This window comes from Erwinia sp. QL-Z3 (assembly GCF_004551645.1).
GTDB classification, from domain to species: Bacteria; Pseudomonadota; Gammaproteobacteria; order Enterobacterales; family Enterobacteriaceae; genus Erwinia; species Erwinia billingiae.
This window is the reverse complement of the sequence record NZ_CP037950.1, coordinates 2532874-2646882: the sequence shown is the minus strand read 5'-3', so window position 1 is coordinate 2646882 and position 114009 is coordinate 2532874. Positions and strand designations below refer to the sequence as shown.

The 114009-nt window shown below is 55.2% G+C and carries 112 protein-coding genes, 1 other RNA gene and 1 other annotated feature (2 of these 114 cut by a window edge); of the genes, 49 read left to right on the top strand and 64 right to left on the bottom strand.

Features of this window, described 5'->3' with window-relative positions; translation table 11 throughout:
• From E2F51_RS12825 to E2F51_RS12810, 4 genes are all read left to right on the top strand, one after another.
• On the top strand, positions 1 to 172 hold the 3' portion of the coding sequence (locus E2F51_RS12825; RefSeq protein ID WP_134823621.1) for an SDR family oxidoreductase. It extends 602 nt beyond the left edge of the window; 172 of the gene's 774 nt are visible here — the last part of the coding sequence; the start codon falls outside the window, past its left edge; the stop codon is at positions 170 to 172.
• Positions 173 to 249: 77 nt separating this feature from the next.
• Positions 250 to 1107 (top strand): co-chaperone YbbN, encoded by an 858-nt coding sequence (locus tag E2F51_RS12820; RefSeq protein ID WP_134823620.1) that lies wholly within the window; start codon positions 250 to 252, stop codon positions 1105 to 1107.
• A 97-nt stretch (positions 1108 to 1204) separates the two neighbouring features.
• Positions 1205 to 2122: an SPFH domain-containing protein gene (locus tag E2F51_RS12815; protein WP_013201102.1), complete on the top strand. Its 918-nt coding sequence runs from the start codon at positions 1205 to 1207 to the stop codon at positions 2120 to 2122.
• On the top strand, positions 2119 to 2586 hold the full coding sequence (locus E2F51_RS12810; protein ID WP_134823619.1) for an NfeD family protein: 468 nt from the start codon (positions 2119 to 2121) through the stop codon (positions 2584 to 2586). The genes E2F51_RS12815 and E2F51_RS12810 overlap by 4 nt, the downstream gene beginning before the upstream one ends.
• Here E2F51_RS12810 and E2F51_RS12805 read toward each other — a convergent pair.
• From E2F51_RS12805 to E2F51_RS12775, 7 genes are read right to left on the bottom strand one after another with little or no spacing between them, the layout of a single operon-like run.
• Positions 2555 to 3748 carry a PotD/PotF family extracellular solute-binding protein gene (locus E2F51_RS12805; RefSeq protein WP_013201100.1) on the bottom strand — a complete coding sequence of 398 codons (1194 nt, stop codon included), beginning with the start codon at positions 3746 to 3748 and terminating at the stop codon, positions 2555 to 2557. The genes E2F51_RS12810 and E2F51_RS12805 overlap by 32 nt on opposite strands.
• Complete coding sequence (locus E2F51_RS12800; RefSeq protein WP_134823618.1) at positions 3748 to 4827, bottom strand: GTP-binding protein; 1080 nt, start codon at positions 4825 to 4827, stop codon at positions 3748 to 3750. The genes E2F51_RS12805 and E2F51_RS12800 overlap by 1 nt, the downstream gene beginning before the upstream one ends.
• Positions 4828 to 4830: 3 nt before the next feature.
• The gene (locus E2F51_RS12795) at positions 4831 to 5127 is read right to left on the bottom strand and encodes a hypothetical protein (protein WP_013201098.1); all 297 of its coding nucleotides are present in this window, start codon (positions 5125 to 5127) and stop codon (positions 4831 to 4833) included.
• A gap of 15 nt (positions 5128 to 5142) precedes the next feature.
• Positions 5143 to 5889 carry an SDR family NAD(P)-dependent oxidoreductase gene (locus E2F51_RS12790; protein ID WP_209215544.1) on the bottom strand — a complete coding sequence of 249 codons (747 nt, stop codon included), beginning with the start codon at positions 5887 to 5889 and terminating at the stop codon, positions 5143 to 5145.
• A gap of 11 nt (positions 5890 to 5900) precedes the next feature.
• Positions 5901 to 6674 (bottom strand): SDR family NAD(P)-dependent oxidoreductase, encoded by a 774-nt coding sequence (locus E2F51_RS12785; RefSeq protein ID WP_013201096.1) that lies wholly within the window; start codon positions 6672 to 6674, stop codon positions 5901 to 5903.
• A 3-nt stretch (positions 6675 to 6677) separates the two neighbouring features.
• A complete protein-coding gene (locus E2F51_RS12780) occupies positions 6678 to 8060 on the bottom strand; it encodes an MFS transporter (RefSeq protein WP_134823616.1) in 1383 nt (460 codons plus the stop codon).
• A gap of 30 nt (positions 8061 to 8090) precedes the next feature.
• A complete protein-coding gene (locus E2F51_RS12775; protein WP_013201094.1) occupies positions 8091 to 8972 on the bottom strand; it encodes a polysaccharide deacetylase in 882 nt (293 codons plus the stop codon).
• A 381-nt stretch (positions 8973 to 9353) separates the two neighbouring features.
• On the opposite strand from E2F51_RS12775, the gene E2F51_RS12770 reads away from it, so the two are divergent.
• Positions 9354 to 10361: a GntR family transcriptional regulator gene (locus E2F51_RS12770; RefSeq protein WP_134823615.1), complete on the top strand. Its 1008-nt coding sequence runs from the start codon at positions 9354 to 9356 to the stop codon at positions 10359 to 10361.
• A 15-nt stretch (positions 10362 to 10376) separates the two neighbouring features.
• On the opposite strand, the gene cueR is transcribed toward E2F51_RS12770, so the two are convergent.
• Positions 10377 to 10787, bottom strand: a complete 411-nt coding sequence (gene cueR / locus E2F51_RS12765) for a Cu(I)-responsive transcriptional regulator (protein ID WP_134823614.1) — start codon at positions 10785 to 10787, stop codon at positions 10377 to 10379.
• Positions 10788 to 10883: 96 nt separating this feature from the next.
• On the opposite strand from cueR, the gene copA reads away from it, so the two are divergent.
• The 3 genes from copA to ybaK all read left to right on the top strand — a co-directional run bounded on the left by copA (position 10884) and on the right by ybaK (position 15002).
• Positions 10884 to 13457, top strand: a complete 2574-nt coding sequence (copA, locus tag E2F51_RS12760; protein WP_134823613.1) for a copper-exporting P-type ATPase CopA — start codon at positions 10884 to 10886, stop codon at positions 13455 to 13457.
• Between the two features lie 91 nt (positions 13458 to 13548).
• A complete protein-coding gene (locus tag E2F51_RS12755) occupies positions 13549 to 14349 on the top strand; it encodes a TraB/GumN family protein (protein WP_134823612.1) in 801 nt (266 codons plus the stop codon).
• A gap of 173 nt (positions 14350 to 14522) precedes the next feature.
• Positions 14523 to 15002, top strand: a complete 480-nt coding sequence (gene ybaK, locus E2F51_RS12750) for a Cys-tRNA(Pro)/Cys-tRNA(Cys) deacylase YbaK (RefSeq protein ID WP_013201089.1) — start codon at positions 14523 to 14525, stop codon at positions 15000 to 15002.
• Positions 15003 to 15009: 7 nt separating this feature from the next.
• Here ybaK and E2F51_RS12745 read toward each other — a convergent pair whose 3' ends face one another.
• A complete protein-coding gene (locus E2F51_RS12745) occupies positions 15010 to 15879 on the bottom strand; it encodes a LysR family transcriptional regulator (protein WP_053141893.1) in 870 nt (289 codons plus the stop codon).
• A gap of 88 nt (positions 15880 to 15967) precedes the next feature.
• Here E2F51_RS12745 and E2F51_RS12740 point away from each other — a divergent pair, with 88 nt between their 5' ends.
• Positions 15968 to 16399 (top strand): multidrug/biocide efflux PACE transporter, encoded by a 432-nt coding sequence (locus E2F51_RS12740; RefSeq protein WP_134823611.1) that lies wholly within the window; start codon positions 15968 to 15970, stop codon positions 16397 to 16399.
• 51 nt (positions 16400 to 16450) lie between these two features.
• Here E2F51_RS12740 and ushA read toward each other — a convergent pair whose 3' ends face one another.
• Positions 16451 to 18154, bottom strand: coding sequence for a bifunctional UDP-sugar hydrolase/5'-nucleotidase UshA (gene ushA / locus E2F51_RS12735; protein WP_134824867.1), 1704 nt, complete (start codon positions 18152 to 18154; stop codon positions 16451 to 16453).
• A gap of 223 nt (positions 18155 to 18377) precedes the next feature.
• On the opposite strand from ushA, the gene E2F51_RS12730 reads away from it, so the two are divergent.
• The gene (locus E2F51_RS12730) at positions 18378 to 19580 is read left to right on the top strand and encodes an MFS transporter (RefSeq protein ID WP_134823610.1); all 1203 of its coding nucleotides are present in this window, start codon (positions 18378 to 18380) and stop codon (positions 19578 to 19580) included.
• Positions 19581 to 19794: 214 nt separating this feature from the next.
• Positions 19795 to 21477: a YbaL family putative K(+) efflux transporter gene (gene ybaL, locus E2F51_RS12725; RefSeq protein ID WP_013201084.1), complete on the top strand. Its 1683-nt coding sequence runs from the start codon at positions 19795 to 19797 to the stop codon at positions 21475 to 21477.
• Positions 21478 to 21518: 41 nt separating this feature from the next.
• Here ybaL and E2F51_RS12720 read toward each other — a convergent pair whose 3' ends face one another.
• The 7 genes from E2F51_RS12720 to E2F51_RS12690 all read right to left on the bottom strand — a co-directional run bounded on the left by E2F51_RS12720 (position 21519) and on the right by E2F51_RS12690 (position 27585).
• Positions 21519 to 22823, bottom strand: coding sequence for an inosine/guanosine kinase (locus tag E2F51_RS12720; protein WP_013201083.1), 1305 nt, complete (start codon positions 22821 to 22823; stop codon positions 21519 to 21521).
• Positions 22824 to 22827: 4 nt separating this feature from the next.
• Positions 22828 to 23787 (bottom strand): ferrochelatase, encoded by a 960-nt coding sequence (gene hemH, locus E2F51_RS12715; protein ID WP_134823609.1) that lies wholly within the window; start codon positions 23785 to 23787, stop codon positions 22828 to 22830.
• 117 nt (positions 23788 to 23904) lie between these two features.
• Entirely contained in the window at positions 23905 to 24549 is a 645-nt protein-coding gene (gene adk, locus E2F51_RS12710; protein ID WP_134823608.1) for an adenylate kinase, read from the bottom strand.
• A gap of 93 nt (positions 24550 to 24642) precedes the next feature.
• Positions 24643 to 25545, bottom strand: coding sequence for a DMT family transporter (locus E2F51_RS12705; protein ID WP_105759608.1), 903 nt, complete (start codon positions 25543 to 25545; stop codon positions 24643 to 24645).
• Positions 25546 to 26421: a DUF6024 family protein gene (locus E2F51_RS12700; protein ID WP_134823607.1), complete on the bottom strand. Its 876-nt coding sequence runs from the start codon at positions 26419 to 26421 to the stop codon at positions 25546 to 25548.
• Positions 26421 to 26819, bottom strand: a complete 399-nt coding sequence (locus E2F51_RS12695) for an NUDIX domain-containing protein (RefSeq protein WP_013201078.1) — start codon at positions 26817 to 26819, stop codon at positions 26421 to 26423. Before E2F51_RS12695 ends, E2F51_RS12700 begins: the two co-directional genes overlap by 1 nt.
• A 55-nt stretch (positions 26820 to 26874) precedes the next feature.
• Complete coding sequence (locus tag E2F51_RS12690) at positions 26875 to 27585, bottom strand: hypothetical protein (RefSeq protein ID WP_134823606.1); 711 nt, start codon at positions 27583 to 27585, stop codon at positions 26875 to 26877.
• A gap of 203 nt (positions 27586 to 27788) precedes the next feature.
• Between E2F51_RS12690 and E2F51_RS12685 the strand changes: the two genes are divergently transcribed.
• A complete protein-coding gene (locus tag E2F51_RS12685) occupies positions 27789 to 28664 on the top strand; it encodes a LysR substrate-binding domain-containing protein (protein ID WP_013201076.1) in 876 nt (291 codons plus the stop codon).
• 66 nt (positions 28665 to 28730) lie between these two features.
• On the opposite strand, the gene htpG is transcribed toward E2F51_RS12685, so the two are convergent.
• From htpG to E2F51_RS12655, 6 genes are all read right to left on the bottom strand, one after another.
• Positions 28731 to 30605 carry a molecular chaperone HtpG gene (htpG, locus tag E2F51_RS12680; protein ID WP_134823605.1) on the bottom strand — a complete coding sequence of 625 codons (1875 nt, stop codon included), beginning with the start codon at positions 30603 to 30605 and terminating at the stop codon, positions 28731 to 28733.
• A 98-nt stretch (positions 30606 to 30703) separates the two neighbouring features.
• Positions 30704 to 31309 carry a recombination mediator RecR gene (gene recR, locus E2F51_RS12675; RefSeq protein WP_013201074.1) on the bottom strand — a complete coding sequence of 202 codons (606 nt, stop codon included), beginning with the start codon at positions 31307 to 31309 and terminating at the stop codon, positions 30704 to 30706.
• A complete protein-coding gene (locus E2F51_RS12670; RefSeq protein WP_013201073.1) occupies positions 31309 to 31638 on the bottom strand; it encodes a YbaB/EbfC family nucleoid-associated protein in 330 nt (109 codons plus the stop codon). Before E2F51_RS12670 ends, recR begins: the two co-directional genes overlap by 1 nt.
• A 53-nt stretch (positions 31639 to 31691) precedes the next feature.
• Positions 31692 to 33626: a DNA polymerase III subunit gamma/tau gene (dnaX, locus tag E2F51_RS12665; RefSeq protein WP_134824866.1), complete on the bottom strand. Its 1935-nt coding sequence runs from the start codon at positions 33624 to 33626 to the stop codon at positions 31692 to 31694.
• Positions 32289 to 32350: a sequence feature (DnaX frameshifting element), on the bottom strand. (Overlaps the previous gene by 62 nt.)
• 81 nt (positions 33627 to 33707) lie before the next feature.
• Positions 33708 to 34259 (bottom strand): adenine phosphoribosyltransferase, encoded by a 552-nt coding sequence (gene apt, locus E2F51_RS12660; protein WP_013201071.1) that lies wholly within the window; start codon positions 34257 to 34259, stop codon positions 33708 to 33710.
• A 154-nt stretch (positions 34260 to 34413) separates the two neighbouring features.
• The gene (locus E2F51_RS12655; RefSeq protein ID WP_013201070.1) at positions 34414 to 34791 is read right to left on the bottom strand and encodes a DUF454 family protein; all 378 of its coding nucleotides are present in this window, start codon (positions 34789 to 34791) and stop codon (positions 34414 to 34416) included.
• A gap of 66 nt (positions 34792 to 34857) precedes the next feature.
• On the opposite strand from E2F51_RS12655, the gene priC reads away from it, so the two are divergent.
• The 3 genes from priC to rsmS are packed head-to-tail and all read left to right on the top strand — an operon-like array spanning position 34858 to position 35865.
• Positions 34858 to 35388, top strand: coding sequence for a primosomal replication protein PriC (gene priC / locus E2F51_RS12650; RefSeq protein WP_013201069.1), 531 nt, complete (start codon positions 34858 to 34860; stop codon positions 35386 to 35388).
• A gap of 36 nt (positions 35389 to 35424) precedes the next feature.
• Complete coding sequence (locus tag E2F51_RS12645; protein WP_053141873.1) at positions 35425 to 35670, top strand: GlsB/YeaQ/YmgE family stress response membrane protein; 246 nt, start codon at positions 35425 to 35427, stop codon at positions 35668 to 35670.
• A gap of 30 nt (positions 35671 to 35700) precedes the next feature.
• Entirely contained in the window at positions 35701 to 35865 is a 165-nt protein-coding gene (gene rsmS, locus E2F51_RS12640; protein WP_013201067.1) for a pleiotropic regulatory protein RsmS, read from the top strand.
• Here the strand turns inward: rsmS and acrR are convergent.
• Positions 35862 to 36503: a multidrug efflux transporter transcriptional repressor AcrR gene (gene acrR, locus E2F51_RS12635; RefSeq protein WP_013201066.1), complete on the bottom strand. Its 642-nt coding sequence runs from the start codon at positions 36501 to 36503 to the stop codon at positions 35862 to 35864. The genes rsmS and acrR overlap by 4 nt on opposite strands.
• A gap of 140 nt (positions 36504 to 36643) precedes the next feature.
• On the opposite strand from acrR, the gene E2F51_RS12630 reads away from it, so the two are divergent.
• From E2F51_RS12630 to ykgO, 4 genes are all read left to right on the top strand, one after another.
• Positions 36644 to 37828, top strand: coding sequence for an efflux RND transporter periplasmic adaptor subunit (locus E2F51_RS12630; protein WP_134823604.1), 1185 nt, complete (start codon positions 36644 to 36646; stop codon positions 37826 to 37828).
• A gap of 17 nt (positions 37829 to 37845) precedes the next feature.
• Positions 37846 to 40998 (top strand): efflux RND transporter permease subunit, encoded by a 3153-nt coding sequence (locus E2F51_RS12625; protein ID WP_134823603.1) that lies wholly within the window; start codon positions 37846 to 37848, stop codon positions 40996 to 40998.
• Positions 40999 to 41146: 148 nt separating this feature from the next.
• Positions 41147 to 41410: a type B 50S ribosomal protein L31 gene (locus tag E2F51_RS12620; protein WP_053141865.1), complete on the top strand. Its 264-nt coding sequence runs from the start codon at positions 41147 to 41149 to the stop codon at positions 41408 to 41410.
• Positions 41411 to 41419: 9 nt separating this feature from the next.
• Positions 41420 to 41560, top strand: coding sequence for a type B 50S ribosomal protein L36 (gene ykgO, locus E2F51_RS12615; protein WP_013201062.1), 141 nt, complete (start codon positions 41420 to 41422; stop codon positions 41558 to 41560).
• Between the two features lie 92 nt (positions 41561 to 41652).
• On the opposite strand, the gene E2F51_RS12610 is transcribed toward ykgO, so the two are convergent.
• Genes E2F51_RS12610 through E2F51_RS24195 form a run of 4 tightly spaced genes read right to left on the bottom strand, consistent with a single transcriptional unit; the run spans position 41653 to position 44208 of the window.
• On the bottom strand, positions 41653 to 42531 hold the full coding sequence (locus tag E2F51_RS12610) for a metal ABC transporter substrate-binding protein (protein ID WP_134823602.1): 879 nt from the start codon (positions 42529 to 42531) through the stop codon (positions 41653 to 41655).
• On the bottom strand, positions 42528 to 43397 hold the full coding sequence (locus E2F51_RS12605; RefSeq protein WP_371732184.1) for a metal ABC transporter permease: 870 nt from the start codon (positions 43395 to 43397) through the stop codon (positions 42528 to 42530). The genes E2F51_RS12610 and E2F51_RS12605 overlap by 4 nt, the downstream gene beginning before the upstream one ends.
• On the bottom strand, positions 43397 to 44083 hold the full coding sequence (locus E2F51_RS12600; protein ID WP_053141862.1) for a metal ABC transporter ATP-binding protein: 687 nt from the start codon (positions 44081 to 44083) through the stop codon (positions 43397 to 43399). Before E2F51_RS12600 ends, E2F51_RS12605 begins: the two co-directional genes overlap by 1 nt.
• The gene (locus tag E2F51_RS24195; RefSeq protein ID WP_256372204.1) at positions 44083 to 44208 is read right to left on the bottom strand and encodes a hypothetical protein; all 126 of its coding nucleotides are present in this window, start codon (positions 44206 to 44208) and stop codon (positions 44083 to 44085) included. Before E2F51_RS24195 ends, E2F51_RS12600 begins: the two co-directional genes overlap by 1 nt.
• Positions 44209 to 44498: 290 nt before the next feature.
• On the opposite strand from E2F51_RS24195, the gene E2F51_RS12595 reads away from it, so the two are divergent.
• From E2F51_RS12595 to E2F51_RS12585, 3 genes are all read left to right on the top strand, one after another.
• The gene (locus tag E2F51_RS12595; protein ID WP_134823601.1) at positions 44499 to 44852 is read left to right on the top strand and encodes a hypothetical protein; all 354 of its coding nucleotides are present in this window, start codon (positions 44499 to 44501) and stop codon (positions 44850 to 44852) included.
• 144 nt (positions 44853 to 44996) lie between these two features.
• Positions 44997 to 45377 (top strand): Hha toxicity modulator TomB, encoded by a 381-nt coding sequence (gene tomB, locus E2F51_RS12590; RefSeq protein ID WP_013201058.1) that lies wholly within the window; start codon positions 44997 to 44999, stop codon positions 45375 to 45377.
• Between the two features lie 29 nt (positions 45378 to 45406).
• Complete coding sequence (locus E2F51_RS12585; RefSeq protein ID WP_013201057.1) at positions 45407 to 45625, top strand: HHA domain-containing protein; 219 nt, start codon at positions 45407 to 45409, stop codon at positions 45623 to 45625.
• A 58-nt stretch (positions 45626 to 45683) separates the two neighbouring features.
• Here the strand turns inward: E2F51_RS12585 and ffs are convergent.
• Positions 45684 to 45780: signal recognition particle sRNA small type (gene ffs, locus E2F51_RS12580), an RNA gene on the bottom strand.
• Between the two features lie 236 nt (positions 45781 to 46016).
• On the opposite strand from ffs, the gene E2F51_RS12575 reads away from it, so the two are divergent.
• Positions 46017 to 46328, top strand: coding sequence for an MGMT family protein (locus E2F51_RS12575; protein ID WP_013201056.1), 312 nt, complete (start codon positions 46017 to 46019; stop codon positions 46326 to 46328).
• A 24-nt stretch (positions 46329 to 46352) separates the two neighbouring features.
• On the opposite strand, the gene E2F51_RS12570 is transcribed toward E2F51_RS12575, so the two are convergent.
• Entirely contained in the window at positions 46353 to 46910 is a 558-nt protein-coding gene (locus tag E2F51_RS12570) for a YbaY family lipoprotein (RefSeq protein ID WP_134823600.1), read from the bottom strand.
• A gap of 221 nt (positions 46911 to 47131) precedes the next feature.
• Here E2F51_RS12570 and tesB point away from each other — a divergent pair, with 221 nt between their 5' ends.
• Positions 47132 to 47998, top strand: coding sequence for an acyl-CoA thioesterase II (gene tesB / locus E2F51_RS12565; RefSeq protein WP_013201054.1), 867 nt, complete (start codon positions 47132 to 47134; stop codon positions 47996 to 47998).
• An 88-nt stretch (positions 47999 to 48086) separates the two neighbouring features.
• Here the strand turns inward: tesB and amtB are convergent, their stop codons facing one another.
• The 5 genes from amtB to E2F51_RS12540 form a co-directional block, all read right to left on the bottom strand.
• Positions 48087 to 49391, bottom strand: coding sequence for an ammonium transporter AmtB (gene amtB / locus E2F51_RS12560; RefSeq protein ID WP_013201053.1), 1305 nt, complete (start codon positions 49389 to 49391; stop codon positions 48087 to 48089).
• A gap of 20 nt (positions 49392 to 49411) precedes the next feature.
• On the bottom strand, positions 49412 to 49750 hold the full coding sequence (gene glnK, locus E2F51_RS12555; protein WP_007886947.1) for a P-II family nitrogen regulator: 339 nt from the start codon (positions 49748 to 49750) through the stop codon (positions 49412 to 49414).
• Positions 49751 to 50022: 272 nt separating this feature from the next.
• A complete protein-coding gene (locus tag E2F51_RS12550) occupies positions 50023 to 51786 on the bottom strand; it encodes a SmdB family multidrug efflux ABC transporter permease/ATP-binding protein (protein ID WP_134823599.1) in 1764 nt (587 codons plus the stop codon).
• A complete protein-coding gene (locus E2F51_RS12545) occupies positions 51779 to 53548 on the bottom strand; it encodes a SmdA family multidrug ABC transporter permease/ATP-binding protein (protein ID WP_134823598.1) in 1770 nt (589 codons plus the stop codon). The genes E2F51_RS12550 and E2F51_RS12545 overlap by 8 nt, the downstream gene beginning before the upstream one ends.
• A gap of 47 nt (positions 53549 to 53595) precedes the next feature.
• Entirely contained in the window at positions 53596 to 54054 is a 459-nt protein-coding gene (locus E2F51_RS12540; RefSeq protein WP_013201050.1) for an Lrp/AsnC family transcriptional regulator, read from the bottom strand.
• Between the two features lie 112 nt (positions 54055 to 54166).
• Here E2F51_RS12540 and E2F51_RS12535 point away from each other — a divergent pair, with 112 nt between their 5' ends.
• Positions 54167 to 55201, top strand: a complete 1035-nt coding sequence (locus E2F51_RS12535; protein WP_105759619.1) for a PLP-dependent cysteine synthase family protein — start codon at positions 54167 to 54169, stop codon at positions 55199 to 55201.
• A 69-nt stretch (positions 55202 to 55270) separates the two neighbouring features.
• Here E2F51_RS12535 and cof read toward each other — a convergent pair whose 3' ends face one another.
• Positions 55271 to 56092, bottom strand: a complete 822-nt coding sequence (gene cof / locus E2F51_RS12530) for an HMP-PP phosphatase (RefSeq protein WP_134823597.1) — start codon at positions 56090 to 56092, stop codon at positions 55271 to 55273.
• A gap of 101 nt (positions 56093 to 56193) precedes the next feature.
• Between cof and E2F51_RS12525 the strand changes: the two genes are divergently transcribed.
• A complete protein-coding gene (locus tag E2F51_RS12525; RefSeq protein WP_134823596.1) occupies positions 56194 to 57894 on the top strand; it encodes an SgrR family transcriptional regulator in 1701 nt (566 codons plus the stop codon).
• Positions 57895 to 57960: 66 nt separating this feature from the next.
• On the top strand, positions 57961 to 58656 hold the full coding sequence (gene queC / locus E2F51_RS12520; RefSeq protein WP_134823595.1) for a 7-cyano-7-deazaguanine synthase QueC: 696 nt from the start codon (positions 57961 to 57963) through the stop codon (positions 58654 to 58656).
• Here the strand turns inward: queC and E2F51_RS12515 are convergent.
• The 9 genes from E2F51_RS12515 to bolA all read right to left on the bottom strand — a co-directional run bounded on the left by E2F51_RS12515 (position 58648) and on the right by bolA (position 69078).
• Positions 58648 to 59049, bottom strand: coding sequence for a thioesterase family protein (locus tag E2F51_RS12515; protein ID WP_013201045.1), 402 nt, complete (start codon positions 59047 to 59049; stop codon positions 58648 to 58650). The two genes, queC and E2F51_RS12515, sit on opposite strands and share 9 nt — an antisense overlap.
• A 110-nt stretch (positions 59050 to 59159) precedes the next feature.
• Complete coding sequence (locus E2F51_RS12510) at positions 59160 to 59492, bottom strand: helix-hairpin-helix domain-containing protein (RefSeq protein ID WP_167738399.1); 333 nt, start codon at positions 59490 to 59492, stop codon at positions 59160 to 59162.
• A gap of 139 nt (positions 59493 to 59631) precedes the next feature.
• The gene (gene ppiD, locus E2F51_RS12505; RefSeq protein WP_134823594.1) at positions 59632 to 61503 is read right to left on the bottom strand and encodes a peptidylprolyl isomerase; all 1872 of its coding nucleotides are present in this window, start codon (positions 61501 to 61503) and stop codon (positions 59632 to 59634) included.
• Between the two features lie 245 nt (positions 61504 to 61748).
• Positions 61749 to 62021 carry a nucleoid-associated protein HU-beta gene (gene hupB / locus E2F51_RS12500; protein WP_013201042.1) on the bottom strand — a complete coding sequence of 91 codons (273 nt, stop codon included), beginning with the start codon at positions 62019 to 62021 and terminating at the stop codon, positions 61749 to 61751.
• A 214-nt stretch (positions 62022 to 62235) separates the two neighbouring features.
• Positions 62236 to 64590, bottom strand: coding sequence for an endopeptidase La (gene lon, locus E2F51_RS12495; RefSeq protein WP_013201041.1), 2355 nt, complete (start codon positions 64588 to 64590; stop codon positions 62236 to 62238).
• A 191-nt stretch (positions 64591 to 64781) separates the two neighbouring features.
• Positions 64782 to 66056, bottom strand: a complete 1275-nt coding sequence (clpX, locus tag E2F51_RS12490) for an ATP-dependent protease ATP-binding subunit ClpX (RefSeq protein ID WP_013201040.1) — start codon at positions 66054 to 66056, stop codon at positions 64782 to 64784.
• 119 nt (positions 66057 to 66175) lie between these two features.
• Positions 66176 to 66799, bottom strand: a complete 624-nt coding sequence (gene clpP / locus E2F51_RS12485) for an ATP-dependent Clp endopeptidase proteolytic subunit ClpP (RefSeq protein ID WP_041691925.1) — start codon at positions 66797 to 66799, stop codon at positions 66176 to 66178.
• A gap of 337 nt (positions 66800 to 67136) precedes the next feature.
• Complete coding sequence (gene tig, locus E2F51_RS12480; RefSeq protein ID WP_013201038.1) at positions 67137 to 68441, bottom strand: trigger factor; 1305 nt, start codon at positions 68439 to 68441, stop codon at positions 67137 to 67139.
• 322 nt (positions 68442 to 68763) lie between these two features.
• On the bottom strand, positions 68764 to 69078 hold the full coding sequence (gene bolA / locus E2F51_RS12475) for a transcriptional regulator BolA (protein ID WP_013201037.1): 315 nt from the start codon (positions 69076 to 69078) through the stop codon (positions 68764 to 68766).
• A gap of 294 nt (positions 69079 to 69372) precedes the next feature.
• Between bolA and E2F51_RS12470 the strand changes: the two genes are divergently transcribed.
• From E2F51_RS12470 to E2F51_RS12435, 8 genes are all read left to right on the top strand, one after another.
• The gene (locus tag E2F51_RS12470; RefSeq protein ID WP_013201036.1) at positions 69373 to 69951 is read left to right on the top strand and encodes a lipoprotein; all 579 of its coding nucleotides are present in this window, start codon (positions 69373 to 69375) and stop codon (positions 69949 to 69951) included.
• Between the two features lie 48 nt (positions 69952 to 69999).
• Complete coding sequence (ampG, locus tag E2F51_RS12465; RefSeq protein ID WP_013201035.1) at positions 70000 to 71481, top strand: muropeptide MFS transporter AmpG; 1482 nt, start codon at positions 70000 to 70002, stop codon at positions 71479 to 71481.
• Positions 71482 to 72000: 519 nt separating this feature from the next.
• Positions 72001 to 72927: a cytochrome o ubiquinol oxidase subunit II gene (gene cyoA / locus E2F51_RS12460; protein ID WP_134823593.1), complete on the top strand. Its 927-nt coding sequence runs from the start codon at positions 72001 to 72003 to the stop codon at positions 72925 to 72927.
• Positions 72928 to 72931: 4 nt separating this feature from the next.
• Positions 72932 to 74923, top strand: a complete 1992-nt coding sequence (cyoB, locus tag E2F51_RS12455; protein ID WP_134823592.1) for a cytochrome o ubiquinol oxidase subunit I — start codon at positions 72932 to 72934, stop codon at positions 74921 to 74923.
• Positions 74913 to 75527: a cytochrome o ubiquinol oxidase subunit III gene (locus tag E2F51_RS12450; RefSeq protein ID WP_013201032.1), complete on the top strand. Its 615-nt coding sequence runs from the start codon at positions 74913 to 74915 to the stop codon at positions 75525 to 75527. Before cyoB ends, E2F51_RS12450 begins: the two co-directional genes overlap by 11 nt.
• Positions 75527 to 75856 (top strand): cytochrome o ubiquinol oxidase subunit IV, encoded by a 330-nt coding sequence (locus E2F51_RS12445; RefSeq protein WP_013201031.1) that lies wholly within the window; start codon positions 75527 to 75529, stop codon positions 75854 to 75856. Before E2F51_RS12450 ends, E2F51_RS12445 begins: the two co-directional genes overlap by 1 nt.
• Before the next feature lie 14 nt (positions 75857 to 75870).
• Positions 75871 to 76758 carry a heme o synthase gene (gene cyoE, locus E2F51_RS12440; RefSeq protein WP_013201030.1) on the top strand — a complete coding sequence of 296 codons (888 nt, stop codon included), beginning with the start codon at positions 75871 to 75873 and terminating at the stop codon, positions 76756 to 76758.
• A 127-nt stretch (positions 76759 to 76885) separates the two neighbouring features.
• Positions 76886 to 78253, top strand: a complete 1368-nt coding sequence (locus E2F51_RS12435) for an MFS transporter (protein WP_134823591.1) — start codon at positions 76886 to 76888, stop codon at positions 78251 to 78253.
• A 55-nt stretch (positions 78254 to 78308) separates the two neighbouring features.
• Here the strand turns inward: E2F51_RS12435 and E2F51_RS12430 are convergent, their stop codons facing one another.
• Positions 78309 to 78800: a YajQ family cyclic di-GMP-binding protein gene (locus E2F51_RS12430; RefSeq protein WP_013201028.1), complete on the bottom strand. Its 492-nt coding sequence runs from the start codon at positions 78798 to 78800 to the stop codon at positions 78309 to 78311.
• 162 nt (positions 78801 to 78962) lie between these two features.
• Between E2F51_RS12430 and panE the strand changes: the two genes are divergently transcribed.
• Both panE and yajL read left to right on the top strand, forming a co-directional pair.
• Positions 78963 to 79883, top strand: coding sequence for a 2-dehydropantoate 2-reductase (gene panE / locus E2F51_RS12425; protein WP_134823590.1), 921 nt, complete (start codon positions 78963 to 78965; stop codon positions 79881 to 79883).
• On the top strand, positions 79837 to 80442 hold the full coding sequence (gene yajL / locus E2F51_RS12420; RefSeq protein ID WP_053141824.1) for a protein deglycase YajL: 606 nt from the start codon (positions 79837 to 79839) through the stop codon (positions 80440 to 80442). The genes panE and yajL overlap by 47 nt, the downstream gene beginning before the upstream one ends.
• 95 nt (positions 80443 to 80537) lie before the next feature.
• On the opposite strand, the gene thiI is transcribed toward yajL, so the two are convergent.
• Positions 80538 to 81986 (bottom strand): tRNA uracil 4-sulfurtransferase ThiI, encoded by a 1449-nt coding sequence (gene thiI / locus E2F51_RS12415; RefSeq protein WP_013201025.1) that lies wholly within the window; start codon positions 81984 to 81986, stop codon positions 80538 to 80540.
• A 230-nt stretch (positions 81987 to 82216) separates the two neighbouring features.
• Between thiI and xseB the strand changes: the two genes are divergently transcribed.
• The 4 genes from xseB to E2F51_RS12395 all read left to right on the top strand — a co-directional run bounded on the left by xseB (position 82217) and on the right by E2F51_RS12395 (position 86315).
• Positions 82217 to 82459: an exodeoxyribonuclease VII small subunit gene (xseB, locus tag E2F51_RS12410; protein WP_013201024.1), complete on the top strand. Its 243-nt coding sequence runs from the start codon at positions 82217 to 82219 to the stop codon at positions 82457 to 82459.
• Positions 82459 to 83358, top strand: a complete 900-nt coding sequence (ispA, locus tag E2F51_RS12405) for a (2E,6E)-farnesyl diphosphate synthase (RefSeq protein WP_013201023.1) — start codon at positions 82459 to 82461, stop codon at positions 83356 to 83358. The genes xseB and ispA overlap by 1 nt, the downstream gene beginning before the upstream one ends.
• A 19-nt stretch (positions 83359 to 83377) precedes the next feature.
• Positions 83378 to 85243 carry a 1-deoxy-D-xylulose-5-phosphate synthase gene (gene dxs, locus E2F51_RS12400; protein ID WP_013201022.1) on the top strand — a complete coding sequence of 622 codons (1866 nt, stop codon included), beginning with the start codon at positions 83378 to 83380 and terminating at the stop codon, positions 85241 to 85243.
• A gap of 97 nt (positions 85244 to 85340) precedes the next feature.
• Positions 85341 to 86315, top strand: a complete 975-nt coding sequence (locus tag E2F51_RS12395) for an aldo/keto reductase (protein ID WP_134823589.1) — start codon at positions 85341 to 85343, stop codon at positions 86313 to 86315.
• 59 nt (positions 86316 to 86374) lie between these two features.
• Here E2F51_RS12395 and pgpA read toward each other — a convergent pair whose 3' ends face one another.
• The 6 genes from pgpA to nrdR form a co-directional block, all read right to left on the bottom strand.
• Positions 86375 to 86881, bottom strand: coding sequence for a phosphatidylglycerophosphatase A (gene pgpA / locus E2F51_RS12390; protein ID WP_041691923.1), 507 nt, complete (start codon positions 86879 to 86881; stop codon positions 86375 to 86377).
• Positions 86859 to 87836 carry a thiamine-phosphate kinase gene (gene thiL, locus E2F51_RS12385; RefSeq protein WP_013201020.1) on the bottom strand — a complete coding sequence of 326 codons (978 nt, stop codon included), beginning with the start codon at positions 87834 to 87836 and terminating at the stop codon, positions 86859 to 86861. The genes pgpA and thiL overlap by 23 nt, the downstream gene beginning before the upstream one ends.
• A gap of 56 nt (positions 87837 to 87892) precedes the next feature.
• Positions 87893 to 88312, bottom strand: coding sequence for a transcription antitermination factor NusB (gene nusB / locus E2F51_RS12380; protein WP_013201019.1), 420 nt, complete (start codon positions 88310 to 88312; stop codon positions 87893 to 87895).
• A 16-nt stretch (positions 88313 to 88328) separates the two neighbouring features.
• On the bottom strand, positions 88329 to 88799 hold the full coding sequence (gene ribE, locus E2F51_RS12375; RefSeq protein ID WP_013201018.1) for a 6,7-dimethyl-8-ribityllumazine synthase: 471 nt from the start codon (positions 88797 to 88799) through the stop codon (positions 88329 to 88331).
• Between the two features lie 84 nt (positions 88800 to 88883).
• Positions 88884 to 89990 (bottom strand): bifunctional diaminohydroxyphosphoribosylaminopyrimidine deaminase/5-amino-6-(5-phosphoribosylamino)uracil reductase RibD, encoded by a 1107-nt coding sequence (gene ribD, locus E2F51_RS12370; RefSeq protein ID WP_134823588.1) that lies wholly within the window; start codon positions 89988 to 89990, stop codon positions 88884 to 88886.
• Between the two features lie 3 nt (positions 89991 to 89993).
• Complete coding sequence (nrdR, locus tag E2F51_RS12365; protein WP_013201016.1) at positions 89994 to 90443, bottom strand: transcriptional regulator NrdR; 450 nt, start codon at positions 90441 to 90443, stop codon at positions 89994 to 89996.
• 213 nt (positions 90444 to 90656) lie between these two features.
• Here nrdR and lysM point away from each other — a divergent pair, with 213 nt between their 5' ends.
• Together lysM and E2F51_RS12355 are read left to right on the top strand one after the other, a co-directional pair.
• The gene (gene lysM / locus E2F51_RS12360; RefSeq protein ID WP_134823587.1) at positions 90657 to 91094 is read left to right on the top strand and encodes a peptidoglycan-binding protein LysM; all 438 of its coding nucleotides are present in this window, start codon (positions 90657 to 90659) and stop codon (positions 91092 to 91094) included.
• Positions 91095 to 91121: 27 nt separating this feature from the next.
• The gene (locus E2F51_RS12355; protein WP_134823586.1) at positions 91122 to 91694 is read left to right on the top strand and encodes a DUF3251 domain-containing protein; all 573 of its coding nucleotides are present in this window, start codon (positions 91122 to 91124) and stop codon (positions 91692 to 91694) included.
• A 45-nt stretch (positions 91695 to 91739) separates the two neighbouring features.
• On the opposite strand, the gene secF is transcribed toward E2F51_RS12355, so the two are convergent.
• The 5 genes from secF to queA form a co-directional block, all read right to left on the bottom strand.
• Complete coding sequence (gene secF, locus E2F51_RS12350) at positions 91740 to 92708, bottom strand: protein translocase subunit SecF (RefSeq protein ID WP_013201013.1); 969 nt, start codon at positions 92706 to 92708, stop codon at positions 91740 to 91742.
• 10 nt (positions 92709 to 92718) lie between these two features.
• Positions 92719 to 94566 carry a protein translocase subunit SecD gene (gene secD, locus E2F51_RS12345; protein ID WP_134823585.1) on the bottom strand — a complete coding sequence of 616 codons (1848 nt, stop codon included), beginning with the start codon at positions 94564 to 94566 and terminating at the stop codon, positions 92719 to 92721.
• A 27-nt stretch (positions 94567 to 94593) separates the two neighbouring features.
• Positions 94594 to 94926, bottom strand: a complete 333-nt coding sequence (gene yajC, locus E2F51_RS12340) for a preprotein translocase subunit YajC (protein ID WP_013201011.1) — start codon at positions 94924 to 94926, stop codon at positions 94594 to 94596.
• Positions 94927 to 94950: 24 nt separating this feature from the next.
• Positions 94951 to 96075 (bottom strand): tRNA guanosine(34) transglycosylase Tgt, encoded by a 1125-nt coding sequence (gene tgt, locus E2F51_RS12335; protein WP_013201010.1) that lies wholly within the window; start codon positions 96073 to 96075, stop codon positions 94951 to 94953.
• A gap of 83 nt (positions 96076 to 96158) precedes the next feature.
• The gene (queA, locus tag E2F51_RS12330) at positions 96159 to 97229 is read right to left on the bottom strand and encodes a tRNA preQ1(34) S-adenosylmethionine ribosyltransferase-isomerase QueA (protein ID WP_134823584.1); all 1071 of its coding nucleotides are present in this window, start codon (positions 97227 to 97229) and stop codon (positions 96159 to 96161) included.
• A 181-nt stretch (positions 97230 to 97410) separates the two neighbouring features.
• On the opposite strand from queA, the gene E2F51_RS12325 reads away from it, so the two are divergent.
• The 4 genes from E2F51_RS12325 (at position 97411) to E2F51_RS12310 (ending at position 102457) form a co-directional block, all read left to right on the top strand.
• Positions 97411 to 97992, top strand: a complete 582-nt coding sequence (locus tag E2F51_RS12325; protein WP_134823583.1) for an ACP phosphodiesterase — start codon at positions 97411 to 97413, stop codon at positions 97990 to 97992.
• A 195-nt stretch (positions 97993 to 98187) separates the two neighbouring features.
• A complete protein-coding gene (locus tag E2F51_RS12320; protein WP_013201007.1) occupies positions 98188 to 98790 on the top strand; it encodes a peroxiredoxin C in 603 nt (200 codons plus the stop codon).
• 330 nt (positions 98791 to 99120) lie between these two features.
• Entirely contained in the window at positions 99121 to 101073 is a 1953-nt protein-coding gene (locus tag E2F51_RS12315; protein WP_134823582.1) for an acyltransferase family protein, read from the top strand.
• 94 nt (positions 101074 to 101167) lie between these two features.
• Entirely contained in the window at positions 101168 to 102457 is a 1290-nt protein-coding gene (locus tag E2F51_RS12310; protein ID WP_134823581.1) for a histidine-type phosphatase, read from the top strand.
• Positions 102458 to 102500: 43 nt separating this feature from the next.
• On the opposite strand, the gene proY is transcribed toward E2F51_RS12310, so the two are convergent.
• From proY to phoB, 6 genes are all read right to left on the bottom strand, one after another.
• Positions 102501 to 103868, bottom strand: a complete 1368-nt coding sequence (gene proY, locus E2F51_RS12305; protein WP_134823580.1) for a proline-specific permease ProY — start codon at positions 103866 to 103868, stop codon at positions 102501 to 102503.
• A gap of 70 nt (positions 103869 to 103938) precedes the next feature.
• Positions 103939 to 105264 (bottom strand): branched-chain amino acid transport system II carrier protein, encoded by a 1326-nt coding sequence (gene brnQ / locus E2F51_RS12300; RefSeq protein WP_013201003.1) that lies wholly within the window; start codon positions 105262 to 105264, stop codon positions 103939 to 103941.
• Positions 105265 to 105670: 406 nt separating this feature from the next.
• Entirely contained in the window at positions 105671 to 106774 is a 1104-nt protein-coding gene (locus E2F51_RS12295) for a cobalamin-independent methionine synthase II family protein (protein WP_013201002.1), read from the bottom strand.
• A gap of 175 nt (positions 106775 to 106949) precedes the next feature.
• Positions 106950 to 107876 carry a PstS family phosphate ABC transporter substrate-binding protein gene (locus E2F51_RS12290; RefSeq protein WP_134823579.1) on the bottom strand — a complete coding sequence of 309 codons (927 nt, stop codon included), beginning with the start codon at positions 107874 to 107876 and terminating at the stop codon, positions 106950 to 106952.
• Between the two features lie 18 nt (positions 107877 to 107894).
• A complete protein-coding gene (gene phoR, locus E2F51_RS12285) occupies positions 107895 to 109208 on the bottom strand; it encodes a phosphate regulon sensor histidine kinase PhoR (protein WP_134823578.1) in 1314 nt (437 codons plus the stop codon).
• Between the two features lie 23 nt (positions 109209 to 109231).
• The gene (gene phoB / locus E2F51_RS12280; protein WP_013200999.1) at positions 109232 to 109921 is read right to left on the bottom strand and encodes a phosphate response regulator transcription factor PhoB; all 690 of its coding nucleotides are present in this window, start codon (positions 109919 to 109921) and stop codon (positions 109232 to 109234) included.
• Between the two features lie 199 nt (positions 109922 to 110120).
• Between phoB and sbcD the strand changes: the two genes are divergently transcribed.
• Positions 110121 to 111344 (top strand): exonuclease subunit SbcD, encoded by a 1224-nt coding sequence (gene sbcD, locus E2F51_RS12275; RefSeq protein WP_134823577.1) that lies wholly within the window; start codon positions 110121 to 110123, stop codon positions 111342 to 111344.
• A protein-coding gene (locus tag E2F51_RS12270) for an SbcC/MukB-like Walker B domain-containing protein (protein WP_134823576.1) crosses the window boundary here: on the top strand, positions 111341 to 114009 show its 5' portion. The gene runs 1006 nt beyond the window's last position; the window shows 2669 of its 3675 coding nt (coding positions 1–2669); its start codon is at positions 111341 to 111343; its stop codon lies off the right edge, out of view. Before sbcD ends, E2F51_RS12270 begins: the two co-directional genes overlap by 4 nt.

The following is a 114009-nucleotide window of genomic DNA, read 5'->3' as shown; positions in this document are numbered from 1 at the left end:
TGCTGCCCGTTTCACGCTGCCACCCGAAGCAATTTTGCCAAAGTTGCGCCATGCTTTAGAGAGTAAGCATCCGCGCCTGCGCTACCCGGTGACGGTTGTCGCCCATGGCATGAGCCTGTTGCGCCGTTTACTGCCCGGCTGGATGCTGGATCGCATTTTGCGCGGGAAATAGCCGGATCGCGACGATAAGCCTTGAAGCACCGCGCTGCGCCCCAATAAAGTAAGAAACCCGGATAAAGAGACAAATTCATGTCACCACAAGCTGCAATTGTTACGATTAACGAAACCAACCTGCAACAGACGCTAGAGCAGTCGATGCAGGTGCCGGTACTGTTTTACTTCTGGTCTGCCCGCAGCCAGCATTGCCAGGAGCTGTCACCGGTGCTGGAGCGCCTTGCGCAGGAGTATGCCGGTCAGTTCATCCTCGCCGAGCTGGATTGCGACGCCGAACCGGCAGTCGCGCAACAGTTTGGTCTGCGCTCTATTCCGACCGTTTATCTGTTCCAGAATGGCCAGCCGGTTGATGGCTTCCAGGGACCGCAGCCGGAAGAAGCGATCCGCGCGCTGTTGGAAAAAGTGCTGCCAAAGCCGGAAGAACTGAAGGCGCAGGAAGGCATGCAGTTAATGGATGAAGGCAAAGTGCTGGATGCCCTGCCGCTGCTGAAAGACGCCTGGCAGCTGAGTAACCAGAACAGTGAAATGGGCTTCCTGCTGGCAGAAGCGCTGATTGCCTTAAACCGCAGCGAAGAAGCTGAGCAGGTGCTGAGCGTCGTGCCGTTGCAGGACAAAGATACCCGTTATCAGGGATTGATGGCGCAGATCGACCTGTTGAAGCAGGCGGCCGATACGCCGGAGCTCCAACAGCTGCAACAACAGCTGGAAGCGGAACCTGAAAATGCTGAGCTGGCGACCAAACTGGCGCTGCAACTGCATCAGGTGGGACGAAATGAAGAGGCGCTTGAGCTGCTGTTTACCCATCTGAAGAAAGATTTGGGCGCGGCCAATGGTCAGGCGCGCAAAATGCTGCAAGAGATCCTGGCCGCGCTGGGAACGGGCGATGCACTGGCGGCGAAATACCGCAGACAGCTCTACTCTTTGCTGTACTGATCCTCCCGGAACCGTTCCGCCTGCTGCACAGGCAGGCTGAATGATGACGGGGTTGGGCCGAATGAGTCGGCCCAGGTAACAACAATCCGGAGGTTATATGCTTACAGTCATTCCTGTCATTATTGTTCTGGCCCTCATTATTGTCTGGTCAGGCATTAAAATTGTCCCGCAGGGCTATCAGTGGACGGTGGAACGCTTTGGCCGCTATACCAAAACCCTGCAGCCTGGCCTGAATCTTCTGGTGCCGTTTATGGATCGTGTCGGTCGCAAGATCAGCATGATGGAACAGGTGCTGGATATCCCCTCGCAGGAAATCATCTCTAAAGATAACGCCAGCGTCACCATTGATGCGGTCTGTTTTACCCAGGTGGTGGATGCGCCGCGTGCTGCCTATGAAGTGCGTAATCTTGAACTGGCGATCGTCAATCTGACCATGACCAATATGCGAACGGTACTGGGGTCAATGGATCTGGATGAGATGCTGTCGCAGCGCGATAACATCAATACCCGCCTGCTGCGCATCGTCGATGAAGCGACCAATCCGTGGGGCGTTAAAATCACCCGTATTGAAATCCGTGACGTGCGGCCGCCGGTTGAACTGATCGCCTCAATGAATGCGCAGATGAAAGCCGAACGTACCAAGCGCGCCGGTATTCTTGAAGCCGAAGGGGTGCGTCAGGCCGCGATCCTGCGGGCTGAAGGTGAGAAGCAATCACAGATTCTGAAAGCCGAAGGTGAACGCCAGTCGGCCTTCCTGCAGGCTGAAGCCCGCGAACGTAGCGCGGAAGCGGAAGCGATTGCCACCAAAATGGTTTCTGAGGCGATTGCCGCCGGCGACATTCAGGCCATCAACTACTTCGTTGCGCAGAAGTACACCGATGCGCTGCAAAAAATTGGTTCGTCCAACAGCAGCAAAATCGTGATGATGCCGCTGGAAGCCAGCAGCCTGATGGGTTCCATTGCGGGGATTGCTGAGTTGATGGGCGAGAGCAAAAAGGAACGGGGTGTGAAATGATCACCGAGCTGTTAGCGAACCCCTGGTGGCTGTGGCTGTCGGTCGGTGGCGTGCTGCTGGCGGCGGAAATGCTCGGTGCCAGCGGCTACCTGCTGTGGAGTGGTGTCGCAGCCCTGCTGGTCAGCCTGCTGGTGTGGCTGGTGCCGCTGCCATGGGAATGGCAGGGCGTCAGCTTTGCGCTGTTAACGGTGCTTTCGGCGCTGTGGTGGTATCGCTGGCTGAAAGGCAAAGATCGCCAGCGGCCGCCCTCTTCGCTTAATCAGCGCGGCATTCAGCTGATAGGCCGCGAACTGACGCTGGACGAAACGCTGGTCGATGGCTTTGGCCATGTGCGCATTGGTGACAGCGGCTGGCGTGTGCAGGCGGCTGAAAACTTCCCGGCGGGCACCCCGGTCACGGTGGTTGCCGTGGAAGGGGTCACGCTGAAAATCATCAGGCGCGCAGGAAGTCCTGCCAGCGTCTGACCAGATAGTTATGTTCATCCATCACTGAGTTCCAGACGCCAATATGGCTCATCCGCTGTTCGTAGCTGCCGCCATCGCGAACTTCGCCTTTGGCGATCAGCGGTTGGCCTGAGGCATCAGGCAACACGTCACTGGCCGGTTTTCCGCCATACCAGAAATCCCATTCCGCTTCCGACAAATGCTCGCGCGTACGTTGCGGATTGGAGATGTAATAGCCCTGACGGGCCATAATGGCGCCAGGCCAGCCCGACTGCCACCAGTTAAGGTAGGCGTAAGCCGCATCCTTAATTTTCCCCGTCGCGCAGCGCGACAGTGACATGCCGCCGTACCAGGCGCGGTAACCTTCTTTTGGCGTTGCCAGTTTATAGCCGCTCTGACGGAAGTGGTGCCGGAAATAGGTCGGAGCCCACAGGCTTTGCACGCCGACCTGCTGATTTTCAATCAGCGCACAGGCCTCATCCTGAGTAGACCAGAAGGCGGCGAAATGTCCCTGGCGCTGCAATCCCGCCAGCACGCCGGTCAGGCTATCAATCTCTTCCAGCGTCAGATTGCCGACGTTGCTGAATTCGCCCAGCCCGGCGCCCTGCACGGCCAGCACCGCATCCAGCGCGCCCATGGCCGCATCATCCTGCAATGCCGCCTGGCCCGAAAACGCCGGATGGAGTAACCAGCCCCAGCTCTCCTCTTCGCGGCTTAACGCGGCGGGTAGCCGGTCGGCATGGTAAGCAAAACTGTCGGCATTGTGCGTCAACGGCAGCATGCTGATCAGCTCTGTCGGCTGGCCGCCAAGGCTGCCATCGTGCTGCACATACAGACGGTTGACCGGGACGCTGCCATCGCCCAGCTTGCCGCCGGGGATCAAGGTGCCCTGCTTCGGCAACGCGTTGATTTCATCCCAGTATTTCAGTCGGCTGATTTCCAGCGGCTGAATGGCGCGGGCTGGCCAGACAAAATCGATATTGTGGAACCACTGATCGTAAAGATCGTAGCTTTCAGGCTCCATTACCGCGATGCGCTGAGCATCTTCCACGCTGCGTAACAGGTAGACAATTTTGATGCCTAAATCCTGTTCGGCACGCAGGCGAAGGCGCTCAAGCAGCGTTACCGACGTCCCCAGTACGCGCAGAGTGATTTGATTGGTCGCCACGGCCGCGGAGTTCATTACTTATCACCGATTAAAAAGGGCTGCTGAAAACGCAGGAAGGCGCTCTGCAACCGCGAGGCGCTAAGGCCCCGGAGAATAAATACCAGCTGGGAGCTTTCCAGCTCGCCCGGCCAGTCTGTCAGATGAACCGGCGGATGCAGGCTGTGCTGAACGCCATGGATCACCACCGGCGTGTCGCTCTCCTGAACCCGTAAGATGCCTTTCATCCGCAGTATCGCACTGCCATGACAGTGTAATAGCATCGACAGCCAGACCGCAAAGGCCGCCCAGTTAAACTTCTCCGTCAGTGTAATCACACAGGTTTCCGTTTGCGGATGATGGATGCCGAGGCGGGCGACCGCGGTAGCGTCGGCCTTGAGAGCTGCCGTTGCCGGGGCCGGATCGCTGCTGATGACGCCGATCTTTTCCGCCGCCAGATTGCCCAGCCAGCGAAAACGCTGCTGAGCGCTGCCTTCACTGATAGCGGCTTCGAACAGCGTATCGGCCTGATGCAGAAAGGTGGTGGTTTCAGCAATTTCGGCCAGCGGGTTGAGCTGCTGAAGATAGGCTTCCAGCTGATGCCGCTGCGCCGTGCTTACCCGATCGCCTTTACTCACCGCCAGCTTATCTGCCGCCGTAACCTGCGCCAGCCATTCCGGCTGGTTTTGTGCCTGCTGCCAGCCGTGCTCAGCATCGACCAGCGTCACCAGCACGCCCTGCGCAAAGTGATACTGCAGCTGACGATCGTGCAGCAAGGTAGAGAGGATTGGCGAGGGATCGGCCAGACCGGTGGTTTCAAGGATCACCTTTTTAAACGGCGGCAGCTGTCCGCGCTCACGCCGTTCGCTCAGATCCAGCAGCGCCTGCTTCAGTTCTCCCCGTACCTGGCAGCAGACGCATCCGCTGGGCAGTAACACCGTATCCGGCGCAACTTCGCCCAACAGCAGATGATCGATGCCCACCTCACCAAACTCGTTAACCAGCAGCGCAACGTCTGCCAGCGCCTGTCCGCCCAGCCAGCTTTTGAGCAGCGTGGTTTTACCGCTGCCCAGGAAGCCACTCAGCACGTGAACCGGGATCTTCTGCCCATCCTGCATCTGCTACCTCGTCTGTTCCAGTGCATCCAGCCAGTCATCATCCAGCGGATCCAGCGGACGCTTTAACAGCGCTTCCGCTTCCTGCCAGATTTGCTCCAGGCTGTTAACTATCACCTGCTGCCCGGTCGGGCTGGCCAGCACCCAGCTAGTGTGAAAATCCGTCAGCTTCAGGCGGAAAGGGGCCAGCGCATGGTTTAACATCGCCATTTGCTGCAGCCGCAGCTGTCGGCGGGGCAAGGTATTTTGCAGCGGATCGCTCCACTGCGGACCGCTATCCAATAAACCACATACGCCACACATGTTGCGCTCCTTGTTTCAGGGCATCACGTCGCCGGAGTTCGGCCCAAGGGTCTGCCCGACAAACAGGTTGCCGCCGGGTTCACTTGCCAGCAGCAGCGCCACCGGTGCAATCTCCTCTGCCCGGCCAAAACGGCCTAAAGGCAGTTCGGCGGCTTTGGCTTTCTTCCACTCGCTGTTCAGACCCTCAATCAGCGGCGTTTCGATCGGGCCTGGCGCAATGGCATTCACCAGCACATTCTGCGCGGAAACTTCCAGCGCCAGCGATTTGGTAAAGCCAATCACACCCGCTTTGGCGGCAGCATAGTGGCAAAGCTCTGCTCCACCCTTGATGCCGAGCTGTGACGCCACGTTGATAATGCGACCCCATTTCTGCGCCAGCATCCATGGCAGCGCGCGTTGTGAAGCGAGAAATACGCTGCGAAGATCGACCGCCATCATCTCGTCCCACATCGCGAGGCTGATATCAGTGCAGCGCGCCTGGCTGAGCATCCCGGCGTTGTTGACCAAAATATCGATGCCGCCGAACTGTTCGACACAGGCATCAACCCCCGACTGCGCGCCCGCCACCTGGCCGACGTCCGCCATCACGCCGATGCAGTCAGCTCCCCGTTCACGGCAGGCCGCAACCGCGTTTTGCAGGTTATCCGCATGACGATCGGTCAGCACCAGTCGCGCGCCCTCGCGGGCGAACAGGCTGGCGATGGCCAGGCCAATTCCGCTGGCAGCACCGGTGATGACCGCTCTTTTCTGTTCCAGTTGCATCATTGCCTCCTTCATTCTGGCCAGCGAACCGTCAGACCGCCGTCAATAATCAGGCTTTGTCCGGTGAGATAGCTACTGGCATCGCTGGTCAGAAAACTGATCAGGTTGGCCACTTCATCAGCGCGGCCGGGACGCCCTAACGGGATCACCCGTGAGGCTTTTGCCAGCCCTTCTGGCCCCAGCGAGTTCTCTTTATCCAGCGACTGCGGTGTTTCAATAAGTCCTGGGATCACCGCGTTACAGCGAACGCCTTTTGGCGCAAGTTCCACTGCCATCGAGCGACAAATGCCGGGAATGCCGGCTTTAGCCGCCGCGTAATGGGCATGATCCTGCCAGCCATAGACGCCGCCGGCGATGGAGGACACCGCCACCAGACTGGCACCCTCACCAAGGTGCGGCGCCGTCGCGCGGAAGCAACGCATCACGCCGGTCAAATCGACATTCAGCATCTCATTCCAGCGATCGTCGCTCATCTCTGCAATCGGCGCGCGGCGCAGCACGCCCGCGTTGGCAACGACATAATCAATGCGGCCAAAATGGGCGATGGCTGCGGCGACAAACGCATTAACCGATTCCGTTTCCGCCACATCCAGCGGCAGCCAAAGCGCGTCGCCTCCCAGCGCCTCCACTTCTGCGGCGGCGCGTTTCGGGTCGTGTGGATCGGCGGGATAAAACCCGCCCACCACCTTCACGCCACGCTGGGCATAGTTTTTTGCCAGTGCCAGCCCGATGCCACTCGCTGCGCCGCTGATCAGCGCTACCGGGGTTGTTTGCGTTGTAGTCACAGTTCACTCCTGAATCTGAATAGTGCCGTTATGCGATGCGTTCTGCGCTGCAGCCGCTTTTTCCGGAACGTGGCGTGCCAGTAAAATGATCATTCCTGAGATAAAGCACGGCAGCGCGCCAAACCATAAGGCCGCTTCCTGCCAGTGGCCGCCGTTGCTGAGGATTGAGGTGGTACCGACGCCAGCGATAATGGCGCCAACCGGCCCCATCGCACCAATCAGCGCACCTGCGGTGGCGCGAATAGCGGTGGGGAAGCTTTCACTGATAAAGAACAGCGCGGCAGCGTAAGGGCCTATCAGGAAGAACAGGCCAACGCTGTACAGCGCCACGATGATGGCAAAGTTATCCGGGCAGAACAGCATGCCGGCGAAGGCCACGCCGCCCAACATCCAGCCTACGGCGATGGTGTTGCGACGACCAAAACGATCGCCTAACCAGCCGTGCGCCAGATAGCCGCAGTAACCCACCAGGTTGGACATAATCAGGATCAGCAGCGAGTTATCGAAGGACACGGCATGCGTTTTGGTGATCACCGTGGTGCCCAGCACGCTGAAGATCTGTATCGCGAACCAGTTCAGCAACACCGCGCCGCCTAACACCAGCGTTGCCCGCAAGGACGTGCCGCGAAATGCCGCCGCGAGGCCGGATTTCTGCTGCTCTTCGTACGGCATGTCATAGTCCTGCGCCACCTGACGCGCATCGGTTTCATTGCCGGCGGCCCGCAGCTGTTTGATATGCTGATGAACCTGGAACTGCGGTGTCTCTTTCAGTTTTAACGCCATCACCGCAATCACCAGAGACGGAGCGGCCGCAAAGATAAAGCTGCCCTGCCAGCCGATAATCGGCATCAAAATCGCGGTGAGCGCCGACGCCACCAGCGCACCAACCGGCCAGCCGCCCTGCACCAGGCTGTAAATAAAGCCTTTACGCTTGTTCAGTTTCGGATCGTCAATCGCCGCATACAGCTCGGACAGATAGGTGGCGTTAACCGTCTGCTCGGCATAACCAAGGCCAGCCACTGAACGAATGGCGGTGAGCGCACCTTTGCCCCACGCCCCGCCGATGGCGGTCAGCAGCGAACAGAGCGCGGCGCCACCGACGGTAATCACGATGCCCATTCGACGTCCCAGTCGATCCACCAGCGGACCAATCGCCAGCGCAATCACTGCGCCGCCAACCGCCACCCAGGTGGCAATTTCAGCCTGCTCCACTTCACTCCAGCCGAAGTGGCCGCCAATCGCCGGCAGCAAGGTGCCAAACAAAATGAAGTCATAGACCGCGAACACCCAGGCAAAAAAAGCAATCCAGGTAGCAAACTTCACATCTTTGATGCTCAGCTGCTGTGGAAGCCAGCCGTTAACAGAGGGACGTTTAAACAGGCTCATAGTGCGCTCACTCATCAAAAGGTAATGGGCTTAACCCTTGCGCGGATTGCGCTTCAGGTGGTCATCAGCGATTTCGTCGAAGGTGACAAAACGCACGCCTTCATGGCTTTGAATGTATTTAATCAGGCGCTCAAGCATCAGCAGCACCTGTGGGCGACCTGACACGTCCGGGTGAATGGTCATGGTGAACACCGCGAAGTCGTTTTCGCGGTAGACCCAGTCAAACTGGTCACGCCACATCTCTTCCAGATGGCGCGGGTTAACGAAGCCATGGCTGTTAGGGGATTTTTTGATGAACATCATCGGCGGCAGATCGTCGAGGTACCAGTTGGCCGGGATCTCCACCAAATCGGTTTCCACGCCGCGCTCCAGCGGTTTCATCCAGCTGTCAGGATGCTTGCTGTAATCAATCTTGGTCCAGCTGTCACCGACGCGAACGTAGTAGGGATGGAAGTCGTTATGCATCAGGCTGTGGTCATACTTGATGCCTTTCTTCAGCAGCAGCTCGTTGGTGACGTTGCTGAATTCCCACCATGGCGCGACATAGCCGGTCGGGCGCTTGCCGGCCAGTTTGCTGACCAGCTCGATGCTGCGATCGAGAATGGCTTCTTCCTGCGCCGGGGTCATGGCGATCGGGTTTTCATGGCTGTAGCCGTGAATACCAATTTCATGGCCCGCGTCAGCCACGGCCTGCATCTGCTCCGGGAAGGTTTCGATTGAGTGGCCGGGAATAAACCACGTGGTTTTTAACTGATGTTCGGCAAACATCTTCAGCAGACGCGGCGCGCCCACTTCACCGGCGAACATGCCGCGTGAGATATCGTCGGGAGAATCTTCACCGCCGTACGATCCCAACCAGCCGGCAACGGCATCCACATCGACACCAAACGCACACAGGATTTCTTTGGCCATCTTTCACTCTCCTCATCGGGTCGACTCACAAGCCAGGCCTGAAGCCGCTCACTTTGTCGCCTATAAAATGGATATTAAAAACAAATGTACATTTTTAAGGTAGCAAAGAGGATGCCAGGTTTTGGTGATGCGCCTCGAAAATCGCGGAAAGGTAAAATTAAGCCATTGATTAATATTGCAAAATAGTTGAATTAATCGCGTATCACGTGCACGGTGAGCCGGTAAGGCGTCGCGGCGAGGCAGCCGGTGAATAATGACTGGTGTGCTAAACGATCCATTATTGTGCAGCCTGCACCATGGCGATGCGCACGGCTTCGCTCCCCTGAAACTGAGGGGATATGGCATAATGGCGGTCTGTTCAGCGGGAGAGTGGGATTAAGGATGGTTAACGACAGTGACAGTTTGAAGGTGGAAGCCAGAGCGCCCGCGCGCTATGAAACCATTCGTCAGGTACTTGAAGATGCCATCGCTTCCCGCAAGGTTCCCCATGGCCTGGTACTGGTTGAAGGCCCGCTGGCCCAGCTGTTTGGCACCAGCCGCGTGCCGGTCCGCCAGGCGCTGAGTTTGCTACACGATCAGGGCTTGATCACCCGCTTTGAGGGCCGTGGCTTTATCGTTGCCCGGCAGAATGAAGAGGTTGAACCCCTGCGTATCGCCCTGACGCGCAGCGTGCTGGGACTGGATCAGCAGCGGGAACTGGTTGATACCCGCAGCACCGGCGAAAAACTGCTGCAAAGTTTGCAGGAAGCGCTCTCCACCTGCATGGTCTTCGGCCACTACCAGCTGAATGAAGCCCAGGCCGCCGAATTCTATAACGTCAGCCGCAACAGCATCCGCGAAAGCCTGATGCGCCTGCGCGACAAAGGGCTGGTGGAAAAAGAGCCCTATTCCCAGTGGCTGGCAGGCCCGTTAACCGCCAGAGAGATCAGCGATCATTATGAGATCCGCGCCAGCCTGGAATCCGCCGCGCTGCGTAAAGCCGCACCGCATCTGCCGCAGCAACAGATCCTCGACAATCTGCAACGGCTGGATCAGGTTGAAGGCAAACGGGTCAGTTCCGCCGAGCTGGAGCTGGTCGAGGACGATCTGCATCTGTTTTGCCTGGAGCCTGCCGGCAACCGCACGATGATGGAGATCCTGCGGCAGAGCCAGTCACCGTTGATCGTCACGCGGATTTTTTATGAAATGCTGGCGATCCCGATTGATGACGCGATCGTCAAAGAACACCGTCTGGTGTATGAGATGCTGCTGAAGGGAAGCTGGGATTTGGCGGCGATGGGGCTGCGGGAGCATCTGGAACGTTCGCAGATCCGCACATTACAGAAGCTCAAGGTGCTCTCTGTGTTACCGGTGCCTGAACTGCCGCCCTACCTGCTGCGTTTAAGCTGAGACTCTGGCGGACAATCAGCCGGCCTTTTTGCTGGGGCAGCAACCGGCAAGATCGTTAATGATCGGGCAATCGGCACTGTCGTCGCCAGGGCAACTTGCCGCCAGCGCCAGCAAGCGTTCACGCATCCTGGTCAGTTCCTCAATATGCGACTCAATTTCCGCCACTTTGACCAGCGTTCTGGCCTTCACATCCGCGCTGTGCCGCTGCGGATTATTGAACAGCGTCACCATCTCGCCGCACTCTTCCAGATTGAAACCCACCTGCCGGGCCTGGCGCAGTAGGGTCAGTTCTTCCAGGTGCTTCGCCGTGTAGCTGCGGTAGCCGTTTTCGCTGCGCAAGGGCGCGGTAACCAGACCTTTCTCTTCGTAAAATCGAATCGCTTTGCTGGTCAGCCCGGTTTTTTTCGCCACATCGCTGATATTCATCTTCTCTCCTTGACCTTCCCCTTGATGGAAGGTTTAACCTTCATTACTACTGTAAAACCCCATTGGGGTCAAACCGGATAACCAGGAGCTTACACCATGTCACAGACCACGTTATTGGCGCTTGATGGCTTAACCTGCGGCCACTGCGTAAAACGAGTGAAAGAGGCGCTGGAGCAACGTGCCGACGTTGAACAGGCCGACGTGTCGATTGCTGAAGCGCGTATCAGCGGCAGCGCTGACGCCAGCGAACTGATCGCCACCGTTGAACAGGCCGGGTATCACGCCAGCCTGGCGCAGGACGACAGCTTCCCAAAGGCTGAACCGCTGACAGCATCAGACACCCAGCCGGAAGCGCTGACAGCGGACTCCCACCAGCTTCCGGCGCCACAGGCCTCTTCAGCTGAAGCGGCCCCGCTCGCCCACGCTGAGCCGCTGACGGCATCAGCCGCACCTGCCGCGAGTTTTCACCTGCTGATTGATGGCATGAGCTGTGCCAGCTGCGTCAGTCGGGTGCAGAACGCGCTGCAACAGGTGAGCGGCGTCAGCCAGGCACGGGTCAACCTTGCCGAGCGCAGTGCGCTGGTGATGGGCGATGCCGCCGCTGAGTCGCTGATCGATGCGGTGAAAAATGCCGGTTATACGGCAGAAATTATTGAAGATGACCTCGAACGGCGGGAAAAACAGCAGCAGACCGCCCGCCAGGCCGTTCGCCGTTTTCGCTGGCAGGCCGCGCTTGCCCTGACGCTGGGCATTCCGCTGATGCTGTGGGGAATGGTCGGCGACAATATGATGCTGACCGACAGCAACCGCAGTGGCTGGCTGGCCGTTGGCCTCGCCACCTTGCTGGTGATGGTGCTGGCCGGCGGTCATTTCTATCGCAGCGCCTGGCGCAGCCTGCTAAAAGGCACCGCGACCATGGATACGCTGGTCGCGCTGGGAACCGCAGCCGCCTGGCTCTATTCCATTTCCGTGAACCTGTGGCCGGACTTTTTCCCGCCTCAGGCGCGCCATCTCTATTACGAAGCCAGCGCGATGATTATCGGCCTGATCAACCTCGGCCATATGCTGGAGCAACGCGCCCGGCAGCGCTCCTCAAAAGCGCTGGAAAAATTACTCGATCTGACGCCACCCACCGCCCGCGTGGTGACGGAAGACGGTGAAACAGTGCTGCCACTCAGTGACGTTCAGCCAGGCATGACGCTGCGTCTGACCACCGGCGATCGCGTCCCGGTTGACGGCACGCTCAGCCAGGGTGAAGCCTGGCTGGATGAAGCGATGCTGACCGGCGAAGCGATGCCGCAGCAGAAGGTGGCGGGTGATGAGATCCACGCGGGCACGCTGATGCAGGATGGCAGCGTGCTGTTCACCGCCAGCGCCGTCGGCAAAAACACCACGCTCGCAAGAATTATTCACAGCGTGCGCCAGGCACAAAGCAGCAAGCCGGAGATCGGTAAGCTGGCTGACCGCATTTCGGCGGTCTTTGTCCCGGCGGTGGTGGCTATCGCCCTGATCAGCGCCGCCATCTGGTACGTTGTTGGCCCGGCCCCGCAGGTGGTGTACACGCTGGTGATTGCCACCACCGTGCTGATTATCGCCTGCCCTTGTGCGCTGGGTCTGGCCACGCCGATGTCGATCATTGCCGGCGTCGGGCGTGCCGCCGAATTTGGCGTGCTGGTGCGGGATGCGGATGCACTGCAACGCGCCAGCACCCTTTCCACTTTGGTGTTTGATAAAACCGGCACCCTGACCGAAGGGACACCGCGCGTGGTCGACATCATGCTGTTTAATGGTGCCGATGAGCAGCAGGCGATCGGCTGGGCCGCCGCGCTGGAACAGGGTTCTTCCCATCCGCTGGCCCGCGCGTTGCAGGAAAAAGCCGACGGGCAAACGCTGCCGACCGTTGAGCAATTCCGCACCCATGCCGGTAAAGGCGTCAGCGGTAAGGTCAGCGGCATTGAACTGTGGCTGGGCAACCGCGCGCTGATGGATCAGCAGCAGATCGACAGCGTAAGCCTGAACGATCGGATCGATCGGCAGGCCGCCAAAGGCATTACGCCCGTGCTGCTGGCCGCTGATGGCAAAATTGTCGCGTTATTCTCAGTGCGCGATCCGCTGCGCAAAGAGAGCGTATCGGCGCTGAAACGCCTGCGTGAACGTGGTTATCAGCTGGTGATGCTGACCGGCGATAACGAAATTACTGCCCAGGCCATCGCCAGAGAAGCCGGTATGGACCGGGTGATCGCCGGGGTGTTGCCGGAAGGCAAAGCTGAGGCGATTCGCGCGCTGCAACAGCAGGGGCAGATTGTGGCGATGATTGGGGATGGCATCAACGATGCGCCCGCCTTAGCCCAGGCCGATGTCGGCATTGCAATGGGCAGCGGCAGCGATGTGGCGATTGAAACGGCCGGCATCACCCTGATGCGCCACGATCTGAATGCGGTAGTCGATGCGCTGGCCATCGCCAAAGCCACCTTGCGCAATATGAAGCAGAATTTACTGGGCGCCTTTGTCCATAACGCCCTCGGCATTCCGATTGCCGCCGGCGTGCTTTATCCGTTGACCGGCACCCTGCTCAGCCCGGTGGTCGCGGGTGCCGCGATGGCGCTGTCTTCCATTACCGTGGTCAGCAACGCCAACCGACTGATCCGCTACCAGCCACCGGCGGAATAACGGATTTATCGCACGCCGGATCCGCCGTTTTTACCTGTTACTCAGCCAGTTAAAGCGTTAGCATGGCTGGCTAACTGACAAGGCGGAAAGTATGGGAAAACTATTGCGTAAGGCGGCATCTCTCTGGCGATTACTGTCGCCAGTGCGCTACGCCTACCCGGCACAGGATGTCACCACAGATCACAGTCAGCTGCATCTGGTCGGCAGTATTCATATGGGCACCCAGAATATGATGCCGCTGCCAGCGGCCCTGCAGGCACAGCTTGAGCGGGCGGATGCGCTGATCGTTGAGGCGGATATCACCGGTAGCGCATCCCCCTTTAGTGAAAGCGAAACCTGCCCACCGCTGGCGGAACGCCTGACGTCAGAGGAACTGACCCGGCTGCATCGCCTGTGTGAAGAAGTGGCGATCAGCCCCGAAGCGATCGACACGCTGCCCGCCTGGCAGGTTGCGCTGATGCTTCAGGCGCAGCAGGCCCAGCGTCTGGGACTGCGGGCGGATTACGGTATCGACTTCCAGCTGCTGAAAGCGGCCCGCGCCTTACAAAAGCCGGTGATTGAACTGGAAGGCCCGGAAACGCAGCTGGCGCTGCTCAGAGCCCTGCCGGATAACGGCCTGACGCTGCTGCAGGACACACTGATCCACTGGCATACCAACGCGCGCCTGCTGCAAACCATGATTAGCTGGTGGCTGGAAAGCCCGCCGGGCCAGAAACAGACCGCGCTGCCGAGTACCTTTAACAGCGCGCTGAATGATGTGCTGATGCTGCAAAGGAATCAGCGCTGGGTACAAACGTTACGGGATTTGCCGCAAGGCAGGTATGTGGTGGCGGTGGGCGCACTGCACCTTTATGGCGAGGGCAATCTGCCCGATCTGCTGAAAAACAGATAAAAAAAAGGCCAATATTGCTATCGGCCCGTCAAAGAGGAATTTTTTTATGATTTTAGTTATCCGGTAGCAATCAGGTTGCCAGCGGGGGGCCGATTGTCGCTCAAAGCCTGAAATTTCGCCACTATTATTGTAGATATTGGGTCCAGCCAGACGCTTACAGAGGGACGTGAAGTATGACACCGGCAGTAAAACTTCTCGAAAAACAAAAGGTCAGCTTTCAGCTGCATGCCTACGAACATGACAGCAACGATACCCATTTTGGTGATGAGGCCGTACGTAAACTCAATCAAAATGCCGAACAGGTGTATAAAACCCTGCTGGTGTCGCTGAACGGCGATGGCAAAACGCTGGCGGTGGCCGTTACGCCGGTTGCCAGCCAGCTGGATTTGAAAAACGTGGCGAAAGCGCTGGGTGCGAAAAAGGTCGAGATGGCCGATCCACAGATTGCGCAGCGTACCACCGGTTATCTGCTGGGCGGGATCAGCCCGCTGGGGCAAAAGAAGCGGCTGCCAACGGTGATCGACAGCCTGGCGCAGCAGTTCCCGACCATTTTTGTTTCCGGCGGCAAGCGTGGGCTGGAAATTGAGCTCTCACCGCAGGATTTAGCCCAGCTGCTGAGCGCCACCTTCGCCGATATCGCCCGGCGCGACTGATCGCCGGTCAGTCCGCCGTCTGGGCCAGCAGCTGGTCAATCATCCATTGGCCTGCCGGTCCGGGCGGCGAACGCCGCGACCAGGCGACATCCACCGAAATTTTTTGCGGCCAGCCGGTGACCGGCAACTCGCTTAACACCTGATGACCAAACTGCTCCACCAGCCAGCGCGGCAAAATACTCCAGCCAAATCCCTGCTCAGCCATCTCCAGCAGCAACAGGTATGACGGTGCCGACCAAATCCCCTTCCCACCCTGATAACGCTCATTCTCCACCCAGGTATTCAGACAGAGTTGACGCAGGGTTTTCAGCTCGGCTTCGGTGACCTTCGCTTTACTGGCCAACGGATGATCCTGATGCAGATAGATCGCCATCTGCGCTTCAACCTGCAGCCGCGAGGTGGCGATCTCTTCCGGGTAATCGGGCTGAACGCGGATCACGCCAATATGCGCCCGACCGGCCTGCAGCAGATCGATCACGTCGGCATCTTCGGCAATCATGCACTCAAATTCGATGTCGGGATAACGCGCATCCAGCCGTTTCAGCAGCGACTCGTGATAATCCGCCTGCCAGAAGTCCGAGATCGCCAGACTGAGGCACGGTTCCACCTCGCCTGCCAGCCTCACCGCCAGCTCATCCAGCTGCGCGCTGGCGTTAAGGATCTCCCTGACCTGCGCCAGCGCGCGTCGACCGTTTTCAGTCAGCACCGGCGAACGGGCATCACGGCTGAACAGGGAAAATCCCAAATCGGTTTCCAGATTAGCCACGGCAGTACTGATGGTGGACTGGCTTTTGCGCAGCGCCCTCGCGGCGGCAGAAAACGAACCGCTTTCGACGGTCTGCACAAAAGCTTGCAACGATTCCGGTGAATAACGCATTGAAGTATCGATTTTCTAGATAGGTAGTCATTTTATCTTAGCAAAGAAAACGGGGAAAATAGCGTCCGGTAACAACTAAGGAGCATTTATGCGTACCAGAACACTGAAAGAACGTTTTTATCATGCCGCAGGCTTTGAGGTGCTGGCGATCCTGCTGGTGTCCCCTCTTGCCGCCTGGATCATGGAGAAGCCGCTGTTTCAGATGGGTGCGTTAGCCATCATGCTGTCCACCGTGGCGATGGGCTGGAACATCATTTATAACGCCGGTTTTGACCGACTGGTGCCGCCAACGGTGAGACGCGGGCTGCTGCTGCGCGTCGTTCATGCGTTAGGCTTTGAGGGTGGCTTTATCGGTATTGGTTTGCCGATTGCGGCCTGGATGTTGGGGATTGGTCTCTGGCAGGCGTTTCTGCTGGAAGTCTCGTTCTTCCTGTTCTTCCTGCCGTACACCGTGGCCTATAACTGGGTTTACGACACCCTGCGCGCCAGGTTGATCCAGCGCAGACAGTGCCAGGTTTAACCGGCAACGTAAAAAAACGGCACCGCCAGTTGGGGTGCCGTTTTTTTTCGTCTAGCGCTGGGCGGTCTGGATTTTAAATAATTTCCACACCTTCGGCAGCAGCGGCTCGTCCTGCTCCGCTGGATCTTTTTTCTCTACCGGCGCCTCTTTCTGGTAAACGATTTCGCCTTTTGGCGCGAACGCGTCCGCATTCAGCGGCGAGTGATTCTGGATGTACTGCTTCAGCACTTCGGCATCGACAAATCCGGTATTCACATAGCCAGGCAGCTGATTGACCGGCGGATAACCATCGCCTCCGGTGGCGTTAAAGCTCAGCGTGGCCATGCGGTAGATTTTATCCGCCTGCAGCGGTTCGCCGTTGATTTTAATCTCGCTGACGCCGGTGCCATAAGCCACCAGGCTGACGTTGGCGAACTGCGCGTAGGCCCCGGAATCCACCTGCTTATTGGCCACCACCGCCAGATATTTCTCGACGTCGCTGCCCTTCATCTCCACATAGGTCAGCGTATTGCCAAATGGCTGCACCTTCAGCACGTCTTTATAGGTAATGGTGCCGGACTCGATCGAATCACGCACGCCGCCGCCGCTCATCACCGCAAAGTCGGCTTTGGTACGTTCCATCTGAGACGCCAGGATCAGGCGGGAAAGGTTGGTCTGCACAAATCGTACCTTGCTGCGGTCACCTTCAAGATGGCCGTGAACGCTGCCGATTTTTACCCCCAGCTGCGCTTCGCCTTTTTTCTGGAACGGCGTCAGTAACTTCATCATCGCCGGGTTTTTCGCGATTTCCTGGGTGTAATTAATCCAGCTGACGCTGCCGTCGGCGTTGGTCACCTTATGGCGCAAGTTAATCGGCACCAGTTCGTAGTGTTCTAATGTCAGTGTGCCATTGAGGAAAGTGAAGTCGGCACGGCCAATGTATTTGCCCCACTCATGCGCCTGCACAATCCAAGTGCCGTTTTGCTGGTCCGGCGTACACGGCGTTCCCGGCACGTAATCCTTCTGGCTGACGTTCTCTTTCGCCATGCAGACCGGATCCTGCGAGTGGCCGCCGACAATCATATTCAGATAGCCTGCTGGCAATTCACGCGCCATTTCCACATCGCCCGGCGCATTGGAGCCATGGTTACCGTTATCGTAATGGCCCATATGCGTGGCGGCGATAATCACATCCGGCTTCTCTTTCTTCCTCAGCGCTTCCACCACTTCTTTCGCTTCAGCGGCGGGCTTGCGGAATTCCATGTCGGTGAAGTATTCCGGGTTACCAATTTTTGCGGTGTCGTCGGTTGTCAGACCAATCACCGCAATTTTCAGGCCCATACGGTTAAATAACGCGTAAGGTTGAAACAGGCGTTTGCCGGTGCTTTTCTGATAGATATTGGCCGAGAGCAGCGGGAATTTGGCCCATTTCTGCTGCTGACGCAGCACCGACAGCGGATTATCGAATTCATGATTGCCAATCGCCATCGCGTCATAGCCCACCAGATTCATGCCGCGGAAATCCGGCTCCGCATCCTGCAGGTCGGATTCCGGCACGCCGGTATTGATATCGCCGCCAGAAAGGATCAGCACCTGGCCGCCGTGGGCCTGAACGTCATAACGAATTTCATCCATCATGGTTTTCTGCGCGGCCAGGCCATATTCATCGTGCTCGTTCTGCCAGAAGTGTCCATGGTGGTCGTTGGTGTGCAGCACGGTGAATTTATACACCCGATCCTTCACATAGGCCTGGGCCACCAGCGGCAGGCTTAGCATCAGTAACGTCAGGGCTGGCACCAGCCTTTTATTTAATGGAAGCACAACGAATCTCCTTGTTATGAATGGGTCGCGCGGTATCGCGTAAACTGGATGTCAAAAATTAACGGCGGTTTTGTCATTTATTTGTGACTATTTATCGATTATGCCGCAGGATAACTGAGCGGGATAATAATTAGCCTTCTTACTGCTCCTCCAACCCTTCGAACGAACAGGTTTTCTCATGGCCAGCGAACAAATACTGTCTTCTGCTTCTTCTGCCCCAGCCAGGACGTCATTTGGCATTCTTGGCGCCATCAGCGTGGCCCATCTGCTGAACGATATGATCCAGTCACTGATTCTGGCGATCTATCCGCTACTGCAAACGGAGTTTACCCTCAGCTTTGTGCAGGTGGGCCTGATCACCCTGACCTTTCAGGTCACCGCGTCGCTGCTGCAGCCGGTGATCGGTTACTACACCGATAAACATCCGCAGCCGTGGTCGCTGCCGATCGGCATGGGATTCACGCTGGGCGGCCTGATCCTGCTGGCGCTGGCAACGAACTTCCCCACCATTCTTCTGGCGGCGGCGCTGGTCGGTACCGGCTCTTCGGTGTTTCATCCCGAATCGTCCCGCGTGGCGCGTATGGCGTCCGGTGGGCGACATGGCCTGGCACAGTCCCTGTTCCAGGTGGGCGGAAACTTCGGCAGTTCCCTTGGCCCGCTGCTGGCTGCGCTGATCATCGCCCCCTACGGCCGCGGTAACGTCGCCTGGTTTACCCTCGCCGCGCTGCTGGCGATCGTCGTGCTGCTGCAAATCAGCCGCTGGTATCAGACTCAGCATCGGGTGGCGAAAAGCAAGGCGATGCCGACAGAGGTGACAACCTTACCACGCAAAAAAGTGGCCTTCGCTATCTCAATACTGCTGGTGCTAATCTTCTCAAAATACTTCTATCTGACCAGCCTGAGCAGCTATTACACCTTCTACCTGATGCAGAAGTTTGGCCTGACGGTTCAGAATGCCCAGTTCCACCTGTTTGCCTTTTTATTCGCGGTCGCCGCCGGGACGGTGATCGGCGGGCCCATTGGTGACAAGGTGGGCCGTAAGCGGGTGATCTGGGTATCGATCCTCGGCGTGGCCCCGTTTACCCTGCTGCTGCCGCATGTGTCGTTATGGTGGACCGGCGTGCTGTCGGCCATTATCGGCTTTGTGCTCGCCTCCGCCTTCTCGGCCATTCTGGTCTACGCCCAGGAACTGATGCCGGGTCGGATTGGCATGGTTTCCGGCCTGTTCTTCGGCTTCGCTTTCGGCATGGGCGGCCTGGGCGCGGCCGTGCTGGGGGTGGTTGCCGATCACAGCAGCATTAATACTGTCTATCAAATCTGTGCTTACCTGCCACTTCTCGGTATTCTGACCATATTCCTGCCTGATAACCGGACTAAATAACCCTTCCCGGCGCAGATAATTGCGAACTGCGCCGCTTAATTTCTGCCACAAATCAAGCTTCCACCCCGATAACTCACAGAAATCACACTTCTGTGCGATTCCGGCTAAGGAATTGCAGTTTATTGCCGTTATAACCCTTTATATCAAGCAGTGTGATCAATTATGTTATACGCTTAATATTACAACCGGACACATTTTCACACAGGAGAGAGGCATGCACCACACCACACCGCTTATCACCACCATTGTGGGAGGCCTCGTTCTCGCCTTCCTCTTTGGTATGCTGGCAAATCGCCTGCGAATTTCTCCTCTGGTTGGCTATCTGTTAGCGGGTGTGCTGGCCGGTCCTTTCACCCCTGGCTTTGTTGCCGATACCAACCTGGCACCGGAACTGGCGGAACTGGGTGTGATCCTGCTGATGTTCGGCGTCGGCCTGCATTTCTCGATGAAGGATTTGATGGCGGTAAAGGCCATCGCCATTCCCGGCGCAATCGCGCAGATTGCCGTGGCGACACTGCTGGGAATGGGGCTTTCATGGGCGATGGGCTGGCCGTGGTTGACCGGTCTGGTGTTCGGTCTGTGTCTTTCAACGGCCAGTACCGTGGTATTGCTGCGTGCGTTGGAAGAGCGTCAGTTAATTGACAGCCAGCGTGGGCAAATTGCTATCGGCTGGTTGATTGTGGAAGATTTGGTGATGGTGCTGGCGCTGGTGCTGCTGCCCGCCATTGCCGGTATGTTCGAAGAAGGCAACGCCAGCATCAGCATGGTGTTGTATGACCTGCTGATCACCATCGGCAAAGTCGTGGCCTTTATGGTGCTGATGATGGTGGTGGGTCGCCGCGTGGTGCCGTGGATCCTCGCCCGCAGCGCGGCAACCGGTTCCCGCGAACTGTTTACCCTCGCTGTGCTCGCCCTGGCGCTGGGCATTGCCCTCGGTGCGGTGGAATTCTTCGATGTCTCCTTTGCCCTTGGCGCCTTCTTCGCAGGCATGGTGCTGAATGAGTCGGAACTCAGCCACCGTGCGGCCCATGACACCCTGCCATTACGCGATGCCTTTGCGGTGCTGTTCTTTGTCTCTGTCGGCATGCTGTTCGACCCGATGATCCTGCTGAAAGAGCCGCTGGCGGTGATTGGCGTGTTGGCGATTATCGTGCTGGGTAAATCGCTGGCGGCGTTGGTGCTGGTCAGGATGTTTGGCCACTCACGCCGCACGGCCTTAACCATTTCCGTCAGCCTTGCGCAGATTGGTGAGTTCGCCTTTATCCTTGCCGGACTCGGGATCTCCCTTAACCTGTTAACCGGCGAAGGACGCAATCTGGTGCTGGCAGGGGCGATCCTGTCGATTATGCTCAACCCGATCCTGTTTACCCTGTTGCAGAGTTACCTGAATAAAACCGAGACGCTGGACGATCAGGTGATCGAAGAAGCCATTGAGGAAGAGAAGCAGATCCCGGTCGATCTCTGTAATCACGCCATTGTGGTCGGTTTTGGTCGCGTCGGCAGCCTGTTGGGGAAAAAGCTGATCGAGGAAGGCGTGCCGATCGTGGTGGTCGAGAACAGCCGTCCGCGCGTTGAGGCTTTGAGAGAACAAGGGATCAGCGCGGTGTTGGGCAATGCGGCCCGCGTCGACACCATGGAATTAGCGCGGCTGGACTGCGCACGCTGGCTGCTACTGACCATTCCCAATGGCTATGAAGCGGGCGAGATTGTCACCGCCGCACGCGAGAAACGACCTAATATCGAGATTATTGCCCGCGCCCATCATGATGATGAAGTGAGCTATATCATTGAACGAGGTGCCGATCAGGTGGTGATGGGAGAGCGGGAGATTGCCAGCAGTATGCATACGCTGATGCATACCAGTCTGAGTGAATTGCCACGAGAGTGTCCGATCTGACTGGCCTTCCCCGCCGGCCAGATAGCCGGCGGGGAAAACCGTTAGCGTTCCCAGTAGGACTCTTCCAGGCTGTCCTCACGCTCCGGCAAGCCACGTGAAAGCCGGGGAGAATGCTGATTAAGCACCTGATAGCTGACGCGGTTGGCGTATTTACACACCTGCGCCAGTGACGAATAGGTCAGGTAGTTGCGGCCATGCTTGCTGGAGTTGGGCACATTCAGACGGTGATAATTATTGGCGGTGATATCGTGCAGCATCGCCGCCAGCGCACCGTCTCCCGCACCGTTGGTGTTCATGATTTTCTCCGGGCCGCCCATATAAGGCGCAATGTGCGAGAAAATCTTCAACGGCTGCTCACAGTCCTGATGACGCATCGCGCGGCTGAATTCGTACTGGTTGAATTCGGGGATCGCACCAGGCAGCAAAGGATGCTGGGTGACGCGTTTGCCCTCTTCTTCGGTATATCCCGCCATAAACAGGCCGTTTGGTCCGGCGGTACACAACACCAAATCCACCCAGTCCAGCGCCATATTCGACGCCATCAGCGGATCGCTCAGCCCGGTCAGCGCTTCCGCTTCCTCTTCATTCATCGCCAGAATCGAAACGTGTTCACGCAGGAACGCCTGCCAGAACTCGGGCTTATCGCCAATGACATATTTGGTGCCCAGCGTTAACACCACCGGCACGTTATGCTTTTTGGCAAAGCCGATCGCTTCCATCGTGGCTTCCGGCATCGGCTCGCCCGGCGCGCAGCGCACCAGATACGAGGTTAAAACCAGCGCGGAGGCACCGGCAATCACCTCTTCCGGGATGCTTTCTTTCTTCAGCTGATTCATCAGGCCGGGGCTGATGGCGAAGGTACGTTCGCCGTTTTCCCCAATCAGGGTGAAGCAGCGACCGATGGCGCCATCAACACCCTGCAGGTAGTTCAGGTCAGTGCGGCTGGAGGTGTTGCACAGATAGCGATAGGCATAGCTGCCAATCTGCACGTTGCGGCACATCACGCCCAGCAGCACCGAACGGTCATCCGCCAGCACCGAATAGTTGTGCAGCGTATTGCCGATGGTGCCACCCGCAAACTGATGGGTGATCAGGTTTTCCCGGGTTAACTCGGCATAGAGCGCTTCCGCCACGTCATCGGCGATGACCAGCGAGTGACCGCTGCTCAGGCCATAACGCGCCACAAAGTCATCATCGACGTTGGCTTCAATGTCCACCAGCGTCTGATCGATGCCGACGATCCAGCTGCCGGAGACCTCCTGTTCAGGCTGCGCGATTTGCAGCAGAGGATCGCGCGCGCTGACCGGGAAGTAGTGTTTAGATTTACGCTTGCCGGGAAATTTCATTCGGCTATCTCCGCCCGTTGACCAACTCAACCATCATATCGATATGCAATTCATCATCGTTCAGGGCTGGAATGTATTCAAATTTAGTGCCGCCCGCGTGGCTAAAGAACTCCTTGTTCTCCTCGCTGATCTCTTCCAGCGTCTCAAGGCAGTCTGAAGAGAAGCCCGGACTCATGATCTGTACATGCTTAATGCCTTTTGCCGGCAGCGACTTCATCGTCTCATCGGTGTAAGGCATCAGCCAGGGTTCACGGCCAAAGCGGGACTGGAAGGTGAGCATCGCATTCTGATCGGTCAGACCCAGCGAGGCGGTCAGCGCATCATAGGTGTCACGGCAACGTTTAGGGTAGTCATCGCCTTCATCGGCAAAGCGCTGCGGAATACCATGGAAAGACATCACCAGCAGATCGGGTTTGCCGTGGGTGGCAAAAGAGCGCTCAACGGAGGCTTTCAGCGCCGCAATATAGGCCGGATGTTCGGCATAATCGCGAATAAAGTCCACGGATGGCAAGCTGCGATAACCAGCGAAGACGCTGGTAATGCCATCCCAAACCGCGGCAACGGTTGAACAGGAGAACTGTGGATAGAGCGGCAGGACGATCAGGCGGTTAATGCCCTGCGCCATCAGGCTGTCCAGCGCGCTTTTCAGGCTGGGGTTGCCGTAACTCATGCCCAGTTCAACCGGCATATCCAGTCGGGCTGCCAGCGCAGCACGCTGCCGCTTGCTGTAAACCATCAGTGGGGAGCCTTCGTCCATCCATACCGAGGCATACAGTTTGGAGACGCGCGGAGAGCGGATCGGCAGGATCGCACCGTTAAGGATCGGCCACCACAACCAACGCGGCGTATCGACCACGCGCGGATCGCTGAGGAATTGTTTCAGGTAGCGTTTTACAGCAGGCGTGGTGGGTGCATCAGGTGTGCCTAAGTTCACCAACAGCACGCCGGGTTTATCTTGCCGCATTATTATTCCTTATCTGGGCATCTTGGGTGATGTAAACGAGACTTATTCTAGCGGAAAATGGCGGGGGGAAAACCAATTGCTGTAGTAGGAGCCAGACAAGGCCTGGCCCCTGAGAAATTAACCGAGGATTTTAGCCAGCTCTGCGCTGACTTCAGACACTTTACGGGTGCCGTCGATTTTGTGATACGCGGTGTGGCCTTCTGCGGCTTCTTTGCTGTAGTAAGCAATCAGCGGAGCGGTCATCTGATGGTATTCGACCAGACGCTTACGCACGGTCTCTTCCTGATCGTCTTTACGCGTGGTCAGCTCTTCGCCGGTCACGTCATCTTTGCCTTCCACTTTTGGTGGATTGAAGTTGACGTGATAAACGCGGCCAGAAGGCGCATGAACGCGACGACCCACAATGCGTTCAACAATCAGTTCGTCTGGTACAGCAAATTCCAGCACGTTGTCGACTATGATACCCGCGTCCTTCATGGCATCAGCCTGAGGAATGGTGCGAGGGAAGCCGTCTAACAGGAAACCGTTGCGGCAGTCTTCCTGAGCGATACGCTCTTTGACCAGCGCAATAACCAGTTCGTCGGTGACCAGTTTACCGGCGTCCATGATCTCTTTGGCTTGTTTACCCAGTTCGCTGCCTGCTTTCACTGCTGCACGCAACATGTCACCCGTGGAGATTTGCGGAATACCGTATTTCTCCATAATGAACTGAGCCTGAGTCCCCTTACCTGCACCCGGTGCACCGAGCAGAATAATACGCATTGCGTAAATCCCCTTGCGAATCGCTTAAATGATCTATTTATCCAAGCCTGGAACCATACCATTATGGCCCTTTATCCACAAGGAACGCAGCGTCTAACCTGCGTCCGCGTAACGGGCATCCGCAACATGACGACGCGCCCAGATAGTTTGCGAAATCACCGCCGTCACGATCACGGCGCCACCAACAACTGCCTGAATTGTCGGCATTTCCCCGAGGAATACCGCCATCCATAACGGCGCCAGCGCCGTTTCCAGCAGCAGGAACAGTCCGGCATTTGCCGGGGAAACATATCGGGTGGATAAGGTGATCAAACCCATAGCCAACGGCATGATCAGCGCGCCTTCGGCCAGCGACCAGCCATATTGCGCAAAAGTCAGCGTTTTCAGACTAGCACTCAGTTCCGGGCCCATCCAAAGTGCAATCAGCAATGACGCCAGTAAGCCACCGAGAGACGGCAGTCCCACCGTGCCGCCTTTCACCCGCGACGTGAAGATAAAGGCCAGCGCCATCGACACCGCCGTAGCCAGCGCGTAGACGTTGGCGATGGCGTGATCGCCTGCCGCACGGCCAGACATCACGATGATCACCCCGACAATGCCCGCTAGTGCGGCGATCATTACGCTACGATCGCTTTTGATCTTAAAGAACAGCCGACAGATCAACGCGGAAATAAACGGCGTCGAGGAGATAATCACCAGCACCGTCGCCACATTTCCCCGGTTCAGCGCATTAACGAAGCAGGCTGACGAGATACAGAAAAACAGCGTTGATAAGACGTTATCTTTGGTTAACCAGGGCTGGCCGAGCGTGCTGCGACTTTTCCCCCACAGCGCCCACACCAGCAGACAGATCCCCCACATAAAAACGCCACGCAGCGCGACAATCGTCCATGAGTCTTCGATATTCATCAGGCGGATAAACACCGAGTCGGTGCTGAGGATAATCCCGCCCAGGATGCCGATCATATTGCCGTTCAGCGGCAGAGTCTGTTTCATTCAGGGTTGCTCCCAAAGCTGAGTCAGATCCCGTGCGACCTGGCGGCTCATATCGACGGCCTTTTTGCCGTCTCCCCTTTCCCAGCACGAAAGCCGCAGGGTTTTCGAGTGGGCAAAGTAACTGGCACCGGCGGCTTTCACCTGCTTTTGCAGCGCGTCGCTTAACGGCGGCACGTTAAAGCAAGCAAACGGCAACGCCGGATGGCTAATCGAGGTGAAATCCATCCCGGCGATGTCCTTCAGCGCTATCTTCATCACTTTCGCCACGTTATACGGCTGCCAGTTGGCGCTGCGAATATTGCCGATCGCTTCTTCCAGCGGTTTTGCTGAGGCGGTAGATTCCTCAAACAGACGCAGTTCGCTGCGCATCAGCGTACTGAAATGCTCCGGGCGCAGGGCTATGATCGCCAGACCAACGGTCAGCGAAGCATGTTTGTGCATCGGCGCGACAAAAATCGAACTCTTTTCAATCAGCTCGCTGTGCAGGTTAGTGGCGAAACTGTGGGAGGCATCCACCACGCCTTTGCCTTTACTGTCGTCAAGGCTGTTTACCGCGCCGGTGTAAGGATTGACGTGCGTGATGATCGGCACGTTGCCCGGCCCGGTAAATTGCGACGCCGGATGATGGAACAGTTCGCTCACCGGCTGGTAATGCGCATGCTTTGCCAGGCACAGCGTGGTTTCCTGCTTATGGAACAGGTGCGACAGGATCACCAGCCCAACCCGCACGGACTGGACGAAGAAAATATCGTACTCCTGTAGCTTATACAGGCGGGAAAGCTCTTCCCTTAATTCATCTCGTTGCATACGCGCTCGCTTAAAAAATTGCTCGCCGTGAACCGTCTGTAAATGGGGTGATAAGGAGGATGCATCCATTAGTTAATCAACTCTTGCTGATAAAGCAGTGGCATAACGTTATCGCGGAAGATCGAACCCACCGCGATTTCACAAGGTGGCCTGCGGTAGTTAACCCAGGCAATTTCTTCAATTTCCGATCCGGCGCGCGGCTGGCCGGCGATCTCCACGTGATAAACATGGTTCTCAATGGCGGTGGCCTCAAACTCCGCCAGGCCGTGAAACAGGCCAAAAGGCCGGAACGCTTTCACCTGCACACCCAGCTCTTCCTGCAGTTCGCGCTTCAGGCAGGCCAGATGATCTTCCCCAGCCAGCGGCTTGCCGCCAGGCGAGATAAAGGTGCTGGTCCCCCGCTTGCGGGTCAGCAACAAGGAACGCTGCCAGATGATAATGGCCGCACATTTCACGATAATTTTCATATCAGGCTCCGAAAAAGGACGTAACCCGAAGGTTACGTCGCATAAAGAGACCGTATCAGGCAGCGGCACTGGTCGTTTTACCCAGCAGCTGGGTGGTCAGGGTTTCGCCTGACAGGAAACGCACAATGTTGAGGGCCAGCGGGGTTTTGTCTTTCAGATAAGCGAGGATCACTTCATCGCTTGGGGTGGAGAAGCTGTCAGCAAAGATGCTGATGCCTTCCAGCGATTTGGTGGAAATCCCGAGCTGCAGCAGGCGATATTTCACGTCTTCCGCTGACTGTGCGAATTCATAGATCGGTGACTGATAGTTGATATCAAACTGCGCCATCATCTCCATCAGGAACGATTTAGCCACCTGCCGCTGCTCCGGGAACTCCATCTGATAATGGGTGATGCCATCGTTAATGGTGTTGATGTCGTTACGTCGACAGAAATCCACCAGATGGGCATGGATTGCCAGTTTCTCGCCCAATAACACCAGGTTTTTCCGGTATTTGAGGATATCGTCTTCCAGGTGTTCAATGGCGATGGAGCGGAATGCCCCGCTGATATCCGCCACCGTATGGTCAACCACTAAATCGCCAAAGCGGTTTTTTAGCTCATCAACCCGGTGCGATAAAATGCCACGATGCAGTGAACCTCCACTGTTTCCTGACCAAAGATGCACAGGGATACCCTGTAACATCAGATAACACGCTGCCAGTGTGCTATCACGTCCACCGGTAAACATTACAAGCTGTGTTTTTACGGAATGCTGTGTTGTCATTTTCCTTTCCTTCACGTCGCTGTTGTATGTAATCGTGGGTTAATCCGGGGAGAGATGGCCGCCTCATGCGCTGCAGTTAACAGCCTGCAGCTTTGTTTTCGGGCAGACCTCCCTGTCTGCGAAATCAGATTAGGTAAAACCGACTGGACTTTAAAATGATATAAACAGACACTTGCTGTTAGTTTTTCTCACAGAGCACTCTTATGTCAGGACTCCCCTCACTGCGCGCCCTGCGCTATTTTCATCAGGCCGCACTGCATCAGAATTTCAGTCTGGCGGCGCAGTCGCTGAGCGTGACCCACAGTGCGGTCAGCCATCAGATAAAACTGCTGGAAGAGTGGTTAGGGAAGCCGTTGTTTTTGCGGGCGAATGGTCGGGTACAGCTGACCTCTGACGGCGAGCGGCTGAAAGTTTGCTGTATGCACACCTTCCGTGAGATCGAAACCACCTGTGAGAAGATCCGCGCCAGAAACCTGAACAGCCTGACCGTCTCCTGCGCACCCAGCTTTCTCGCGCAGTGGCTGATCCCAAGGATCAGCCGGTTTACCGAGCGCCACAAAGATATTGCGCTGACGTTCCAGACCCATGTGGATATTGAGCGGGTGCGCAACGAACAGTCCGACCTGCTGATCCTCAGCCATGAACAGCTGGTGCAGGACGATATTGCCGCCACGCTTATCACCGTCGATTATATCGGCCCGGTCTGCGCGCCCTCGTTCAGCAACCGCTTTACCTATGAAACGGACTTCTCCACCCTGCCGCTGCTGCACGCGGATACCAAGCTGCATGCCTGGGCTGAATGGGCGAAGAAAACCGGCGCACGGGGCGATTTCTGGGCAGGAAAGCACTTTGATAATCTGACGCTGGCGATCCAGGCAGCCCGCAATGGGTTGGGGATTATTATGACGCCGCAGATCCTGGTGAAAAAAGAGATCCGTGAGGGATCGCTGATCGCGCCGCTGGGCTTTGCCGAGGTCGACAGGGCAACCTGGATGATGGTTAAGGCGTCACGCAAGGAAGAGCGGGAGATCGAACTGTTTCGCCGCTGGCTGTTAGAAGAAGCGGCCATGGTGGGATAGAACGGCAGAAAAGAAAAAGGGGCGAATCGCTTCGCCCCCTGGTGATGACAGTGTCGGTAGAATGCCTTACGCCAGCAGCAGCTGGTTCATGCGGCGGATAAACTGGTTGGGATCTTCCAGCGTGCCGCGTTCAGCCAGCATCGCCTGATCGAGCAGCAGCTCAACCCACTCCGCAAAGTGCGTATCGTCCTGCGTCTCCGCCGTGCGTTTCACCAGCGCATGGTCCGGGTTCAGCTCAAACAGATACTTCACTTCCGGCACGGCCTGGCCCGCAGCGGCAAACAGCTTCGCCATCTGGGTGCTCATGTCGTTGGCTTCAGTGGTGACGATAGCCGGCGTGTCGGTCAGACGGTGCGTCAGACGCACTTCCTTCACGCGATCGCCCAGCAGCGTTTTCACGCGCTCAACAAACGGCTCTAGCGCCTTTTCGGCTTCTTTCTGCTCTTCGCTCTCTTCGTCGGCCAGCTTGCTCAGATCCTGATCGTCTTTGCTGACGGACTGGAACTGTTTGCCATCGAACTCGGTGAGGTAGCTCATCATCCACTCATCGATACGATCGGAGAGCAACAGCACTTCGATACCTTTTTTGCGGAACAGCTCCAGGTGCGGGCTGCTCTTCGCGGCGGCATAGCTGTCGGCCGTGATGTAGTAAATCTTGTCCTGACCTTCGACCATGCGGCTGACGTAATCTTCCAGCGACACCTTCTGCGCAGAACCTTCACTGCTGGTGCTGGCGAAACGCAGCAGTTTAGCGATGGTTTCGCCATTGGCGCTGTCTTCAGCCGGGCCTTCTTTCAACACCAGACCGAATTGCTGCCAGAACTGCTGATATTTCTCTTCGTCGTCCTTCGCCACTTTCTCCAGCATCTGCAGCGCACGCTTGCTCAGCGCGTTGCGCAGGTTTTGGGTAATGCGGCTGTCCTGCAGGATCTCACGGGAGACGTTCAGCGGCAGATCGCTGGAATCTATCAGGCCGCGCACAAAGCGCAGATAGTTCGGCATAAACTGCTCGGCGTCATCCATGATGAATACGCGCTGCACGTACAGTTTCAGGCCGTGCTTGTGGTCGCGATTCCACATATCAAACGGCGCCTGGGTTGGGATATACAGCAGGCTGGTATATTCCTGCTTCCCTTCCACGCGGTTGTGGCTCCAAGTCAGGGGATCGGCGTAGTCATGAGAAACGTGCTTGTAGAACTCTTTGTATTCGTCTTCGCTGACTTCCGACTTGTTACGCGTCCACAGCGCCTGGGCTTTGTTGATCTTTTCCCAACTAGTGGTGTCGTCTTCTTCGTTGTGGCTTTCGATTTCTACCGGCAACGCGATGTGGTCAGAATATTTGCTGATGATGCTGCGCACACGCCAGGCATCAAGGAACTCGTCTTCACCTTCACGCAGATGCAGGGTGATTTCCGTGCCACGGTCTTCTTTAGTGATGTCGGCCAGGGTGTATTCGCCCTCACCAGCAGATTCCCAGAACACGCCCTCGTCAGCCGTTGCGCCAGCCGCACGCGTGCGCACGGTGACCTTGTCCGCCACGATAAATGCCGAGTAGAAACCGACACCGAACTGACCGATCAGCTGGCTGTCTTTCGCCTGGTCGGAACCCATCGATTCAAGGAAAGATTTGGTGCCTGATTTGGCAATGGTGCCCAGGTTTTCAATGACTTCGTCACGCGTCATACCGATGCCGTTATCGCTCAGCGTCAGCGTGCGGTTGTCCTTATCAACGGAAACCCGTACGCGCAAGTCGCCCTCGCCCTGATAGAGATCCGGCGTGGAAAGCGCGCGGAAACGCAGCTTGTCAGCGGCATCAGATGCGTTGGAGATCAGCTCGCGCAGGAAGATTTCTTTGTTTGAATAGAGGGAATGGATCATCAGGTGCAGAAGCTGTTTTACCTCTGACTGGAAGCCACGCGTCTCTTGTCCTTTCATGGTCATTGCTACCTCAACTAATACGGATGGATATACGTTGAGAAGTAGAGTGGGGGCAAACAACAGGATTTCAAGCAGGCACGACGGATCGTGCCGTTGAATGGTTAGAATCTAATCTTGTGGCGTCCGGCCAGAGAGTGCGACAGCGTGGTGCCATCGACCATTTCCAGCTCACCACCGACCGGCACGCCGTGGGCGATGCGGCTGGCGTCAACGCCATACTGCCCGCACATTTCAGCGATGTAGTTGGCGGTTGCCTCCCCTTCCACCGTGGGGTTGGTGGCGAGGATAACTTCCTGAATAGACTCTTTTTCCAGCCGTTGCTCCAGCCGATCCAGACCAATGTCATTGGGACCAATGCCATCGAGCGGTGAAAGGTGGCCCATCAGCACAAAGTAGCGGCCGGCAAATTGCCCGGTCTGCTCAATGGCATGAATATCGGCCGGGCTTTCCACGATGCAAATCAGACCATTTTGCTGACGACGTGGATTAGCGCAGATGGTGCAGATTTCCTGCTCGGTAAAGGTCCGGCAGTCGGAACAATGACCAATTTCAGACATCGCACGCGTCAACGCCTGAGCCAGACGCATACCGCCACTGCGATCGCGCTGCAAAAGCTGAAAAGCCATACGCTGGGCCGATTTCGGCCCAACGCCTGGCAGGCAGCGCAGCGACTCCATCAAACTTTCAAGGAGCGGGCTGGTCTGCATCAGAACGGCATCTTGAAGCCAGGTGGCAACTGCATACCGTTAGACACACCGGCCATTTTCTCTTTCTGCACTTCCGCAATGCGACGTGCCGCATCGTTGAAGGCTGCAGCAACCAGATCTTCCAGCATGTCTTTGTCATCGTCGAACAGGCTTGGATCGACTTCAACGCGACGGCAGTTATGTGCACCGTTGATGGTGACTTTCACCAGGCCTGCGCCTGATTCACCGGTGACTTCCATTGCCGCGATCTCTTCCTGAACCTGGCCCATCTTGTCTTGCATTTGCTGGGCCTGTTTCATCAGGTTACCCAGTCCGCCTTTTCCAAACATAGTTTTTCTCTCTCAGATCGGGCCGCATACCGCCTAAGCGATAATGCAGCGTTTCAAAGGGGGCGAATGCTCTCTTCATCCACGTCTGCATCGAAGAACCGACGCAGCGTCTGAATATGATTATCCGCAATAATCGACTGACGCGCCTGCGCCAGTTTCTCTTCGTAAATCGCCTGACGCCATTCCAGCGGCGTTAACACCGCGGGATTATCATCTTCTACCAGTGTCAGTTCAACCGGCTGACCGGAGACGGCACTTAATGCTTCCGTCAGCACCTTCTGCGCTGAGGGGGAATTCAGGTGGCGCTGGCTGGAGCGAAGGTGCAGGCAAATGCCGCTCTCCGTCTGCTCTTTCCAGGCGTTCAGCGCCATTTGCTGCACCAGCTTCGGTAACGTCAACTGCGCAATCTCTGCCGCCCAGGCGTCCCGCAACAGCGATTCTGCGGCCAGTTTGGCCATCAGCTCCGGGGTTTTCTCATGCTCCAGTGCGGTGCGCAACGCTTTTGGCGTGGCAACCGGCTCGGGGATCGCGTCTTCCTGCGTCTGCGCCTTCCAGCGATACGCCTCTTCTTTTACCGGCGCGGCGGGTTCAGCGGCAAGCTGCCGCTTCTGGCCGCGCTCGGTAACTGAAGCCAACCGCTCCAGTGCCGAACTTGCCGGCCGCGCACGTTGCGCTGCCGGCTCATCCTTTTTTGGTTTGGTCGCTCCCTGTTGGCGCATCAACTGTGTTCGCGCCAGCAGCAGCTGGTTTGTCGTATCGGGCATGTTCCCCGGCGGTTCCGCGTCCTGCACGGTATGGGCAGGCGTGGTGGCCGCCGGTGGCGTTGGCGTTGCCGCCTGTGGTGCCACAGGTTGGGCCTGCGGCATCATTGACGGACGCGCAACCGGCTCCGCAATCACCTGTTTAGGGTGAAAAGCCAGCGCACGCAGCAGCGTCATTTCCACGCCCATGCGGCGATCCGGTGCCAGCGGCAGCTCTTTGCGGCCCACCAGCAGCGTCTGATAATAGAGCTGCACATCGGGCGGTGGCAGCACGCGGGCCAGTTCACGCAGGCGCTGTTCAACGGCGGCGTAATCATCACCCAGCGCCGAAGGCAGCAGCTGGATCATCGCCACGCGGTGCAGCAAGGTCAGCATTTCAACCAGCAGCGCTTCCCACTCCACGCCACGGGAAGCCGCCTGATTCAGCAGCGACATCACCTGCTCGCCTTCTGCATTGACCAGCGCTTCGATCAGCGCCAGCGGCTGTTCATCATCCAGCGTGCCGAGCATGGCGTTGACCGTCACGGTGGTGACCTGTCCCTGCCCCATGGCAATCGCCTGATCGGCCAGGCTCAGCGCATCACGCATGCTGCCATCAGCCGCACGGGCCAATAGCTGGAGCGAACGCGGCTCAGCCTCAATTTTTTCTTCCTGCAGCACATGCTGAAGCTGACCGCGGATCTGTTCGACATCCAGTGCTTTCAGATGGAACTGCAGGCAGCGCGACAGAATCGTCACCGGCAGCTTTTGCGGATCGGTGGTCGCCAGCAGGAATTTGACGTGCTCAGGCGGCTCTTCCAGCGTCTTTAACAGCGCATTGAAGCTGTGACGGGAAAGCATGTGCACTTCATCAATCAGGTAAACTTTGAAGCGGCCACGCGCAGGGGCGTACTGGACGTTATCCAGCAGGTCTCGCGTGTCTTCAACTTTGGTACGTGAGGCGGCATCAATCTCAATCAGATCAACGAAACGCCCCTGTTCGATTTCACGACAGTTATCACACTGACCACACGGGGTCGCCGTAATGCCGGTTTCGCAATTCAGTCCTTTCGCCAACAGGCGGGCAATAGTGGTCTTTCCCACACCTCGGGTGCCGGAAAACAGATAAGCGTGATGGATGCGGCCGAGCGACAGGCCATTAGCCAGCGCTGTCAGGACATGCTCCTGACCGACGACATCAGTAAACGCTTGTGGACGCCACTTGCGGGCCAGTACCTGATAGCTCATTAATTCGCGGGATGTGTTGAGTGAACCGGAGGGTAATGCTAACACAGCCCCACCTTTACGGCGAGGCTGAAGGTTGCGGGATCAGTGCCCGGGGAAGTTAACGAGGCTGAAGGAGTCGATCCCCATCGCCTTCAGGCGGGCTTCACCGCTCAGGTCGAACAGATTGATAATGAAAGCGGCATCTTTCACTTCGCCACCGGCACGGCGGATCAGTTTCACCGTTGCTTCGATGGTGCCACCGGTCGCCAGCAAATCGTCGACCATCAGCACGGTATCGCCAGGGCCGATGGCATCGCAATGCAGTTCCAGCTGGTCGGTGCCGTATTCCAGCTCATAGCTTTCGGCGAAAGTTTTACGGGGCAGTTTGCCCGGCTTACGCACGGGAACAAAGCCCACACCCAGACCTAACGCCACCGGCGCGCCGAACAGGAAGCCACGGGCTTCAGTGCCGACCACTTTGGTGATCCCCTTGTCACGATAGCGTTCAACCAACAGTTCAATACTGAGTGCAAACGCGGTGGGATCTTCCAGCAGGCTGGTCACGTCACGAAACAGAATGCCCGGCTTAGGGTAATCCGGGATGCTTTTGATACTGTTTTTAAGGAATTCAAGCTGCTGAGCAGTCGCGGTCATAGTGTTATGCCTGGTAAATACAAATCTGACTCGCGCAGCTTCATCTGCACTGACACTCTGTCACAGGGCAAAAAGAGAACGTCAGGGGAAGCTACGCACGAAAACGACCAAATCTATGCAAACCGTCGGGCAATTGCAACCATACACCGCAAAATCACGGCTTTTCTTGCGGATCCTCAACAACCGGGAGCCTGAGCATAAAGAGGATCAGGATGCAGAGCAGACAGACTAACAATAGCCGCACCCAGAGAATGTTGACCAGCCACAGAGAAACCGCAAAGGTGATGACGGTAAACACCACCATGCGCCCTTTCGCTTTGGGCGGCAGCGCCCGGTGCTTCTGCCAGTGGCGTAAGTAAGGGCCAAACAGCGAACGGTGCAGCAACCAGTGGTGGAAGCGTGGAGAGGATCGGGCAAAGCACCAGGCCGCCAGTAACAGAAAGGGCGTAGTCGGTAATAACGGTAAAATTACGCCAAGTGTCGCCAGCGCCATCGCTAACCAGCCAATAATCAGTAGAATGATCCGCTTCATTGCTCTACATCCCTCCCTCACACGAGGTGAGACTAGCATAATCAGGGCAATGCCTGGAGATCGAAGATGAAAAGTGCCCTTATGCTGGAGCAGTTAGCCTCCCGGCTGGAGCAGCTGGCTGAAGCCGTCGAGCCTCACCGCAATAAACGGACGCCCAAAGCGCGTTTTGATGCCCAGTTATTTCATTCTCACAGCACCCGGTTGGGAGATTATTTGCTGGAGATCAGGGAGAGCCTGAAAATGCTCAACCAGAGCGTTGCCGACCAGCGCACCGAGCGTGTGGCCTGGCTGGCCGAGCGCGTGGTGCTGCAAATCAGCGCCTTGCAACGGGAGCTGGCCACGCAGACCTTGCGTAAAGGCGAAGCCGTTGCTGAACCGGTCAGTGAGAACCTCTACGAAAAGTTGGCGAAACATCAGGATTACGAACGGCGGCTGCGGGATATGATTACCGATCGCGAAAGTCAGCTGGCGAAATGCGAAACGCTGGTCCAACAGCAAAACCTGCAGCGGGAAATTGCGGCGCAGGAAGGACGTCTGCAACGTTGCCTGCAAGCCACTAAGCGTATCGAGCGCGCCATTGAAAAGCGTGAACACTAGCTATACTTGGATAAAATTTCATTCTGGGTAGAAAAGATGGGACTTCTTTCGTGGATTATCATCGGCTTGCTGGTCGGTTTTTTAACCCGGCGCTTTTTCCCCGGCCGGCCAGGCGGGCTGATCCCAACGCTGGTGCTGGCGGTGGTTGGTGCGCTGATCGGCGGCTACGTCGGGGTGTTCTTTAACTACGGCACGCTGTCAGAAATCGAGCCACGCGCGCTGCTGATCGCCATCGCTGGCGCGCTGTTGATGGTTCTGTTGGTAAAAAAACTGCGTATTTAATGCCTTATTCGGCTATCAGAGGAAATTGCTATGTCACTGGAAAATGCGCCTGCAGAAGTTAAGCTGGCGGTGGATCTGATCATGCTGCTGGAAGAGAATGCTATCGCGCCGCAAACGGTATTGGCCGCGCTGGCGATGGTGCAGAAAGATTTTGAAGCCAAATTAGCGACTGAACAGCCGGCTGAAAAAGGTTAATGCGCCCGGGTCCGCAGCGCTGGACTGTGCAGAAGCATGTCGATCAAAACCTCCACCAGCTGTGGCGCATCGGCTGCTAAATCAAAGCTTTCCGGCATAAATAGCCAGTTTTCCATAATCCCGGTGATGTAAGCTCGCATCACGACCGCGGTGCGTCGGGTGTCGAGTTCAACAGGAAGTTGCCCAGCTTCAATGCACTGACGGAGGACCTCTTCAATCTTCTCGTAACACTCAAGATACAGAGTTTGTTGCATCATCTGTAAAGTGGTCATTTCACCCACAAACTCACATTTATGAAAAATAATTTCCAGAAGTGAGCGTCTGCGCTGGTCCCTTGCCGTGGCTTCAAGGACATAGGTAATCATTGCACGCATAACGGAGAGTGGATCGGAAGGGTATTTTAATTGATACTCAAGCTCTAAGTCTTCCAGTCCTGATTCGGACTGTGCCCAGATTTCATTTAGCAAGTCAGCTTTGTTTTTGAAATGCCAGTAAATTGCACCACGCGTCACGCCAGCCGCAGTCGCGATATCGGCCAGTGATGTTTTGGATACGCCATGCTCGGAAAATCTGCCAATTGCCGCATCAATGATGTGATTTCGCGTTTCTAACGCCTGTTGTTTGGTTTTTCGTGCCATAGGGTGACTTTTACAAAAGGGTGCACTTACATACATTTGCGAATGTATGTAACATACCACGACCATAATTTAAACGCAGCAATGGGTTTATGGGTTTGTGATCCATTGAACAATCGAAATCGGATACTCGAGGTTTATTTATGAACAAAAACAGAGGGTTAACGCCTCTGGCGGCCGTTCTGATGCTTTCAGGCAGCATTATGCTGACAGGATGTGATAACAAAGAAGCGCAGCAGGCCGGACAGCAAAAACCACCCGAAGTGGGTGTTGTAACGCTTAAAAACGCGCCATTGCAGATCACCACCGACCTTCCAGGTCGCACCTCATCATTCCGTATTGCAGAAGTTCGCCCACAGGTTTCGGGCATTATTTTGAAACGTAATTTCGTGGAAGGGAGCGACATTAAGGCAGGACAATCTCTTTACCAGATCGATCCCGCAACCTATCAGGCGGCGTATGACAGTGCCAAAGGCGATTTAGCGCAGGCTGTGGCCAACGCGCAAATTGCTGCGGTGACCGTTAAACGTTATCAGCCGCTGGTGGGTACCAAGTATATCAGTCAGCAGGATTACGACACGGCGAAAGCCACCGAAAGTCAGACGGCAGCTGCCGTTCAGGCTGCGAAAGCCAACGTTGAAACCGCGCGTATTAATCTGGCCTACACCAAAGTGACCTCCCCTATCAGTGGTCGCATTGGGAAATCTTCCGTCACGGAAGGTGCACTGGTTCAGAGCGCGCAAACCACCGCACTGGCTACCGTGCAACAGCTTGATCCTATCTATGTAGACGTCACACAGTCGAGTGAAGACTTTATGCGCCTGCGTGATGAACTGAACTCCGGCAAGCTGCAGCAGGCTAACGGCAAGGCTCAGGTCAAACTTCTTCTGCAAAATGGTAGCGAATACGCTCAGGGCGGAACATTAGAATTCTCTGATGTCACCGTTGATGAGACAACGGGCTCCATCACGCTGCGTGCCGTGTTCCCTAACCCGGACCACTCACTGCTGCCAGGAATGTTTGTTCGTGCCCGTCTGGAAGAGGGAACCAACCCAAGCGCGCTGTTAGTGCCTCAGCAGGCGGTTACTCGTACGCCAACGGGCCAGGCATCGGCGATGGTGATTGGTGCAGATAATAAAGTAGAAGTCCGCACTCTGACGGCTGAGCAGGCTATCGGCGATAAATGGCTGGTGACCAGTGGTCTGAAAGAAGGCGATAAGGTGATTACCGTTGGATTGCAGAGAGCCAAACCTGGCGCTCAGGTTACTCCACAGGAAGTCACTGCAGATGAAGCCAAACAGGCTGGATCTGAACAACCTAAGTCTTAAACAGGAGCCGCTGATACATGGCTAAGTTCTTTATCGATCGCCCCATTTTTGCGTGGGTAATCGCCATCATCATCATGCTGATGGGCGTGCTGTCGATTCTAAAACTGCCGATTGAGCAATATCCTAATGTTGCTCCGCCGGCCGTTCAGATTCGCGCTGTTTACCCTGGTGCCGATGCGAAAACACTGCAGGACTCCGTCACGCAGGTTATTGAACAAAACATGAATGGTATCGATGGCCTGATGTACATGTCATCGAACAGTGATTCTTCCGGTACGTTGCAGTTAACTCTGACCTTCCAGTCAGGGACCGACCCGGATATCGCGCAGGTTCAGGTGCAGAACAAACTGCAGCTGGCGACACCATTACTGCCACAAGAAGTGCAGCAGCAGGGGATCCAGGTTCAGAAATCCTCCAGCAGCTTCCTGATGGTGGCCGGTTTTGTGAGTAAAGATGGCAGCATGAATCAGAATGATATTTCTGACTATGTGGCCTCTAACATCAAGGATCCAATCAGTCGTACGCTGGGTGTCGGCGATACGCAGATCTTCGGTGCGCAGTATGCGATGCGTATCTGGATGGATCCGCACAAGCTGAATAACTATCAGCTGACCCCGGTAGATGTGATTAGCGCCATTGACTCACAGAACTCCCAGGTCGCTGCAGGTCAGCTCGGCGGCTCTCCACCGGTGCCAGGCCAGCAGCTGAACGCCTCGATCATTGCTCAGACCCGTCTGACCTCGACCGATGAGTTCGGCAAGATCCTGCTGAAAGTGAATGCGGATGGTTCGCGTGTTCTGCTGAAAGATGTGGCACGCATTGAGCTCGGCGGTGAAAACTACGAGATCATTGCGCGCTATAACGGCAAGCCTGCGTCCGGTATCGGTATCAAACTGGCGACCGGCGCTAACGCCCTGGACACCGCGGCAGCCGTTAAGGATGAGCTGAAAAAGCTGGAACCGTTCTTCCCGTCAGGGATGGAAACCGTCTATCCGTACGACACCACGCCGTTTGTTAAAATCTCCATCATTGAAGTGGTGAAAACCCTGATTGAGGCGATTGTGCTGGTGTTTATCGTGATGTATCTGTTCCTGCAGAACTTCCGTGCCACGCTGATCCCGACTATCGCCGTTCCGGTGGTTCTGTTGGGAACTTTCGCCATTATTAGTGCTTTCGGTTATTCGATAAACACCCTAACGATGTTCGGGATGGTGTTGGCGATAGGCCTGTTGGTAGATGATGCCATCGTCGTGGTCGAGAACGTCGAACGCGTGATGGTTGAAGAGGGCCTACCGCCGAAAGAAGCCACCAAGAAGTCAATGGAGCAGATCCAGGGTGCCCTGGTGGGTATCGCGCTGGTGCTGTCTGCGGTATTTATCCCGATGGCCTTCTTTGGCGGCTCGACCGGGGTTATCTACCGTCAGTTCTCGATCACTATCGTCTCGGCAATGGTGCTGTCGGTAATTGTTGCCCTGGTGCTGACGCCAGCGCTGTGCGCAACGATGCTGAAGCCGGTTAAGAAAGGCGACCACGGTAAAACCACCGGATTCTTCGGCTGGTTCAACCGTATGTTCGATAAGAGTACCAACCACTATACCAACAGCGTGGGTCATATCATCCGTAGCACAGGTCGCTATCTGGTGATTTACCTGCTGATCGTGGTGGGCATGGCGTACCTGTTCATTCAGCTTCCGACCTCCTTCCTGCCGGAAGAAGACCAGGGCCTGCTGTTGGCACAGGCACAGTTACCTGCGGGCGCGACTCAGGAACGTACTGAGAAAGTTCTCGACCAGGTGACTGACTACTTCCTGACCAAGGAAAAAGACAACGTTAAATCCGTCTTTACCGTTAACGGCTTTGGTTTTGCGGGACGTGGTCAGAACACCGGTATCGCCTTCGTCAGCCTTAAACCGTGGGACGAGCGTTCAGGTGCAGCGAACAAAGTTGACGGGATTGCCGGACGTGCCATGAAGGCGTTCAGCGAAATCAAAGATGCCATGGTTATTCCGTTTAACCTGCCGGCGATTATCGAATTGGGTAACGCCACCGGCTTCGACTTTGAACTGATTGACCAGGGTAACCTGGGTCACGATGCGCTGACTCAGGCCCGTAATCAGCTGTTGGGCATGGTTGCCAAGCATCCTGATGTGTTGGTTGGCGTGCGCCCGAACGGACTGGAAGATACACCACAGTACAAGCTGATGATTGATCAGGAGAAAGCAGAAGCCCTCGGCGTCTCAATCTCTGACATCAACACCACGCTGGGTGCATCGTGGGGCGGATCTTACGTCAACGACTTCATCGACCGCGGTCGTGTGAAGAAAGTGTACGTAATGGGTGAAGCGGATTCCCGTATGTTACCGGACGACATCAACAAATGGTTCGTCCGTAACTCTAGTGGAACCATGGTGCCGTTCTCTGCCTTCGCATCTGCCAAATGGCAGTATGGTTCGCCACGACTGGAACGCTACAACGGTCTGCCTTCAATGGAGATCCTGGGGCAACCGGCACCGGGCAAGAGTTCGGGTGAAGCGATGGGCCTGATGGAGCAAATCGCTTCTCAGCTCCCTTCAGGGATTGGCTACGACTGGACGGGAATGTCGTATCAGGAACGTTTGTCTGGTAACCAGGCACCGGCTCTGTACGCCATCTCGTTGATTGTGGTCTTCCTCTGTCTGGCGGCCTTGTACGAGAGCTGGTCGATTCCATTCTCGGTGATGCTGGTGGTCCCGCTTGGGGTTATTGGGGCACTGATCTTTACCACCGTTCGCGGACTCAGTAATGACGTCTACTTCGTGGTAGGCCTGCTGACAACCATTGGGCTGTCGGCGAAGAATGCGATATTAATCGTAGAATTCGCCAAGGATCTGATGGAGAAGGAAGGCAAAGGCCTGGTCGAATCGACGCTTGAAGCCGTTCGTATGCGTCTGCGTCCAATCCTGATGACCTCGCTGGCCTTTATCCTCGGCGTATTGCCACTGACGATCAGTACCGGTGCAGGTTCCGGTGCGCAGAATGCGGTGGGTACCGGGGTAATGGGCGGCATGGTGACCGCAACGCTGTTCGCTATCTTCTTCGTGCCGGTCTTCTTTGTGGTGGTTCGCCGCCGCTTCGGCAAGAACAAAGAAGATCTGGAACAGGGTCATCCTGTAGAGCACAACCCGCACTAATCAGCATTTGATTGCTGTACTGAGAGGCCGCTAATGCGGCCTCTTTTTTTTGCCCTTCTCCCCTGCCTCTCTTTTCCAGTTGCAATCCGCTCAGCGCACGCGCATAATTATTGTTATGTTATAACATTACTTATTTGAGTGAGGATTTATGAAACAGGGTATTCATCCGGCTTACCGCACCGTGGCGTTCCACGATACCAGCGCAGACACCTACTTCGTGGTCGGTTCAACCATCAAAACCGATCGCACAATCGAGCTGGAGGGCAAAGTGCTGCCTTACGTCCCGCTGGACGTCTCTTCAGCGTCTCATGCTTATTACACCGGTAAGCAGAAAGACTTTGCCAAAGAAGGCAGCGCGCATCGCTTTAATCAGCGCTTTGGTCGCTTCTTTACTTCATCTTCAGATAAATAAGGCGTCATCATGCAGGTATTAAGCTCGCTGGCGTCGGCCAAGAAACGCCATAAGGACTGCAAAGTTGTCCGCCGTCATGGTCGTGTCTACGTTATCTGTAAAAGTAACCCGCGCTTTAAAGCGGTTCAGGGTGGCAAGAAAAAGCGCTGATCTGTTCAGCACTGAAAAAGCGGGCCGCAATCATTGTGGCCCGCTTTTTTTATCGCTGAAACGGACGGCCAGCATGCTGACCGTCTGCATCACTATTTCATACTGGCAACCATCGCGTTGACGTTATGCTTAAAAGCAGCGACATAGGTATCTGCCGCGCCACCTTTTTTAGTCAGCGCTTCCGGATAAAGTTCACCACCCGACTGCGCACCGGAGGCAGAAGCAATCTGCTTCACCAGACGGGGATCTGTCTGGTTCTCGATAAAGTAGCTGTGAATATGCTCGGTTTTAAGCTGGGTGATCAGTTTTGCCACGTCTGATGCACTGGCTTCAGACTCGGTAGAGAAGCCCACCGGTGACAGGAAACTGACGCCATAACGCTGACCAAAATAGCCAAATGCATCATGGCTGGTCAGCACTTTGCGTTTAGCCTGCGGGATTGCCGCAAAGCTTTTCGCCGCCCAACTGTCCAGTTTGGTTAACTGGGCAATATAGGCCGATCCCTGCTGACGGAAATAGGCCGCATCCTCTGGATCGGCGGCTATCAACGCGTTCATCACATTGTTGGCGTACACCACGCCATTCTTCATGCTGTTCCAGGCATGCGGATCGGTAATGGTTTTACCGTCTTCTTCCATTGAGCGGGTCTCAATCCCCTCAGAGGAGACGATCACCTTACCTTTATATTCCGACGCGCTAATCAGGCGATCCATCCACCCTTCCAGCCCGAGGCCACTGACGAAAACCACATCTGCTTTTGCCAGCGCCTGGCTGTCCTGAGGCGTCGGTTCAAAGCTGTGCGGGTCGCCATCCGGCCCGACCAGACTTTTCACCTTAACGTGTTCGCCACCCACTTCTTTCACGATGTCTGCCAGAACCGAGAAACTGGCAACGGTGTTGACCGTTTTAGCCATCACCATTGGGGTGAGTAAAATCCCCGCCACTGCCAGCGCTACAGGTAACTTCTTCATACTTTCTCCTTACCAACTGAAAACGGGCGCTGACGGAAAATTCCGCCGCACGGCCCCACTAAAATAGAGATAAAAAACAGGATCGCGGCACTTAACACCACCGCCGGACCGGCAGGCAGTGACAGGTAAAAGGAGGCAATGAGCCCGCTGAAGCTGGCTATCAGCGCGAGGATCATCGCTGCCACCATCATGCCAGGCAGTCCTTTGCCCCAGAAACGGGCCGCGGCTGCCGGTAGCATCATCAGGCCGACGCACATCAGGGTGCCCAACACCTGGAAACCCGCCACCAGATTGGTGACGACCAGCATCAGAAACAGACTGTGGACCAGCGGCGCCGTCCAGCGGTTCTGCGCGCGCAGAAAACCAGGGTCAAAGGCGTCGATTACCAGCGGGCGGTAAATCAGCGCCAGCACTAATAAAGAAACAGCCGAAATGACGCAGACCAGCAGGATTGAGGGGTTATCTACCGCTAACAGCGATCCGAACAGCACATGCAACAGCTCCACGCTGGAGCCGCGTAAGGAGACCAACGTCACCCCCAGCGCCAGCGAGCCAAGATAAAAGCCGGCAAAGCTGGCATCTTCTTTTAGCGGCGTATAGCGGCTGACCGCGCCAGACAACAGGGCAACAGAAAGGCCGGCAATCACGCCTCCGGTTCCCATCGCCACCAGAGACAAGCCCGATATCAGATAGCCAATCGCTGCGCCCGGTAAGACGGCGTGTGACAGTGCGTCGCCCACCAGGCTCATTCTGCGGAGTAGCAAAAAGACGCCTAAAGGCGTGGCGCTGAGGGAAAGTGCAATGCAGGCCACCAGGGCACGGCGCATAAAGCCGAATTCAATAAAAGGATGGAACATCGCCAGCATCATGAAGCTCCCAGGCTGCGGTTAAAATTCAGCTGGGTAACGGCGGAGCCGGAACCGGACCATTCAGCGTGGCTGCTTTTAAGCCGCAGCGTTTGCGGGAAGTATTTTTCAACGGTGGCCATATCGTGCAGCACGACAATCAGCGTACAGCCAGCCTGATGCCGTTCCTGCAGCAGCTGCAATAACAGCGCGGTAGTCTGGCTGTCGACGCCAGCGAAAGGCTCATCCAGCATCAGCAGGTCCGCATCCTGCACCAGCAGACGGGCAAACAGCACGCGCTGCAACTGCCCACCCGATAAGGTACCGGGTTGGGCGGTGGCAAACTGCAGCATTCCTACCCGGTCCAGCGCGGTCATCACCTGATTGCGCATCGTGCGGTTAATCGCGCCGAACCAGCCACACTTTTGCCAGCAGCCCATTGCCACCAAATCAAATACGTGGATTGGAAAGGTCTTCTCGATTTCTGATTGCTGTGGCATCCAGGCGAGACTTGTCCGCGGCGCGGGCAAGCTTAACGATCCACTTACCGGACGCAACAGGCCGGCCAGGGTTTTCAGCAGCGTGGACTTGCCAGAGCCATTGGCCCCCACCAGCGCGGTCATCGATCCGCGAGCAAATTCTCCTTGCAGAGCCGGCGTGACTGCGCGCCCCTGATAACCTACCGTCAGTTGATTAAGGGTAATCATCAGGCAACAGCCCAAAAAGTTAACGCAGCCAGTAACACGACCACCGCAGCAGACAACAGCAGGCGCACCAGCGCTGAGTGGGTAAGTAAGGTGCCGTAGCGAAGAAATACAGGAAGAGAAGACATCGATTGCGACCATCATTATGTTATAACATAACAATATCATACAATCTCTGGCTCTGGCCGGTTCAGACAAAGTGTATCTAATTATTACTTAAATAATGCCTTCCATTACTCAGGGTTATATAAACTTTTTTCAACTTCTTTAGTTTTACTGTCGCGGGACATGGCATTATCTACTAAGATAATTAAGAGCCAAATCATTAAGATAGTTTAGAAGACACTAAAGGCACTTGCTTATTTTCACAGGCAGACCAATTATCTCTATAAGCGCTAATTAACACTGTGGGGGAAAAATGCGCAAATCTATTCCCTTTTCTTACTCAGGCAATGAAGACGATCTGTTAACGTTATCAGATAACCTTCAACGGATTATTCCCAAAATAGAAGTAGAGTTAACGGGTTCGCTGTTATGGTATTCACAGAATGCGCAATATGTTCCCGAAAGTATGAAAATTATTTCTATAGAATATTCAGGTGAATCGCGTTATAAGATGACTTACAGCTTCCGCTGGAACGTATTCAACGCCTGTCTCGATATAGATGCAGACCAGACCACAACTGAAACAGTCAATTTTGAATGGCAATCAGGCCTGCTGACCTTTGATTTCATCGATAATCAACAGACCAGTACCGCTGACGAATTGTAATATTGCGTAATAGCATTACAAATACAGCTTTATTACGTTATCTTTATTAATAGATTTCGGTTAACGTTAATTATCGCTCCTGGCATACCAATCGCTGAAAGCCCGCGCTGACGGCATCTTTCACTCGCTATGGAGGGGAAAAAGATGGACGAATACTCACCAAAAAGGCATGATATCGCCCAGCTGAAATTTGTGTGTGAAAATTTGTACGATGAAAGCCTGGCGACGTTAGGCGATAGTCATCACGGCTGGGTTAACGATCCTACTGCTGCAGTCAATTTACAGCTCAATGATCTGATTGAGCATATTGCTGCCTTCACCATGAATTACAAAATTAAACATCTCGAAGATAGTGACCTGATTAGTCAGATTGATGAATATCTCGATGATACGTTTATGCTCTTTAGTAATTACGGCATTAATGTTCAGGATTTGCAGCGCTGGCAAAAATCAGCAAAACGCTTGTTTAACATTTTCGCCGAGGAATGCGCTCTCGTGCCCGTACAGACGAGCCATTCATTTTAGCAACCCATTATTTTTTCTACGGTTTAACAATGACAGATAAACTTCTTACTAAAACTGATTATCTGATGCGTTTAAGACGGTGTCGGTCAATCGACACCCTCGAGCGCGTAATCGAAAAAAACAAATACGAATTATCCGATAATGAACTGGCTGTGTTTTATTCTGCGGCTGATCATCGTCTGGCCGAACTGACGATGAATAAACTCTACGATAAAATCCCGGTAGCAGTTTGGAAGTTCGTTCGATAAGTTTGAGTTTGATGGCAGGATGGACTGGCTGGCATACGAGGGCAGAATTGGGTGGGGGCCCTGCCAGCTACATCCCGGCACACGCGTCATCTGCTACGGCTGCTTCCTTCCGGATCTGACCGAGTTCACAAATTAGCATTGCGGGAGAACCAACCGGGCCCCCATTGAGTGCTCCATCAGATGGAGCGAGGGCATTATCAATGAAGCCCCAGGCAATTGCAAGCCTGCTCCTGATGACCGTTGCTTTCTTGTTCAACTCCGTTAAAAAATTCCTATCTGATTGTTTTCAAAGCCGATACGGGTTAAGCCGTAGGCTCTCTTATAACATCATGAAATCGCTTCAGATGTTCCGCACTTTCGATTACTGTTGACGTCGACAGAGGGAGAACAGATGGAACACTTTGACAGCTTTCAACAACGCATCTACCAAATCCTTGCCGCTATTCCCTATGGCAAAGTCACCACCTACGGTGATATTGCACGGCTGGCAGGCTCGCCGCGTGCCGCGCGTCAGGTCGGCGGCGTATTAAAGCGCCTTCCCGAGGGCAGCAAACTTCCCTGGCATCGGGTGATTAACCGGTTGGGTGAAATCTCGCTGACTGGGGATGATCTGGATCGACAGCGTTATGCATTACTGGAAGAAGGGATTGAGGTCAGTGCGGAAGGAAAAATCGCGTTGAAGCAGTACCGTTGGGAAGGATAACCGCCCCAGAAGGGGCGGCTGTAACTACATTGAACTTGGGGCTGGAACGGACGACGAAGGATTGACCTGCGTCGGCGACGTTGATGGCACGGTAGTGGCAGCACCCGGTAGCGTTGGCATCGCCATTGATGGCACCGGCACTAATAACAACTCCTGCTTGTTGCCACCATTGTTGATCACCGGTTTGACACTGTCGGTGATGAACATCATTTTGCCGTCAACCGTAATGGCCGCACTCAACAGAATGCGCGCATTAGGCTGAATCTCTGAAGGGTTGTACGGCAGAATAAAGTTGAACGGTGCCTGTTTGCCATCGGTTCTCACCACGCGCTGGGAGATGACCTTAGAAGGTGCATCTGCCATGGAGGCATCCGATAACGTCACGGTCAGCACGGCGTCAGGCGGCAGCGCCACTTTCTGACGAATGTAGATAGAACCACTGACATTAGGCTGACGCAGCGTCGCCTGCTCGCCGGCGACCTGTGAAGCCAGCGTTGCCGTCGGCACATCTTTTCCTTTATCGGCACATCCTGAGAGTGCCACCGCCAGTGCGGCGCCAGTTAACATTGGCCAGACTTTCATTGATGTAATCTCCTTAAGATCAATGGTGAAATTGAGGTCTCAGTTAGCCTGTAAACAGTGAATCACTGTTCCGTTAGCTTTAATTCTGGCACAACTTACTGATTTCTGCCTGGAAGCGCACCCTTCTCTCTTCTTCTTAAAAGATAATTGCCCTGCCCCGTTGACGGTAACTGGTCGGATCTCGCAAACTATCCTCCAGTCGTTTACTGAGGATCCACGCTATGAGCCAGGCCCTGCAAAATCTGTTAAACCTGTTGGATTTGGAAAAGCTTGAAGAGGGCCTTTTTCGTGGCCAGAGTGAGGATCTGGGATTACGCCAGGTCTTTGGTGGCCAGGTTGTCGGCCAGGCGCTGTATGCCGCCAAACAGACCGTTCCGGCAGACCGCATCATTCACTCTTTCCACAGCTATTTTTTACGCCCGGGCGATAGCCAGAAGGCGATTATTTATGATGTGGAAACGCTGCGTGACGGGCAGAGTTTCAGCGCCAGAAGGGTGAAAGCCGTTCAGAACGGACAGCCTATTTTCTATATGACCGCCTCATTCCAGGGGCCAGAAAGCGGCTTTGAGCATCAAAAATCGATGCCTGAGGTGCCGGGTCCTGATAACCTGCCCAGCGAAGCCGACTATGCAAAGCAGCTTGCCAGCTATATCCCCGAGAAAGCGCGTGACAAGTTTCTCTCCGAGAAGCCTTTTGAAATCCGGCCGGTTAAGTTTCATAACCCGCTTAAAGGCCACGTGGATGAACCGACCCGTCACGTCTGGCTGCGGGCAAACGGCGTGATGCCTGAAGACCGGCGCATCCATCAGTATCTATTGGGGTATGCTTCCGACTTCAACTTCCTGCCGGTAGCACTGCAACCGCACGGTAAAGGATTCCTCGAACCGGGTATGCAGGTCGCTACCATCGATCACTCAATGTGGTTCCACCGTCCGTTCGATCTCAATCAATGGCTGCTGTACAGCGTGGAGAGCACCTCTGCGTCGAGTGCGCGTGGTTTTGTTCGTGGTGAGTTTTACACTCAGGACGGTACGCTGGTCGCGTCTACGGTTCAGGAAGGCGTGATGCGGGTGCGCGAAGTGAAATAACGTCACCTGAAGAGCGGAAAAACGAACGGCTCCCGAAAGAGCCGTTTTTTTATTCTACTTTTAGCGCACTGCTTTTCTTGATACGGGCTTACTGGTTGTAAGCATTCTCGCCATGGCTGTTGACGTCCAGACCTTCGCGTTCCTGATCTTCCGGAACACGCAGACCCACAATCATGTCAGCAATTTTGAAGGCCACGAAGGCGACCACACCGGTCCAGACGATGGTCACACCGACGCTGAAGATCTGGATCCAGACCTGATGGCCCATGGTCACGCCAGGTGCATAGCCTACGCCACCCAGTGAAGAAGAGGCGAAGACGCCGGTCAGGATACAGCCTACGATGCCGCAGACGCCGTGAACGCCGAACACGTCACATGGGTCATCCACACGCAGCCATTTCTTCAGGATGGTAACACCCCACAGACCTGCCAGACCGCCGACGATGCCGATAATCAGCGCACCACCCACACCAACATAACCACAGGCAGGAGTAATCGCGACCAGACCGGCAATCACACCAGAGCAGACGCCCAGCAGTGAAGGTTTGCCACGCAGAGCCCACTCACCGAAGGTCCAGCTCAGCATCGCGCCAGCTGTTGCCATAACGGTGTTCAGGAACGCCAGACCGGCAATTTCGTTAGCTGCACTGGCTGAGCCAGCGTTGAAGCCAAACCAGCCCACATACAGAATCGCCGTACCCATAAAGACCATTGGCAGATTGTGAGGCTTAAAGGCTTCTTTGCCGAAACCAGCACGTTTACCCACCAGGTAAGCACCCACCAGACCAGCAACTGCGGCGTTAATGTGCACAACGGTACCGCCTGCGAAGTCGAGCGCACCGTCCTGGGCCAGCAAACCGCCTGACCAGACCATGTGTGCAATAGGCAGATACGAGAAGGTCAGCCAGATAGCAACGAAGATCAGTACCGCTGAGAAGCGAACGCGCTCAGCAATCGATCCAACAATCAGGCCCACGGTGATACAGGCGAACGAAGCCTGGAAGGAGACGTGGATATATTGGTAGAAGGTGCCTACCAGTGAGGTCAGCTGGATGTTTTTCAACATCGCCATGCTGAAGCCACCGAAGAAGGCGTTACCTTCACTGAAGGCCAGTGAATAACCGTAAAGCATCCACAATACGCACACCATCGCGAAGGTCACAGAGACCTGAGTCATCATGGAAAGCACGTTTTTAGCGCGGAGCAGACCGCCGTAAAACAGGGCAATACCCGGCAACGTCATGAACAGCACCAGCGCGGTGCAGATCATCATAAAGGCGTTGTCAGCTTTATCAGCCACTGCCGGTGCTGCAGCCATCGCAAGCGACGGTAACAGAGCCAGACTGGCGAGGCCGAACAGAGCAATTTTTTTATTCATTTTATCCCATCCCATCAACATTCTTAGCCCCGAGATTACAGTGCTGCTTCGTCAGTTTCGCCAGTGCGAATACGGATAACTCGCTGCAGTTCCGCAACAAAAATCTTACCGTCACCGATTTTGCCGGTGTAGGCAGCCTTGCTGATCACATCAACCACTTCATCCAGCTGGTCGTCTGCAATCGCAATGTCTATTTTTACTTTTGGCAGGAAGTTCACGCTGTATTCTGCACCGCGATAAAGTTCTGCATGCCCTTTCTGGCGACCAAAGCCTTTCACTTCGGTCACGGTCAGCCCTTGAATACCGATAGAGGAAAGTGCTTCACGCACGTCTTCCAACTTAAACGGTTTAATTACCACGGTAACCAGCTTCATATGATCCCCCTCCAGATATTGAATACGGTTGTTTCGCCCAACACGGATTGATTAAAGCAAAGGCTGTGCCATAAATTAAAAATTGGCATTTTTCAGACGATTAGTCAGTCTGGCTCAGTGTTGCTGAGCAAAGCAGAGAAAAACAGAAGGAGGTGAAGCAGAATGTAGCCAACAAAAAACGCACCATTACGGTGCGTCGCGCGTTAATTATGTGCAAAAGCGGGAATTCGGCCGGTTATGCGCCTGTTCCTGGTGCAGCGAAGCGGCAGTCTTTACACCGCCTCGCCCGCTTCCAGTTCATCGCCGACCTGCTGCAATTGGTACATTTGCCAGTAACGGCCCTGTTTTTCCAGCAGCGTCTGATGGTTCCCCTGTTCGACAGCACGACCACGGTGCAGAACCAAGATGGTATCGGCGTCGATAATCGTTGAAAGCCGGTGTGCAATGACCACCAGCGTGGTTTTTTCGCGCACGGCTTTCAGCGCCTTCTGGATGGCTTGTTCAGTGCCAGAATCGATATTGGCCGTTGCTTCATCGAGGATCAAAATCTGCGGCGAAGCCACCAGCACCCGAGCCATCGCCAGCAACTGCTTTTGCCCGACGGAAAGGTTATTCCCCTGCTCGCCAAGACGAGTATGGATGCCCTCAGACAGGCCGCGCGCCAGTTCAGCCAGCTGCACCGTCTCCAGCGCTTGCCACACCGCCTCTTCAGAGATATCGCGCCCCAGGGTCACGTTAGCAAAGAAGGTATCCGCCAGGACCACCGGATCCTGTTGAACCATCGCCACCGACTGACGTAAAACGCTGTGGCTGAGCGTACTTAACGGTCGACCATCCAGACAAATTTCACCGTGCTGAATCGGGTAGTAACCCATCATCAGATTGGCCAGCGTGCTTTTACCGCTGCCGGTATGGCCGACCAGCGCCACGAAGTTACGCGACGGGACGTCAAGGCAGATATCGCTCAGCACATTGCGATCGTCGCGGTAAGCGAAAGTCAGATCCCTGACCGAGATGGACCCCGAGGTCAGTGGCCGGGTATCCGTGCCGTAATCCTGGCGCGGGGCATCGATCAGTTCAAAGATGCGCTCTCCTGCCACCACCGCCTGCTGCAGCATAGACTGCTGCGTAGTGAGTTCGATCAGCGGTTCATTGAGCCTGCCGAGGTAGTTGATAAAGGCATACAGAACGCCGACCTCAATGCTGCCCGCAGACGAGAAGCCAAACAGCAGCATCAGTCCACAAAGGATCAGGGCAGAGAACAGGCTGAGCAGCGGACGCAGCAGGAAACCATCAAGCTTCAGCGTTTCCATACGCGCCAGATAATGCGAGCGGCTGGCTTCACCCATACGCTCACCAAAGCGCGCCTGCTGGCGGAACTGCTGGATCACGCTCATGCCGTTAATCACTTCATTGAAGCCATTATTGATATCAGCCAGATAGCTGCGCATGCGACGGACAATCGGCGTGCTGTAACGCTGATAAATCAGCATCACCGTCAGCACGGCCGGGAAGATGGTGATCGCCACCAGCGCCATGCGCCAGTCAAGACTGAACATCGCCACCAGCATCGCCCCAATCAGCGCGGCACTGCGTAAGACGGTGGCAACCACCGTGACGTACAGATCGCGCACCACTTCGGTGTCATTGGTAACGCGGGAAATGATTTGCCCTACCGGTTGGGTATCAAACGCACTCAGCGGCTGTCGTAAGGCCGCATCCATCACGTCCATCCGCAGTTGCTGAACCACGCCCACTGCGGCCTGGTTAAACAGCAGCGCCTGCCAGTAATGCAGCGAGGCCGCCAGAATTTGCAGCAGGATAAAACTGGTCGCCAGCCCGGAGACTAACGCTAACGGCATATTATGTTTGGCGACCATATTATCAATAAAGTAGCTGATAAGGATGGGCCCCATCACCTCGGCGGCGGCGGCTACCCACAGCAGCAATACCGCCAGGCCGAGCGATTTACGCCACGGCGATCCGTATTTCAGTAACCGCTTAAGGGTCGGCCAGAGGTGGGCAAGATTAGCCATGTGGCACTCCCTTTTCGATCTCTTCTTCGTCCAGTGCCGCTTCCAACTGCTGATAACGGTACATATCCTGATACCAGCCGGGTTCAGCGGCGAGTTGTTCGTGCTCTCCACGCTGGGTCACCGCGCCTTTCTGCATCACCAGAATTTCGCTGGCTTCGGTCAGGGCAGATAAGCGGTGCGCGCTGATAATCACCGTTCTTCCCTGCCCCCAGCGCCGGAGGTTATGCAGGATCTGATGTTCAGTACGACCATCGACCGCCGAGAGTGCATCATCGAGGATCAGGATCTCAGCATCCAGCAACAGTGCCCGCGCGATTGAAATACGCTGTTTCTGTCCGCCGGACAGCATCACGCCACGCTCGCCCACTTCAGTGTCATAGCCTTTCGGCAGACGCAAAATATCGTCGTGAACGTTCGCCAGCCTGGCCGCCTGCTCAATATCCGCCGGCTTGGCGGTTGGCCGTCCCAGCGCGATATTGTTGGCGATGGTATCGGAAAACAGGAAAGGAGTCTGACTGACCACGGCCAGACGCCCCCGCCAGCTATCAAGCCGCAGCTGCGGTAAGGGAATGCCGTGGAAACGAATGTCGCCCTGGGAAATATCAAAATGGCGCTGGATTAGGCTGAGCAAGGTGCTTTTCCCGGACCCCGTTGGCCCACACAGCCCGAGCATTTGTCCCGGTTTCAGGTGGACATTGACGTGCCGGAGCGAGGGATTTTGCGCGCCAGGGTAGCAGAATTCGCGGATGGCGATCTGTAGCGATCCGCGCTCTTCTGGCAGGGTTTTGCTGCCGTCTTCCACCGCAGGCGCTTCAGACAGCAACGAGCGGATGCGGCTCCAGGCAGCGCTGCCGCGCTCAACAATGTTAAACATCCAGGCCAGCGCCAGCATCGGCCAGATCATTAAGCCCAGGTACATGACAAAACTGGTCAGTTGCCCCAAGGTCATCTGATCGTGCCAGACCAGCCAGCTGCCACCGCCAATGGCCAGCAGGTTAGACATGCCAATCGCGATATAAATGGTCGGATCAAAACGGGCATCAACGCGCGCTACCCGCAAATTCTTGCGGCCGGTGTCTTTGGCAATATCCGCAAACTGACCAGACTGATGATCTTCCAGACCAAATGCCTTGATCATGCGGATGCTGGTTAAGCTTTCCTGCGTCTGATCATTCAGCGAAGAGAACGCGGCCTGAGCCAGCTTAAAGCGGTTGTGCAACTGGTCGCCGTAGCGCTTGATCACTATCGCCATGATCGGCATCGGCAACAACGCCAGCAGGGTCAACTGCCAGCTGATTTGGGTACTCATCACAAACAGTACCACCAGCCCCATCACCAGCGAATCCACCAGCGTCAGTACCCCTTCGCCAGCGGCAAACACCACGCGATCGACATCATTAGTGGCCCGCGCGATCAGGTCGCCCGTGCGATGGCGCAGATAAAATTCGGGATGCTGGCGGCTCAGCTGGCGGTAAAAGTCCTGACGCAGTTCGACCGCCAGTTGGTAAGAGGCCCCGAACAGCAATACGCGCCAGACATAGCGCAGCAGATAAACCACCACGGCGGTGATCAGCATCACGCCGATCCACATCATCAACTGAGAGGTGCTCATCTGCTGATGAGAAACGCCGTCGACAACCATGCCGACCACTTTTGGCGGCAACAATTGCAGAATGGCTATCACAATCAGTAACGCAACGGCCCCAAGGTAGCGGCGCCACTCACGAATAAAATACCAGCTTAATTGGCTAAACAGTCGCACAGAAAACGTCCTGGTTAAGATTGAGCAGGGTTAACGCCGGCGCCTGCTCATTTTAATGGCAGCGCGGTAGTGTATTTTATCTCTTCCATCGCAAAGCTCGAAGTCACATCCAGCAATCCTGGAACCCCGTTCACTAAACGTTTATAGAAGGCATCATAAGTTTTCATATCGGCCACCTGAATGCGCAGCAGATAATCGTATTCTCCGGCCATACGATAACAGCCCATCACCTCGGGCATCGCCTGCACCACCTCAACAAATTGCTGATACCAGCTGCTGCTGTGCTGCTGGGTTTTGATCAGCATAAAGGCGGTCAATGACAGATCGAGTTTATCGGCATCAAGCAACGCGACCCGGCCGCGAATATAGCCTTCATCTTCCAGCCTTTTCAACCGTTTCCAGCAGGGCGTGGTGGTCAGATGCACCGCATCGGCCAGCGCCTGCAGCGATAACGTGCAGTCCTGCTGCAGCAGCGCCAACAGCTTGAGGTCAGTTTTATCTGTCATTGCCGATTTCCGGAGAATAATTTTCTCTTAAGGGGCCATTTTACAGGAAAGAGAGTAAACCTTTTTTCCGATTAATGCCGTACTCTTTAACAAATTTTGCCGGGGAAAGAACATGTCAGATTTATGGGTATCGCACGCTATTAAAGAGATCAATGCCGACATTCAACGTTCAGCCGATACGCATTTGATCCGCCTGCCGCTGGCAGCCTATCCCGGCATCTGGCTGTATCTGAAAGACGAGAGCACGCATCCCAGCGGCAGCCTTAAGCACCGCCTGGCGCGTTCGCTGTTTTTGTATGGCTTGTGCAACGGCTGGATAAAAGAAGGTACGCCAATTATCGAGGCTTCTTCGGGAAGCACTGCGGTTTCTGAAGCCTACTTCGCGCGGTTGTTGGGCCTGCCTTTTATTGCCGTTATGCCCGCCACCACGGCAAAACGTAAGGTTGAGCAGATTACCTTCTACGGCGGCCGTTGCCATTTCGTCAGCGATCCCTGCCAGATGTATGCTGAATCCGAGCGGCTGGCCCGTGAGCTGAACGGCCACTTTATGGATCAATTTACCTATGCCGAACGGGCCACTGACTGGCGCGGTAATAACAATATTGCAGACAGCATTTTCCAGCAGATGCAGAACGAACCCTTCCCGGTGCCAGAAAGCATCGTGATGAGCGCAGGCACCGGCGGCACCTCGGCAACCATTGGCCGCTATTTGCGCTATCAGGGACACGCTACCCGGCTGACGGTGGTCGATCCTGAAAATTCGGTGTTTTACGATTACTGGCATCAGCGGGATAAAACCCTGCGCAACACCACCGGCGGGAAGATTGAGGGGATCGGTCGCCCGCGCGTCGAACCTTCATTTATTGCTGACGTGGTGGATGAGATGATCCGCGTGCCGGATGCCGCCAGTATTGCCACTATGCTCTGGCTGGAAAAACAGCTCGGCCGTAAGCCTGGCGCGTCAACCGGCACCAACGTGTGGGGAGCGTTGCAGATAGCCAGCAGAATGGCGGAAGAGCAGCGTACAGGCGCCATCGTCACGCTGTTGTGTGACAGCGGTGAACGCTATCTGGACAGCTATTACAATGCGGAGTGGGTCGCGGAAAACATCGGCGATATTACGCCTTGGCAGAACATGCTCAACTAAAACGCCGGGCTTTCCCGCCCGGCAAACATCAGCGTTAAGCGCCGGACCACCCTGTCCGGCATAATGACCTCAATATTCGGGGGAATAAGCGAGGTTTGGGGTGGAAAGCCAGTGATTGAGGTAATGCGACACGCCCTGCGTTTCACAATGTCCGATAACCGGTAAATGCGGCAGTAAGGCTTTCAGCTGACTCATCGCGTTACCCATAATGAATCCGCGACCGACCGTTTCCAGCATCTCACGATCGTTCATGGCATCGCCAAACGCCATACAATCTGCCAGCGTAAAACCCAGCGAAGACGAGAGAGAATCCAACGCAGTACCTTTGTTGCAGCCTGGCGGCAGGACTTCAAGACAATCCCGCGCAGAGAAACAGATGTGAGCACGATCGCCCAGCGCATCTTCCAACTGTCCCTTGAGCTGACAAAGCTCGTCGTGATTGCCGATGAAACAGGTTTTCGTGATCATATGTGCCGGCAGGCGTTTCAGATCGGCAAGCTGATAGCGGAAACCGCTCATCTGATGCGCGTGGAGAATGTGCGGCACGTCGAACTCGGTTAACCAGCCATCATCATTAAAAACATGCAGGCTGGCGCTGGTGTCCCAGTGCGTATGAATGACCTCTTCCGCCACATCAGGCGACAGATCGCAGGCGGAAAGTAAGTTGCCGTTCTGATCGTGTACTCGCGTGCCATTGCCGGTGATCAGGTAGGCCTTCAATTTAAAATCCGCGATCAGCGGCTGCATTTCCAGCCAGTGGCGACCGGTAGCAAAGGTCAGTAATACGCCCTTTTCATCCAGCGCACGCAGCGCCGTCAGAGTTCGTTCTCCCAGCTGATGGTCAGGCATCAGCAAGGTACCATCCATATCAAACGCCGCCAGACGAGCCATTATTTCTCCAGTGCCTGTTTTTTCATCGAGTGCTGAGTATCACCTGGTATTTACGGAACTAATAGTGAATACTTCGGAAAAAGTGTTCCGGGTTTATTTCGATGCGCCAGTTAAACCGACTCAATCAATATCAACGCCTGTGGCAGGCCAGCCTGGGCGAACCTCAGTTAACCAGCGTGGCGGAAATCGCCGGGCGCTGTATTTGCAGCGAACGCCATGTCCGCACGCTACTGGGCCAGTGGCAGTCGGCCGGCTGGTTGCGCTGGCAGGCCCAGTCCGGGCGTGGTAAACGCGGTGAACTCGAATTTTTACAGTCTCCGACTCAGCTCAGAACAATCCTTTTTCAGCAGCAGTTAGATCAGGGCTTGTCACATCAGGCGCTGGAACTGGTGCAGATCGCACCGGAACAGCTTAATCAGTTGCTCAAACCCTTTATGGGCGGTCAGTGGCTGGACGATCGCCCCACGTTACGTATTCCTTATTACCGTCCGTTGGATCCCCTCAATCCACTGGATATGCCTGGGCGCGCTGAACAACATCTTGCCGGGCAGATTTTTTCCGGCCTGACGCGTTTTCAGGACGATCGCGTTGTCGCCGATCTGGCTCACCACTGGCAATGCAGTGAGGATGGCTTAAGCTGGTTCTTCTTTCTGCGTCCGCAGCTTTACTGGCACAGCGGCGAGCGAGTGACATCGCTGCAGATCATGCAGCACCTGCAAAGGGTCATCGACAGCCCGGCAGGGACAAAGCAGTTAGCCAGCGTAAAATCCCTCTCTCTTCCTCAATCGATGTGCCTGCAAATCGATCTGCATCGCCCCGATTACTGGCTCACCTGGCGCCTGGCCACGGTGCTCTGTCTGCTGACGCATCCGGACGATCCTGCTATTGGATCCGGTCCGTGGAAATTGAGCCACTGGTCACCGGAGCTGGTCAGAATCGAAAATCACGAGCGTTATTATGGCAATCAGCCGCTCATGCAGATGGTGGAGTACTGGATCACGCCGCAGCTTTTCGACAAAACCCTCGGGACCAGCTGCCGCCATCCGGTGCAGATAGCAATTGGTGAGCAACATGAACTGTCGCTTTTACGCCCGGTCAGCCGTCGGATTAGCCTGGGATTTTGTTACCTGGCGTTGAAGCAGAACGGCGCCCTTTCCCCCGCTCAGGCACAAAAAATACTGGCGCTGATCCGCAGTAAGAAGGTGATTGAAGAACTGCCTCTGGAGGAAGGTCTGATTACCCCGAGTCTGGAGATGCTGCCCGGCTGGCCGGTGCCAGAGATTAGCGCTCAGGAAGAAACGGAATTGCCCGCCACGCTGAATCTGCACTATCACCTGCCGGTGGAACTGCATGCGATGGCCGAAAAGCTGCAACAGGTGCTGACGGAGGAAGGTTGCCAGCTAAGACTGCACTTTCATCCAGCGAAAAACTGGCAGGGGTATAGCGGTCTGGAAACGGCTGACATCATTATGGGCGATCGCCTGATTGGTGAAGCGCCGGCGTTCACCCTGGAGAGCTGGCTAAAACTGGATCCTCTCTGGCCGACGCTGCTGGGTGAGGTAACTCATCAGCAACTGCTGAACACGCTCGAACGGATCCAGTGCAATAACGTCGAAGCCGAGCGGCTGACCGGACTGCAACAGGCCTTTCATCAGCTGATGGCGCAGTCGGTAATTACGCCGCTGTTCAACTATCGTTATCAGGTGAGTGCCCCACCGGACGTGGAAGATATCGCCTTAAATGCCTGGGGATGGTTTGATTTTTCCCGCGCGTGGATCCCACCCCCGGTCGCCATTCCCTGAGCAAAACTACCCTTCTGCCGCCACAGGCAGTACCATACGGCCTAACAGATGACTAAGGTGATTAAAATGAGACGTGCAGTGGTGGTTTTCAGCGGTGGACAGGATTCAACAACCTGTCTGATTCAGGCTCTGCAACAGTATGATGAGGTGCATTGCATCACCTTCGATTACGGCCAGCGCCATCGTGCGGAAATCGATATTGCCCGCGAGCTTTCACTTTCTTTGGGCGCACGCGCGCACAAAGTCCTCGATGTAACCATGTTAAATGAATTGGCGGTCAGCAGCCTGACGCGTGAAAGCATCCCGGTACCGGCTTACGATCCCGATGCCAGCGGCTTGCCGAGCACCTTTGTGCCGGGCCGCAATATCCTGTTCCTGACCCTCGCCTCCATTTATGCTTATCAGGTTGAGGCGGAAGCAGTGATCACGGGCGTCTGTGAGACCGATTTCTCCGGCTACCCAGACTGCCGCGATGAGTTTGTTAAGGCGCTGAACCATGCGATTGAACTCGGCATGGCAAGGTCTGTGCGCTTTGAAACACCGCTGATGTGGCTGAACAAAGCTGAAACCTGGGCGCTGGCCGACTACTGGCAGCAACTGCCGCTGGTACGCAATGAGACGCTGACCTGCTACAACGGCGTGAAAGGTGACGGCTGTGGCGAATGCGCTGCGTGCCATCTTCGCGCGAAGGGTTTGAACGAGTATCAGGCCAACGGGCACGCGGTGATGGCCGAAATGAAACGCAAAACCGGCCTACGCTGACAGCATCTCTTCCATTCTTCTTTTCAGTTCTCCTTCCATCGGCTGCGCCTTTTGTGTGCGCAGATCGATGCAGACAAACGTCAGCGCGGCGTCGGCCACCACTTCACCCGCTGGGGCCAGCGTCACGGTCTGACCAATCACGCCACTTTTCCCGCCCAGCTGGAGCAACTTACTGTGGATGTCTAACACATCGCCCATCACCGCTGGCCGGCGATAATTAATGTTGATGTTGACCACCACAAACGCCAGTTGGTTCTCCTGCAGCCAGTTGAACGACTCCAGGCGTTCCAGCCACTCCCAACGGGCTTCCTCAAGGAACTCCAGATAGCGGGCATTATTGACGTGCTGGTAAACATCCAGATGATAGCCACGGACTTTGATGGTGGTGTGCATAGTTACGCTGCCCTTATAAAAAAGTAGAAGTCACCCAACTGGTATGACCTCTACAGGTTAGCAGCCGTTTACGGCCTTCAGCAGATAATGCGTTAAAGTCGCGAGTTATGTCACAATTTCAGCCGTGACAAATTTCTCTCCACCAGCGCATTGCCCATGCCGGGCACTTCTTTCAGTTGTTCAATATCGGTAAACGCGCCGTACTGCTCGCGGTAACTGATAATGGCTTCGGCTTTTTTGAGCCCGACGCCATTCAATGCCGCGGCCAGTTGCTGGGCGGTAGCCTGATTCAGGCTTACTTTGTCGCTTGCAGTGGCCGTACTTTCCGTGGCGACCTGAGCAGACGCCGTTGGTGTAGTTTCTGCCGCTTTTACCGGTATTGCAGTCAGGATGCCTGCGCTCATTGCGGTAAAAAAACATAACGCGATAAGTGGGTGTTTCATGCTGTATTCCTCCATGTGTGTGACAGCAACGCCACGGTACAGCGGAAGAATTCGGTAAACAAATGGCGGATTAGAGAAATGGAAAAGGCCGCGAAAGCGGCCTTTGGTATTGCATGTCGTTGCAGGAAATTTGCGAGGCTTATTGGGCCTGCGCGGCTGCACCGTATTTGATTTTGGCTTCTTTACGCAGGTTGCTCAGCATAGCTTCGAAGGTGATCTGCGCGTTGTTCTGCGTGATCCCCTGAACCATTGCCTTCTTCTGCGCGTCCGGCATTGAACCGCTACGCACCTGATCCAGCGCCACTAACAGCACGTTGCCTTCACCATCTTCACTGGTCGCGTAAGACGGTTTGTCCTTCGCTGGCAGACTCATGGTGAATGCGGCCTGGGTTACGGCATCCTGACCGTTGCGGGTCAGCGTTTTCTGGCTGCCGAAGCTCAGGTTAGCGGCTTTCATCGCCTCATCACCCTTGCCTGCTTTCAGATCGGCCAACAGTTTATCCGCCTGCGCTTTCGCCTGAGCCTGCGCCTTCTGCGTTTTCAGCGTATCGGTGATCTGGGCCGTGACCTGATCCAGTGGTTTCACCGCTTCAGGCTTGTGCTCGCTAACACGCAGCACGAACGCACGATCACCATCGACAGTGATGATGTCCGAGTTACTGCCAGGTGCGCCGTTCTCGCCGACTAAGCCGCCATTGAAGATGGCCTGCTCAACCTGCTTGAAGTTCAGCTCAGCAGGCGGATTATCATGGCTGAACCAGCCCGTTTCCACCGCCTTCACACCAGCAGCCTGCTCTGCACCCGCCAGTGACTCATTGTCATTGGTGGCCGCATCGCTCACTTTCTGCTGCAGTTTGTAGTAAGCATCAATCGCTTTTTCCTGCTTCACTTTTGCAGCGATGTCGTCATGGACGGCAGCCAGCGCCTTGATCTGCTGTGGCTGAACATCCGTCAGACGGGCAACGATGAAGCCGACAGACGACTTGATCACCCCTGACAGCTGACCTTTCTCTTTCAGGCCGGCACTTTTCAGTTCATCCGGCGTGGTGTCTGGCTCAAGCCAGCCCATGTCGCCACCGTTACGGGCAGAAATTGGGTCATCAGATTTTTCTTTAGCCAGCGCGGCAAAGTCACCGCCTTTTTTCAGTGCATCCAGAGCCGACTGCGCTTCCGCTTCGGTTTTGGTCTGGATAATGCTGTAACGGCTACGCTGCGGCTGAGTGTAATCAGCCTGATGCTGATCGTACCAACTCTGGATATCAGCCTCGCTGGCGGTTTCCTGCATCGAAGCCGCATCTAACTTGATGTAGCTAACGCGGAACTGCTCAGGAGACATGAAGTTGTTCTTGTTCTGCTCGTAATAGTTTTTGATCTCTTCCGCGCTGACGGTCTGTTTAGCGGCCAGTGCCGCCACATTGATCGTCGCCTCGCGAACCAGACGCTCCTGAGAAACCAGCGCAGCCAGTGCGTCAGTTTCACCGGTCAGCATGAAGTCGGTGTTGGTCACCGCAGCAATCAGCTGTTGGGTGGTCAACTGCTTACGCAGCGCTTCAGCGTATTGATCGGCGGTGAAGCCCATCTGATTGATCAGGCCCAGGTATTTTGTATTATCAAACTTGCCGTTGGTCTGGAAAGCCGACTGGTTGAAAATAGCCTGTTTGATTTGATCATCGCTGATGGCCAGGCCGAGATCTTTGGCATAGCCGGTCAGAAGCGATTCATCGATCAGCTGAGACAGCGCCTGCTGGCGGATCTGCTGAATGTAGGCAGGGTTTCCGGCGAGCTGGGAGAACTGTTCGCCCAACTGCTGCTGCTGACGTGAACGTTCATTTGAGAAGGCGTTCTCGAGCTGTGCACGGCTGATTTCCTGTCCGTTAACCTTGGCGGCGTAATCTCCGTTACCGCCGATCAGGTAGTTGCCCACCCCGGTCAAAACGAAAGACAGAATGATCAATGCCAATATAATTTTGAGCACGACATGGTTCGACGCCGCGCGTAAATTGTCCATCATGGTGTGACAACACTCCGCTGTAGTGTGAATGTAAACCCTTGCGCTTTCGTCCCGTCTTCCCGGGGACGCTCCACGCCGCTGCGTAGCAAACCGCACGCCACTATGACAACCGCAATTCGCAAATGTCATTGAAACATAAAAAAAGGCACATCAGTTTTTTTGATGTGCCCCGTATGGTACATGAGAACGCGAACACAATCCTCACTCTCCACCGAAGAAATTGCCTCAGTGGAAACATACCGCCATTAGTTAACGGCGTCTTTCAGCGCTTTACCGGCACGGAAGCCTGGTACTTTACCCGCTGGGATGGTGATTTCTTTACCGGTCTGTGGGTTACGGCCGGTACGCTCTGAGCGCTCACGCACGGAGAACGTGCCGAAGCCTACCAGTGCAACTTCATCGCCTTCTTTCAGTGAATCTGACACTGAGCCCATGAAAGCATCTAAAACACGTCCCGCTGCCGCTTTAGAAATGTCGGCGCTTGCAGCAATTTTGTCGATCAACTGTGACTTATTCACTCAATAATCCCCTCTTTTATTATTCACTTCGCAGTCGGGCTTCCCACCCGCGACGAACGCGCATCAATTATTTGGATTCAGTATTCCTGTCATGCCGAAAACGGCAACAGCCGTCATTGGCCTAGCAGCTCTCTAAATTAGCGGCACAAAAAAAAGCTGGCAAGTCCCAATTTGCTTGCCAGCCCGGCTTTTGGCCTGTTTTTGCCTTAAATCACTATTTTGCGGTCGCAACCTGCATGCCATAAGGGGCATTGACCAGCGCAAGTGTCAGGACTTCTTCGATGCGCTTCACCGGATGGATGTCCAGATCGGCGATAACGTTGTCCGGGATCTCTTCCAGATCGCGCTTGTTTTCATCCGGGATCAACACCGTTTTGATACCACCACGGTGTGCAGCCAGCAGTTTCTCTTTCAGTCCACCAATTGGCAGAACCTGACCACGCAGAGTGATCTCACCGGTCATCGCCACATTGGCACGCACCGGGTTACCGGTCAGACAGGACACCAGCGCGGTACACATTGCTATACCCGCACTTGGACCATCTTTCGGCGTCGCGCCTTCCGGGACGTGAACGTGAATATCACGCTTCTCGTAGAAGTCACCGTTGATACCCAGCTTCTCAGCGCGGGCACGCACCACGGTCAACGCCGCCTGGATAGATTCCTGCATCACTTCGCCCAGTGAACCGGTATAGGTCAGTTTACCTTTACCCGGTACGCAAGCCGTTTCGATGGTCAGCAGATCGCCACCCACTTCCGTCCACGCCAGACCGGTTACCTGACCGACGCGGTTTTCGTTGTCCGCACGACCGTAGTCATAACGTTGAACGCCGAGGTAGTCTTTCAGGTTGTCAGCATTGATCAGAATATGCTTGATGGTTTTGTCCATCAGCAAGGTCTTCACCGCCTTACGGCACAGTTTGGACAGCTCGCGCTCAAGGCTACGCACACCCGCTTCACGCGTGTAGTAACGAATGATGCTGACGATGGCGCTGTCATCGACGGTGATTTCACTGTCTTTCAGGGCGTTACGCTCGATCTGCTTGGACAGCAAATGCTGCTTAGCAATGTTGAGCTTCTCGTCTTCGGTGTAACCCGACAGACGAATAACTTCCATACGGTCCAGCAGCGGCGCAGGAATGTTCATCGAGTTGGACGTTGCCACGAACATCACGTCGGAGAGATCGTAATCCACTTCCAGGTAATGGTCGTTAAAGGCAATGTTCTGTTCCGGATCCAGCACTTCAAGCAGCGCTGAAGCCGGGTCGCCGCGCATGTCCGACGACATTTTGTCGATTTCATCCAGCAGGAACAGCGGGTTTTTAACGCCCACTTTAGCCATTTTCTGGATTAATTTGCCCGGCATAGAACCAATATAGGTACGACGGTGACCGCGAATTTCCGCTTCATCGCGCACGCCGCCCAGCGCCATACGGACATACTTACGGCCCGTCGCCTTGGCGATAGACTGGCCCAGTGAGGTTTTACCCACACCCGGAGGCCCAACCAGACAGAGGATGGGTCCTTTAATTTTGCTGACGCGGCTCTGTACTGCCAAATATTCCAGGATGCGATCTTTCACGCGTTCCAGACCGAAGTGGTCGGTATCCAGCGTTTCCTGCGCCTTCACCAGGTCTTTTTTGACCTTGCTACGGGCATTCCACGGCACCTGAACCATCCAGTCGATATAACCGCGTACCACGGTCGCTTCCGCTGACATCGGAGACATCATTTTCAGCTTCTGCAGTTCAGCTTCGGTTTTATCACGCGCTTCTTTCGGCATTTTTGCCGCATCGATTTTGCGTTTCAGCGCTTCATTTTCGTCAGGCGCATCGTCCATTTCGCCCAGTTCTTTCTGAATAGCCTTCATCTGCTCGTTCAGATAGTACTCGCGCTGGCTTTTTTCCATCTGCTTTTTGACGCGATTGCGGATACGTTTTTCCACCTGGAGCAGATCGATCTCTGACTCCATCATCGCCATCAGATACTCCAGACGCTCATTGACGTCTGACATCTCAAGCACGGACTGTTTGTCGGCCAGTTTCAACGGCATATGTGCCGCAACGGTATCAGCCAGACGTGCAGCATCTTCAATGCTGTTCAACGAGGTCAGCACTTCAGGAGGGATTTTTTTATTCAGTTTGATATAGCCTTCAAACTGATTAATTGCGGTGCGCACCAGCACTTCCTGCTCGCGCTCATCGATTTCAGGGGACGCCAGGTATTCAGCCTGCGCGGTGAAATGGTCACCATTATCCGCAAGCGTTGTGATATGCGCACGCTGCAGGCCTTCTACCAGCACTTTAACCGTACCGTCTGGCAGCTTGAGCATTTGCAGAATAGAGGCGACGGTCCCTACAGAAAAGAGATCGTTAATGCCAGGTTCATCCGTTGAAGCTTCTTTCTGGGCGACCAGCATGATTTTTTTATCATGATCCATGGCGGCTTCAAGGCAGCGAATCGATTTCTCACGACCGACAAACAACGGAATTACCATGTGCGGATAAACCACTACGTCACGCAACGGCAACACAGGGATTTCAATGCGTTCAGAACGCTCAGGATTCATAGAGCTCTCTCTTAGTTTAATTTCCGCCAGGGTGATGGGAACCGCAACAGACCACTAAAGTGCAGTTTTACCCACAGGTAGTTGAGTATATGGGGATGAATGTAAGACATTCAATGTTATCCGCGAGAGAAAAGCAAAAGGGGGAATAAATTCCCCCTTTTTATGATAACTGACTGGAAAGATGTGGTTATTTATTCACCAGAAGCTTGTTGAGCTTCCTGTTTTCCGTAGATCAGCATTGGCTCAGACTGGCCATCGATCACTGAATCGTCAATCACCACTTTTTCAACATCGTCCATTGAAGGGAGGTCATACATGGTATTCAGCAGCGCGCCTTCCACAATGGAACGCAGGCCACGGGCACCGGTTTTGCGTGACATAGCTTTTTTGGCAATCGCCGTCAGCGCTTCTTCACGGAATTCCAGGTCCACACCTTCAAGATTGAACAACGCCTGATACTGCTTGGTCAGGGCGTTTTTCGGCTCACGCAGGATCTGAATCAGCGCTTCTTCACTCAGCTCGCTCAGGGTTGCCACGACTGGCAGACGACCGATGAACTCTGGGATCAGACCGAATTTGATCAAATCTTCTGGCTCAACCTGCTCCAGCAGCTGACCTTCAGTGGCTTTCTCTGCCGTGCCCTTCACGGTGGCACCAAAGCCAATCCCCGTACCGGTGTCTACGCGCTGAGAAATCACCTTGTCCAGCCCGGCGAACGCACCGCCACAGATAAACAGGATCTTGGAGGTATCAACCTGCAGGAACTCTTGCTGTGGATGCTTGCGTCCGCCCTGAGGTGGCACCGCCGCCACAGTGCCTTCAATCAGCTTCAACAGCGCCTGCTGAACACCTTCGCCCGAAACATCACGGGTAATGGAAGGGTTGTCAGATTTACGGGAAATCTTATCAATTTCATCGATGTAAACAATGCCGCGCTGTGCTTTCTGCACGTCATAGTCACATTTCTGCAGCAGTTTCTGAATGATGTTTTCGACGTCTTCACCAACATAACCGGCTTCGGTCAGCGTGGTGGCATCCGCCATTGTGAACGGCACATCCAGCAGGCGAGCCAGAGTTTCCGCCAGCAGCGTTTTACCGCTACCGGTAGGCCCGATCAGCAAAATGTTACTTTTGCCAAGCTCAATGCCATTACTGGTGTCACCGTTGCGCAGGCGTTTGTAGTGGTTATAGACCGCTACGGCCAGCACTTTTTTCGCCCGTTCCTGGCCGATAACGTAATCGTCGAGGTGATGGCGGATTTCATGCGGCGTCGGCAGTGCGCTACGTTCACGATGCGGCGCAACTTCTTTAATCTCTTCGCGAATGATGTCATTGCATAGATCGACACACTCATCGCAGACATACACTGACGGGCCGGCAATCAGCTTGCGCACTTCATGCTGGCTTTTGCCGCAGAAAGAGCAGTACAGCAGCTTTCCTGAACCGTCTTTGCGCTTCTCAGTCATCAGTTAACCTCTTCTGTTATCTTCGTCCGCACTGTGTTGCGGCGATGATGCCGCCTTGCGGCACCCTCATTCGTTGCTCTAGCCCATCCATAACTATAGACGACAGATGGGCATCAGGCTTACGTGCGATGCGTCAGAACGGAATCTACCAACCCATACTCTACAGCTTCGCTCGCTGACAGGAAACGGTCACGTTCCGTGTCTCTCTCGATTTCTTCAAGAGTTTTGCCCGTATGTTCTGCCATCAGCTCGTTCATACGCGCTTTCACTTTCAGAATTTCGCGCGCGTGGATTTCAATGTCAGTTGCCTGACCCTGATATCCGCCCAGCGGCTGGTGGATCATCACGCGAGAGTTAGGCAGCGCATAACGCTTGCCTTTGGTCCCTGCGGTCAGCAGGAACGCGCCCATTGAACAGGCCTGGCCCATACAAATGGTGCTGACGTCTGGCTTGATGAACTTCATGGTGTCGTAGATCGACATCCCTGCAGTGATCACACCGCCAGGAGAGTTGATATAAAGGTGGATGTCTTTTTCCGGGTTCTCAGCTTCCAGAAACAGCATCTGAGCGACGATCAGGTTCGCCATATGATCTTCAACCTGTCCGGTCAGGAAAATAATACGTTCCTTGAGCAGGCGGGAAAAGATGTCGTAAGAACGCTCTCCGCGAGAGGTTTGTTCGACCACCATCGGCACTAAAGCCATATGAGGTGCAGTTTGTTCACGTTCGCCACTGTATGACATTACCGTCTCCTGGATAAATTTCATTTGGCAACACTCCGTACCGATTCTACTTGAGAGCGATCCGGAACACTATGTTTCCATTACATTCCCCACACTGACCGGGGACAATCAAGACAGGACTCAGTACGCCATAATAGTCTATTTGGGGATGTTGCCCCGCTGATTCAAGCATAACAACGTTTTTATCAACTGCTAACCAGGAAAAACAGCTTAGTTGATATTTTGCCGGTTTAATGAGCGAATAAGCGCACTAAGGCACGTCCGGGCAACGGATAAAAGCAAAAAGCCCGCAGTCATCATAACTGCGGGCTTTTATTTAGCTTACAGAATCAGTGGATCAGGCTGGTTGCGCCTGGTTCATCAGTTCCTGGAAGTTAGTGGCCTTCTCGGTCACTTTGGCTTTCTCCAGCACAGCTTCCACTGCCTGTTCTTCCAACGCAACGTTACGCATGTTGTTCATCAGCTCGTTATTCTTGCTGTAGAACTCAACCACTTCTGATGGATCTTCGTAAGCAGAAGCCATCTCTTCGATCAGCTCTTTCACACGGTCTTCATCAGCTTTCAGCTCGTGGGTACGAATCACTTCGCCCAGCAGCAAGCCAACAACTACGCGGCGTTTAGCCTGCTCTTCAAACAGTTCACGAGGCAGCTCGAAAGCTTGCTTCTCGTTACCGCCAAAGCGCTGTGCAGCCTGGCGACGCAGCACGTCGATTTCGCCATCGATCAGTGCAACTGGCACGTCGATGTCGTTCGCGCTGACCAGACCGTCGATAGCCTGAGTCTTCACACGGTTACGCACGGCGCCTTTCAGCTCGCGCTCCATGTTTTTACGCACTTCAGCACGCAGACCGTCTACTGAACCATCTTCAACGCCGAAACGTTTGATGAACTCGGCGGTGAATTCTGGCAGCTCACGCTCTTCCACTTTCTTCAGGACGATTTCAAACTTCGCTGCTTTCCCTTTCAGGTTTTCAGCGTGGTAATCTTCCGGGAAGTTTACGTCGATAGTGAAGGTTTCGCCCGCTTTGTGGCCAACAACGCCTTCTTCGAAGCCTGGGATCATGCGACCCTGGCCCATTGCCAGTACGAAGTCAGACGCTTTGCCGCCTTCGAACTCTTCGCCGTCTACTGAACCGCTGAAGTCTACAGTGGCACGGTCTTCAGCTTCTGCTGCGCGGTCAGTTTCTTTCCAGGTGGCCTGCTGCTTGCGCAGGGTGTCCAGCATGGTGTCAACGTCAGCGTCAGTCACTTCAACAACCGGTTTTTCAACTTCGATTGCGTCCAGACCTTTCAGCTCAACTTCCGGGTACACTTCAAACTCAACGGCGAAAGTGAAGTCTTCACCTTCTTTGTATTCGCCTGGCACGTATTTAGGTGCGCCAGCCGGATTGATCTTCTCTTTGATGATGGCGTCAACGAAGTTGCGCTGCATCAGTTCGCCCAGAACGTCCTGGCGAACAGAGGCACCGTAGCGCTGTGCTACGACAGTCATCGGCACTTTCCCTTTGCGGAAACCGTCGATACGTACCTTTTTAGATACGCTGACCAGCTCACTTTTCACCGCGTTTTCGATCACATCTTTAGCAACGGTAATCGTAACGCGACGGCCCAGGCCCTGAGTTGTTTCTACTGAAGCTTGCATCTTATTACCTCAAAAAATCACGTGCTCGGTCAACTTCAGACCCTCTCTGCTCCGCAAGAAACAGAGTGAGACTAAGAACCGGGATGGCCTCTGGTGTCAGAATCGTAGTCGCTGTACCAAAAGGGTCCCGAAGATATTCCGGAAAAAAATAGACGCAGCATTATAGCGACAACGTTTAAGCGAGTCGAGGCTGCTCAACCCTGACATTTCGCTAACTTCGTTGCTTTTCTCTCATAAATGGCAGAAAACGGGGGTGCGCTGAGGATTTAACGTCAGAAATGACAAAGCGGCCCGCAGGCCGCCTTGGTTGAAAAGTGCACTATCAGGCAAGCGTTCCCGCTCCGCGACAGTTGGGTGAGGATGGAACGGTGTCCTGTAACCCCTCCCACTCCTTAACGGTATAGGTATGTAGAGCCAGCGCGTGAACGCTTCCAGCCAGTTCTGCTGCCAGCGCACTATAAATAGTACGGTGACGCATTAAAAAGCGCTGGTTGATAAAATGGTCGCTCACAATAACCACTTTAAAATGACTCTCTGCACCCGCTGGGACGTTATGACGATAGCTTTCGTCATGAACTTCCAGATGAACAGGCGCTAACGCCGTTCTTAACTTTTCTTCTATTTCTTCGCGGATCATACCTGGACTCCTCTAAGACGGTGGCCCCATCTCTTTAAATATTAGCTGGTTTTTTACCAAACCCTGCTGGGTTCGCGAAAAATATCCGCCGTTTAATGCCCGCTACTGTGCATTTTCATCTTTGCTGCTGCAACCACTCCGTTATTAAACGGTCGAAGTTCCCGTGCCTGGCGTCAGCCTTAAAAGTGCAAGGCGATGAATTTACGCGCTATCGGGGCTTCCCCTTGTTACAGGCAATGCTATGATGACCGCAGTTTTGTCAGCACTACAACCTTCGTCATTGAGAAAATAAGCATGTTAAAAAAATTATTATTCCCTCTGCTGGCCGTGTTAATTCTGGCTGGCTGTGCAAGCAACAGCAACACACTCACCGTTTCGCCAAAAATTCAGCTGCCTCAGCAGGATCCCAGCCTGACCGGCATCACTGTTAGCATCAACGGCGCCGATCAGCGTAGCGATCAGGCACTGGCGAAAGTTAACCGCGACGGACAGCTGGTTACCCTGACCCCTTCACGCGATCTGCGCTTCCTGCTACAGGAAACGCTGGAGAAGCAGATGGGTGCTCGTGGTTACATGATCGGTCCTAATGGCGCCGTTGACCTGCAGATCATCGTGAATAACCTGTATGCCGACGTTACCGAAGGTAATGTGCGCTACAGCATCACCACGAAAGCCGATATTTCGATTGTTGCCACCGCGAAAAACGGCAACAAGCAAGTGAAGAACTACCGCCAGACCTACAGTGTTGAAGGCGCCTTCTCAGCCACCAACGCTAAAATCACTAACGCGGTTAACTCCACGCTGAGCGACGTGATTTCTGATATGGCTCAGGACACCAGCATCCACGAGTTTATCAAGCAAAACGCCCGTTAATTGGCCAGTGCCCGTCGGGATCCCGGCGGGCTTTGTTTTAAGGTTCGTATGCCCAGCCATTACCTCCAGATTTTTACCCAACGAAATGCCGCCCTTCTTCTGCTCCTTGGCTTTGCCTCCGGTCTGCCGCTCGCGCTGACATCGGGAACGCTGCAAGCCTGGATGGCCGTCGAAAACGTCGATATCAAAACGATAGGCTTCTTCTCTCTGGTCGGGCAGGCCTACGTGTTCAAATTCCTCTGGTCTCCGTTGATGGACCGCTACACGCCGCCGTTTTTAGGCCGTCGTCGTGGCTGGTTACTGGTGACGCAGATCCTGTTGATTGTCGGGATTGCCCTGATGGGATTTATGGATCCCTCACGCAATCTGACCCTGCTGGCGGCTCTCGCGGTGTTGGTTGCCTTCTGTTCCGCCTCGCAGGATATTGTCTTTGATGCCTGGAAGACCGATGTGCTGCCCGCCGAAGAACGCGGTAGCGGTGCGGCGATCAGCGTCCTTGGTTATCGTCTGGCGATGTTGGTGTCAGGCGGACTGGCGCTATGGCTTGCAGACCGATATCTCGGATGGCAGGCGATCTGGTGGCTGATGGCGGCGATGATGGTGCCTGGGGTAATCGCCACGCTGTTAGCGAAAGAGCCCAGCGATCCGGTTGCCCGCCCTCACAGCCTTGAAGAGGCGGTCATTGCCCCGCTGCGCGACTTTTTCAACCGCAACAATGCCTGGCTGATCCTCTCTCTGATTGTCCTTTATAAGCTGGGTGATGCGTTTGCTGCCAGCCTGACCACCATTTTCCTCATCCGTGGCGTTGGCTTTGATGCCGGCGACGTGGGGCTGGTGAATAAAACCCTTGGGTTGATTGCCACGATAATTGGCGCGCTTTACGGCGGCGTACTGATGCAGCGCCTGAGCCTGTTCCGGGCGCTGATGCTGTTTGGCATCCTGCAGGCGGTATCAAACCTGGCGTACTGGATTCTGGCCGTCACCGACAAACATCTTTACAGCATGGCAGCGGCCGTGTTTGTCGAGAATCTGTGTGGCGGTATGGGCACCGCCGCCTTTGTGGCGCTGCTGATGACGTTGTGTAATAAGTCTTTCTCCGCCACGCAATTTGCCCTGCTCTCCGCGTTGTCCGCCGTTGGCCGGGTGTATGTTGGCCCGGTGGCAGGATGGTTTGTTGAGAGCTGGGGCTGGCCGACGTTTTATGCCTTCTCAGTGGTGGCAGCTCTGCCCGGTTTGCTGCTGCTGGCCGGATGCCGAACCACGCTGGAACATGCGCAAACCCATCAGTCATTTTTACCGCGAACCCGCTTCGCTTCCGGATATAAATGGGCATTACGCGCCTTGAAGTTGGGTTCAGCGTTGGTAGTGGCAGGACTGATTTTGCTGGCATTACGCGCAACAAACCTGCTGGATGCGGGCTCAATCATTAGCGTTCTGTTTGAATCAGGGGCCATTCTGGCGCTGTTGGGCATTGTCACCGGCAGTTTGTTAGACTTCGTCGCTCAGCGCCCGGCTACACAGCAAAAGTAAAGTTATGTTGGCTCAGGCAAAAAAATAACGCTTCGGGCCGGCACAAACATTTAACAATAGCGCCCTTTTTAGCGGGCGAAAAAACGGCGGCACCGTTCGAAAAGCCGCCTTTTTTTAACAATTAGTGCATTGTCACATTTTCCCGCCTTCCGTTATTTCCTAAAAGGTTTTCACCTTTACATTTCTCTGCCACAGACTATTAAAACCCGGTGCGTTATTATTATTGTATAAACTAAATCACACAAATGATGCGGGTATGTTAAATAATTGAGTGCCAATTTCGCTGTTTATAGCAGAGACCTGTTAAAAAACGCGGTTATCATTGGTTTTTGTTATATTAGAGGCAAACCCTTGCTGGCATTCATATTTTGTCACCTTCGGCAACATCTGTGACTGTGTTTGCAAAAGGTGTCAACACGGCGCTGACACAAGATGTTGCTGGTTTACAGTACTGAAACGTTCCCGTAAAATGCCGCCACACTTAAACGACAATAGAGCCCTTGTCATTGAGGTCGTTAAATGAGACTCAGGAAATACAAAAAAAGTTTGGGGATTTTGTCATTAATTGCAGGCACTTTATTGTTAAGTGGCTGTGATAGTGCATTGTTGAATCCCAAAGGACAGGTTGCACTGGAGCAACGTTCGCTGATACTGACAGCCTTCGGCTTGATGATGATCGTCGTTATTCCCGCAGTCTTGATGGCAGTGGTGTTCGCCTGGAAATATCGGGCATCCAATACCAATGCAAAATACAGCCCTAACTGGTCACACTCTAATAAAGTGGAAGCCGTGGTGTGGACTGTTCCCATTTTGATCATTATCTTCCTTGCGATCCTGACGTGGAAATCTACCCACGCGCTTGATCCAAGCAAGCCTTTGGTTTCCGATGTGAAGCCGATTGAGATTGATGTGGTTGCATTGGACTGGAAATGGCTGTTCATTTACCCGGAACAGGGTATTGCAACAGTTAACCAAATCGCATTCCCTGCGAATACGCCGGTCAGCTTCAAGATCACGTCTAACTCCGTTATGAACTCCTTCTTTATTCCTACCCTCGGTAGCCAGATTTACGCTATGGCGGGCATGCAGACTAAACTGCATCTGATTGCGAATGAACCAGGCACGTTTGACGGTATCTCCTCCAACTTCAGTGGTCGCGGCTTCTCTGGTATGAAGTTCAAAGCGATTGCCACTCCTGATAATGCGTCATTCGATCAGTGGGTAGCAAAAGTGAAAGACTCATCCAATACGCTGACAACCATGGATGACTTCGAGAAACTGGCAGCGCCAAGCGAAAACCATCCGGTTGAGTTCTTCTCTACCGCAAATCCTGAATTGTTCAAGCAAGTGATTGGCAAATTCAAGATGAGCCACGGGAAAATGGACATGTCAGGACACGAAGGCATGGACATGAACGAAGCCCCTAAAGCGGGAGCCGAGGAATAATACGATGTTGGGAAAATTAACCCTTGATGCAGTACCGTATCACGAACCGATTATCGTGATTACGGTCGCCGCCATCATTCTTGGTGGTCTGGCAGTCGCTGGAGCAATCACTTATTTCGGTAAGTGGCAATACCTGTGGTCTGAGTGGCTGACGTCTGTCGACCATAAAAAACTCGGTATCATGTATATCATCGTGGCCTTCGTCATGCTGCTGCGCGGTTTTGCCGATGCGGTGATGATGCGTAGCCAGCAGGTACTGGCTTCGGCCGGCGAGGCAGGATTCTTACCGCCTCATCACTACGACCAGATCTTCACCGCTCACGGCGTGATCATGATCTTCTTCGTAGCGATGCCATTTGTTATCGGTCTGATGAACATTGCTGTTCCTCTGCAGATCGGTGCGCGCGATGTGGCCTTCCCGTTCCTGAACAACCTGAGCTTCTGGTTCACGGCTGTCGGTGTGGTGCTGGTTAACCTGTCACTGGGTGTGGGCGAATTTGCTCAGACCGGCTGGCTGGCTTATCCACCGCTTTCCGGCGCTGAGTACAGTCCGGGGGTCGGTGTTGACTACTGGATATGGAGTCTTCAGCTGTCGGGGATCGGTACGACATTAACAGGTATTAACTTCTTCGTTACTATCCTGAAAATGCGTGCACCTGGCATGACCATGTTCAAGATGCCTGTCTTCACCTGGGCGTCGCTGTGTACTAACGTTCTGATTATCGCTTCCTTCCCGGTTCTGACCGTGACGCTGGCGTTGCTGACCCTGGATCGTTATCTGGGCTTCCATTTCTTCACCAATGAAATGGGCGGCAACATGATGATGTACGTAAACCTGATTTGGGTTTGGGGACATCCGGAAGTGTATATCCTGGTTCTGCCGGTCTTCGGTGTGTTCTCCGAAGTGGTAGCAACCTTCTCTAAAAAGCGCCTGTTTGGTTACACCTCACTGGTTTGGGCAACGATTGTAATTACCATCCTGTCCTTCATCGTGTGGCTGCACCACTTCTTCACCATGGGCGCGGGCGCGAACGTTAACGCCTTCTTCGGTATTATGACGATGATTATCGCCATTCCTACCGGCGTTAAAATCTTCAACTGGCTGTTCACCATGTACCAGGGCCGCATTCAGATGCACTCTGCGATGTTGTGGACCGTAGGCTTCCTGGTCACCTTCTCTGTCGGTGGTATGACCGGTGTTCTGCTGGCGTTGCCAGGTGCTGACTTCGTGCTGCACAACAGTCTGTTCCTGATTGCTCACTTCCATAACGTGATTATCGGTGGTGTGGTATTCGGTTGCTTCGCAGGTGTGACTTACTGGTTCCCTAAAGCGTTCGGCTTCTGCCTGAACGAAAAATGGGGCATCCGCGCCTTCTGGTTCTGGATCATTGGTTTCTTCGTTGCCTTTATGCCGCTGTACGCACTGGGCTTCATGGGGATGACCCGTCGTCTGAGCCAGGATATCGATCCACAGTTCCACCCACTGCTGGTTGTAGCAGCGTTTGGTGCTGCGCTGATCGCCTGTGGTGTGTTGTGCCAAATCACTCAGTTCTGGGTCTCGGTACGTGACCGTGAGCAGCTGCGTGATGTGACCGGCGATCCATGGGGCGGCCGTACGCTGGAGTGGGCAACCTCTTCACCACCACCGTTCTACAACTTTGCTGAAGTGCCTGTTATCCACGAGCGCGATGCGTTCTGGGAAATGAAGGAAAAAGGCGAAGCGTACAAACAGCCTGCGCACTACGAAGAGGTCCACATGCCGAAGAACAGCGGCGCTGGTGTGGTGATCGGTGCATTCAGCCTGGTGTTTGGTTTCGCAGCTATCTGGCACATCTGGTGGCTGGTAGGTCTGTCGTTCCTCGGTATGATCTTAACCTGGATCATCAAGAGCTTTGACGAAGACGTTGATTATTACGTTCCCGTTGCCGAGATCGAAAAAATCGAGAATCAGCACTTTGACGAAATTAGCAAAGCAGGTCTGAAAAATGTCGACTGAAACTCTGACTAAGCACCACGACGCCCATGCGGAGCATGGGCATCACGATGCAGGAGCCAATAAAGTCTTTGGCTTCTGGATCTACCTGATGAGCGACTGCATCATCTTTGCCACCCTGTTTGCAACCTTCGGTGTGATGGTTAACAGCACCGCGGGTGGCCCGGCTGGTAAAGATATTTTCGAACTGCCGTTCGTTCTCGGTGAAACCGCCCTGCTTCTGTTGAGCTCCATTACCTATGGTTTTGCAGTTATCAGCATGAACAAAGGCAGCAAAGGCTCAGTGATTAGCTGGCTGATGCTGACTTTCCTGTTCGGTGCCGGTTTCATCGCGATGGAAATCTATGAATTCCATCACCTGATTATGGAAGGGTTTGGTCCGCAGCGCAGTGGCTTCCTGTCAGCGTTCTTCACGCTGGTTGGGACGCACGGTCTGCACGTAACCTCTGGCCTGATCTGGATGGCGGTACTGATGTACCAAGTCTCCAAACGTGGTCTGACGCCGACTAACCGTACCCGTATCCTGTGTCTGAGCCTGTTCTGGCACTTCCTGGATGTGGTATGGATTTGTGTATTCACCATTGTCTACCTGATGGGAGCCATGTAATGAGTCATTCTACGAACGAACATGGTGCCTCACACGGTAGCGTGAAGTCTTATATGATCGGCTTTATTCTGTCGATCATTCTGACGGCAATCCCTTTCTGGATGGTGATGGACGGCGGCGCTTCAAAAGCGACCATCCTGGGTGTGGTGATTGTGTGTGCGATTGTCCAGGTGCTGGTGCATCTGGTCTACTTCCTGCACTTAAACACTTCCTCTGAAGAAAGATGGAACCTGGTGGCAATTGTGTTCTCTGCAATTATCATCTTGATAGTAGTTGTTGGCTCGCTGTGGATCATGTGGAACCTCAACTACAACATGATGGCCAACTAACCGAGTTACCCGTGATGATTAAGCAATACCTGCAAGTAACGAAACCAGGAATTATTTTCGGAAATTTAATTTCTGTGATTGGGGGGTTCCTGCTGGCCTCGAAAGGCAGCATCGACTATCCCCTGTTTCTCTCCACCTTAGTCGGCGTTTCGCTGGTGGTCGCATCAGGTTGTGTTTATAACAACTTTATCGACCGTGACATCGACGTAAAAATGGAGAGGACCAGAAATCGAGTGCTGGTTAAAGGCCTCATTTCTCCGACAGTCTCTCTGGTTTATGCAACCGTTCTGGGTATTGCTGGATTCGCGTTGTTGTATTTCGGAGCAAACCCGCTGGCCATGTGGCTGGCGGTGATGGGCTTTGTGGTTTATGTCGGCGTTTACAGCCTGTACATGAAGCGCAATTCTGTGTACGGCACGTTGATTGGTAGTCTTTCTGGCGCTGCGCCGCCGGTAATTGGCTACTGTGCCGTCACCAGCCATTTCGATGCGGGTGCCTTGATCCTGCTGGCTATCTTTAGCCTGTGGCAGATGCCGCATTCTTATGCGATTGCGATCTTCCGCTTTAAAGATTACCAGGCAGCGAATATCCCGGTTCTGCCGGTGGTAAAAGGCATCTCCGTGGCAAAAAACCATATTACGATGTACATCATCGCCTTTATGGTTGCCACCCTGATGCTAACGCTGGGCGGTTATGCCGGCTACAAATATCTGGTGGTTGCTGCGGCAGTCAGCGTGTGGTGGTTGGGGATGGCGCTTTCAGGTTACAAAACGCAGAACGATCGCGTTTGGGCCCGTAAGCTGTTTGTCTTCTCTATCGTCGCCATTACCGCACTGAGCGTTATGATGTCGGTCGATTTCATGGCTCCGGCCTCGAAAGACCTGCTGACGATGGTCAGGTAACACAGACCTCATCATAAAGGGCGCGATTATCGCGCCCTTTCTTTTTGTTACCACTTCGCGACAAGTATTATTTTACCCACCCTCCCCCGCCGCCTAAAATACGTCGACCAGATAAACTGAGGTAGTAATGAACGATAATAAAATGACTCCAGTCGAGTTGCGTGCGACATGGGGTTTGGGGACGGTATTTTCCCTGCGTATGTTGGGAATGTTTATGGTATTGCCCGTCCTGACCACTTACGGCATGGCATTGCAGGGAGCAAGTGAAGCACTGATTGGACTCGCCATTGGCATCTACGGTTTAGCGCAAGCCGTTTTCCAAATCCCCTTCGGATTATTGTCGGACCGTATTGGCCGCAAACCGTTAATCGTCGGTGGACTCCTGATTTTCGTTCTCGGCAGCGTCATTGCCGCGAGCACCACTTCCATCTGGGGCGTGATCCTGGGCCGTGCGTTGCAGGGTTCCGGCGCGATTGCCGCCGCGGTGATGGCGTTGCTTTCCGATTTAACCCGTGAACAGAACCGTACCAAAGCGATGGCCTTTATTGGTATCAGCTTCGGCGTGACCTTTGCCATTGCGATGGTGCTGGGTCCGATCATTACCCATGCCCTTGGCCTGCATGCGCTGTTCTGGATGATTGCCTGTCTGGCGACCTTAGGCATTGCGATCACCCTGTGGGTGGTGCCGTCGACGCCGAACCATATTCTGAACCGCGAATCGGGCATGGTGAAAGGCACCTTCAAAGCCGTGCTGACCAATCCGCGCCTGGTGAAGCTGAACTTTGGCATCCTGTGCCTGCATATTCTGCTGATGTCGAGCTTCGTCGCCCTACCGGGTGAGTTTGAGCGCGCAGGTTTCCCTGCGGAGCAGCACTGGAAAGTCTATCTGGTCACCATGCTGGTCGCCTTCTGCGGCGTGATCCCGTTTATCATTTACGCGGAAGTGAAGCGTCGCATGAAGCGGGTATTTGTCAGCTGTGTTGCCCTGATGCTGATTGCAGAAATCGTGCTGTGGGGTGCGGGAAGTAATTTCTGGACGCTGGTGGTCGGTGTGCAGCTATTCTTTATTGGCTTTAACCTGATGGAAGCCATTTTACCGTCGCTAATCAGTAAAGAGTCACCTCCGGGTTATAAAGGCACCGCAATGGGCCTCTATTCCACCAGCCAGTTTTTAGGCGTGGCCATTGGCGGCAGCATGGGCGGTTGGGTATTCGGTCATTTTGATGCGCAATCGGTGTTCGTGGTCGGCAGCCTGGTGGCGGCGATCTGGCTACTGGTGAGCTGTACAATGAAGGAACCGCCGTATGTCAGCAGCTTACGCATCATGTTGGATGGCAGTACATTAGACAAGAGCGTGCTGGAGCAGCGTCTTAAAGCGCAACCGGGCGTGGCCGCGGTGTTTATCGTGCCGGAAGAGAAAAGTGCTTACGTGAAGATCGACAGCAAGGTGACCAACCGCGCAGAGATCGAAAAGCTGGTCGCCGAAGCGGCCTGATCGATGCAGATAACCAGCCAGCGCGGCCCTGAAAAGCCCCGCTGTCTGGGATTACTTAGTCGCGGAAGTTTTTAAACTGGAAAGGCTGTCCCAAATCACCACCACGCACCAGCGCCATTGCGCCCTGCAGGTCATCACGAGATTTCCCCGTCACGCGTAATTCTTCACCCTGAATCTGCGTCTGCACTTTGATTTTGCTGTCTTTGATCAGCTTAACCAGCTTTTTCGCCACATCCGCAGGAATGCCTTTTTTCATTTTGGCTTCCACGCTCCAGGTTTTACCGCTGTGCTCAATTTCTTCCGGGATCTCCAGCGCCGCGCCTTCAATGCCACGCTTCAGCAGCCTTTCGCGCAGAATATCAATCAGCTGTTTAACCTGAAAGTCAGACTCGCTTAACACCTTGATAGACTCGTTTTTCTCAATCAGCTCATAGCTGGCGGTCACGTTACGAAAATCGAAACGGCTTGAGATTTCGCGGTTGGCATTTTCCACCGCATTTCGGACTTCCTGCATGTCAATTTCTGAAACGATATCGAAAGATGGCATGATGTATTCTCCTGATCCTAAAGTGACATGCATAATACCGACTTAGCGCCGTTAAAAAAACCATCGGCGTTGAAAGCTATAATAAGGATAACAAACCTGCGCGGCGCCGTGATGGGCTGACAGCAAGGTGGTACTAACGCAACCCGCACGCGGGGAGGACGTATGAAGATTACCGTACTGGGATGCGGTGCATTAGGGCAAATCTGGTTAGCTGCCCTCGACGCTCAGGGACATGATGTACAGGGCTGGCTGCGGGTGCCGCAGCCCTACTGCTCCGTCAACGTCATCGATCTGAATGGCACGACGATCAATAAGACATGCATAGCCAACGATCCAAAGTTCCTCGCGGAAAGCGACCTGCTGCTCGTCACCCTCAAAGCCTGGCAGGTTTCCGAGGCGGTGAAGAATTTGCAGTTTATCCTGCGCGATGACTGCCCGATCCTGCTGCTGCATAACGGCATGGGGACGCTGGATGAACTGAAAGCCCTGCATCAGCCGCTACTGCGAGGTATCACCACGCATGCGGCGAAACGCGACGGTACGGTGATCGTCCACGTGGCGGCCGGCATCACCCACATCGGCCCAACCTCTGCCGATGCGGCGGCACTCAGCGATCTGGCAGAGGTGTTGCAGCAGGCGCTGCCGGATGTGGCCTGGCACAATAATGTGGCCTCCGCCGCATGGCAAAAACTCGCTGTTAATTGCGTGATTAACCCGCTGACCGTGCAGTACGACTGCACCAATGGTGAACTGCTTAATCATCTGGATGAAGTCTTGGCGCTGTGCAATGAAGTGGCGATGGTGATGGAACGCGAAGGCCAGCATACCTCGCGTGAAGGGCTGCTCGACTATGTGCTGGACGTGATCAACTCCACCGCCGCCAATACCTCTTCCATGCTGCAGGACATCCGCGCCGAACGTCGCACAGAAATAGATTACATTACCGGCTACGTCATCCGACGAGCGCGGGCACAAGGCCTGGCAACGCCTGAAAATAGCCGACTTTATGAATTGATTAAGCGAAAGGAACAAGATTATGAGCGAGAACGCATCGGTACTGGTTTGCCTGGCACCTGGCAGTGAAGAAACGGAAGCGGTCACCACTATCGACCTGCTGGTGCGCGCCGGGCTGAACGTGACCACTGCCAGCGTGACGGATGACGGCAGCAGAGAAATCCGCTGCTCGCGCGGCGTCAGGCTGATTGCCGATGCGCCGCTGGTGGAGGTGGCAGATAATGATTTTGCCGCCATCGTGCTGCCCGGCGGCCTGAAAGGCGCTGAAGCCTTCCGCGACAGCCCGCTACTGGTTGAAACGGTGCGCCAGTTCCATCTCTCAGGCCGTATTGTTGCCGCGATTTGTGCCGCCGCCGGCACGGTGCTGATCCCCCATAACCTGTTCCCGGTCGGCAACATGACCGGTTTTCCGGGCCTGAAAGAGACCATTCCGGATGAGAAGTGGATGGATAAACGGGTGGTGTGGGATCCGCGCGTCAATCTCCTGACCAGCCAGGCACCGGGCACCTCTATCGACTTCGCGCTGAAGTTAATCGACCTGATTTTGGGCCGGGATAAAGCCCATGAAGTGGCGAAACAGCTGGTGGTCGCTGCCGGAATTTATGATTACCGCGAGTGGATTGAATAGGATCGACGCTAAGAAACAGCGTGAGGTGCCAGCAGGCGGGGAAAGTGCCTGCTGACAAGGGTGAAGCTGACGGGATAAGTCAGCTCCACGGCCCACTACGGACGATAGACCTTCACATTTTTGAAGCCCTGCTCGTGCAGGTAAAGTGCCTGCAGACGGCTCATTACGCCGCGATCGCAGTAAAGCAGCCAGGTTTTGCTCTGGTCCAGATTGCCGAACTGGGTGCTGAGCTTATAAAACGGCAGGCCTTTCACTTCCACCCCTTCCAGCTCCAGCGGACGATCGTCCTGCTCATCGGCAGAACGGATATCCAGCACCATATCTTCCGGGCCGAATGACACCACCGTTTCGACTTCAACGACTTCCTGCTCGGTATCTTCCGCAATACGCCGGATATCGACGTTGGTGGCTTCTGCGACCATCCGATCGAGAATAGCAAAATCGAAGTTCTGCTCTTCCGCTTCGATCTTCGCCTTGACCGCTTTGACGGTTGGGCTTTTGGAAATCACACCGCAGTATTCCGGCATGGTACGGGCAAAATCTTCCGTACCGATATGACGCGCCAGATTAATGATGTGCTCTTTATCATGGGAAATCAGCGGGCGCAGGATCAGCGTGTCGCTGGCGTTATCGATTAAGCGCAGGTTGGTCAGCGTCTGGCTGGACACCTGGCCAAGCGCTTCACCGGTTACCAGCGCCTGCACGTCATAACGCTCGGCGATTTGAGATGCGGCACGCACCATCATGCGCTTCAGCACTACGCCCATCTGACCGTCTTCCACTTTCTCGAGGATCTCACCGACCACCGGCTCGAAGTTGATCGCCACAAAACGCACCTTGTGCGAGCGACCAAAACGGTTCCACAGATAATGCGCCACCTGACGAACGCCGATTTCATGCGCTGCGCCGCCAAGGTTGAAGAAGCAGTAATGCACGCGGCAACCGCGACGCATCAGCATATAGCTGGATACACCGGAGTCGAAGCCGCCGGAAATCAGCGACAGCACATCTTCCTGAGTGCCGATCGGGAAGCCACCGATGCCTTCATGACGGCCGGTCACTAACAGCATACGATCGTCTTCAATTTCCAGATTCACCGTCACCTGCGGGTGATTCAGCTTCACCTGGGCGCTGGCCACGTGCTGATTGAGCCCGCCGCCAACGTAACGCTCCACATCCTGCGAGCTGAAATCATGCTTGCCCCGGCGCTTCACGCGGACAGCAAAGGTTTTCCCTTCAATACGATCGCGGTTCAGCTCCAGCGTCTGCTCAAAGATATCGTGCATATCGGTATAAGCACGATCTTCCACGTCGAGGATATGGTGAATGCCGGGGATGCGCTGCAGCCCTTCAACCAGTACGGAACGCTTGCTATCGTCCTTTGAACGCACTTCGATATGGTCCCAGTGACGGACCACGGCCAGCGTTTCATCGCTGTCCTTCAGCACATTACGGATATTCGTCGTCAGGATTTTAATAAAACGCAGGCGAACGGTCTGGCTTTTGATGGTGATTTCGGGGAATAACTTAATGATAAACTTCATGGCGGCATGGGTTCGTTAAGCAATTAAGTGCTGAAATGGGACGCACTTAGCTGGTAAAATGAGGGTATTGCAAAGCAGCTTGTAGCCCTTTACATTCAATACTCGAGTGTATCACACCTGTCCGCTCACTGCTTCTTCATCCGTTAGCAGCATCATTATTTTGCTAATCATTTCGAGTCGGCTACCATGGGCGGCTTCACGCTAAAAAAACGACTGAGCAGAACGCCATTATGCCTAAAAAAGCCGAACAGCCAGCCAGCTTCGAAACCTCTCTGCAGCAGCTGGAGCAGATTGTATCCCGTCTTGAAAGCGGTGACCTGCCGCTGGAAGAAGCGCTGAATGAATTTGAACGCGGCGTGCAGCTCGCACGCGCGGGCCAGCAAAAACTGCAGGCCGCTGAACAGCGCGTGCAGATCCTGTTGAGCGACGATAAAGACGCTGACCTGCAGCCCTTCACGCCGGAAAATGAGTAATGGATTTTAGCGATTTACTGACCGCACACCACACGCGTGTGAATCAGGCTTTACAGCGTTTTATCGCGCCACTGCCGTTTCAGAATTCCCCGCTGGTTAATGCCATGGAATATGGGGCATTATTGGGGGGTAAACGCTTACGTCCTTTTCTGGTGTATGCCACCGGAGAAATGCTCGGCGCGGACGATGCCGCGCTGGATGCGCCCGCGGCAGCCGTTGAATGCATTCATGCCTATTCATTGATCCACGACGATCTGCCGGCGATGGATGATGACAGCTTGCGCCGTGGCCAACCAACCTGCCACATTAAGTTTGGCGAGGATACGGCGATCCTGGCCGGCGATGCTCTGCAAACGCTGGCCTTTTCAATTCTGGCCGATACACCGATGCCAGGCGTGAGCGCAGAATACCGCGTGGCGATGCTTTCAGAACTGGCTCAGGCCAGTGGCGTGGCAGGGATGTGCGGCGGACAGGCGCTGGATCTGGCTGCCGAAGGCCAGCAGGTTGATCTGGCCGCACTGGAGCAAATTCACCGCCATAAAACCGGGGCGTTAATTCGCTCCGCCGTTCGTCTGGGCGCTTTAGCCGCCGGAGAACGTGGGCGCGCTGCCCTGCCCGCACTCGATCGTTATGCCAATGCGATTGGTCTGGCGTTCCAGGTGCAGGACGACATTTTAGATGTGGTGGGTGATACCGCCATTATCGGCAAACGGCAGGGAGCCGATCAGCATTTAGGCAAAAGTACCTACCCGGCCCTGATGGGACTCGACGGCGCACGGGCCAAAGCGTGGGACCTCTATCAGGAGTCACTCAGCGCATTAGAAACACTTGCCGCGCACTCTTTTACTACAACGTCATTACAAGCGCTGGCAAGTTACATAATTGAACGCAATAAATAACTTCCACAATGAGTCTCTGATGAGTTTTGATACTGCAAAATATCCGACGCTGGCGTTGGCCAGCACGGTACAAGAATTACGATCGCTCCCCAAAGAGAGCCTGCCAAGACTTTGTGATGAGCTACGTCAGTATTTACTCGACAGCGTAAGCCGCTCCAGCGGCCACTTTGCCTCTGGTCTTGGCGTGGTGGAACTGACCGTCGCGCTGCATTACGTTTACAACACGCCTTTTGATCATCTGGTGTGGGATGTCGGCCATCAGGCCTACCCGCATAAAATCCTCACCGGACGACGCGATCGTATTGGCACCATTCGCCAGAAAAATGGCCTGCACCCGTTCCCGTGGCGCGATGAAAGCGAGTTTGATGTGCTGAACGTTGGGCACTCCTCGACGTCGATCAGCGCCGGTTTGGGTATGGCTGTCGCCGCAGAAAAAGAAGGCAAAAACCGCCGCACGGCGTGCGTGATTGGCGATGGTGCGCTGACGGCGGGGATGGCGTTTGAAGCCATGAACCATGCGGGCGATATCAAAACCGATATGCTGGTGGTGCTGAATGACAACGAAATGTCGATTTCAGAGAACGTCGGCGCGCTGAACAATCGTCTGGCGCAAATCCTGTCCGGCAAAACCTATTCACGCCTGCGTGAAGGGGGCAAAAAAGTGCTGGGCAGCCTGCCGCCAATCAAAGAGTTGGTGAAGCGTACGGAAGAGCACCTGAAAGGGATGGTCGTGCCGGGCACCCTGTTTGAAGAGCTGGGCTTTAACTACATCGGCCCGGTCGACGGTCACGACGTGCTGGCACTGGTGCAAACGCTGAAGAATATGCGCGAGCTGAAAGGCCCGCAGTTCCTGCATATCATGACTAAAAAGGGCAAAGGCTACGCCCCGGCAGAAAAGGATCCGATCTCCTGGCATGCGGTGCCTAAGTTCGATCCTGCCAGCGGCCTGCTGCCAAAAGCGGCTGAAGGGCTGCCAAGCTACTCGAAAGTCTTCGGGCAGTGGCTGAGCGAAACCGCCGCCGATGACAGCAAGCTGATGGCGGTCACGCCAGCCATGCGTGAAGGGTCTGGCATGGTCAGCTTCTCACGCGATTATCCTGGCCAGTATTTCGATGTGGCCATCGCTGAGCAGCACGCGGTGACCTTTGCTGCCGGTCTGGCGATCGGGGGGTATAAGCCGGTGGTGGCGATTTACTCCACCTTCCTGCAGCGTGCCTACGATCAGCTGATCCATGACGTGGCGATCCAGAAGCTGCCGGTGCTGTTCGCCATCGACCGTGGCGGTATTGTCGGTGCTGACGGACAAACCCATCAGGGCGCATTTGATATCTCGTTCCTGCGCTGTATCCCGAATATGGTGATCATGACGCCAAGCGATGAAAACGAATGCCGTCAGATGCTGTACACCGGCTACCACTATTCGCAGGGGCCAAGCGCGGTACGTTATCCACGCGGCACCGGAACCGGCGCAGAACTGAAGCCGCTTGCCTCGCTGCAACTGGGTAAAGGCCTGGTCAAACGCGAAGGCGAGAAGCTGGCGATCCTCAACTTCGGCACCCTGTTGCCAGAAGCGGCAGCGGTTGCTGAAAAGCTGAATGCAACGCTGGTCGATATGCGTTTTGTGAAACCGCTGGATGACGCGCTGATTATTGAGCTGGCTGCCAGCCATGAAGCGCTGATTACGCTGGAGGAAGGCGCGATCAAAGGTGGCGCAGGCAGTGGTGTAATTGAACTGCTGATGGCCAGGCGCCTGCTGGTCCCGGTTCTGACCGTCGGGCTGCCTGATGAGTTTATCCCGCAGGGCACCCAGGATGAGATCCGCCATGACTATCTGCTTGATGCAGAAGGCATTGAGCAGCAAATCACCGACTGGCTCGCGCAGTAATTCCGCACAATGCTCCCCGTCCGGGGAGCTTTTCTCCTGCTATGCTTATTCAGTTCTTTACCGGCTTAACGCCGCCAACCGACTGGCAGGAGCTCGCATGAAAACCACCACACTGGGCACAACCGATCTGACGGTTTCCCGCCTTTGCCTGGGCTGTATGACCTTCGGTCAACCCGATCGAGGCCGCCACGCCTGGACACTTCCTGAAGAGAGCAGTCGCCCGCTGATCAGGCAAGCGCTGGAATCAGGCATCAACTTCTTCGATACCGCTAACAGCTATTCCGATGGCAGTAGTGAAGAGATTGTTGGCCGCGCGCTGAAAGATTTTGCCCGCCGCGACGAGGTCGTGGTCGCCACCAAAGTCTACTTCCCGATGAGCAACCTTTCGGGCGGTCTTTCTCGCGCGAATATCATGCAATCCATTGACGACAGCCTTGGCCGGCTTGGGATGGATCACGTCGACCTGCTGCAAATCCCCCGCTGGGATTACAACACCCCGCTGGAGGAGACGCTGGAAGCGCTGCACGACGTGGTGAAATCGGGCAAGGCTCGCTACATCGGCGCATCCTCGATGTTCGCCTGGCAGTTCGCTAAAGCACTGTACACCGCAGATTTACATGGCTGGACACGCTTTGTCAGCATGCAGGACCAGTACAACCTGATCCAGCGTGAAGAAGAGCGGGAAATGCATCCGCTGTGTCAGGCCGAGAATATTGCCGTGCTGCCGTGGAGTCCGCTGGCGCGAGGCCGCCTGACGCGTCCATGGGGCGAAACCACCGCGCGTTCCGTCTCTGATGAGTTCGGCAGCACGCTGTATGACAAAACCGAAGAGAACGACGGCGCGATTGCCGCCCGGGTGGCCGCGATTGCGGAAGATAAGGGCATCAGCCGCGCGCAGGTCGCGCTGGCGTGGATGCTGGCTAAGCCGGCGGTCACTGCCCCGATCATCGGCGCATCAAGAACCGAACAGCTCGCCGACCTGGTACAGGCAGTCGACGTTGAGTTGACGCTGGAAGAGATTATCCAGCTTGAAAGTGCCTACCAGCCGCATAACGTGGTCGGCTTCGAGTAAAGAAAAAGGGCGACGGTTACCGTCGCCCTTTCTTATCCTGCCGCTTCAGAACACGCGGTTCAGAACGTAAAATGCAGCCCGGCATAATAGAGAATGCCCGCGGAGAGAATACCGGCGATGATATCGTCGACCATAATCCCCATGCCACCGTGCACGTTGCGATCGAACCACCGGATTGGCCACGGCTTCCACATATCCAGAATACGGAAGATCACAAACCCCGCCAACACCCACTGCCAGCTGTTGACCGGGATCGCCATCAGCGTAATCCACATGCCGATAAACTCATCCCAGACAATGCTGCCGTGATCGTGAACGCCCATATCTTTCGCCGTGCGGTGGCAAAGATAGACCCCGATACAGATACCGAACATCACCACCAGCGAGTAAATATCCTGCGGCAAAAAGGTCATCAGATACCAGAACGGGATCGAAGCCAGCGAGCCCATGGTGCCCGGGACATAGGGGCTGAGCCCGCTGCCAAAACCGGTGGCCAGCAGATGCCAGGGGTTGCTCATTTTCAGGCGGCTTTTCGCCACATCCTTATTCGCGGCCAAAATGGTCAAATCCTTTCAGGTCTTTTTCGACGGGCTTGCCGTCCTGTAACAGCACCAAGCCTTCGGATTGTGGGGCGATTTGACCCACACAGGTAAACGGCACGCCATAATGCCCCAGCGCCACGTCTAACGCGCCACGGTTAATCTCCGGCACGGTGAAGCACAGTTCGTAATCTTCGCCACCGCTTAACGCCCAGCGGATCGCCTGCTCTGGCTCGAAGTGCAGTTTCATCACTTCAGAAAGCGGCAAGGCTTCCAGATTCAGTCTGGCGCCACAGTCGCTGGCTTTCAGGATATGACCCAGATCGGAAATCAGCCCATCGGACAGATCGATCGCCGAACTGGCCAGGTCGCGCAGCGCCTGTCCTTGCAAAATACGTGGCATCGGACGCAGATGGCGTTTGATCAGCATTTCATGCGCCACCGGATCGTTAATCTTCACGAGGTGTTGCAGCAGCGCTAAGCCTGCGGCACTGTCGCCCAGCGTGCCGGTGACGTAGATCCAGTCGCCGGGACGGGCACCTGAACGTTTCAGCGCCCTGCCCTGCGGCACCAGGCCATGAATGCCCAGCGTCAGGCTCAGCGGCCCACGCGTGGTGTCACCGCCAATCAGCTGCATATCGTAGTAGTCGAGCAGCTCAAACAGGCTGTCGCTGAAGTCCTTCAGCCAGGCTTCGTTGACGGATGGCAGGGTTAAGGCCAGCGTCAGCCAGGCCGGATCGGCGCCCATTGCAGCCAGATCGCTGAGGTTAACCGCCAGCGCTTTATAGCCCAGATCGGCAGGATGGATATCACGCAGGAAGTGAACGCCTTCTACCAGCGTATCGGTGCTGATAGCAAGGGTCTGTTTTTCAGACAGCGTCAGTAATGCGCAGTCGTCGCCGATGCCCTTTTCCACATCGCGACGGGAGCTTGTCACACGATCGAAATAACGCGCGATAAGTTCGAATTCGCCACATGCCATACTATGCGTTCCGAGTTTGAAAAATGAAGAAGGCCGGTCAGACCGGCCTTGGAGGATTACTTCTTGTTGGGGCGGATGTAGGGAGCGGCTTTATCCAGCACGCCATTGACAAACTTATGGCTGTCTTCGGCGCCGAACACTTTCGCCAGCTCAATGCCCTCATTGATGGCCACCTTGTAGGGAACATCGGCACGCTTGCTCAGCTCAAACAGCGAGATACGCAGGATGGCTTTTTCTACCTGGCCCAGCTCTTCGAGCTGACGCGACAGGTACGGCTTCATCAGGCCATCCAGGTATGCGCTGTTGGTTGCAACGCCTACCAGCAACTCGCGGAAGTAGCTGATATCAACGTCTTTGACGTCTTGCTCCGCCAGAAACTGATATTCGACATCAGAGATGTCGTTTTTAGACAACTGCCAGGAGTAAAGCGCCTGGACAGCACATTCACGGGCGCGGCGACGAGCAGCAGGTTTCACGAAATTCCCCTTAAAATCAGGCTTTGATGGCTTTCAATACGTTAATCATTTCTAGTGCGGTCAGGGCAGCTTCTGCGCCTTTATTACCCGCTTTGGTTCCGGCACGTTCAATGGCCTGTTCGATGTTTTCAGTCGTCAGGACACCAAATGCGACCGGAATATCGCTGTTCATCGCGACGCTGGCCAGGCCAGAACTGGCTTCACCAGCGACATATTCGAAGTGGGCAGTCCCGCCACGAATAACGGTTCCGAGGGCGACAACAGCGTCGTACTTACCGGCTTTAGCCAGCGCACGTGCGGTCATTGGCATTTCATAGGCGCCTGGCACCCACACCACGGTGATATTTTCATCTTTCACCTGGCCGATGCGCTTTAACGCATCAAGGGCACCGCTCAGCAGGCTGTCGTTGATAAAGTTGTTGAAACGCGCAATGACGATGGCAACGCGCGCGTCAGGAGTAGCAACAGCAGCTTCAATAACGTTCATAATCTTCCTTTCAGGGTTCAGTTATGGCCCCGCAGGGGGGCGGATTCTATCATACTCTTCACCGCTCTGCTCCGCTTTTAAAAGCTAAGAGTCAGGCGTCAGCGTCAGGCGAATGTCGGGCCCAACCTGGCGACTATCGCTGAAGGTGAAGGCGGGAGCGTCAGCAAGATGTGCTATGCCCGGTAAATGGCACAGACCGCGTGCATTATCTCCCAGTAATTTCGGTGCCATATAGACAATCAACTCGTCCACGACGCCCGCGGTAAGCAGTGCGCCGGCCAGTTTTGCGCCGGCTTCCACCCAGACCGTATTGATCTGTCGGCGACCCAGCAGCATCATCAGCGACACTAAATCGGTATGGTCATTATGGCGCGGAACGAGGAACTGCTCCACGTTCTCCGGCCAGTTCAGGTTATCTGCCTGCTGGCGTGCCAGCCAGGTCTCACCGGGCTGGGAAATCAAACGGTGCTCAGGCGTCACCTGATTTTGACTGTCAATCACCACCCGTACCGGCTGGCGCAGATCCGCTTCGGCATACGCGGCCTGGGTATCCGCGGCAAAATCCTGCCAGCGCACGGTTAACGACGGATTATCGGCCAATACGGTGGCGCTGGTGCTGAGGATAGCCGAACTCTGGGCGCGCAGGCGTTGAACGTCGCGGCGGGCTTCTGCTGAGGTGATCCCCTGGCTTTCGCCATTGGCCATCGCCGTGCGGCCATCGAGAGAGGCGCCGAGCTTCAGCTGCACCCACGGGAAACCGGTTCGCATCCGCTTCAGGAAGCCGCGATTAAGCGCTTCTGCTTCCTGCATCATCAGCCCATGGCTGACCTCAATGCCCGCCTGCTGCAGGCGATATAGCCCGCGACCGGCCACTTCCGGATTGGGATCCTGCATCGCTGCAATAACCCGGCTGACGCCGGCGGCAATCAGCGCATCACAGCAAGGTGGCGTCCGCCCGTGGTGGCTACAGGGTTCAAGGGTGACATAGGCCGTTGCCCCTTTCACCTTATCGCCAGCCATCCGCAGCGCGTGGACTTCAGCATGCGGTTCACCGGCGCGAAAATGGTAGCCTTCGCCGACCATCACGCCATCGCGGACAATCACGCAGCCGACATTCGGATTGGGCGTGGTGGTAAACCGGCCACGGCGGGCGAGCTCAAGGGCGCGCGCCATCCAGATTTCATCGCTCATGGTTTAATCCTGTAAACGGGCAATCTCTTCGCCAAACTCGCGAATATCTTCAAAGCTGCGGTAGACGGAGGCAAAGCGAATATAGGCCACCTTATCCAGTTTTTTCAGCTCATCCATCACCAGATTGCCGATCATTTTGCTCGGCACTTCACGCTCGCCGGTGGAGCGCAGCTGGCTTTTGATATGACTGATGGCATTTTCCACATCGTCAGAGCTGACCGGACGCTTCTCCAGCGCTTTCATCAGGCCGCTGGCCAGCTTGTCTTCATTGAAGGGTTCGCGGACATCATTGCTTTTAACGACCCGAGGCATCACCAGTTCGGCCACCTCAAAGGTGGTAAAACGTTCATGGCACACCAGACACTGGCGACGACGGCGCACCGAAGTGCCTTCCCCAACCAAACGGGAGTCGATCACTTTGGTATCCACAGCAGAACAGAACGGGCAATGCATGATAATTCCTGATAATCCTGGAAATTGGCCCACAGTGTAGCGCGAAGTGGCTACTAACAAAATAACGTCATCGCCCTTTCCGTGCCTTTGGCGAATGTTGCCTCGCCGCTCAGAACCTGCGCGTGTCCTGACGTGGCTTAACGCCTTACCCGCTATAATAAGCAGGTTGTATAGCGTTATTTCTTCTCTAACCAAGGATAAACCGGAGGATATATGGGATTGTTTAACTTCGTAAAAGAAGCAGGTGAGAAATTGTGGGACTCCGTCACCGGAGGCGATGACCAGAACAAAAAGCTGCAGGAGCACATCACCAAGCTCAACCTGCCCGGCAGCGACAAGATTGACGTGAAGGTTGCCGACGGCAAAGTCAGCATCAGTGGCGATGCCATTTCACAGGAGTTGAAAGAGAAAGTGCTGATTGCTGTCGGTAACGTCGCCGGCATCACCGCAGTGGAAGACAACGTAAACGTGGAGCAACCCGCCACGGAAGCCCGTTTCTACACGGTGAAAAAAGGCGACACGCTGAGCGCCATTTCGAAAGAAGTCTATGGCGATGCTAATAAATACAATAAGATATTTGAAGCTAACAAGCCGATGCTGTCTGATGTGAATAAAATTTATCCCGGGCAGACATTGCGCATTCCAGAATAAATTGACGGCAAGGAGCTCTGAGCGGGTATGGCGAAAGACTTAAAGAAAAAACCTCTGCTGCTGGTTGCAGCATTGATGCTGGCGGGTTGTGCAGCACCCAAGCAGCAGCCAGAGCTGAACAAACTGCATAATCAGGTCGGTAAACTCAATACTGAAATGCAGCAGCTCACTCAACAGGCTGCCAGCCTTGAACAGCAGAACATGCTGAACAGTACCTTAAACCAGGGAGCCTGGTTGCTGCCCGCCACCAAAACGGCAGTGGCATTGAAGAGCCAGGCTGGCGAAGTCCGCCTTTCCCTTAGCCAGATTGAAGGCGACGCTAACGGCACCCGTGCCATTCTGCACATCCGCTCGGCAGCGGATAACACCATACCGGCCTTTACCGCGCAGGTGGAATGGGGCGAAATGGATCCCACCACCGGTAAACCGCTGCAGGTCGACAGCCAGAGTCAGTCACTGATGGTGAAAGACTCGCTGCTGGCGCGCAGTGAAGTTACCGTGCCCTTACGCCTGAGCAATATCACCCCTGAGCAGTTGGGCTATATCAGGGTTCACGATATCGTGTTGCAAGACGCGCCAAAACCGGCCACCGCGCCATAAAAAAAGGGCCGCTTTCGCGGCCCTTTCTCATCGTAACGTCACAGCTTACGGCATAATCGAAGGTTGATCGGCACCCTCTTTTTCTACTTTGGTCTGCAGCATGTGCTCACGCTTCATGCCGAGTTTCAGCGCCAGCGCTGAAGCCACGTAGATAGAGGAAACGGTCCCGATAGACACCCCGATCAGCATCGTCAGCGAGAAGCCTTCCAGCAGTGCGCCGCCGAAGATAAACAGCATCAGCACCACCATCAGCGTGGTCGCCGAGGTCATGATGGTACGGCTTAACGTCTGCGTCAGCGAGACGTTAACGATATCGTAAGGCGTGCCGCGACGGATCTTGCGGAAGTTTTCACGAATACGGTCCGATACCACGATACTGTCGTTCAGCGAGTAACCGATAACCGACATCAGTGACGCCACGATGGTTAAATCAATCTCAATATGGAACAGAGAGAGGATACCCATGGTGATGATCACGTCATGCGCCAGTGCCAGCACCGCACCTAACGCCAGTCGCCACTCAAAGCGGAAACCGACGTAGATCAGGATGGCAATCAGCGCCACCAGCAGCGCCATGCCGCCAGCCTGCGCCAAATCGCTACCCACGCTTGGCCCAACAAATTCGATACGCTTAACCGTGGCGTTCTGCTCGCTGGCCTGGTTGATGATGCTCACCACCTTGTTACCCAGCTCCTGGCCCGCATTGCCCTCGTTAGGGGACATACGCACCAGCACGTCACGGCTGCTGCCGAAGTTCTGTACCTGAGGATCGACGAATCCTGACTTCTCCAGCGCACCGCGCAGGCTGTCAATATCCGCTGGTTTCTCCAGGGTGATTTCAATAACGGTTCCGCCGGTAAAATCCAGGCCCCAGTTAAACCCTTTCAGTCCCATGATCGCGAAGGACGCGATCAGCAGCAGAGCTGAAATGGTAAAGGCCACTTTATCCCAGCGCATAAAGTCATGAACTTTACGCCCGTAGTTCAGTTGTTCAACGGTATAGTCCTGTGCCACAACGCACTCCTCAGATAGACAGCTTGGTGATGCGTTTGCCGCCGTACAACAGGTTGACGAGGGCACGGGTACCGACAATGGCGGTAAACATCGAGGTCACGACGCCAATCGCGGTAGTAATTGCAAAGCCTTTGATTGACCCGGTGCCCACCGCATACAGAATAATTGCAGTGATCAGCGTGGTGACGTTGGCATCGACAATACTGGAGAACGCGCCTTTATAGCCTTCATGGATAGCTTGCTGAATGGAACGTCCATTCTTGATCTCTTCCTTGATACGCTCGTTAATCAGTACGTTCGCAGCCACCGCAACCGCCAGCGTCAACACGATACCGGCAATACCCGGCATGGTCAGCGTTGCACCCGGCAGCAGCGACATGATACCAACAATCAGCACCAGGTTAGCCACCAGCGCCGAGGTGGCGATCACACCGAACTTACGGTAGTAAACCACCATAAACACGATAGAGGCGATCAGGCCCCACAGACAGGCTTCCAGACCCTGAGTGATGTTCTGCGCACCCATGGTTGGACCAATGGTACGTTCTTCAACAATCTGGATTGGCGCAATCAACGCACCGGCACGCAGCAGCAGTGACAGCTGGCGGGCTTCGTTCGGGTTGCTGATGCCGGTAATACGGAAGCTGTTACCCAGTCGGGACTGGATGTTCGCAACGTTAATCACCTCTTCCTGCTTCGCCAGGATCGCACGGCCGTTGGCATCTTTCTTACCGCTGTCTTTGTATTCCACAAACAGCGTTGCCATCGGCTTACCGATATTATCCTTGGTGAAGTTGGACATGATGTTACCGCCCGCGCTGTCCAGCGAGATGTTCACCTGTGCCTGGTTGTACTCATCCTGGCTCGACGTGGAGTCAGTAATGTGGTCACCGGTCAGGATCACGCGCTTGTACAGGGTCACTGGCTGACCGTCACGGGTGTTTTTCACTTCCGAATCACCCGGAACACGGCCGTTAGCCGCAGCGGTTGGATCAACAGTGGTGTTCACCAGACGGAATTCCAGCGTGGCGGTCGCGCCCAGAATTTCTTTCGCACGGGCCGTGTCCTGAATACCAGGCAGCTCAACCACAATACGATCGGAACCCTGACGCTGAACCAGTGGTTCGGCTACGCCAAGCTGGTTAACACGGTTACGCAGGATATTGATGTTCTGCTGAACCGCATATTCACGGGCTTCACGCAGACGATCGTCAGTCATCACCGCTCGCAGCGTATTACCGCTGGTTCCGCTGATCACCAGGTCACGATGGCGGTCCGACAGATAGCTGACGGCAGCATCACGCGACGCGGCATCACGGAAACGAATTTCCAGACCGTAATTGTCGGTTTTGCGAACGTTGGTATAAGGAATGTTTTTGTCACGCAGATCGCTTCTGAGGTTATCGATGTTCTGCTCCTGGAGTTTACCCAGAGCGGTATCCATATCGACTTCCATCAGGAAGTGTACGCCGCCGCGCAGATCGAGACCGAGTTTCATCGGCTCTGCGGCCAGCAAGGTCAGCCAGGTTGGCGTTGCGGGAGCAAGGTTAAGCGCGACAACGAAGTCTTCACCCAACACTTTGGTAATGGCATCACGGGCACGCAGCTGCACGTCACCGTTTGCGAAACGCGCCAGAATTGCGCCATTTTCCAGTGCAATGGATTTGCTCTGGATATTATCTTGCTTCAAGGCATCTTGGATCTGAACCAGCGTCTGCTCACTGGCGGCGCTTCCGCGCGCACCAGTGATCTGAACGGCCGGATCCTCACCATACAGGTTGGGAAGTGCGTACAGCAGGCCGCCGAGTAACACGACGATCAGCATGATGTACTTCCACAAAGGATAACGGTTTAACACGGCAGTTCCCTTAGGGAAAACAAAAAATTAAAGCGCCTTCATCGTACCTTTCGGCAGAACGGCAGCCACGAAGTCACGTTTAACTACCACTTCAGTAGTTTCGTTCAGCGCGATAGCAACATAACCGGTGTCAGCCACTTTGGTGACGCGGCCAACCAGGCCACCGGTGGTCAGCACTTCATCACCTTTAGAGATGGAGTCCATCAGCTTCTTGTGCTCTTTACCGCGTTTTTGCTGCGGGCGCAGGATCATGAAGTAGAAAATCAGACCAAAAACCACCAGCATAATAACCAGTGAATAAGGACTTCCCTGAGACGGCGCGCCAGCTGCTGCCACTGCGTCAGAAATGAACAAGCTCATTAAATTTCCCTCATTGTTTAATTATCAAACGGATAGTGGCGGAGCCGTGTTACCCGTCCGGTCGTAGAATTCAGTCACAAAGTGCTCTAACTTACCGTCTTCAATCGCCTGACGTAAACCAGCCATTAAACGCTGGTAATAGCGCAGGTTGTGAATGGTGTTCAGACGCGCACCCAGTATTTCGTTACAACGATCAAGATGATGCAAGTAGGCACGGCTGTAATTGCGACAGGTGTAGCAATCACACTCCGCATCCAGCGTTGCGGTGTCATCTTTATACTTCGCATTACGGATTTTTACGATGCCGTCGGTCACAAAAAGGTGGCCGTTGCGCGCGTTGCGGGTAGGCATCACGCAGTCGAACATATCGATTCCGCGACGTACGCCTTCCACCAGATCCTGAGGTTTACCGACGCCCATCAGGTAACGGGGTTTGTCTTCCGGGATCTGCGGGCAGACATGCTCCAGAATACGGTGCATATCTTCTTTTGGCTCACCGACCGCCAGGCCGCCCACAGCGTAACCATCAAAGCCAATCTCTACCAGCCCTTTTACCGAGACATCTCGTAAATCTTCGTAAACCCCACCCTGGATTATGCCGAAAAGCGCATTTTTATTCTCAAGAGAATCAAAGCGATCGCGACTACGCTGCGCCCAGCGCAGTGACATCTCCATCGAGCGCTTGGCGTAATCCCAGTCAGCAGGATAGGGGGTACATTCATCGAAGATCATCACGATGTCAGAACCCAGATCGTACTGGATCTCCATCGACTTTTCCGGGTCGAGGAAGATCGCATCGCCGTTGATCGGGTTGCGGAAGTGCACGCCGGCTTCGGTGATTTTACGGATGTCGCCGAGGCTGAACACCTGGAAGCCGCCGGAATCGGTAAGGATCGGGCCTTTCCAGTTCATAAAGTCATGCAGATCGCCGTGCAGCTTCATCACTTCCTGGCCAGGACGCAGCCACAGGTGGAAGGTGTTGCCGAGGATGATCTGTGCACCGGTATCAATCACTTCTTCCGGCGTCATGCCTTTTACCGTGCCGTAGGTGCCCACGGGCATAAACGCCGGGGTTTCCACCACGCCGCGATCGAAGATCAGACGGCCACGGCGCGCGCGCCCGTCAGTTTTATCTAATTCGAACTTCACGTTGCCTCCACCAGAGATACAGTCTGATGTTAAGTGTTAACAGCCGCACAGGGTGCACGGCTGAGGATACTGCCGGTTGGATGTTATTCGCCAACCTGCTCGGTAACAGCCTCGGGATTGTGGGTGATAAACATCGCATCGCCGTAGCTGAAGAATCGGTACTGCTCTGCCACCGCCTGCTGGTAGGCGTGCATCGTATTGCGGTAACCCCCAAACGCCGAGACCAGCATAATCAGCGTGGACTCCGGCAGGTGGAAATTGGTCACCAGCGCATCAATCACCTGATACTGGTAGCCGGGGAAAATAAAGATTTTGGTATCGTCGAAGAACGGCGCGATCAGCGCATCCTGAGCCGCCTGCGCGGCGCTTTCCAGCGAACGCACGGAAGTGGTGCCTACGGCCACCACGCGGTTGCCACGGGCTTTACAGGCCAGCACCGCATCCACCACATCCTGCGGCACTTCGGCATACTCCGCATGCATAATGTGGTCTTCAATGCTGTCCACCCGCACGGGCTGGAAGGTCCCTGCCCCAACGTGAAGGGTGACAAAGGCCGTTTCGATGCCCTTTTCACGCAGCGCGTCGAGCATGGGCTGATCGAAATGCAGGCCGGCCGTTGGCGCAGCGACAGCACCTGGCCGCTGGCTGTAGACGGTCTGATACAGCTCACGGTCAGCGTCTTCATCAGGACGGTCAATATAAGGCGGCAGCGGCATGTGCCCCACCGCATTGAGGATATCCAGCACCGCGCGCTCATCGTCAAACTGCAGTTCAAACAGCGCATCGTGGCGGGCAACCATCGTCGCTTTGACGCTTTCATCATCGCCGAGCAGTAACTCTGCACCCGGCTTAGGCGCTTTCGACGCCCGCACATGGGCCAGCACGCGATGGTCATCGAGCATGCGCTCAACCAGCACTTCAATTTTTCCGCCGCTGACTTTACGACCAAACACGCGCGCAGGAATGACGCGGGTGTTGTTGAACACCAGCAGGTCGCCAGGGGTGAGCTTATCCAGCAAATCCGTAAAGATGCCATGAGACAACTCGCCGTCCGGCCCGTTAAGGGAAAGGAGACGACATCCGCTGCGCTGGGCCTGCGGATAATGGGCGATCAAAGATTCGGGCAACTCAAACGAAAAATCGGCAACGCGCATGGTCATTCACTGTTGGGAAATCAGGGCGCACATTCTAGCTGAAATCCCGCCATTTCTAAACAATCTAATGCCGCACGCGCCGGGAACACCTCCGGAGTCCTGTCAGAGGCGCATTCATCCAGCGTTCCTGCACCGGCTAACGCAACTACACCACCAGGGGATTAGGCGATATACTCCCCGGATGAACTTTCTTGCGCATCTCCACCTGGCCTCGCTGGCCGAAAGCTCCCTGTTGGGCAATCTGATGGCCGATTTTGTGCGGGGTAATCCGCATAACGACTGGCCGACGCCGGTTGCCGAGGGCATTTTGCATCATCGTCGCATTGATGTGATGACCGACGCGCTGCCCGAAGTCCGCGCTGCGCGTGACTTTTTCCGTGCCGAAACCCGTCGCGTTTCCCCCATCACCCTCGACGTAATCTGGGATCATTTTCTGTCACGAAACTGGGATAAAATCGTTCCGGAAATTTCCTTGCCAGCTTTTTTGGCTCAGGCAAAATCTGTGATCGCGCCCGAATTAGCCTCGACACCCGAGCGATTCCAGAATCTTAACCGTTATTTATGGTCCGATCGCTGGATGGAGAAGTACGCCGACGCCGATTACCTGCAGCCGGTACTGCGGGGCATGGCCAGTCGTCGCCCACGCCTGGCCGCGCTGGAAGATTCGTTCGACGACTTTATTGATAATTATCAAATACTTGAAGATTTTTTTTGGCAGTTTTATCCGCGTATGATGGATAAAGCCGTGCATAGAGCGCTGTAAAAGCCGGGTGAGACGTTTGCCGCTTGCCCTTTTGGCGAAAACGGTTATTGTATGAGGCTGCTTTAAGCATTTTAATTTTTTGATAGGTTTTACCTATCTGAACAATCAGCGTTTTACGCTGGCACCTGTCCCGACATCGCTCTTATACTGCAGGCGATTCGTCTCATTAACCCACCTCTCTCTACAGGAGTGAACATGGTCCTGGTAACTCGTCAAGCCCCAGATTTTACTGCCGCAGCTGTGCTGGGCAACGGTGAAATCGTTGAGAACTTCAACTTTAAAAAACACACCGCTGGTAAAGCCACCGTTGTGTTCTTTTGGCCAATGGATTTCACCTTCGTTTGTCCTTCTGAACTGATTGCTTTTGACAAGCGTTACGAAGAATTCCAGAAGCGCGGCGTTGAAGTTGTCGGCGTGTCTTTCGATTCTGAGTTTGTGCATAACGCATGGCGCAAAACCCCAATCGAAAAAGGCGGCATCGGCGAAGTGAAATACGCCATGGTTGCTGACATCAAACGTGAAGTGCAGAAAGCCTACGGTATCGAACATCCGGACGCTGGCGTTGCACTGCGCGGTTCATTCCTGATCGACAAAGCCGGTGTGGTTCGCCACCAGGTTGTTAACGATCTGCCACTGGGCCGTAACGTTGACGAAATGCTGCGCATGGTTGACGCGCTGCAGTTCCACGAAGAGCACGGCGAAGTGTGCCCGGCTCAGTGGGAAAAAGGAAAAGAAGGTATGGGCGCGTCTCCAGACGGCGTTGCTAAATACCTGTCTGCGAACGCAGCTAAGCTGTAATAGCGTCCGCTGTCGAAAAGGCTCGCTTCGGCGGGCCTTTTTCATTTCTGCGGCCCACCATTTTTTTCACTTAATTGTTAGTTCCCCTCTGCTTAGCCGAAATTAACACCGGTCGTTTTGAGATAATTCCCTCAGGAATATCTATATTTGTTTCTCCGTATTGGAAATCCCTGCGTATTGCCATAGCCTGATATGAAAATTAGTCCAATTATTCATCGCGGCTTGCTCCTCAGGTGGCCTGACAGACGTCAGTACCGCGTGTGGGGTAATCAGTGGTTATTTTCGTTTTTTTATTAACGGCAATACTGCGTATTTTTGGGATCTGTGACCATGAAGAGTGTGCATCTATTTTCCTATCGTAAAGACATTGACGGGCTGCGGGCCCTTGCGATCCTGCTGGTGGTTCTGTTCCACTCTGGCGTTGGCGCGTTATCGGGCGGATTTATTGGCGTTGACGTATTTTTTGTTATTTCTGGATTTTTAATTGGCAGCATTATCTCCAGAGAAATAAGCAATAATACCTTCACTTTTTATCAATTTTACGTTCGACGCATCCGCCGTATTGCCCCCGCCCTGTTCTTTATGTTGTTTTGCATCACCGCATTAAGTTACAGCATTTTGTCACCGCTGGAATTCCGCGATCTGGCAAAGTATGTCACCGCCGTATTGCTGTTTGTTCCCAACGTCATGCTGTTGAAAGGCATTGATTACTTTAATCCTGACGCCGACCTCAATCCGATGCTGATGACCTGGTCGCTGGGCATTGAAGAGCAATTTTACTTTGTGCTGCCGGCGTTGATGATTATTGCCCACCGGTTACGATTTTCACTGAAGGCGGTCATTGTTACCCTCAGTCTGGCCTCGCTGGTCGCGGGCATTATCATCACCCCAATCAACGGCAACAGCGCGTTTTACCTGTTGCACACCCGGGCGTGGGAGCTTGGCGCAGGGGTGCTGTTGGCTCTGTGGCGCAACCAGCCGGTGACCGGCAGCAAAGGCGTGCCGTTGACGCTGGCGGGCCTGCTGTTAATCCTGCTACCGGTGTTTTTCCTCGATAAAGAGAGTGCTTTTCCCGGCTTCCTCGCGCTGATGCCGGTGGTCGGCGCGGTGCTGATTATTCTTACCCATAACCGCCTGCATCAGACTCTGCTGGAAAACCCGCTGATGGTATTTATCGGCAAGGTTTCCTACTCATGGTATTTGTGGCACTGGCCGTTACTGAGCCTGGCCCGTATCAGCGCGAACGATCCTTTAAGCGTGGTGCAGGGATTATCCATCAGCGCTGGCGCACTGCTGATTGCCACCTTTTCCTGGTACTTTGTCGAGAAGCCGTTCCGGCGTCCGGCTCAGCCGCAGCAGCGCATTATAACGTCCTACGCCATGTTATGCGTGGTCGGTATTCTGTCATTCGTTTCTATCTATATGACCGGCGGACTGAAATATCGCGTTAATGATTTGGTGAACAACGGTGAGCTGTTTAAGGTCGAGGCGGAAACCAATCCCTGCCTGTTAACCTATGGTGCCAACCTGCCGTCAACCAACAGTCTGTGTATGCCTGCGATAGCGGTGCCGGCTGTGGCACTGGTGGGCGACAGCCATGCTGCGGCGCTGCGCTCGGCCGTCGCGCAATATGCCTTAAAAAATAAAAAGCCCTTATTCCAGATGACCAAATCCTCCTGTCCATTTTTGATTGGCAGCAGCCGCTATATGCTGGATCATCCTGAACAGGGCGACCAGTGCACCGCCTTTAATAAAGAAGTGATGAAAACGTTACTCAGTGACAAGGTCGACGAAGTGGTGATTACCGCATTCTGGTCATCCGGCTTTTCATTAATTCCCGGCTATGGCTATCGCTCAATCGATGGAAAACAACAGGATAATTATCTGGCGCTCGATCAGGGCCTGGGTAATGCGGTAAAACTATTACGCGCGGCGAATAAGAAAGTGACAATAGTGGAAGATGTGCCAAGTCTGGATATCGATCCGCTGCGTTACAGCATTACCCAGAATATCCCGCTACGGGCGAAAATTAACGCGTGGCTGAGCAACGGTTCCGGCGTAAATACGGCTGCCGACCGCACGCTGCGTTTTCATCTGACGGAAGATAAAGTCAATAAAATCCTCGGCGCCTATGCGCAGCCGGGGGTGAAAGTGCTCAATTTGAAAGAGAATTTATGCACGCAAAAAGGCTGTCTGATTGCCAGTAAAGGCTTGCCGCTTTACTACGACACCCACCATCTTACCGATCTGGGCAGCAGCATTGCGTTGGGCAACAATTTGTAGCCTGGCCCGCAGCGTCACGGTTTCAATGGCCTGACGATTGCGTTAATGTCAGGGGCCTGGCACGCCCCTGACTCAACGCTAAGCAAAGGAAAACATGGACGCTAAACTCTCCCTTGTGACCACCCTGATGGTTTCTGTCCTGTACGGGGTCTTCAGCCCGTGCGCCGCGGCGAAAGCAGAAGATTACACGCTGGAAAAAGTGGTCGAAGTCAGCCGCCATGGCGTGCGGCCGCCCACCCCGGGCGATCGTCAGTCCATTGAAGCGGGCACACAGCGCAGTTGGCCGCGCTGGTTAACGGCCGACGGCAACCTGACCGGCCACGGTTACACCGCCGTCTGGTTGAAGGCCCGCTATGAAGCCGGGCGCTATCGCCAGCTGGGCGTGCTAAAAGCCGGCTGCCCATCCCCTGGCGACGTCTATATCCGTTCCAGTCCGTTGCAGCGCACCCAGGCCAGTGCAGAAGCCTGGTCTGCGGCCGCGTTCCCTGGCTGCGGCGTTCCGGTGCATGCGCTGAACAAAGACGATGCGCTGTTTGCCTTCCCCTCGGACAAAGTCAGTGAGTCGCAAAAGGCCCGCTATAAGCAGGAAGCGCTGGACGCACTGGGCGGCACGCCCGAACAGGCGCAGCAGCGTCTGCAACCGCAAATTGACGCCCTTAAACACGCCGTTTGCCAGCATGGCCAGCCGTGCCCGGCATTCGATCGGCCCTGGACACTGAACGTCTGGTCGAATGGCGGCATCGCTATCCAGGGGCTGGATACCCTGGCGGCAATGGCAGAAAGCATCCGCTTAGCCTGGAGTGAGAATCAGCCGTTGAGCAAGGTGGCGTTTGGCCAGGCGGATACCGCGGCCAGGGTCAGCGCATTACTGCCTTTGCTGACGGCGAAATATGATTTCACCAACGATTTGCCTTCCGCCGCACGCCGGGGCGGCTCGGTGTTGCTGGATCAGATTGCCAAAGCGTTGCAAACCTCTCAGTCGCAGGATGCGCCACCCGACGTGCGCTGGCTATTGTTCGTCGCCAGCGATATCAACCTCTCCTACCTGCGCACGCTGCTGCACTTCAGCTGGCAACAGGGCGATTATCCACGAGGCAATCTGCCGCCCGGCGGCAGCCTGGTGTTTGAACGCTGGCGCGATAATCTCGGTAAGCGTTTTCTCCGGGTCTACTTTCAGTCGCAAAGCCTGGATCAACTGCGCCAGCTGACGCCCATCAGCGCCAGCGATCCGTTGCTGACCACGGAATGGCACCCCGACGGCTGCAAACGCACCGAGGTGGGCACGCTGTGCCCTTATGACGCTGCCTTAGAGCGTATCGAGCAGGCGACAGATCGCTCAAGTCGGGTGCCGGTGAGTTATCCTCAATCCGCATCGCAGCCATAAAAAAACCGCCCACGTTGGGGCGGTTCTTAAACGGTCAGCGCGGTTAAGCGTTGGCGTTTTTGTTCAGCGTTTTCTTCACAAACTGCCAGCTCACCAGCAGCACCACCAGCCAGGCGACACCGACATACAGCGAAATTCGCGTATCCGGGAAGTAGCCAATCAGGCCGATGATAAAGACGAGGAACAGGATGCCTACGATGGCGGTAAGGATGCCGCCTGGCACGGCAAACTTCAAGGCTTTCGCCTGCTCTTTGGTCAGCGAGCGACGGAAACCAATCTGGGCGAAGAGGATCATAATCCACACCCAAACGGTGGCAAAGGTCGCCAGTGAGGCGATCACCAGGAACACTTTTTCCGGCATCAGGTAGTTCAGGTAGACCGCCACCAGCATCGCCGCCATCATCACTAGTACCGTCACCCACGGAATGCCGCGACGGGAAACCGTTGCGAACATTTTCGGCGCGTGGCCCTGCTCGGCCATACCGTGCAGCATACGTCCGACGCCAAACACATCGCTGTTAATCGCCGACAGTGAGGCGGTGATCACCACAAAGTTCAGGATTGCCGCCGCGGCCGCAATGCCCATATGCTGGAAGGTCAGCACGAACGGGCTGCCGTTGGTGCCGACCTGGTTCCACGGGAAAATCGACATAATCACGAACAGCGTGCCGACGTAGAACACCAGAATACGCAGCGGAACGGTATTGATCGCTTTCGGGATCGAGGTTTCTGGATCTTTGGCTTCACCTGCGGTGATGCCGATGATCTCAATGCCGCCATAGGCAAACATCACAATCTGCAGTGACAGCACCATGCCGATCACCCCATGGGCGAAGAAGCCGCCGTTGGTCCACAGATTATGGATGCCGGTCGGCTGACCGCCGTTACCAATACCCCAGAAGATGATGCCGATACCGGCGACAATCATAATAATGATGGTCGCGACCTTGAACAGCGACAGCCAGAACTCCACTTCCCCGAACACTTTCACCGTGGCCATGTTAATGGCGCCGATAATCAGCACCACGCTCAGCACCCAGATCCAGTGCGGAACGTCCGGGAACCAGACGCCCATATAGATACCAAAGGCGGTAACATCGGCGATGGCGACAATCAGGATTTCAAAACAGTAGGTCCAGCCGGTGATATACCCGGCCAGCGGGCCAAGGTAGTCCTGCGCATAGCGCGAAAAGGAGCTGGCCTGAGGATTGTTGACGGACATTTCGCCGAGCGCGCGCATGATGATATACGCAATCGCGCCGCCGATAATATACGCGAGAATCACGCTCGGACCGGCCATTTTCATCGCGTCTGCCGAGCCATAGAACAGCCCGGTGCCGATTGCCGATCCCAATGCCATAAAACGAATGTGGCGGGTACTCAGTCCCTTTTTGAGCGTATTTTTTGTCATGTTTCGGGTTCTGCTTTCACTCTGACTGCGTCTTCTGCCGCACGGGCAACAGAAGACGCGGGGGTTAAGACTATTTCTGCTGCGCGCTAACCTGCTCACGACTGCCGGAGACGCGGTCATACACGGCCACCAGTACCAGCATGGCCAGCGATGGCGGCAACCAGGCCAGACCTTGTTCTGCCAGCGGCAGATGCTGGGCGAACGCCGGCAGCAAATCTTTCCAGCCGGTGGTTTTGATCGCATCAACAATGCCGAACAGCAGGCTGACCAGCATGGTTGGCGCAATAATGCGGGTGTTTTTGTTCCACCAGCTCAGGGTAAAGCTCAGCAGCACCAGCACGATGCACGGCGGATAAATCGCGGTCAGCACCGGAATGGAGATGGCAATCAAATGGCTCAGGCCGAGGTTAGACACCACCATTGAGAACAGACCCAGCACAAACACCAGCTGGCGATAGCTCAGCGGCAGGTACTGCTCAAAGAACTCGGCACAGGCACAGGTCAGGCCAACTGCCGTCACCATGCAGGCCACAAAGATCAGCGCGGCAAGAAACACGCTGCCCATGCCACCGAAGGTCTGCTGAACATAGGCGTGCAGGATAGCTGCGCCGTTGGCACCCTGATCAACGATAGCTGAACTGTTGGAACCCAGCTTGAACAGCGCCAGATACACCAGCGTCAGGCCAACACCGGCAATCAAACCGGCCAGTACGGTATAACGCGTCAGCAATTTCGCGTCACTGACGCCACGCGAACGCGCTGCGTTGACAATCACGATGCCGAACACCATTGCCCCCAGCGTATCCATGGTCAGGTAACCATTGACGAAGCCGCTGGAGAACGCCGCATGTTGATACGCCTCGGTCGCCGGGGCCAGGCCGCCAGCAGGCCAGATCAACGCCGCGATGCCCAATATCGCCAGCGCCACAATTTTCAGCGGCGCCAGGAAGTGGCCAACGGTGTCCAGCAGTTTGCCGGGATACAGGGAAATGCCGATCACCAGCGAGAAGTAAATCAGGCTGTAGATAAACAGCGGCAGCCAGCCGTCACCGGTCAGTGGCGCGATGCCGACTTCAAACGAGACGGTTGCGGTACGCGGCGTGGCGAACAGCGGGCCAACGGCAAGGTAGCAAACGGTGGCCAGCACCAGTCCGGCTGCTTTGCCGATAGGCGTACTCAGCGCATCCACGCCGCCGCCGACACGGGCCAACGCAATGACGGTGATCACCGGCAGACCTACGGCAGTGAGCAGGAAGCCGAGGGCCGCAATCCAGACATGTTCACCAGACTGGATGCCGACCATAGGCGGGAAAATAATGTTACCTGCACCCACAAACAGCGCAAAGGTCATAAACCCCAGTGCCAGGATGTCTTTGGAAGTTAAACGATTCGTCATAAGCAGAAAATTAGCCCGTACTGGTGTTAAGTGAAGTCGCGATGTCAGCTTCATCACCCTGCCTGCACTAAAAACGCCAGAATTTCAGACCGATACAGGGCGATTGTCTGTCCTGTGGTCACTCTGGTAGCGGATTTGCGCTGATTTTAATCTGTTTACAGGGGGATAACGTAAAAACGGCGCTAAGTAAACCGTTTATAGGGCAGAAAGGCAAGGCGGGATCGGAAAAGCAGAGCGATATGTTGCAAAAAAAGAACCAGCCAGTGTATCGCTTCAGGTTATCGGCTGGATGCCTTACATGATTTGTATTTTATTTGTGCAACGCGGGGTTAATTTCTGCAGGGAATGGCCGGATGATGCACAAAAGGCGCGGAATTCCGCGCCTTTTACACAGGTTGATGCAGGGTTACCAGACGTCTTTGGCGATATCGACCACCAGACGCAGCTTCGCCCACTGCTGCTCTTCGGTCAGGCTGTTGCCCTCTTCAGTGGAGGCAAAGCCACACTGCGGGCTCAGGCAGATTTGATCGAGGCTGACAAACTGCGCCGCTTCGGCAATCCGCGCTTTCACCGTTTGCGGATTTTCCAGCTCACCGTTTTTAGTGGTGATCAGGCCCAGCACCACCTGCTGCTTGCCGGGTTTGATAAAGCGCAGAGGCTCGAAGCCGCCGGAACGCTCGTTGTCATACTCCAGGAAGAAGGCATCAATATTCACGGTGCCGAACAGAATTTCTGCCACCGGCTCATAGCCGCCTTCGGAGATCCAGGTTGAACGGAAGTTGCCGCGACAGACATGCAGACCAATGGTCAGATCGTCCGGCTTGCCTTCGATGGCTTTATTCAGCACCTGCGCATAGATGCGCGCCAGCTGTTCTGGATCGTCGCCGCGCTCGCGGATCTGGCTTTTCTGATCTTCGGAACAGAGGTAAGCCCAGACGGTGTCGTCCAGCTGCAGGTAACGGCAGCCGGCCGCATAAAATGCGCTAATCGCGTCACGGTAGACGGTGGCCAGGTCGTCGAAGTAGTCATTGAGATCCGGGTAAACGTTGGCGTCGATCGCCTTACGGCCACCGCGGAAGTGCATCACGCTTGGGCTAGGAATGGTCATTTTCGCCACCGCGTCGCCGCTGATACTTTTCAGGTAGCGGAAGTCTTCCAGCATCGGATGGTTACCGAAGGCGATCTTGCCGGTGACACGGATACCGTGGGCTTTGGTCTGCACGCCGTTGAACTGGATGCCCTGCTCAGACTCATAGCGCTCAACGCCTTCCAGGCCATCGAAGAAGTCAAAGTGCCACCACGCGCGGCGGAATTCACCGTCGGTGACCACCTTCAGTCCACAGGCGCGCTGATGAGTGACCACATCGCGAATGGCTTCATCTTCAATACGACGCAGGGCAACGGCATCAATCTCACCCTTCTGGAACTGCTCGCGCGCCTGTTTGATGGCGGCGGGACGAAGGAAGCTGCCTACCACTTCGGCACGATACTGAGCTGAATCTCTTTGCATGTTGTGTCACTCCTGACCTGCGCACACGCGCATAATTTACCGGTGAAATTATCACGAATCGTTATTCTTAGACTTCTGGATGTCTATATATCCAGACGCAAGAGTGTCACGAGAGCGACGCTGGCGCAAACGAGGGAAATTCATCAGACATGAAAAAAATTCATCTTGGCCGGTATTAACGATCCTCAAGCAGCGCACGCGCCTGACTGACCTGCTCTGGCGATAACGGCAGATATCCCGCCTGGGTGACCAGCGCCTGGCCGTCAGCGGATAACACGTGATGAAGAAACGCGGCGGTAAGAGGTTCCAGCGGCTTGCCGGGTGGTTTGTTGACGTACAGGTACAGCTTGCGGGCGTAAGGATAACGGCCGCTGCGAATATTGGCCGCATCCGGTGCCACCCAGTCCTGGCCATCGCGGGACACCGGTAATGTCTTCACGCCGCTAAGATGAATGCCCATGCTGGCATAGCCAATGGCATTCAGCGTGCCCGCCACGGCCTGCACCACCGCCGCAGAGCCGGGATATTCCCCGACATCATTGCGGAAATCGCCATTACACAACGCCTGCTGCTTGAAAAAGCCCCAGGTGCCGGAAGCGGAATTGCGGCCAAAACGCTGCAAAGGACGGGACACCCAACCCGGTTGGGTTAACTGCACATCGCCCCAGCGATGCACCGCGGAGAGCGCGCCACAGCGCCGGGTAACGGAAAAGATCGCATCAAGCTGCTGCGTATTCAGTCCCTTGATCGGGTTGTCCTGATTGACCACCACCACCAGCGCATCCATCGCCACCGGCACGGCCAGCGGTGGATAGCCATAGCGGTCCTCGAACAGCTGGCGCTCAACCGCCTGCATCGGGCGACTCATTGCGCCAATCTGCGCCGCGCCGGCCGCCAGCGAGGTGGGTGCGGTAGAGGAACCGGCGGCCTGCACCTGCACATTTACGCCCGGAAACTGCCGGTTGAAGCTATCGCCCCACAGCGTCATTAAGCTGCCGAGGGTATCCGAGCCAACGCTGGTCAGGTTACCGGCCAGCATCCCCTCTTGTGCCTGGGTGGTCAGGCTGAAACAGGCCAGCAGCATCAGAAACAGCTTTTTCATCACAGGGTTCCGCTACGATCATCGAACCGCATTCTGTGCCAACTCGCTGCTGACAATCAACCTTGGTGGTAAGGAGAAGCTGAAACAGGTCTCTTTGCCGGGCTGGCTGGTGATGTCCAGCCGGGTGTTGTGGTGGCTGAGCGCATGCTTGACGATCGCCAGCCCAAGTCCGCTGCCGCCGGTTTGCCGCGAGCGGGCCTTATCGACGCGGTAAAAGCGCTCGGTCAGTCGGGGAATATGCTCTTGCGCAATGCCCGGACCGTTATCCTTCACCTTAAATTGCGCGCCCTGCGGGGTTCTCAGCCAGCTGATATCGATGCGCGTGCCGGCCGGCGTGTGGTTAACCGAGTTGTACACCAGGTTTGAGATGGCGCTGCGCAGCTGTTCATCATTGCCATACACCCGCAAATCGGCGTCCATCGTGAAATGAATCTCGTGCCGGCCCTGGCTCAGGGTTTCCGCTTCACGCTGCAGCAGACGCAGCATCATCGGCACGTCGACCTTTTCCTGCAGCTCCAACGCCGGTGCGGCTTCAATGCGCGACAGGGTCAGCAACTGTTTCACCAGTCCGTCCATGCGGCGGGTCTGCTCCTGCATGGTGTGCAGGGCCTTGTCACGCAGCGGGCCTTCCATCACCGAATCGTTCATCATCTCCAGATAGCCCTGCAGCACCGTTAACGGCGTGCGCAGCTCATGGCTGACGTTAGCGAAGAAGTTGCGGCGGGCACCCTCAAGCTGATGCATCTGCGTGACATCACGGGCCACCAGCAGCCATTGCCCTTCCGAGTAAGGCATTACGCGGAATTCCAGCTGACGATTGCTGTTCAGCACCAGCGTCAGCGGTCGGGTAAAATCGCGCTGCCGCACATAGCGGGTAAACTCGGGATAGCGCAGCAGGTTAAGGATGTTCTGACCATTGTCTTCCGGCCAGCGCAGTCCCAGCATCTGTTGCGCCAGGCCGTTACACCAAAAAATGGTGCCCTCTTCAGTGGTCAAAACCACCGCATCAGGTAAGGATTCGGCGCCACTGCGAAAGCGTTTGATCAGATGGCCCAGCTCACGCCGACGCCGGCGATTTCTCGCCTGCATCTGGTAAAGGCCATAAAAGAGAGGTTCCCAGCTGCCGCGCCCCGCCGGTGGCGTCATGCTGCGGTCAATCCACAGCCAGTGGGATAAACGAAGTAAATTAGCGAAATGCCAGCCCAAAACGGCTAACACCGATACCAGTAGCAGCCAGGGCAGGTAGCCCACCAGCAGCCCCAAAATCAGGGCCGGAAGGCAGGCGAGCACCACTTCCAGCAACAATCTCTTCCAGGAGAGGCGTTCCAACACGGTGAAGACTCCAGTGCGAACGATCAGTAACGTGCAGAGAAACGGTAACCTGTTCCGCGAACCGTCTGCACCATGCGATCGTGCCCGGTCAGTTCCAGCGCTTTACGTAAGCGGCGAATATGAACGTCAACGGTACGATCTTCGACGTACACGTTAGTGCCCCAGACATGATTAAGCAACTGTTCACGGCTGTAAACCCGCTCAGGATGGGTCATAAAGAAATGCAGCAGCTTGTATTCCGTCGGCCCCATTTCCAGCGGCTGGGTGTCTGACATCACGCGATGTGACGAAGGATCCAGGCTCAGTCCCTGCATCTCAATCACTTCTTCCACCGCCATTGGCGAGATCCTGCGCATCACCGCTTTAATCCGCGCCACCAACTCTTTCGGCGAAAACGGCTTGGTAATATAGTCGTCAGCCCCCACTTCCAGACCGCGAACGCGATCTTCTTCTTCACCGCGCGCCGTCAGCATCATCACCGGAATGTCCCGGGTCATCGCTTCACGCTTTAAATGCTTGATAAACTGAATGCCTGAACCACCCGGGAGCATCCAGTCCAACAGGATCAAATCAGGCCAGGGTTCGATAAGCAAATTGACCGCACTGTCATAATCTTCCGCTTCTATCGGTTGATAGTCATTTTGCTCCAGCACGAAACACAACATCTCACGGATTGGGGCTTCATCTTCGACTACCAGAATACGCTTAGCCATTATTGCTCCTGCTACTGTGACGGAATGTCACTGGATTTGCGGCGTCATTATGCGTCAGTTTTATGACAGTTTTATGAAAAAAGCACGGCCCGGACCGCCGTTTTATAACACTTTTGTGAAGGTTCCAGTCATTCAGACTGGGGTTTTACGCGTTGCTGTTTATAATCGTCGACTCTGCCTTGCGCCTTAAAGGGATCTCATGCGAATTATCCACACGTCAGACTGGCATCTGGGCCAATTTTTTTACACCAAAAGCCGCGCCCCGGAACATCAGGCTTTTACAGACTGGCTGCTGGCTCAGGCGGTGGAACATCAGGTGGATGCCATTATCATCGCGGGAGATATCTTCGACACCGGTTCGCCGCCCAGCTATGCGCGCGAGCTGTATAACCGTTTCGTGGTCAACCTCCAGCAAACCGGCTGTCAGCTGGTGGTACTGGGTGGCAATCATGATTCCGTCGCCACGCTGAATGAATCGCGTGAGCTGCTGGCCTGTCTCAACACGCGGGTGATCGCCGCGGCCAGTGATGATATCGCCCAGCAGGTGGTGATCCTGAATAAGCGCAATGGCGAACCTGGCGCGGTCCTGTGCGCCATTCCCTTCCTTCGCCCGCGTGACATCACCGTCAGCCAGGCCGGTCAGTCTGGCCATGAGAAGCAGCAGAGCCTGCTGGAGGCCATTACCCAGCATTACGATCGCTGCTGGCAGGCGGCGCAGGCCGAGCGGCAAAGGCTGGATTTACCGTTGCCGATTATTGCTACCGGCCATCTGACCACCGTCGGCGTGACCAAAAGTGATGCGGTACGCGATATCTATATCGGCACGCTGGATGCTTTTCCGGCCCAGGCATTTCCCCCGGCGGATTACATCGCGCTCGGCCATATCCACCGCGCGCAGCGCATCGCCAACACGGAGCATATTCGCTACAGCGGCTCCCCGATCCCCCTCAGTTTTGACGAGTTGGGCAAAGACAAGAGCGTGTTTCTGGTCGACTTCGCCGACGGCAAGCTGAGCCAGGTTGAAACGCTCTCCGTCCCGCTGTTTCAGCCGATGCAGATGATCAAAGGCTCGCTGGAAGAGATTGAGCAGCAGCTGGCCGCGATTGTGCCGCGTGAAGATGGCAAGCCGGTGTGGCTGGATATCGAGATTTCCACCCAGGCGTGGCTGAACGACCTTCAGCGGCGTATTCAGGAACTGACGCAGGAAATGCCGGTGGAGGTGGTGCTGTTACGCCGCAGCCGCGAGCAGCGGGAACAGGTTATCGACCGGCAAAACAATGAAACCCTCAGCGAACTCAGCGCGCAGGAGGTGTTTAGCCGCCGTCTGGCGCTGGAAGAAAATGAACAGCCTGAACGGCTGGCGCGGGCGACGGCGCTGTTCACCCTGACGCTGGCAGAAATTGATGATGAGGTGCAACCGTGAAAATCCTGACGCTGCGGTTTAAAAACCTCAACTCGCTGAAAGGCGAATGGAAGATAGATTTTACCGCCGAGCCCTTTGCCAGCAACGGTTTGTTTGCCATTACCGGCCCGACCGGCGCGGGAAAAACCACCCTGCTGGATGCCATCTGCCTGGCGCTGTACCACGAGACGTCGCGGCTGGGGAAACTCTCGCAGACGCAGAACGATTTGATGACCCGCGACACCTCAGAATGTCTGGCCGAGGTTGAATTTGAAGTGAAAGGCGTGGCCTGGCGGGCATTCTGGAGCCAGAACCGCGCACGCGGCGCGGTGGATGGCAATTTGCAGGCCCCGCGCGTCGAGCTGGCCCGCTGTGATGACAACAAAATCGTCGCCGATAAGGTGAAAGACAAGCTGGATATGCTGACGGCGCTGACCGGGCTGGATTTCGAGCGCTTTACCAAATCGATGATGCTGTCGCAAGGGCAGTTTGCCGCCTTTCTGAATGCCGATGCCAATAGCCGGGCAGAGCTGCTGGAAGAGCTGACCGGCACCGAAATCTACGGTCGCCTGTCCGCCAACGTCTTTGAACGGCATAAAAACGCCAAAGTGGCGCTGGATACGCTGCGTGCGCAGGCCAGCGGCATGGCGCTACTCGACGAAGAGCAACTGCAGCTGCTAACAACCCAGTTAGCGCAGCTGGTGTCGGATGAGCAGGTACTCACTTCGCAACATCAGCAGCACAGCCTTTTATGGCAATGGCAGCAGCAATATCACGCGGCCTTGCAGGCGCTGAAAGCGGCCGAAGACGATCATCAGCAGGCCGAAAGCGCCTGGCAACAGGACAGCAGCGAGCTGGCCCGTCTGGTTCAGGCCGAACCGGCAGAAAAACTGCGCCCGCTCTGGCAACAACGCGAACAGTATCAGCAGGATGCGCATCAGCTCAGCGTCCAGCTTCAGAGCCTGTCCCAGCAAAAGGATCGGGCTCAGCAGCAGATGACCGGCTTAACTCAGCAGCTGAAAGCGGCCGATGAGGCACGGCAACAGCATGAAGCGCATCGCCAGCAGCAGGAAACGGTGATTACCGACAGGGTGCTGCCGCTGGATAACCGCATCGCCACGCTGGACCAGCAAAACCAGCTGCTCGAAAAAGAGGTCAGTGAGTACCAACAATCTCTTAATCGTCGGCAGGATGCCCTGCAGCAGAACCAGAAATCCCAGGCTGAGAAGCAACTTCAGCAGCAGCAAACCCGCCAATGGCAGCAGGCACATCCGCACTTTTCCGGCTGGGGTGCCTCCCTTCCCCTGTGGCGCGTGCGCTTTGAGCAGCAGCATCAGAGCGAACTGGCGCTGACTGCACTGCAGGCACGCAGTGCACAACAGGCCGCTCAGGTGGTTCAGCAGGAACAGCATTACACCGCGCTCGATCGGCAGATACAGCCTCAGCAACAGCAGCTGGAACAGGCCAAAACCCGCTGTGATGAAGCTGAAAAATTGCATCACCAGCGTCAGCTGCAGCATCCGGAAGATCGGCTGCAGGCCTCGCTGGCCCAGCTCAGCCAGCAACGTCCACTCCGACAAACCCTGGCGCTGCTGATCCCGCAGTGGCAGCAGTTGCAAACCCGCATGCAGCGACAGCAAACCAGCCAGGCAGAGGGTCAGAAACAGCTGAAGCTGACCGAACAGCAACTCGAGGTGCTGCGCGCCAACTGGAAAGAGAAGCATCAGCACTGGCAGGATCTGGAGAAGCGCTGCGAGCTTGAGAGGCGCATTGCCGGGCTGGAGCAGCAGCGTGCCTTACTGGAAGCCGGTCAGCCTTGTCCGCTGTGTGGCGCGTGCGAGCATCCTGCAATTGCCGACTATCAGGCCCTTGAGCCGTCAGAAAATCAGCAGCGGCTGGTCAAACTGAAAGCCGAGGTCGATAGCCTGAAAGATCAGGGCACGGCGACGCGGGAACAGTTGAAAAACCTGCAGCAGCAGGCGGAGAAAGAGCAGCAGCTGCGGGAAGAGAACGATCGTGAAGCCGCACAGTTACAAAGCCAGTGGCAGACCGCAGTCGATGGCCTGGCGTTAACCCTGACGCTGGCAGACCGGGAAGAAACGCAGCAATGGCTGGCCGCTCAGGATCAGTCAGAAGCTGAGGGTCAGGCTAACTTACTCAGCCTGCAGCAAAGCGCGCGTGAACTGCAACAGCAGAAAGATGCGCTGAACCAGCGGCAGAATGAGCTGGCAGCATTGCTGCAGCAGCAACAGCTGGCAGGTCAGCAACTGCTTACTACCCGACAGGCGCTGAGCGAGCTGGAGCAGCAGCATAAACAGCAGCAGGCCGCCGTGCAGCAGCAGCGCGACGACCTGCAGGCCTCGCTGGCCGAATCTGCGCTGACGCCACCCGAGCCGGGCAGCCATGAAAGCTGGCTGGCCAGCAGACAAGATGAGTGGCAGCAGTGGCTGAAAGCGGAGCAGGCGCTAACTGACCTGTTGCCAGAGCTGACGACCCTTGCCACTCAGCTGCAGGCATTGAGCGATGAGATCGGCCGCGAAAAATCGCGCCTTGCGGAACTGGCACTGCGCCTTAACGCCGAAGCTGAATCGCTGAGCGAATTGAGAGCCCAACGCCTGCAGCTGTTTGGCGAGCAGGCAACTTCAGCGGTGCAACAGCAGCTGCGTCTGGATTCTCAACGTCACGC

Coding starts and splice junctions, on each gene's coding strand:
- phoB (WP_013200999.1), bottom strand. CDS start 109,921: ATGGCTAAGCGTATTCTGGTAGTCGAAGATGAAGCCCCAATCCGTGAG.
- E2F51_RS12645 (WP_053141873.1), top strand. CDS start 35,425: ATGGGACTTCTTTCGTGGATTATCATCGGCTTGCTGGTCGGTTTTTTA.
- E2F51_RS12450 (WP_013201032.1), top strand. CDS start 74,913: ATGTCGACTGAAACTCTGACTAAGCACCACGACGCCCATGCGGAGCAT.
- cyoE (WP_013201030.1), top strand. CDS start 75,871: ATGATTAAGCAATACCTGCAAGTAACGAAACCAGGAATTATTTTCGGA.
- cyoA (WP_134823593.1), top strand. CDS start 72,001: ATGAGACTCAGGAAATACAAAAAAAGTTTGGGGATTTTGTCATTAATT.
- tomB (WP_013201058.1), top strand. CDS start 44,997: ATGGACGAATACTCACCAAAAAGGCATGATATCGCCCAGCTGAAATTT.
- E2F51_RS12810 (WP_134823619.1), top strand. CDS start 2,119: ATGATCACCGAGCTGTTAGCGAACCCCTGGTGGCTGTGGCTGTCGGTC.
- bolA (WP_013201037.1), bottom strand. CDS start 69,078: ATGATCCGCGAAGAAATAGAAGAAAAGTTAAGAACGGCGTTAGCGCCT.
- E2F51_RS12515 (WP_013201045.1), bottom strand. CDS start 59,049: ATGCACACCACCATCAAAGTCCGTGGCTATCATCTGGATGTTTACCAG.
- E2F51_RS12315 (WP_134823582.1), top strand. CDS start 99,121: ATGAAGAGTGTGCATCTATTTTCCTATCGTAAAGACATTGACGGGCTG.
- yajL (WP_053141824.1), top strand. CDS start 79,837: ATGAGCGAGAACGCATCGGTACTGGTTTGCCTGGCACCTGGCAGTGAA.
- ispA (WP_013201023.1), top strand. CDS start 82,459: ATGGATTTTAGCGATTTACTGACCGCACACCACACGCGTGTGAATCAG.
- nrdR (WP_013201016.1), bottom strand. CDS start 90,443: ATGCATTGCCCGTTCTGTTCTGCTGTGGATACCAAAGTGATCGACTCC.
- recR (WP_013201074.1), bottom strand. CDS start 31,309: ATGCAGACCAGCCCGCTCCTTGAAAGTTTGATGGAGTCGCTGCGCTGC.
- queC (WP_134823595.1), top strand. CDS start 57,961: ATGAGACGTGCAGTGGTGGTTTTCAGCGGTGGACAGGATTCAACAACC.
- cyoB (WP_134823592.1), top strand. CDS start 72,932: ATGTTGGGAAAATTAACCCTTGATGCAGTACCGTATCACGAACCGATT.
- copA (WP_134823613.1), top strand. CDS start 10,884: ATGTCACAGACCACGTTATTGGCGCTTGATGGCTTAACCTGCGGCCAC.
- E2F51_RS12770 (WP_134823615.1), top strand. CDS start 9,354: ATGGTTAACGACAGTGACAGTTTGAAGGTGGAAGCCAGAGCGCCCGCG.
- ybaL (WP_013201084.1), top strand. CDS start 19,795: ATGCACCACACCACACCGCTTATCACCACCATTGTGGGAGGCCTCGTT.
- E2F51_RS12585 (WP_013201057.1), top strand. CDS start 45,407: ATGACAGATAAACTTCTTACTAAAACTGATTATCTGATGCGTTTAAGA.
- E2F51_RS12510 (WP_167738399.1), bottom strand. CDS start 59,492: ATGAAACACCCACTTATCGCGTTATGTTTTTTTACCGCAATGAGCGCA.
- ykgO (WP_013201062.1), top strand. CDS start 41,420: ATGCAGGTATTAAGCTCGCTGGCGTCGGCCAAGAAACGCCATAAGGAC.
- E2F51_RS12325 (WP_134823583.1), top strand. CDS start 97,411: ATGAACTTTCTTGCGCATCTCCACCTGGCCTCGCTGGCCGAAAGCTCC.
- E2F51_RS12430 (WP_013201028.1), bottom strand. CDS start 78,800: ATGCCATCTTTCGATATCGTTTCAGAAATTGACATGCAGGAAGTCCGA.
- htpG (WP_134823605.1), bottom strand. CDS start 30,605: ATGACCATGAAAGGACAAGAGACGCGTGGCTTCCAGTCAGAGGTAAAA.
- E2F51_RS12740 (WP_134823611.1), top strand. CDS start 15,968: ATGCGTACCAGAACACTGAAAGAACGTTTTTATCATGCCGCAGGCTTT.
- xseB (WP_013201024.1), top strand. CDS start 82,217: ATGCCTAAAAAAGCCGAACAGCCAGCCAGCTTCGAAACCTCTCTGCAG.
- E2F51_RS12805 (WP_013201100.1), bottom strand. CDS start 3,748: ATGAACTCCGCGGCCGTGGCGACCAATCAAATCACTCTGCGCGTACTG.
- E2F51_RS12445 (WP_013201031.1), top strand. CDS start 75,527: ATGAGTCATTCTACGAACGAACATGGTGCCTCACACGGTAGCGTGAAG.
- E2F51_RS12630 (WP_134823604.1), top strand. CDS start 36,644: ATGAACAAAAACAGAGGGTTAACGCCTCTGGCGGCCGTTCTGATGCTT.
- E2F51_RS12790 (WP_209215544.1), bottom strand. CDS start 5,889: ATGCAACTGGAACAGAAAAGAGCGGTCATCACCGGTGCTGCCAGCGGA.
- E2F51_RS12525 (WP_134823596.1), top strand. CDS start 56,194: ATGCGCCAGTTAAACCGACTCAATCAATATCAACGCCTGTGGCAGGCC.
- adk (WP_134823608.1), bottom strand. CDS start 24,549: ATGCGTATTATTCTGCTCGGTGCACCGGGTGCAGGTAAGGGGACTCAG.
- E2F51_RS12295 (WP_013201002.1), bottom strand. CDS start 106,774: ATGCAAAGAGATTCAGCTCAGTATCGTGCCGAAGTGGTAGGCAGCTTC.
- E2F51_RS12775 (WP_013201094.1), bottom strand. CDS start 8,972: ATGGCCAAAGAAATCCTGTGTGCGTTTGGTGTCGATGTGGATGCCGTT.
- ampG (WP_013201035.1), top strand. CDS start 70,000: ATGCCCAGCCATTACCTCCAGATTTTTACCCAACGAAATGCCGCCCTT.
- rsmS (WP_013201067.1), top strand. CDS start 35,701: ATGTCACTGGAAAATGCGCCTGCAGAAGTTAAGCTGGCGGTGGATCTG.
- ribE (WP_013201018.1), bottom strand. CDS start 88,799: ATGAACGTTATTGAAGCTGCTGTTGCTACTCCTGACGCGCGCGTTGCC.
- E2F51_RS12570 (WP_134823600.1), bottom strand. CDS start 46,910: ATGAAAGTCTGGCCAATGTTAACTGGCGCCGCACTGGCGGTGGCACTC.
- tesB (WP_013201054.1), top strand. CDS start 47,132: ATGAGCCAGGCCCTGCAAAATCTGTTAAACCTGTTGGATTTGGAAAAG.
- cueR (WP_134823614.1), bottom strand. CDS start 10,787: ATGAATATCAGCGATGTGGCGAAAAAAACCGGGCTGACCAGCAAAGCG.
- E2F51_RS12395 (WP_134823589.1), top strand. CDS start 85,341: ATGAAAACCACCACACTGGGCACAACCGATCTGACGGTTTCCCGCCTT.
- E2F51_RS24195 (WP_256372204.1), bottom strand. CDS start 44,208: ATGTCTTCTCTTCCTGTATTTCTTCGCTACGGCACCTTACTTACCCAC.
- E2F51_RS12610 (WP_134823602.1), bottom strand. CDS start 42,531: ATGAAGAAGTTACCTGTAGCGCTGGCAGTGGCGGGGATTTTACTCACC.
- apt (WP_013201071.1), bottom strand. CDS start 34,259: ATGACCGCGACTGCTCAGCAGCTTGAATTCCTTAAAAACAGTATCAAA.
- E2F51_RS12690 (WP_134823606.1), bottom strand. CDS start 27,585: ATGACAACACAGCATTCCGTAAAAACACAGCTTGTAATGTTTACCGGT.
- ppiD (WP_134823594.1), bottom strand. CDS start 61,503: ATGATGGACAATTTACGCGCGGCGTCGAACCATGTCGTGCTCAAAATT.
- panE (WP_134823590.1), top strand. CDS start 78,963: ATGAAGATTACCGTACTGGGATGCGGTGCATTAGGGCAAATCTGGTTA.
- E2F51_RS12595 (WP_134823601.1), top strand. CDS start 44,499: ATGCGCAAATCTATTCCCTTTTCTTACTCAGGCAATGAAGACGATCTG.
- E2F51_RS12540 (WP_013201050.1), bottom strand. CDS start 54,054: ATGACAGATAAAACTGACCTCAAGCTGTTGGCGCTGCTGCAGCAGGAC.
- hemH (WP_134823609.1), bottom strand. CDS start 23,787: ATGCGGCAAGATAAACCCGGCGTGCTGTTGGTGAACTTAGGCACACCT.
- E2F51_RS12745 (WP_053141893.1), bottom strand. CDS start 15,879: ATGCGTTATTCACCGGAATCGTTGCAAGCTTTTGTGCAGACCGTCGAA.
- E2F51_RS12820 (WP_134823620.1), top strand. CDS start 250: ATGTCACCACAAGCTGCAATTGTTACGATTAACGAAACCAACCTGCAA.
- E2F51_RS12535 (WP_105759619.1), top strand. CDS start 54,167: ATGTCAGATTTATGGGTATCGCACGCTATTAAAGAGATCAATGCCGAC.
- queA (WP_134823584.1), bottom strand. CDS start 97,229: ATGCGCGTTGCCGATTTTTCGTTTGAGTTGCCCGAATCTTTGATCGCC.
- E2F51_RS12695 (WP_013201078.1), bottom strand. CDS start 26,819: ATGAAAATTATCGTGAAATGTGCGGCCATTATCATCTGGCAGCGTTCC.
- E2F51_RS12620 (WP_053141865.1), top strand. CDS start 41,147: ATGAAACAGGGTATTCATCCGGCTTACCGCACCGTGGCGTTCCACGAT.
- lon (WP_013201041.1), bottom strand. CDS start 64,590: ATGAATCCTGAGCGTTCTGAACGCATTGAAATCCCTGTGTTGCCGTTG.
- E2F51_RS12550 (WP_134823599.1), bottom strand. CDS start 51,786: ATGGCTAATCTTGCCCACCTCTGGCCGACCCTTAAGCGGTTACTGAAA.
- E2F51_RS12815 (WP_013201102.1), top strand. CDS start 1,205: ATGCTTACAGTCATTCCTGTCATTATTGTTCTGGCCCTCATTATTGTC.
- lysM (WP_134823587.1), top strand. CDS start 90,657: ATGGGATTGTTTAACTTCGTAAAAGAAGCAGGTGAGAAATTGTGGGAC.
- glnK (WP_007886947.1), bottom strand. CDS start 49,750: ATGAAGCTGGTTACCGTGGTAATTAAACCGTTTAAGTTGGAAGACGTG.
- E2F51_RS12355 (WP_134823586.1), top strand. CDS start 91,122: ATGGCGAAAGACTTAAAGAAAAAACCTCTGCTGCTGGTTGCAGCATTG.
- thiI (WP_013201025.1), bottom strand. CDS start 81,986: ATGAAGTTTATCATTAAGTTATTCCCCGAAATCACCATCAAAAGCCAG.
- E2F51_RS12290 (WP_134823579.1), bottom strand. CDS start 107,876: ATGAAAAAGCTGTTTCTGATGCTGCTGGCCTGTTTCAGCCTGACCACC.
- E2F51_RS12700 (WP_134823607.1), bottom strand. CDS start 26,421: ATGGATGCATCCTCCTTATCACCCCATTTACAGACGGTTCACGGCGAG.
- E2F51_RS12780 (WP_134823616.1), bottom strand. CDS start 8,060: ATGAGCCTGTTTAAACGTCCCTCTGTTAACGGCTGGCTTCCACAGCAG.
- E2F51_RS12625 (WP_134823603.1), top strand. CDS start 37,846: ATGGCTAAGTTCTTTATCGATCGCCCCATTTTTGCGTGGGTAATCGCC.
- E2F51_RS12605 (WP_371732184.1), bottom strand. CDS start 43,397: ATGCTGGCGATGTTCCATCCTTTTATTGAATTCGGCTTTATGCGCCGT.
- dxs (WP_013201022.1), top strand. CDS start 83,378: ATGAGTTTTGATACTGCAAAATATCCGACGCTGGCGTTGGCCAGCACG.
- E2F51_RS12600 (WP_053141862.1), bottom strand. CDS start 44,083: ATGATTACCCTTAATCAACTGACGGTAGGTTATCAGGGGCGCGCAGTC.
- E2F51_RS12310 (WP_134823581.1), top strand. CDS start 101,168: ATGGACGCTAAACTCTCCCTTGTGACCACCCTGATGGTTTCTGTCCTG.
- E2F51_RS12800 (WP_134823618.1), bottom strand. CDS start 4,827: ATGCAGGATGGGCAGAAGATCCCGGTTCACGTGCTGAGTGGCTTCCTG.
- dnaX (WP_134824866.1), bottom strand. CDS start 33,626: ATGAGCTATCAGGTACTGGCCCGCAAGTGGCGTCCACAAGCGTTTACT.
- clpP (WP_041691925.1), bottom strand. CDS start 66,799: ATGTCATACAGTGGCGAACGTGAACAAACTGCACCTCATATGGCTTTA.
- E2F51_RS12655 (WP_013201070.1), bottom strand. CDS start 34,791: ATGAAGCGGATCATTCTACTGATTATTGGCTGGTTAGCGATGGCGCTG.
- thiL (WP_013201020.1), bottom strand. CDS start 87,836: ATGGCATGTGGCGAATTCGAACTTATCGCGCGTTATTTCGATCGTGTG.
- sbcD (WP_134823577.1), top strand. CDS start 110,121: ATGCGAATTATCCACACGTCAGACTGGCATCTGGGCCAATTTTTTTAC.
- ybaK (WP_013201089.1), top strand. CDS start 14,523: ATGACACCGGCAGTAAAACTTCTCGAAAAACAAAAGGTCAGCTTTCAG.
- brnQ (WP_013201003.1), bottom strand. CDS start 105,264: ATGACGAATCGTTTAACTTCCAAAGACATCCTGGCACTGGGGTTTATG.
- E2F51_RS12320 (WP_013201007.1), top strand. CDS start 98,188: ATGGTCCTGGTAACTCGTCAAGCCCCAGATTTTACTGCCGCAGCTGTG.
- yajC (WP_013201011.1), bottom strand. CDS start 94,926: ATGAGCTTGTTCATTTCTGACGCAGTGGCAGCAGCTGGCGCGCCGTCT.
- proY (WP_134823580.1), bottom strand. CDS start 103,868: ATGACAAAAAATACGCTCAAAAAGGGACTGAGTACCCGCCACATTCGT.
- ushA (WP_134824867.1), bottom strand. CDS start 18,154: ATGCTAAGCCTGCCGCTGGTGGCCCAGGCCTATGTGAAGGATCGGGTG.
- tig (WP_013201038.1), bottom strand. CDS start 68,441: ATGCAAGCTTCAGTAGAAACAACTCAGGGCCTGGGCCGTCGCGTTACG.
- E2F51_RS12730 (WP_134823610.1), top strand. CDS start 18,378: ATGGCCAGCGAACAAATACTGTCTTCTGCTTCTTCTGCCCCAGCCAGG.
- E2F51_RS12720 (WP_013201083.1), bottom strand. CDS start 22,823: ATGAAATTTCCCGGCAAGCGTAAATCTAAACACTACTTCCCGGTCAGC.
- acrR (WP_013201066.1), bottom strand. CDS start 36,503: ATGGCACGAAAAACCAAACAACAGGCGTTAGAAACGCGAAATCACATC.
- E2F51_RS12685 (WP_013201076.1), top strand. CDS start 27,789: ATGTCAGGACTCCCCTCACTGCGCGCCCTGCGCTATTTTCATCAGGCC.
- ribD (WP_134823588.1), bottom strand. CDS start 89,990: ATGAGCGATGAAATCTGGATGGCGCGCGCCCTTGAGCTCGCCCGCCGT.
- E2F51_RS12705 (WP_105759608.1), bottom strand. CDS start 25,545: ATGAAACAGACTCTGCCGCTGAACGGCAATATGATCGGCATCCTGGGC.
- E2F51_RS12755 (WP_134823612.1), top strand. CDS start 13,549: ATGGGAAAACTATTGCGTAAGGCGGCATCTCTCTGGCGATTACTGTCG.
- E2F51_RS12795 (WP_013201098.1), bottom strand. CDS start 5,127: ATGTGTGGCGTATGTGGTTTATTGGATAGCGGTCCGCAGTGGAGCGAT.
- E2F51_RS12670 (WP_013201073.1), bottom strand. CDS start 31,638: ATGTTTGGAAAAGGCGGACTGGGTAACCTGATGAAACAGGCCCAGCAA.
- E2F51_RS12575 (WP_013201056.1), top strand. CDS start 46,017: ATGGAACACTTTGACAGCTTTCAACAACGCATCTACCAAATCCTTGCC.
- clpX (WP_013201040.1), bottom strand. CDS start 66,056: ATGACTGAGAAGCGCAAAGACGGTTCAGGAAAGCTGCTGTACTGCTCT.
- cof (WP_134823597.1), bottom strand. CDS start 56,092: ATGGCTCGTCTGGCGGCGTTTGATATGGATGGTACCTTGCTGATGCCT.
- E2F51_RS12470 (WP_013201036.1), top strand. CDS start 69,373: ATGTTAAAAAAATTATTATTCCCTCTGCTGGCCGTGTTAATTCTGGCT.
- amtB (WP_013201053.1), bottom strand. CDS start 49,391: ATGGGATGGGATAAAATGAATAAAAAAATTGCTCTGTTCGGCCTCGCC.
- E2F51_RS12435 (WP_134823591.1), top strand. CDS start 76,886: ATGAACGATAATAAAATGACTCCAGTCGAGTTGCGTGCGACATGGGGT.
- priC (WP_013201069.1), top strand. CDS start 34,858: ATGAAAAGTGCCCTTATGCTGGAGCAGTTAGCCTCCCGGCTGGAGCAG.